The organism is Streptomyces sp. NPDC096079 (genome assembly GCF_040303145.1).
In the GTDB taxonomy this organism is placed as follows: domain Bacteria; phylum Actinomycetota; class Actinomycetes; order Streptomycetales; family Streptomycetaceae; genus Streptomyces.
Map to the genome: position 1 here is coordinate 1 of NZ_JBEOST010000007.1, position 111,469 is coordinate 111,469.

The 111,469-nt window shown below is 73.0% G+C and carries 103 protein-coding genes, 1 tRNA gene and 1 riboswitch (1 of these 105 cut by a window edge); of the genes, 42 read left to right on the forward strand and 62 right to left on the reverse strand.

Translation table 11 applies throughout. The features are described 5' to 3' along the window. Positions 1–239: 239 nt before the first annotated feature. Entirely contained in the window at positions 240–1,571 is a 1,332-nt protein-coding gene (locus ABTY59_RS16275; protein WP_352019608.1) for a UDP-glucose dehydrogenase family protein, read from the forward strand. 66 nt (positions 1,572–1,637) lie between these two features. Here ABTY59_RS16275 and ABTY59_RS16280 read toward each other — a convergent pair whose 3' ends face one another. The 4 genes from ABTY59_RS16280 to ABTY59_RS16295 all read right to left on the reverse strand — a co-directional run bounded on the left by ABTY59_RS16280 (position 1,638) and on the right by ABTY59_RS16295 (position 5,532). Further along, positions 1,638–2,561 (reverse strand): membrane dipeptidase, encoded by a 924-nt coding sequence (locus ABTY59_RS16280; protein ID WP_352019609.1) that lies wholly within the window; start codon positions 2,559–2,561, stop codon positions 1,638–1,640. A 121-nt stretch (positions 2,562–2,682) separates the two neighbouring features. Then, positions 2,683–3,879 carry a dipeptidase gene (locus ABTY59_RS16285; RefSeq protein ID WP_352019610.1) on the reverse strand — a complete coding sequence of 399 codons (1,197 nt, stop codon included), beginning with the start codon at positions 3,877–3,879 and terminating at the stop codon, positions 2,683–2,685. Further along, a complete protein-coding gene (purE, locus tag ABTY59_RS16290) occupies positions 3,876–4,373 on the reverse strand; it encodes a 5-(carboxyamino)imidazole ribonucleotide mutase (protein WP_352019901.1) in 498 nt (165 codons plus the stop codon). The genes ABTY59_RS16285 and purE overlap by 4 nt, the downstream gene beginning before the upstream one ends. A gap of 19 nt (positions 4,374–4,392) precedes the next feature. Continuing rightward, entirely contained in the window at positions 4,393–5,532 is a 1,140-nt protein-coding gene (locus ABTY59_RS16295) for a 5-(carboxyamino)imidazole ribonucleotide synthase (RefSeq protein WP_352019611.1), read from the reverse strand. A gap of 187 nt (positions 5,533–5,719) precedes the next feature. Between ABTY59_RS16295 and ABTY59_RS16300 the strand changes: the two genes are divergently transcribed. Beyond that, positions 5,720–6,235: a GtrA family protein gene (locus ABTY59_RS16300; RefSeq protein WP_352019612.1), complete on the forward strand. Its 516-nt coding sequence runs from the start codon at positions 5,720–5,722 to the stop codon at positions 6,233–6,235. A gap of 10 nt (positions 6,236–6,245) precedes the next feature. On the opposite strand, the gene ABTY59_RS16305 is transcribed toward ABTY59_RS16300, so the two are convergent. Together ABTY59_RS16305 and ABTY59_RS16310 are read right to left on the reverse strand one after the other, a co-directional pair. Continuing rightward, a complete protein-coding gene (locus tag ABTY59_RS16305) occupies positions 6,246–7,517 on the reverse strand; it encodes a sensor histidine kinase (protein ID WP_352019613.1) in 1,272 nt (423 codons plus the stop codon). Between the two features lie 11 nt (positions 7,518–7,528). Then, the gene (locus ABTY59_RS16310) at positions 7,529–8,206 is read right to left on the reverse strand and encodes a response regulator transcription factor (RefSeq protein ID WP_030690380.1); all 678 of its coding nucleotides are present in this window, start codon (positions 8,204–8,206) and stop codon (positions 7,529–7,531) included. A 426-nt stretch (positions 8,207–8,632) separates the two neighbouring features. Between ABTY59_RS16310 and ABTY59_RS16315 the strand changes: the two genes are divergently transcribed. Then, entirely contained in the window at positions 8,633–10,153 is a 1,521-nt protein-coding gene (locus ABTY59_RS16315; RefSeq protein ID WP_352019614.1) for a peptide MFS transporter, read from the forward strand. Between the two features lie 61 nt (positions 10,154–10,214). Here the strand turns inward: ABTY59_RS16315 and ABTY59_RS16320 are convergent, their stop codons facing one another. The 6 genes from ABTY59_RS16320 to ABTY59_RS16345 all read right to left on the reverse strand — a co-directional run bounded on the left by ABTY59_RS16320 (position 10,215) and on the right by ABTY59_RS16345 (position 15,258). Further along, on the reverse strand, positions 10,215–11,696 hold the full coding sequence (locus ABTY59_RS16320; protein ID WP_352019615.1) for a hypothetical protein: 1,482 nt from the start codon (positions 11,694–11,696) through the stop codon (positions 10,215–10,217). Positions 11,697–11,710: 14 nt separating this feature from the next. Further along, the gene (locus tag ABTY59_RS16325; protein WP_352019616.1) at positions 11,711–12,769 is read right to left on the reverse strand and encodes a hypothetical protein; all 1,059 of its coding nucleotides are present in this window, start codon (positions 12,767–12,769) and stop codon (positions 11,711–11,713) included. Next, the gene (locus ABTY59_RS16330) at positions 12,766–13,584 is read right to left on the reverse strand and encodes a COG1470 family protein (RefSeq protein WP_352019617.1); all 819 of its coding nucleotides are present in this window, start codon (positions 13,582–13,584) and stop codon (positions 12,766–12,768) included. Before ABTY59_RS16330 ends, ABTY59_RS16325 begins: the two co-directional genes overlap by 4 nt. Beyond that, positions 13,584–14,267 (reverse strand): peptidase, encoded by a 684-nt coding sequence (locus tag ABTY59_RS16335; RefSeq protein ID WP_352019902.1) that lies wholly within the window; start codon positions 14,265–14,267, stop codon positions 13,584–13,586. Before ABTY59_RS16335 ends, ABTY59_RS16330 begins: the two co-directional genes overlap by 1 nt. A gap of 119 nt (positions 14,268–14,386) precedes the next feature. Then, complete coding sequence (locus tag ABTY59_RS16340) at positions 14,387–14,806, reverse strand: ATP-binding protein (protein ID WP_352019618.1); 420 nt, start codon at positions 14,804–14,806, stop codon at positions 14,387–14,389. Positions 14,807–14,889: 83 nt separating this feature from the next. Then, positions 14,890–15,258 (reverse strand): STAS domain-containing protein, encoded by a 369-nt coding sequence (locus ABTY59_RS16345; protein WP_352019619.1) that lies wholly within the window; start codon positions 15,256–15,258, stop codon positions 14,890–14,892. Between the two features lie 222 nt (positions 15,259–15,480). On the opposite strand from ABTY59_RS16345, the gene ABTY59_RS16350 reads away from it, so the two are divergent. The 3 genes from ABTY59_RS16350 to ABTY59_RS16360 all read left to right on the forward strand — a co-directional run bounded on the left by ABTY59_RS16350 (position 15,481) and on the right by ABTY59_RS16360 (position 17,603). Then, positions 15,481–16,368: an RNA polymerase sigma factor SigF gene (locus ABTY59_RS16350; RefSeq protein WP_352019620.1), complete on the forward strand. Its 888-nt coding sequence runs from the start codon at positions 15,481–15,483 to the stop codon at positions 16,366–16,368. Between the two features lie 123 nt (positions 16,369–16,491). Further along, entirely contained in the window at positions 16,492–17,133 is a 642-nt protein-coding gene (locus ABTY59_RS16355; RefSeq protein WP_352019621.1) for a phosphotransferase, read from the forward strand. A gap of 119 nt (positions 17,134–17,252) precedes the next feature. After that, the gene (locus ABTY59_RS16360; RefSeq protein ID WP_352019622.1) at positions 17,253–17,603 is read left to right on the forward strand and encodes a VOC family protein; all 351 of its coding nucleotides are present in this window, start codon (positions 17,253–17,255) and stop codon (positions 17,601–17,603) included. Positions 17,604–17,615: 12 nt separating this feature from the next. Here the strand turns inward: ABTY59_RS16360 and hutI are convergent, their stop codons facing one another. The 4 genes from hutI to hutU are packed head-to-tail and all read right to left on the reverse strand — an operon-like array spanning position 17,616 to position 23,059. Continuing rightward, on the reverse strand, positions 17,616–18,785 hold the full coding sequence (hutI, locus tag ABTY59_RS16365) for an imidazolonepropionase (protein WP_352019623.1): 1,170 nt from the start codon (positions 18,783–18,785) through the stop codon (positions 17,616–17,618). Positions 18,786–18,831: 46 nt separating this feature from the next. Beyond that, positions 18,832–20,172, reverse strand: coding sequence for a formimidoylglutamate deiminase (locus tag ABTY59_RS16370; protein ID WP_352019624.1), 1,341 nt, complete (start codon positions 20,170–20,172; stop codon positions 18,832–18,834). Beyond that, complete coding sequence (locus ABTY59_RS16375; RefSeq protein ID WP_352019903.1) at positions 20,163–21,359, reverse strand: allantoate amidohydrolase; 1,197 nt, start codon at positions 21,357–21,359, stop codon at positions 20,163–20,165. Before ABTY59_RS16375 ends, ABTY59_RS16370 begins: the two co-directional genes overlap by 10 nt. A gap of 17 nt (positions 21,360–21,376) precedes the next feature. Then, positions 21,377–23,059, reverse strand: a complete 1,683-nt coding sequence (gene hutU / locus ABTY59_RS16380; RefSeq protein WP_352019625.1) for a urocanate hydratase — start codon at positions 23,057–23,059, stop codon at positions 21,377–21,379. 94 nt (positions 23,060–23,153) lie between these two features. On the opposite strand from hutU, the gene ABTY59_RS16385 reads away from it, so the two are divergent. The 6 genes from ABTY59_RS16385 (at position 23,154) to ABTY59_RS16410 (ending at position 27,169) form a co-directional block, all read left to right on the forward strand. Continuing rightward, entirely contained in the window at positions 23,154–24,497 is a 1,344-nt protein-coding gene (locus tag ABTY59_RS16385; RefSeq protein ID WP_352019904.1) for a type III PLP-dependent enzyme domain-containing protein, read from the forward strand. Between the two features lie 32 nt (positions 24,498–24,529). Continuing rightward, entirely contained in the window at positions 24,530–25,009 is a 480-nt protein-coding gene (locus tag ABTY59_RS16390; RefSeq protein ID WP_352019626.1) for an SRPBCC family protein, read from the forward strand. 154 nt (positions 25,010–25,163) lie between these two features. Continuing rightward, a complete protein-coding gene (locus ABTY59_RS16395) occupies positions 25,164–25,556 on the forward strand; it encodes a roadblock/LC7 domain-containing protein (RefSeq protein WP_352019627.1) in 393 nt (130 codons plus the stop codon). Then, positions 25,553–26,323, forward strand: coding sequence for a transcriptional regulator (locus tag ABTY59_RS16400; protein WP_352019628.1), 771 nt, complete (start codon positions 25,553–25,555; stop codon positions 26,321–26,323). The genes ABTY59_RS16395 and ABTY59_RS16400 overlap by 4 nt, the downstream gene beginning before the upstream one ends. Continuing rightward, complete coding sequence (locus tag ABTY59_RS16405; protein ID WP_352019629.1) at positions 26,323–26,757, forward strand: roadblock/LC7 domain-containing protein; 435 nt, start codon at positions 26,323–26,325, stop codon at positions 26,755–26,757. Before ABTY59_RS16400 ends, ABTY59_RS16405 begins: the two co-directional genes overlap by 1 nt. 40 nt (positions 26,758–26,797) lie before the next feature. Beyond that, positions 26,798–27,169: a hypothetical protein gene (locus tag ABTY59_RS16410; RefSeq protein WP_352019630.1), complete on the forward strand. Its 372-nt coding sequence runs from the start codon at positions 26,798–26,800 to the stop codon at positions 27,167–27,169. Between the two features lie 20 nt (positions 27,170–27,189). Here ABTY59_RS16410 and ABTY59_RS16415 read toward each other — a convergent pair whose 3' ends face one another. Next, positions 27,190–28,023 (reverse strand): MurR/RpiR family transcriptional regulator, encoded by an 834-nt coding sequence (locus ABTY59_RS16415; RefSeq protein WP_352019631.1) that lies wholly within the window; start codon positions 28,021–28,023, stop codon positions 27,190–27,192. 407 nt (positions 28,024–28,430) lie between these two features. On the opposite strand from ABTY59_RS16415, the gene ABTY59_RS16420 reads away from it, so the two are divergent. The 5 genes from ABTY59_RS16420 to ABTY59_RS16440 all read left to right on the forward strand — a co-directional run bounded on the left by ABTY59_RS16420 (position 28,431) and on the right by ABTY59_RS16440 (position 33,555). After that, entirely contained in the window at positions 28,431–28,946 is a 516-nt protein-coding gene (locus ABTY59_RS16420) for a hypothetical protein (RefSeq protein WP_352019632.1), read from the forward strand. After that, complete coding sequence (locus tag ABTY59_RS16425) at positions 28,924–29,919, forward strand: hypothetical protein (protein WP_352019633.1); 996 nt, start codon at positions 28,924–28,926, stop codon at positions 29,917–29,919. The genes ABTY59_RS16420 and ABTY59_RS16425 overlap by 23 nt, the downstream gene beginning before the upstream one ends. 41 nt (positions 29,920–29,960) lie before the next feature. After that, positions 29,961–31,472, forward strand: coding sequence for a peptidoglycan-binding protein (locus ABTY59_RS16430; protein ID WP_352019634.1), 1,512 nt, complete (start codon positions 29,961–29,963; stop codon positions 31,470–31,472). A 182-nt stretch (positions 31,473–31,654) separates the two neighbouring features. Further along, positions 31,655–32,317: an ABC transporter ATP-binding protein gene (locus ABTY59_RS16435; protein WP_352019905.1), complete on the forward strand. Its 663-nt coding sequence runs from the start codon at positions 31,655–31,657 to the stop codon at positions 32,315–32,317. After that, complete coding sequence (locus ABTY59_RS16440; protein ID WP_352019635.1) at positions 32,314–33,555, forward strand: ABC transporter permease; 1,242 nt, start codon at positions 32,314–32,316, stop codon at positions 33,553–33,555. Before ABTY59_RS16435 ends, ABTY59_RS16440 begins: the two co-directional genes overlap by 4 nt. Before the next feature lie 41 nt (positions 33,556–33,596). Here the strand turns inward: ABTY59_RS16440 and ABTY59_RS16445 are convergent, their stop codons facing one another. The 3 genes from ABTY59_RS16445 to ABTY59_RS16455 all read right to left on the reverse strand — a co-directional run bounded on the left by ABTY59_RS16445 (position 33,597) and on the right by ABTY59_RS16455 (position 40,002). After that, positions 33,597–34,076, reverse strand: a complete 480-nt coding sequence (locus tag ABTY59_RS16445; RefSeq protein ID WP_352019636.1) for a hypothetical protein — start codon at positions 34,074–34,076, stop codon at positions 33,597–33,599. Between the two features lie 12 nt (positions 34,077–34,088). After that, positions 34,089–38,099 carry a hypothetical protein gene (locus ABTY59_RS16450; protein ID WP_352019637.1) on the reverse strand — a complete coding sequence of 1,337 codons (4,011 nt, stop codon included), beginning with the start codon at positions 38,097–38,099 and terminating at the stop codon, positions 34,089–34,091. 514 nt (positions 38,100–38,613) lie between these two features. Further along, positions 38,614–40,002 carry a cystathionine beta-synthase gene (locus tag ABTY59_RS16455; protein WP_352019638.1) on the reverse strand — a complete coding sequence of 463 codons (1,389 nt, stop codon included), beginning with the start codon at positions 40,000–40,002 and terminating at the stop codon, positions 38,614–38,616. 103 nt (positions 40,003–40,105) lie between these two features. Here ABTY59_RS16455 and ABTY59_RS16460 point away from each other — a divergent pair, with 103 nt between their 5' ends. From ABTY59_RS16460 to ABTY59_RS16470, 3 genes are all read left to right on the forward strand, one after another. After that, positions 40,106–41,101, forward strand: coding sequence for an SGNH/GDSL hydrolase family protein (locus ABTY59_RS16460; RefSeq protein WP_352019639.1), 996 nt, complete (start codon positions 40,106–40,108; stop codon positions 41,099–41,101). Between the two features lie 132 nt (positions 41,102–41,233). Continuing rightward, positions 41,234–42,454, forward strand: coding sequence for an acetyl-CoA C-acetyltransferase (locus ABTY59_RS16465; RefSeq protein WP_352019640.1), 1,221 nt, complete (start codon positions 41,234–41,236; stop codon positions 42,452–42,454). Between the two features lie 378 nt (positions 42,455–42,832). After that, on the forward strand, positions 42,833–43,666 hold the full coding sequence (locus ABTY59_RS16470; RefSeq protein ID WP_352019641.1) for a hypothetical protein: 834 nt from the start codon (positions 42,833–42,835) through the stop codon (positions 43,664–43,666). A 57-nt stretch (positions 43,667–43,723) separates the two neighbouring features. On the opposite strand, the gene ABTY59_RS16475 is transcribed toward ABTY59_RS16470, so the two are convergent. Beyond that, positions 43,724–44,053 (reverse strand): hypothetical protein, encoded by a 330-nt coding sequence (locus ABTY59_RS16475; protein ID WP_352019642.1) that lies wholly within the window; start codon positions 44,051–44,053, stop codon positions 43,724–43,726. A 109-nt stretch (positions 44,054–44,162) separates the two neighbouring features. On the opposite strand from ABTY59_RS16475, the gene ABTY59_RS16480 reads away from it, so the two are divergent. Then, complete coding sequence (locus ABTY59_RS16480) at positions 44,163–44,393, forward strand: DUF4287 domain-containing protein (RefSeq protein WP_352019643.1); 231 nt, start codon at positions 44,163–44,165, stop codon at positions 44,391–44,393. Between the two features lie 89 nt (positions 44,394–44,482). Here the strand turns inward: ABTY59_RS16480 and ABTY59_RS16485 are convergent, their stop codons facing one another. Further along, positions 44,483–45,385 (reverse strand): Bax inhibitor-1/YccA family protein, encoded by a 903-nt coding sequence (locus ABTY59_RS16485; protein ID WP_352019644.1) that lies wholly within the window; start codon positions 45,383–45,385, stop codon positions 44,483–44,485. Positions 45,386–45,567: 182 nt separating this feature from the next. Here ABTY59_RS16485 and ABTY59_RS16490 point away from each other — a divergent pair, with 182 nt between their 5' ends. Continuing rightward, on the forward strand, positions 45,568–46,182 hold the full coding sequence (locus ABTY59_RS16490; protein ID WP_352019645.1) for a hypothetical protein: 615 nt from the start codon (positions 45,568–45,570) through the stop codon (positions 46,180–46,182). Positions 46,183–46,193: 11 nt separating this feature from the next. Here the strand turns inward: ABTY59_RS16490 and ABTY59_RS16495 are convergent. Continuing rightward, positions 46,194–46,278 (reverse strand) — tRNA-Leu (locus tag ABTY59_RS16495). A gap of 390 nt (positions 46,279–46,668) precedes the next feature. Here ABTY59_RS16495 and ABTY59_RS16500 point away from each other — a divergent pair. Beyond that, complete coding sequence (locus tag ABTY59_RS16500; RefSeq protein WP_352019646.1) at positions 46,669–47,439, forward strand: ABC transporter ATP-binding protein; 771 nt, start codon at positions 46,669–46,671, stop codon at positions 47,437–47,439. Between the two features lie 56 nt (positions 47,440–47,495). Continuing rightward, positions 47,496–50,027 (forward strand): ABC transporter permease, encoded by a 2,532-nt coding sequence (locus ABTY59_RS16505; RefSeq protein WP_352019647.1) that lies wholly within the window; start codon positions 47,496–47,498, stop codon positions 50,025–50,027. A gap of 54 nt (positions 50,028–50,081) precedes the next feature. Here ABTY59_RS16505 and ABTY59_RS16510 read toward each other — a convergent pair whose 3' ends face one another. The 9 genes from ABTY59_RS16510 to ABTY59_RS16550 all read right to left on the reverse strand — a co-directional run bounded on the left by ABTY59_RS16510 (position 50,082) and on the right by ABTY59_RS16550 (position 60,571). Further along, entirely contained in the window at positions 50,082–51,374 is a 1,293-nt protein-coding gene (locus tag ABTY59_RS16510; protein ID WP_352019648.1) for a class I SAM-dependent methyltransferase, read from the reverse strand. Positions 51,375–51,579: 205 nt separating this feature from the next. Then, a complete protein-coding gene (locus ABTY59_RS16515; RefSeq protein ID WP_352019649.1) occupies positions 51,580–52,962 on the reverse strand; it encodes an NAD(P)/FAD-dependent oxidoreductase in 1,383 nt (460 codons plus the stop codon). Between the two features lie 370 nt (positions 52,963–53,332). Continuing rightward, the gene (locus ABTY59_RS16520) at positions 53,333–54,247 is read right to left on the reverse strand and encodes a Ppx/GppA phosphatase family protein (RefSeq protein ID WP_352019650.1); all 915 of its coding nucleotides are present in this window, start codon (positions 54,245–54,247) and stop codon (positions 53,333–53,335) included. Then, the gene (locus ABTY59_RS16525; RefSeq protein WP_352019651.1) at positions 54,244–54,783 is read right to left on the reverse strand and encodes a DUF501 domain-containing protein; all 540 of its coding nucleotides are present in this window, start codon (positions 54,781–54,783) and stop codon (positions 54,244–54,246) included. Before ABTY59_RS16525 ends, ABTY59_RS16520 begins: the two co-directional genes overlap by 4 nt. A 27-nt stretch (positions 54,784–54,810) precedes the next feature. Beyond that, the gene (locus ABTY59_RS16530; RefSeq protein ID WP_189805618.1) at positions 54,811–55,281 is read right to left on the reverse strand and encodes an FtsB family cell division protein; all 471 of its coding nucleotides are present in this window, start codon (positions 55,279–55,281) and stop codon (positions 54,811–54,813) included. Positions 55,282–55,383: 102 nt separating this feature from the next. Further along, positions 55,384–56,667, reverse strand: a complete 1,284-nt coding sequence (gene eno, locus ABTY59_RS16535; protein WP_352019652.1) for a phosphopyruvate hydratase — start codon at positions 56,665–56,667, stop codon at positions 55,384–55,386. Positions 56,668–57,006: 339 nt separating this feature from the next. Next, positions 57,007–57,720, reverse strand: a complete 714-nt coding sequence (locus tag ABTY59_RS16540; protein ID WP_352019653.1) for a transglycosylase family protein — start codon at positions 57,718–57,720, stop codon at positions 57,007–57,009. 3 nt (positions 57,721–57,723) lie between these two features. After that, a riboswitch (cyclic di-AMP (ydaO/yuaA leader) is annotated at positions 57,724–57,897 on the reverse strand. Positions 57,898–58,155: 258 nt separating this feature from the next. Further along, positions 58,156–59,112: a LysM peptidoglycan-binding domain-containing protein gene (locus ABTY59_RS16545; RefSeq protein ID WP_352019654.1), complete on the reverse strand. Its 957-nt coding sequence runs from the start codon at positions 59,110–59,112 to the stop codon at positions 58,156–58,158. 190 nt (positions 59,113–59,302) lie between these two features. Continuing rightward, positions 59,303–60,571, reverse strand: a complete 1,269-nt coding sequence (locus tag ABTY59_RS16550) for a cytochrome P450 family protein (RefSeq protein WP_352019655.1) — start codon at positions 60,569–60,571, stop codon at positions 59,303–59,305. Positions 60,572–60,658: 87 nt separating this feature from the next. On the opposite strand from ABTY59_RS16550, the gene ABTY59_RS16555 reads away from it, so the two are divergent. Next, complete coding sequence (locus ABTY59_RS16555; RefSeq protein ID WP_352019656.1) at positions 60,659–61,870, forward strand: globin domain-containing protein; 1,212 nt, start codon at positions 60,659–60,661, stop codon at positions 61,868–61,870. A 420-nt stretch (positions 61,871–62,290) separates the two neighbouring features. Here ABTY59_RS16555 and ABTY59_RS16560 read toward each other — a convergent pair whose 3' ends face one another. The 3 genes from ABTY59_RS16560 to ABTY59_RS16570 form a co-directional block, all read right to left on the reverse strand. Further along, positions 62,291–63,253, reverse strand: coding sequence for a nucleoside triphosphate pyrophosphohydrolase (locus tag ABTY59_RS16560; RefSeq protein ID WP_352019657.1), 963 nt, complete (start codon positions 63,251–63,253; stop codon positions 62,291–62,293). Positions 63,254–63,272: 19 nt separating this feature from the next. After that, a complete protein-coding gene (locus ABTY59_RS16565; protein WP_352019658.1) occupies positions 63,273–63,923 on the reverse strand; it encodes a SurA N-terminal domain-containing protein in 651 nt (216 codons plus the stop codon). An 80-nt stretch (positions 63,924–64,003) separates the two neighbouring features. Then, positions 64,004–64,987, reverse strand: a complete 984-nt coding sequence (locus ABTY59_RS16570) for a glycosyltransferase family 2 protein (RefSeq protein WP_352019659.1) — start codon at positions 64,985–64,987, stop codon at positions 64,004–64,006. Between the two features lie 126 nt (positions 64,988–65,113). Between ABTY59_RS16570 and ABTY59_RS16575 the strand changes: the two genes are divergently transcribed. After that, positions 65,114–67,507, forward strand: a complete 2,394-nt coding sequence (locus ABTY59_RS16575; RefSeq protein ID WP_352019660.1) for a YfhO family protein — start codon at positions 65,114–65,116, stop codon at positions 67,505–67,507. On the opposite strand, the gene ABTY59_RS16580 is transcribed toward ABTY59_RS16575, so the two are convergent. Continuing rightward, a complete protein-coding gene (locus ABTY59_RS16580) occupies positions 67,401–67,964 on the reverse strand; it encodes a GNAT family N-acetyltransferase (protein WP_352019661.1) in 564 nt (187 codons plus the stop codon). The genes ABTY59_RS16575 and ABTY59_RS16580 overlap by 107 nt on opposite strands. A gap of 87 nt (positions 67,965–68,051) precedes the next feature. After that, the gene (locus tag ABTY59_RS16585) at positions 68,052–69,065 is read right to left on the reverse strand and encodes an AraC family transcriptional regulator (RefSeq protein WP_352019662.1); all 1,014 of its coding nucleotides are present in this window, start codon (positions 69,063–69,065) and stop codon (positions 68,052–68,054) included. Positions 69,066–69,290: 225 nt separating this feature from the next. On the opposite strand from ABTY59_RS16585, the gene ABTY59_RS16590 reads away from it, so the two are divergent. Continuing rightward, positions 69,291–69,662, forward strand: coding sequence for a peptidase inhibitor family I36 protein (locus ABTY59_RS16590; RefSeq protein ID WP_352019663.1), 372 nt, complete (start codon positions 69,291–69,293; stop codon positions 69,660–69,662). 31 nt (positions 69,663–69,693) lie between these two features. Then, positions 69,694–70,569, forward strand: a complete 876-nt coding sequence (locus ABTY59_RS16595) for a hypothetical protein (protein ID WP_352019664.1) — start codon at positions 69,694–69,696, stop codon at positions 70,567–70,569. Positions 70,570–70,579: 10 nt separating this feature from the next. On the opposite strand, the gene ABTY59_RS16600 is transcribed toward ABTY59_RS16595, so the two are convergent. Next, entirely contained in the window at positions 70,580–71,326 is a 747-nt protein-coding gene (locus ABTY59_RS16600; RefSeq protein WP_352019665.1) for a DUF2625 domain-containing protein, read from the reverse strand. Positions 71,327–71,388: 62 nt separating this feature from the next. Between ABTY59_RS16600 and ABTY59_RS16605 the strand changes: the two genes are divergently transcribed. Genes ABTY59_RS16605 through ABTY59_RS16615 form a run of 3 tightly spaced genes read left to right on the forward strand, consistent with a single transcriptional unit; the run spans position 71,389 to position 73,003 of the window. Next, positions 71,389–71,760 carry a PadR family transcriptional regulator gene (locus ABTY59_RS16605; protein WP_352019666.1) on the forward strand — a complete coding sequence of 124 codons (372 nt, stop codon included), beginning with the start codon at positions 71,389–71,391 and terminating at the stop codon, positions 71,758–71,760. Next, the gene (locus ABTY59_RS16610) at positions 71,757–72,338 is read left to right on the forward strand and encodes an HAAS signaling domain-containing protein (RefSeq protein WP_352019667.1); all 582 of its coding nucleotides are present in this window, start codon (positions 71,757–71,759) and stop codon (positions 72,336–72,338) included. Before ABTY59_RS16605 ends, ABTY59_RS16610 begins: the two co-directional genes overlap by 4 nt. Before the next feature lie 59 nt (positions 72,339–72,397). Then, a complete protein-coding gene (locus tag ABTY59_RS16615; protein ID WP_352019668.1) occupies positions 72,398–73,003 on the forward strand; it encodes a GNAT family N-acetyltransferase in 606 nt (201 codons plus the stop codon). 181 nt (positions 73,004–73,184) lie between these two features. Here ABTY59_RS16615 and ABTY59_RS16620 read toward each other — a convergent pair whose 3' ends face one another. The 5 genes from ABTY59_RS16620 to helR form a co-directional block, all read right to left on the reverse strand. Then, positions 73,185–73,601 carry a type II toxin-antitoxin system VapC family toxin gene (locus tag ABTY59_RS16620; RefSeq protein ID WP_352019669.1) on the reverse strand — a complete coding sequence of 139 codons (417 nt, stop codon included), beginning with the start codon at positions 73,599–73,601 and terminating at the stop codon, positions 73,185–73,187. After that, the gene (locus ABTY59_RS16625) at positions 73,598–73,888 is read right to left on the reverse strand and encodes a ribbon-helix-helix domain-containing protein (RefSeq protein ID WP_352019670.1); all 291 of its coding nucleotides are present in this window, start codon (positions 73,886–73,888) and stop codon (positions 73,598–73,600) included. The genes ABTY59_RS16620 and ABTY59_RS16625 overlap by 4 nt, the downstream gene beginning before the upstream one ends. 37 nt (positions 73,889–73,925) lie before the next feature. Then, positions 73,926–74,801 (reverse strand): helix-turn-helix domain-containing protein, encoded by an 876-nt coding sequence (locus tag ABTY59_RS16630; protein ID WP_352019671.1) that lies wholly within the window; start codon positions 74,799–74,801, stop codon positions 73,926–73,928. A 282-nt stretch (positions 74,802–75,083) separates the two neighbouring features. Beyond that, entirely contained in the window at positions 75,084–75,518 is a 435-nt protein-coding gene (locus ABTY59_RS16635) for a VOC family protein (RefSeq protein ID WP_352019672.1), read from the reverse strand. A gap of 55 nt (positions 75,519–75,573) precedes the next feature. Beyond that, on the reverse strand, positions 75,574–77,748 hold the full coding sequence (gene helR / locus ABTY59_RS16640; RefSeq protein ID WP_352019673.1) for an RNA polymerase recycling motor ATPase HelR: 2,175 nt from the start codon (positions 77,746–77,748) through the stop codon (positions 75,574–75,576). A 244-nt stretch (positions 77,749–77,992) separates the two neighbouring features. Between helR and ABTY59_RS16645 the strand changes: the two genes are divergently transcribed. From ABTY59_RS16645 to ABTY59_RS16655, 3 genes are all read left to right on the forward strand, one after another. After that, positions 77,993–78,460 carry a hypothetical protein gene (locus tag ABTY59_RS16645; protein ID WP_352019674.1) on the forward strand — a complete coding sequence of 156 codons (468 nt, stop codon included), beginning with the start codon at positions 77,993–77,995 and terminating at the stop codon, positions 78,458–78,460. 68 nt (positions 78,461–78,528) lie between these two features. After that, positions 78,529–79,173: an RNA polymerase sigma factor gene (locus ABTY59_RS16650; RefSeq protein ID WP_352019675.1), complete on the forward strand. Its 645-nt coding sequence runs from the start codon at positions 78,529–78,531 to the stop codon at positions 79,171–79,173. Continuing rightward, on the forward strand, positions 79,170–79,502 hold the full coding sequence (locus tag ABTY59_RS16655) for a hypothetical protein (protein WP_352019676.1): 333 nt from the start codon (positions 79,170–79,172) through the stop codon (positions 79,500–79,502). The genes ABTY59_RS16650 and ABTY59_RS16655 overlap by 4 nt, the downstream gene beginning before the upstream one ends. Before the next feature lie 59 nt (positions 79,503–79,561). On the opposite strand, the gene ABTY59_RS16660 is transcribed toward ABTY59_RS16655, so the two are convergent. The 4 genes from ABTY59_RS16660 to ABTY59_RS16675 all read right to left on the reverse strand — a co-directional run bounded on the left by ABTY59_RS16660 (position 79,562) and on the right by ABTY59_RS16675 (position 84,352). Further along, positions 79,562–79,879 (reverse strand): LppU/SCO3897 family protein, encoded by a 318-nt coding sequence (locus ABTY59_RS16660; RefSeq protein WP_352019677.1) that lies wholly within the window; start codon positions 79,877–79,879, stop codon positions 79,562–79,564. 157 nt (positions 79,880–80,036) lie between these two features. After that, entirely contained in the window at positions 80,037–81,608 is a 1,572-nt protein-coding gene (locus ABTY59_RS16665) for a serine/threonine-protein kinase (RefSeq protein ID WP_352019678.1), read from the reverse strand. Beyond that, on the reverse strand, positions 81,605–82,195 hold the full coding sequence (locus ABTY59_RS16670; protein ID WP_352019679.1) for a hypothetical protein: 591 nt from the start codon (positions 82,193–82,195) through the stop codon (positions 81,605–81,607). Before ABTY59_RS16670 ends, ABTY59_RS16665 begins: the two co-directional genes overlap by 4 nt. Positions 82,196–82,297: 102 nt before the next feature. Further along, complete coding sequence (locus ABTY59_RS16675) at positions 82,298–84,352, reverse strand: N-6 DNA methylase (protein WP_352019906.1); 2,055 nt, start codon at positions 84,350–84,352, stop codon at positions 82,298–82,300. Positions 84,353–84,610: 258 nt separating this feature from the next. Between ABTY59_RS16675 and ABTY59_RS16680 the strand changes: the two genes are divergently transcribed. Continuing rightward, positions 84,611–85,411, forward strand: a complete 801-nt coding sequence (locus tag ABTY59_RS16680; RefSeq protein WP_352019680.1) for a DUF4190 domain-containing protein — start codon at positions 84,611–84,613, stop codon at positions 85,409–85,411. A 77-nt stretch (positions 85,412–85,488) separates the two neighbouring features. After that, entirely contained in the window at positions 85,489–86,232 is a 744-nt protein-coding gene (locus ABTY59_RS16685) for a hypothetical protein (RefSeq protein ID WP_352019681.1), read from the forward strand. 146 nt (positions 86,233–86,378) lie between these two features. On the opposite strand, the gene ABTY59_RS16690 is transcribed toward ABTY59_RS16685, so the two are convergent. The 3 genes from ABTY59_RS16690 to ABTY59_RS16700 all read right to left on the reverse strand — a co-directional run bounded on the left by ABTY59_RS16690 (position 86,379) and on the right by ABTY59_RS16700 (position 88,839). Next, a complete protein-coding gene (locus ABTY59_RS16690) occupies positions 86,379–87,125 on the reverse strand; it encodes an N-acetyltransferase (RefSeq protein ID WP_352019682.1) in 747 nt (248 codons plus the stop codon). Between the two features lie 59 nt (positions 87,126–87,184). Next, positions 87,185–87,868 (reverse strand): HNH endonuclease family protein, encoded by a 684-nt coding sequence (locus ABTY59_RS16695; protein ID WP_352019683.1) that lies wholly within the window; start codon positions 87,866–87,868, stop codon positions 87,185–87,187. Between the two features lie 92 nt (positions 87,869–87,960). Continuing rightward, positions 87,961–88,839, reverse strand: a complete 879-nt coding sequence (locus tag ABTY59_RS16700) for an SCO6745 family protein (RefSeq protein ID WP_352019684.1) — start codon at positions 88,837–88,839, stop codon at positions 87,961–87,963. An 80-nt stretch (positions 88,840–88,919) separates the two neighbouring features. On the opposite strand from ABTY59_RS16700, the gene ABTY59_RS16705 reads away from it, so the two are divergent. Both ABTY59_RS16705 and ABTY59_RS16710 read left to right on the forward strand, forming a co-directional pair. After that, a complete protein-coding gene (locus ABTY59_RS16705; RefSeq protein ID WP_352019685.1) occupies positions 88,920–89,501 on the forward strand; it encodes a TetR/AcrR family transcriptional regulator in 582 nt (193 codons plus the stop codon). A 28-nt stretch (positions 89,502–89,529) separates the two neighbouring features. Further along, complete coding sequence (locus ABTY59_RS16710; RefSeq protein WP_352019686.1) at positions 89,530–90,813, forward strand: SGNH/GDSL hydrolase family protein; 1,284 nt, start codon at positions 89,530–89,532, stop codon at positions 90,811–90,813. Between the two features lie 45 nt (positions 90,814–90,858). On the opposite strand, the gene mfd is transcribed toward ABTY59_RS16710, so the two are convergent. From mfd to ABTY59_RS16725, 3 genes are all read right to left on the reverse strand, one after another. Beyond that, a complete protein-coding gene (mfd, locus tag ABTY59_RS16715; protein ID WP_352019687.1) occupies positions 90,859–94,392 on the reverse strand; it encodes a transcription-repair coupling factor in 3,534 nt (1,177 codons plus the stop codon). A 264-nt stretch (positions 94,393–94,656) separates the two neighbouring features. After that, on the reverse strand, positions 94,657–97,230 hold the full coding sequence (locus ABTY59_RS16720; protein ID WP_352019688.1) for an ABC transporter permease: 2,574 nt from the start codon (positions 97,228–97,230) through the stop codon (positions 94,657–94,659). Continuing rightward, positions 97,227–98,015, reverse strand: a complete 789-nt coding sequence (locus tag ABTY59_RS16725) for an ABC transporter ATP-binding protein (protein WP_352019689.1) — start codon at positions 98,013–98,015, stop codon at positions 97,227–97,229. Before ABTY59_RS16725 ends, ABTY59_RS16720 begins: the two co-directional genes overlap by 4 nt. Before the next feature lie 193 nt (positions 98,016–98,208). Between ABTY59_RS16725 and ABTY59_RS16730 the strand changes: the two genes are divergently transcribed. Then, positions 98,209–99,723: an MFS transporter gene (locus tag ABTY59_RS16730; RefSeq protein WP_352019690.1), complete on the forward strand. Its 1,515-nt coding sequence runs from the start codon at positions 98,209–98,211 to the stop codon at positions 99,721–99,723. A gap of 29 nt (positions 99,724–99,752) precedes the next feature. On the opposite strand, the gene ABTY59_RS16735 is transcribed toward ABTY59_RS16730, so the two are convergent. Beyond that, positions 99,753–99,941 carry a DUF397 domain-containing protein gene (locus tag ABTY59_RS16735; RefSeq protein ID WP_352019691.1) on the reverse strand — a complete coding sequence of 63 codons (189 nt, stop codon included), beginning with the start codon at positions 99,939–99,941 and terminating at the stop codon, positions 99,753–99,755. Further along, positions 99,938–100,771: a helix-turn-helix domain-containing protein gene (locus ABTY59_RS16740; protein WP_352019692.1), complete on the reverse strand. Its 834-nt coding sequence runs from the start codon at positions 100,769–100,771 to the stop codon at positions 99,938–99,940. The genes ABTY59_RS16735 and ABTY59_RS16740 overlap by 4 nt, the downstream gene beginning before the upstream one ends. Positions 100,772–100,874: 103 nt before the next feature. On the opposite strand from ABTY59_RS16740, the gene ABTY59_RS16745 reads away from it, so the two are divergent. Further along, positions 100,875–101,357 carry an ATP-binding protein gene (locus tag ABTY59_RS16745; RefSeq protein WP_352019693.1) on the forward strand — a complete coding sequence of 161 codons (483 nt, stop codon included), beginning with the start codon at positions 100,875–100,877 and terminating at the stop codon, positions 101,355–101,357. A 9-nt stretch (positions 101,358–101,366) separates the two neighbouring features. Here ABTY59_RS16745 and ABTY59_RS16750 read toward each other — a convergent pair whose 3' ends face one another. From ABTY59_RS16750 to ABTY59_RS16775, 6 genes are all read right to left on the reverse strand, one after another. Beyond that, a complete protein-coding gene (locus tag ABTY59_RS16750) occupies positions 101,367–103,643 on the reverse strand; it encodes an FG-GAP-like repeat-containing protein (RefSeq protein ID WP_352019694.1) in 2,277 nt (758 codons plus the stop codon). A 134-nt stretch (positions 103,644–103,777) separates the two neighbouring features. Continuing rightward, positions 103,778–104,383 (reverse strand): hypothetical protein, encoded by a 606-nt coding sequence (locus ABTY59_RS16755; protein WP_352019695.1) that lies wholly within the window; start codon positions 104,381–104,383, stop codon positions 103,778–103,780. Positions 104,384–104,490: 107 nt separating this feature from the next. Then, complete coding sequence (locus ABTY59_RS16760) at positions 104,491–104,871, reverse strand: VOC family protein (RefSeq protein ID WP_352019696.1); 381 nt, start codon at positions 104,869–104,871, stop codon at positions 104,491–104,493. Between the two features lie 11 nt (positions 104,872–104,882). Continuing rightward, positions 104,883–105,803 carry a coiled-coil domain-containing protein gene (locus tag ABTY59_RS16765; RefSeq protein ID WP_352019697.1) on the reverse strand — a complete coding sequence of 307 codons (921 nt, stop codon included), beginning with the start codon at positions 105,801–105,803 and terminating at the stop codon, positions 104,883–104,885. Positions 105,804–105,919: 116 nt separating this feature from the next. After that, entirely contained in the window at positions 105,920–108,445 is a 2,526-nt protein-coding gene (locus ABTY59_RS16770) for an SUKH-4 family immunity protein (RefSeq protein WP_352019698.1), read from the reverse strand. 7 nt (positions 108,446–108,452) lie between these two features. Then, entirely contained in the window at positions 108,453–109,451 is a 999-nt protein-coding gene (locus tag ABTY59_RS16775) for an SMI1/KNR4 family protein (RefSeq protein WP_352019699.1), read from the reverse strand. Between the two features lie 271 nt (positions 109,452–109,722). Between ABTY59_RS16775 and ABTY59_RS16780 the strand changes: the two genes are divergently transcribed. Both ABTY59_RS16780 and ABTY59_RS16785 read left to right on the forward strand, forming a co-directional pair. Then, positions 109,723–110,235, forward strand: coding sequence for a YwqJ-related putative deaminase (locus ABTY59_RS16780; RefSeq protein WP_352019700.1), 513 nt, complete (start codon positions 109,723–109,725; stop codon positions 110,233–110,235). Between the two features lie 10 nt (positions 110,236–110,245). Next, positions 110,246–110,737 (forward strand): SUKH-3 domain-containing protein, encoded by a 492-nt coding sequence (locus ABTY59_RS16785; protein WP_352019701.1) that lies wholly within the window; start codon positions 110,246–110,248, stop codon positions 110,735–110,737. Here the strand turns inward: ABTY59_RS16785 and ABTY59_RS16790 are convergent. After that, positions 110,734–111,469, reverse strand: the 3' portion of a protein-coding gene (locus ABTY59_RS16790) for a sensor histidine kinase (RefSeq protein WP_352019702.1). It continues 581 nt past the right edge of the window; 736 of the gene's 1,317 nt are visible here — the last part of the coding sequence; the start codon falls outside the window, past its right edge; the stop codon is at positions 110,734–110,736. The genes ABTY59_RS16785 and ABTY59_RS16790 overlap by 4 nt on opposite strands.

The window sequence follows — 111,469 nt, forward strand, 5'->3', positions numbered from 1 at the left end:
ACCGCCGCCGCGAACGGCACGATCTTCGCCTCCGCGAGGGCACGCACCGACTCCCGGAGCATGTCGTGCTCCTCGGAGGGCCGATACAGGTCGAAATCAGTCGAACCCGCCACGTTCACTCACTCCCACGCTTGCTAACTACCGTTAAGTAACTCAAAGGGTAGGGCGTGCCCCGGCCCCGGACCAGGGCACGACTATGCTCGGGCAGGCATTCCGCCCGACGTTCCCTGGAGTCCCGCATGGCCCTCAAGATCACCGTGATCGGCACCGGCTACCTCGGCGCCACCCACGCCGCGGCCATGGCGGAGCTGGGCTTCGAGGTGCTCGGCCTGGACGTCGTCCCCGAGAAGATCGCGATGCTGTCCGCCGGACGCGTCCCCATGTACGAGCCCGGCCTGGAGGAACTCCTCGCCAAGCACGTCGCCGGGATCGAGGGGTCGAGCGGCCGGCTGCGCTTCACCACCTCCTGGGAGGAGGTCGGCGCCTTCGGCGACGTGCACTTCGTCTGCGTGAACACCCCGCAGAAGCACGGCGAGTACGCCTGCGACATGAGCTACGTCGACGCCGCCTTCGCCTCCCTCGCCGGAGTCGTACGCGAAGGGGCCCTGGTCGTCGGCAAGTCCACCGTCCCCGTCGGCTCGGCCGAGCGGCTCGCCGCACTGCTCCCCGAGGGCGTCGACCTCGCCTGGAACCCGGAGTTCCTGCGGGAGGGCTTCGCCGTCCAGGACACGCTGCACCCGGACCGCATCGTCGTCGGCGTGCGCGCCTACGGCGAGCGGGCCGAGAAGACGCTCCGCGAGGTGTACGCGGTCCCCGTCGGCGAGGGCTCGCCGTTCGTCGTCACCGACTTCCCGACGGCCGAACTGGTGAAGACGGCCGCCAACTCCTTCCTCGCCACCAAGATCTCCTTCATCAACGCCATGGCGGAGGTCTGCGAGGCCGCCGGCGGCGACGTCGCCAAGCTCGCCGAGGCGATCGGCCACGACGACCGGATCGGCGCCAAGTTCCTGCGCGCCGGCATCGGCTTCGGCGGCGGCTGCCTGCCCAAGGACATCCGGGCCTTCATGGCCCGCGCGGGCGAGCTGGGCGCCGACCAGGCCCTGACCTTCCTGCGCGAGATCGACTCCATCAACATGCGGCGGCGCGGGCAGATGGTGGAGATGGCCCGCGAGGCCCTCGGCGGCTCCACCTTCCTCGGCCGCCGGGTCGCGGTCCTCGGCGCCACCTTCAAGCCGGACTCCGACGACGTCCGCGACTCCCCCGCGCTCAACGTGGCCGGCCAGATACACCTCCAGGGCGGCCAGGTGACCGTCTACGACCCGAAGGGCATGGAGAACGCCCGCAAGGTCTTCCCGACCCTCGGCTACGCCGACTCGGCCCTGGAGGCCGTCCGCGGGGCGGACGTCGTCCTCCACCTGACCGAGTGGCGCGAGTTCCGCGAGCTCGACCCGGCCGAGCTGGCCTCGGTCGCCGCGAGCCGCGTGATCCTCGACGGCCGCAACGCCCTCGACGGCGCCCACTGGCGCGCGGCCGGCTGGACCTACCGGGCGATGGGCCGCCCGACGGCCTAGGGATTGTCCGACGGACGACGGGAGGGGCGCACCGCCGCGCGGTGCGCCCCTCCCGTCGTACGGCCGTCAGGCCACGGCCGGCCGGATCCGGTTCGTCCGGGACAGGAACTCCGTCTCGCGCAGCGCCCGGGTGGCGTTGGCGTGGGCCAGGCCGACCAGCTCCTGGGCGGTCCAGCCCCGGCGGAGCAGCTCCGCGAAGAGCGGCACGTACCCGGCGGCCGGGGCGGTGGTGTGGGAGACGCCCGCGCAGTGCGCGCCCGCCTCCCGCCGCACCCGGTCGAGGACGTCGGCGTCGGCCGCCGGGTCGTCGGTCACCGTGACCATGAGGACGGCGCCGTTCTCGCCGAGGAGGCCGAGGACCTCGTCCGGCAGGGTCTCCGGGGCCGCCCGGGTCAGCAGGGCCGGAGCGCGGGTGGCCGCCAGGGCCCGGCGGACGGTGTCCTGGTCGGCGCCGGAGAGGTCCACGGCCAGGCCGATGCGGTTCATCTCCCGTACCGCGTCGCGGGCGAAGCGGTCGAAGCGGTCGAGGTTCACGGCCCGTACGCCCAGGGCGTGGTAGGCCCGCAGGGTGGCGGCCGAGCTGCCGAGCGCCGTCCAGCCGACCGGCCCGAGCAGGGCGGCGACGCGGCCGCAGTTGCGGGCGTGCGCCAGCTCGGTGGTGCCGTACGCGAGGCGCAGCTCCTCGGGGCAGGCGGCGACGAGCGCGCGGACGGAGTCGATGCGCCGCAGGGTCCCGATGACGCCCTCGTCCGGGTCGACGTACAGGGACCAGAACTGCGCCCCGGCCTCCGGGGCGCGGGCGGGCGGCAGGTCCTCGGGATCGAGCGAGCCGGGGAGTTCGGTGTGGCCCTCGGTGACGGGCTGCGCGGCCAGCAGGGCGCGGGCCCGCGCGGTCTCGTCGGGCGGTGGCGGTGACTCCGGAGGATCGGGCTCGCCGGCGGCGGCAGGGACGGAGGAGAGGGTGGGAGGGTCGTCTAGCAGTTCCGCCATGGTGTTACTCCGGACTCGGCGATGCAGTACCGCCCCGCCGAGAGCGGCGGGGCAGTACCGTCCACCGTGCCACCGGCCCAGGCCCCCGGCCCGGTGGGCTGAGCCGTCCGGGTGAGGGGCGTCAGGGCGTGTCGAGCGCCTCGATGGTGGCGTTCGACGGGGCCGTACGGCTCCTCAGATCGCGGGAGACGGCCTCCGCGTCCCGCAGGGCGCGGACCGCGTTGGACCAGGTCAGCTTGGCGAGGTCCGGGCGGGACCAGCCGCGGTGCAGGAGCTCCGCGATCAGGTTCGGGTAGCCCGCGACGTCGTCGAGGCCGGCCGGGGTGAAGGCCGTGCCGTCGTAGTCGCCGCCGATGCCGACGTGGTCGATGCCGGCGGCCTCGCGCATGTGGTCGAGGTGGTCGGCGACCGTGGCGGCGGTGGCGATCGGGCGCGGGTTCGCCTCCTCGAAGGCGCGGTGCAGCTTCATCGCCCCGGCGGTGGTGTCGAGGTGGTCGAAGCCGTGCGCCCGGAGGTTGTCGTCGGCCCGCGCGGTCCACTCGACGGCCGCGGGGAGGATGAACTTGGGCACGAAGGTGGCCATCGCGACGCCGCCGTTCGCGGGCAGCCGCTCCAGGACGTCGTCCGGGACGTTGCGCGGGTGGTCGCAGACCGCGAGGGACGAGGAGTGCGAGAAGATCACCGGCGCCGTCGTGGCGTCGAGCGCGTCCCGCATGGTCGTCGCGGCGACGTGCGAGAGGTCGACGAGCATGCCGGAGCGGTTCATCTCGCGGACGACCTGCCGGCCGAAGGCGGAGAGGCCGCCGACCCCGGGCTCGTCGGTCGCCGAGTCCGCCCAGTCGTTGTTGTCGTTGTGCGTGAGCGTCATGTAGCGGACGCCCAGGGCGTGCAGCGCGCGCAGGGTGGCGAGGGAGTTGTTGATCGAGTGGCCGCCCTCGGCGCCCTTGAGGGAGGCGATGCGGCCCTGCTTCCGGGCCGCCTCCATGTCGTCCGCCGTCAGCGCCGGGGCGAGGTCGGCGGCGTACCGCTCCAGGAGCTGGTCGACGACGTCGATCTGCTCCAGGGTCGCGCTGACCGCGTCGTCGCCGGCCATCCGGCACGGCACGTACACCGACCAGAACTGGGCGCCGACGCCGCCGGCCCGCAGCCGGGCGAGGTCGGTGTGGAGCGCGCCGGTCTGGTCCGCGCCGATGTCCAGCCGGTCCAGGTCGTAGCGCACGTGCTCGCGCAGCGCCCACGGGAGGTCGTTGTGGCCGTCGACCACGGGCGACGAGGCCAGGAACTCCCTGGCCTCGTCGAGACGGTCGGCCGCGGTCACCTGGCGAAGCCGAAGGACGCCGAGCCCTCGACCTTGGCCCGGAGGCGCTTGCCCTTCTCCGTCGCCTGGTCGTTGAGCTCCTGCTGGAACTCCCGCATCCGGGTGAGGAGGTCGGGGTCGTGCGCGGCGAGGATCCGGGCCGCGAGCAGGCCCGCGTTGCGGGCGCCGCCGACGGAGACCGTGGCGACCGGGACGCCGGCCGGCATCTGCACGATGGAGAGCAGCGAGTCCATGCCGTCGAGGTACTTCAGCGGCACCGGGACGCCGATCACCGGCAGCGGGGTGACGGAGGCGAGCATGCCCGGCAGGTGGGCGGCGCCGCCGGCGCCCGCGATGATCGCCTTGAGCCCGCGGCCGGCGGCCTCCTCGCCGTACGCGATCATCTCGCGCGGCATCCGGTGGGCGGAGACGACGTCGACCTCGTACGGGATCTCGAACTCGTCCAGGGCCTGCGCCGCGGCCTCCATCACGGGCCAGTCGGAGTCGGATCCCATGACGATGCCAATGAGCGGATTACTCAACGATGGTTCCTCGCAGATAGCCGGCGGCGTGACGGGCGCGCTCCAGCACGTCGTCGAGGTCGTCGCCGTAGGTGTTGACGTGGCCCACCTTGCGTCCGGGCTTCACGTCCTTGCCGTACATGTGGATCTTGAGCTGCGGGTCCCTGGCCATGCAGTGCAGGTACGCGGAGTACATGTCCGGGTAGTCGCCGCCCAGGACATTGCACATCACGGTCCACGGCGCGCGCGGGCGCGGATCGCCGAGGGGCAGGTCGAGAACCGCCCGGACGTGGTTGGCGAACTGCGAGGTGATCGCCCCGTCCTGGGTCCAGTGGCCGGAGTTGTGCGGGCGCATCGCCAGCTCGTTGACGAGGATCCGGCCGTCCGTGGTCTGGAACAGCTCGACGGCGAGGTGGCCGACGACGCCCAGCTCCTTGGCGATCCGGAGCGCCAGCTCCTGCGCCTGTCCGGCCAGCTCGTCGTCGAGGTCGGGCGCGGGCGCGATGACCGTGTCGCAGACGCCGTCGACCTGGCGGGACTCGACGACCGGGTAGGCGACGGCCTGGCCGTGCGGGGAGCGGACGATGTTCGCCGCGAGCTCACGGACGAAGTCGACCTTCTCCTCGGCGAGGACCGGGACCCCGGCGAGGAAGGGGTCGCGGGCGTCCTCGGGCGTGCGGACGAACCAGACGCCCTTGCCGTCGTAGCCGCCGCGCACGGTCTTGAGGATGATCGGGAAGCCGCCGGCCTCGGCCGCGAAGGCCTCCGCGTCGGCCGGATCGGCGACGATGCGGTGCCGGGGACTGGGCGCGCCGATCTCGTCGAGCTTCGCGCGCATCACCCCCTTGTCCTGCGCGTGCACGAGCGCGTCCGGGCCGGGACGGACGGGGATGCCGTCGGCCTCCAGGGCGCGCAGGTGCTCGGTGGGGACGTGCTCGTGATCGAAGGTGATCACGTCGCAGCCGCGCGCGAAGTCACGCAGCGTGTCCAGGTCGCGGTAGTCGCCGATGACGACCTCGCCCGCCACCTGGGCCGCGGAGTCCTGCGGGGTGTCGCTGAGGAGCTTGAACTTGATGCCGAGGGGGATACCCGCCTCGTGGGTCATACGGGCGAGCTGCCCGCCGCCGACCATGCCTACTACGGGGAACGTCACCCTCTTAGGGTATCCGCACCATCAGGGAACACTCGTCCGGCTGTGGTTTGGCACAAGCACGACCCGGGTGGGATACGGGTTGTCCACAGGTTTCCCAGGTACCCGGGCGGGTGACAGGGGCGCTGGTTAGCATGGTTGGGTTGACGTCGCCCGGACGTCATCCGGACGGACGGACAGAGCGATCACCATGAGTGAACCCGGCGCGCTGCGCATGCGACTCGAGGGGCTCTTGCGCGAGGTCGCCAAGTTCGGGGTGGTCGGCGGTCTCGGCGTCCTGGTCAACCTCGGCGTGTTCAACCTGGTGCGCCACACCACGGAGATCCCGGTGGTGCGGGCCAGCCTGATCGCCACCGTGGTGGCCATCGCCTTCAACTACGTGGGCTTCCGCTACTTCACGTACCGGGACCGCGACAAGTCCGGGCGGACCAAGGAACTGACGCTGTTCCTGCTGTTCAGCCTGGTCGGCCTGGTCATCGAGAACGGCATCCTGTACGCGGCGACGTACGGCTTCGGCTGGGACGGCCCGCTCGCGAGCAACTTCTTCAAGTTCTCCGGCATCGGCATCGCGACCCTGTTCCGCTTCTGGTCCTACCGCACCTGGGTGTTCCGCGCGCTGCCGGCGAAGGAGGCCGTGCAGACCGCCGAATCGTTCCTGGAGCAGGCCCCGCGGCAGGCGACCCGCCGCCAGCCCGACCGCGTCTGACCTGCGGTCCTCATCGTACGGGGCGCTCCTGAGGCTGCTCCGTGACGCTCCTGACCTCCCGGCTCAGGAAGAGCGCGAAGACCGGCGGCTGCTGCTGGAGCAGCTCCAGACGGCCCCCGTCCGCCTCGGCCAGGTCACGGGCCACCGCCAGGCCGATCCCGGTCGAGCTGCGACCGCTCACCGCCCGCTCGAAGATCCGCGCGCCGAGGTCGGCGGGGACGCCGGGGCCCTCGTCGGTGACCTCGATCACCGACTGGTTGCCGGTGACGCGGGTGCGCAGGGCGACCGTGCCGCCGCCGTGCATGAGCGAGTTCTCGATCAGGGCGGCGAGCACCTGGGCGACCGCGCCGGGGGTGCCGACCGCCCGCATCCCCTGCTTGCCGGAGTGCACGATGGCCCGCCCCGCGCTGCGGTAGGCGGGACGCCACTCCTCGATCTGCTGCTTGATGACCTCGTCGAGGTCGAAGGCGACGGCGGAGCCCGTCCGGGGGTCGCGCGCGTTGGTGAGGAGCCGCTCGACGACGTCGGTGAGCCGCTCGACCTGGGTGAGCGCGATCGTCGCCTCCTCCCGCACCGTGTCCAGCTCGTCGGCCATGGCGACCTCCTCCAGGCGCATGGAGAGCGCGGTGAGGGGCGTACGGAGCTGGTGGGAGGCGTCGGCGGCGAGCCGGCGCTCGGCGGTCAGCATCCGGGCGATGCGCTCGGCGGAGGAGTCGAGGACGTCCGCGACCCGGTCCAGCTCGGGCACGCCGTACCGCTTGTGCCGGGGCCGCGGGTCGCCGGAGCCGAGGCGCTCGGCGGTCTCGGCGAGGTCCGTGAGCGGTGAGGCCAGCTTGTTCGCCTGCCGTACGGCGAGGAGGACGGCGGCGACGACCGCGAGGAGGGCCACCGCGCCGATGATCAGCAGGGTCCGGCCGACCTCGGCGGTCACCGCGGAGCGGGACTCCTCGACGGTCACGGTCTCCCCGCGCTCGCCCTCGGCGAGGCCGCGGATGACCTCGCCCTCGGGGCGGGTGCCGATCTCGATGGCGTCGCGGCCGGGGATGCGGATCTGGGCGTACCGCTTGGCGCCGCTCTGCTCGGCCAGGATGTCCGGGTTCACCGGCTCGCCGCCGATGAGCCGGCTGTCGACGATGGAGACGATCCGCAGCGCCTCCGAGTCGACGCTCTCCTGGGCGCTGCTGGAGATGGTGCGGGTCTCGACGAGGACGAGGGAGACCCCGAAGACGGCGATGACGACGAGGACGACGGCGAGGGTGGAGTTGATCAGACGGCGTCGCACGGAGAGGGGGCCTAGCTCTTCTCGAAGCGGAAGCCGACGCCTCGGACCGTCGCGATGTAGCGGGGGTTCGCCGCGTCGTCGCCGAGCTTCTTGCGCAGCCAGGAGATGTGCATGTCGAGGGTCTTGGTGGAGGACCACCAGGTGGTGTCCCAGACCTCGCGCATCAGCTGGTCGCGGGTGACGACCCGGCCGGCGTCCCGGACCAGGACCCGCAGGAGGTCGAACTCCTTCGCCGTGAGCTGGAGCTCCTCGTCGCCCATCCAGGCCCGGTGCGACTCGACGTCGATGCGCACGCCGTGGGTGGCGGGGGCGACGGCGGGCTCGGTGGAGCCGCGCCGGAGCAGGGCCCGGACCCGGGCGAGCAGCTCGGCGAGCCGGAAGGGCTTGGTGACGTAGTCGTCGGCGCCCGCGTCGAGCCCGACGACGGTGTCGACCTCGTCCGCGCGGGCGGTGAGGACCAGGATCGGGACCGTGTGGCCCTCGGCGCGCAGCCGGCGGGCGACCTCGAGGCCGTCCATGCCGGGCAGGCCCAGGTCGAGCACGACCAGGTCGACCCCGCCCTGGAGGCCGGCGTCGAGCGCGGTGGGGCCGTCCTCGCGGACCTCGACCTCGTACCCCTCTCTCCGCAGGGCACGGGCCAGCGGTTCCGAGATGGATGCGTCGTCCTCGGCGAGCAGTACACGGGTCATGGGGTGATGGTAGTCGGCACGGCACCCGGGCCGGGGCGGGATCCGCGCGGCCCGGACGACCCCTGGGGATCTTGTGGGCATCCTGCACATGACCTTCGAATGACCTTCCGTGGTTGCGGTGTCACCTGTGATCCATCTCTCAAGTCCTTCCATATCCGGCACTGTCGTGTCGTATGGTGGCGAGACGTCAGTAGCGGTAATCGGGGACCTTTGGCCAGCTTCGCGCGCCAAGGTCCTCTTTCTGCGTGAGGTCGGCCTCGCCGAACCTTGTGACGATGAATGACCTGTGGGCCGGGTTCCGGGACGCGAAGACGCATCTCCCGGGGCGTGGATCCCGGTGGAGTTCCACGACTCCGCCGGTGCCGGCCTCCCCCACCGGGCGCATCACGCTCACAAGGCGTGCGTCCCGACAGAGCAAGGATCGACATGGCGTCCAGCCTGACGACGGCTTCCACCGGAACCCCTGGTTCCGAGAAGACGTTCTTCGGCCACCCCCGTGGCCTGGCCACCCTCTTCATGACCGAGATGTGGGAGCGTTTCTCCTACTACGGCATGCGGGCCCTTCTCGTTCTGTACCTGGTCTCCGGCGGCGCGGACGCGGCGACCGGCAGCCAGGGTGGCGGCCTCGCGATGACGGCGGCCACGGCGACGGCCATCTACTCGGTGTACGTCTCGATGGTCTACCTGATGGCCATGCCCGGCGGCTGGTTCGGCGACCGCGTCTGGGGCGCCCGCAAGACCGTCGCCATCGCCGGTTTCGTGATCATGGCCGGTCACGCCTCGCTGGCGATCCCCGGCCAGGCGATGTTCTTCGTCGGCCTGGCGCTCGTCGCCGCCGGTTCCGGTCTGCTGAAGGCCAACATCTCCACGATGGTCGGCCACCTCTACGACGGCCCGGACGACCCGCGCCGTGACGGTGGCTTCACGCTCTTCTACGTCGGCATCAACCTCGGCGCCTTCGTGGCCCCGTTCGTGGTCGGCACCGTCGGCGAGAAGGTCAACTGGCACCTCGGCTTCGCGCTCGCCGCGCTGGGCATGGGCCTCGGCCTGATCCAGTTCCTCTTCGGCACGAAGAACCTGAGCCCGAAGAGCAACGTCGTCCCGAACCCGCTCTCCCCGGCCGAGCGCAAGAGCGTCCTGGTCAAGGTCGCGCTCGTGTTCGTCCTCGCCGCCGCCTTCTACGGCGTCGTCGTCGGCCTCGGCATGTACACCCTGAACTGGGCGCTCGTCCCGATCACCCTCGCCGGTCTGATCATCCCGGTCGCCGTCCTCGTCCGCATCAAGCGCGACAAGGACCTCGACAAGACCGAGCAGTCGAAGATGACCGGCTACATCTGGTTCTTCGTCGCCGCCGCCGTCTTCTGGATGATCTACGACCAGGGTGGCTCGACCCTGTCGCTGTTCGCGGACGACAAGACCGCCGACACCGTCTTCGGCTTCGGCTTCCCGGCCACCTGGTACCAGTCGCTGAACCCGCTCTTCGTCATGGCGCTGGCCCCGGTCTTCGCGTGGCTGTGGCTGTGGCTGGCCCGCAAGAACCAGGAGCCGAACACCATCGTGAAGTTCGCGATGGGCCTCGTCCTGGTCGGCGCGTCCTTCTTCGTCTTCATCGTCCCGATGAACATGGCGGGCGACGGCACCAAGGTCTCCCCGATGTGGCTGGTCACGATCTACATGATCCAGACCATCGGTGAGCTGTGCCTCTCCCCGGTCGGCCTCTCCGTCACCACGAAGATGGCGCCGCAGAAGTACGCCTCGCAGATGATGGGCGTCTGGTTCCTCGCCGTCACCGCCGGTGACTGCACCACGGGTCTGCTCTCGCTGGCGGGCGTCGACCTGAACGGGACGGGGATCATCGCGATGGAAGCGGCCTTGGCCGTCCTCGCGGGCTTCGCGATCTACATGTACCGCAAGAAGGTCCAGGGCCTCATGGGCAGCGTCCACTGACCCTGGCTCCGCACGGCGAAGGCCGCCGCACCGATCCGGTGCGGCGGCCTTCGCCGTTCCCTCAGCGCCTGAGCCGCGCCCAGGGGGTGAAGGTGAAGACCGCGCCGCCGACCAGGATGACCGTGCCCGCGACGAGCGCGAGGGCGCGCAGGGCGCCGTCGTCGTCCGCGCCGGTGTGGGCGAGGTTCCCGCCGTCGGAGCCGCCGGAGCCGTCGGAGCCCGAGCCGGCGGTGGTGTCCGTCCCGCCGTCGTCACCGCCGGCCGCGCCACCGTCCTGCTTGCTGGTGTCCAGCTGGAGGGAGGCCTGCACGCCGCCCTTGACCTGGCAGGGGATGTCCATCTTCACGCTGCCGAGGCTGACCTTGATGGTGAGCGTGCCGGGGCTGAGCGTGGACTTGCCCGTCGCGCCGGGCCGGTAGGTGCCCTTCATGTCCTCCAGGCTGACCGGGGCGTCCAGGGCGAGGGCGGTGGGGTTGGCCGCGCCGGTGACCGTCACCGTGCCGCTGTCGGCCCCGCCGAGCTTCACCGCCATGGCGGGCTTCAGGGCCCCCGCGGGCAGGGCGGCGGGGCTCTTCATGACGCCCTTGGCCGTCTTGACGGTCAGGTCGTAGACCTCGCCGTTCTTCTTGGCGTTGATCGTCACCTTGGAGTTGATCGCGGCCGGGCCGGGGCTCTTGCAGGCGAAGGCGACGGTGACCTCCTTGCCCGGGAAGTCGGTCTGCCCGCCGGAGCCGCCCGAGCCGCCCGAGCTCCCGGAGCCGCCTCCGGAGGAGCCGGTCGCGGCGCCGCCGGTGGAACCCGTACCCCCGGAGTCGGAGGAACCTCCGGAATCCGTGGAGCCGCCCGCGGTGGTGGTTCCGCCGGACGTCGTGGTCGACCCGCCGGACGTCGTCGTCGACCCGCCGGACGTCGTGGTCCCGCCCGAGGCCGTGGAGCCGCCGGACGTCGTCGAACCGCCCGAGGCCGTCGAACCGCCGGACGTGGTCGAACCGCCCGAGGTCGTCGTCCCCCCGCCGCCGTCCGTGACCTTGATCGTCGCGCCGACCGGCACCGTCTGCTTCGGGGAGCACTTGGTGTCCGTCGACAGGGGCTTGGAGACGTTGATCGTGTACTTGCCGGGCGTCAGCGTGATCTCGCCCGCCTTGTCCAGCTTCAGCTTCCCCTTCATCTCGGGGAGCACCATCGGGCTGTTCTTGGGGATCGGCGGGTTCTGCCGCGGTCCCTCCATCGCGACGGTCCCGCTCCCGGCGCCGCCGACGGTGAGGACGCCGGTCGGCTTCACCGTGTCCTTGTCGAGGTCGAGCACGTCGGGGTTCTTCGAGGCGGCCTGGACGGTCTTCCAGACGATCTCGACCTCGTCGCCGACCTTGGCCTCCGCGGGCGCGGTGATCAGCACCTTCGTCGTGCCCTGCACGGGCGGAAGCCCCGAGATCGACGGCGGGATGCACTCCGTCGCGTAACCGATCTCGGCGGCCTGGGCGGGGCCGGCGGCATACAGGATCCCCGCGCCGCCGAGCATCAGCGCGACCCCGGCCGCGCTCATCCTCCGTTGCGTACTCACGCATGTCCCTTCGTCGTCGGGCTGCTGCTCTCTGGCGCTGACGGTGCGGAGTCAGGGCTGAACCACGGCAGGGCCGCGGTCGTCTCCCCGTCCCCCGGAGCGGGGGCGGAAGCGGGTGTACGGGCCGGGGCGCGCCGACGCGGGCGCGGCCTCGGCCGGGTCCTGGTGGTGGCCGCCCGGCCCCGCCCGGAAGCCGGGCGCGCGCGGTCGACGACGGCCATGCCGATCCGGAACAGGGCGGCGGGCACCACGACGGCGAGGAGCACCCAGAAGAGGGTGACGCCCCAGGGCCTGTCGACGCCCCACGGCTGCTCGACGAGGACCTTGCCGCCGTACTTCACGGAGATCTGGTAGTCGCCGTGCGCGCCGGCCGTGAGTTCGGCGGGGAGCCGGATCAGGGCCTTCGCGCCGGGTTCGATCGTGCCGCGCCACTGGCGTTCCTCGTACTGGGGCGCGAAGACGCCGTGGCTGGTGCCGACCTGGAAGACGGGGTCCTTGACGGCGGCCGGGCCGAGGTTGCCGACGGTGAAGACGACCTCCCGCCGCGGGGGCGCGCCGAACCACACGAGCAGGCCGCTTGAGCCGTCGAGGCGGACGGCGGCGAGGACGGCGAGGCGGCCGTCGCCGGAGGCCTCGGGCAGCGGGGCCGTGGGGTGTCCGGCGACCGTGAACTCCTTGTCGACGGCGTCCTGCCGGCCGGTGACCCCGGCGACGTGCACCACGCAGGGGCAGGGCTTGGGCGGTTCGGCGACGGGGAGCTTCGTGCTGAAGGCCCCCCTGCTGTCGACGGTGGCCGCCCGGCCGTCGGTGTTGGCGCAGGAGTTGGTGCCGCCGATGACGCCCTTGCCGGGGGCGCCCTGACCGCAGATCAGGAGCATGAGCAGCGCGCCGGGCTCCCAGCCGCTGCCGCTGACGGTGATCTCGCCGCCCTTGCCGCCCTGCGTCGTCGACAGCTCTACCACCGGCCCCGGCGCGGCCGTCGCCGCGGGCGCGGCGGGCAGCAGCAGGAGGGCGAGGGCGGCGAGGAGGGCGGCGGCCGTACGGATCGTCCTCATGCTGCCTCCGGCGCCGACGGGGTACGGGACGTTGCGCGCAGCCGCGCCGCGTACCCGGCACCGCCGGCGGCCGCCAGGAGCAGCCCGGCGGCGCCGGTGAGCGCGGGGCCCGAGGCGAAGGCGGCCTCGGCGCGGGCGGTGGCGGGGGCGGCGCCCGGTGCGGTGGCCGTCAGCCGGACGGTGACGGAGTCGAGGGCCGGCGGGTCGGGCCAGGGTTCGGTCCTGGTGGCCCGCTCGCCGGGGCGGAGGGTGAGCGGCAGGGCGCGGTCCGGGCGGTCGAGGACGGTGCCGAGGAGTCCCTCGGCGCGGACCGCGAGGCGCGGGGCGAGGAGCGTGGTGCCGCGGTTGACCAGGGTGTAGCGGAGGGTGCCGGTGGACGCGTCGACCCGGACGTCCTCGACGGTGAGCGCGGCGAGGCGTGGTCCGCTGACCCGGAGCCGCAGGTCGACGCGGACCTCCCGGCCGGCGGCCGCGGCCCGGACGGTGCCCCGGTGTTCGCCGGTCGGGGTGTCGGCGGTGACGGTCACGGCGAAGGGCACGTCGGCCCGGGTCCTGGCGGGCACGGTCACCGTGCGGGCGGCGAAGGACACGGGGGCGCCCTGTGCGGTGAGGTGCACGGTGAGCGGCGCGGCGCCGGGGTTGCTGACCGACAGGGTGTCCTGGAGGACGCTGCCGGGCGGGCCCTCCAGATAGGCGTAGGGCCGTCCGGCGGCGGGTGCCGCCGTCCAGTCCCGGGCGGCGGGCGGCGCCGCCGCGACCGCGCCGAGCAGGGCGGTCGCGGCGGCCACGAGCCCGGAGCGTGCGGCCGCGCGCATCAGCGTGCCGTGCGCCGCGTGAGCCAGAGGACTCCGGCGGCGCCGGTCAGCAGGACGGTGCCGCCGAGGGTGCCGAGCGCGACGGCGGAGTCGAGCGGGCCGGTCTTGGGCAGCTGCTCGTCGGAGCTGCCGTCGTCGGCGGGCGGCGGGGTGTCGGAACCGCCGGAGGCGCCCGTGACCTGGAGTTCGAGCGAGGGCTTGGGGTTGTTCTTGGGGGTGCAGACGGCGGCGTCCATCCCGAGGGCGTGCACGGTGAGGGTGCCTGCCGTGAAGGTGACCTTGCCGTTCTTCTTCGGGGTGAACGTGCCGGTCAGCGTGCCGATCTTGATCGGGGTGTCGGGCGGGATGGCCGCCGTGTTCGGCGTCCCGGTGACCTTCACCGTGCCGCTCGCGTCGCCGCCGAGGACGAGCTCGGCGCGCGGGGTCATGACGCCCTTGGGGAGTTCGACCGGGCTGTCGGAGACCCCCTTCTCGAACGACATGGTGATCGTGTAGCCGCTGCCGCTCTTGACGGCCTTGATGTCGACGGGCGAGACGGCGCTCTTGGGCCCGATCTTCGTCTCGCAGGCGTAGTTCACGTCGACGACGGCCGCCTGGGCGGCCGGTGCGCCGGCCAGTACGGCCGCGCCCGCCGCCGCGGCCACGGCCGTGAGCGCGGCGGTCGTTCTCCTCCGGTTCGGCACCTTGGACACCCCGAGCACCCCTCACCGCAACGTAACTGACGGTCTTTCAGATTGGGCGTCAAGGTACGCCCGAGACCTTGCGGAGGGAAGGCAGGGGAACGAGTGGACTTGTGAAAGTCCTATGCCGGTGCGGCCAGTTCGGCCCAGACCGTCTTGCCGGGGGCGCCCGGCGTGCGCTCGATGCCCCAGTCGAGGCAGAGCCGCTGGACGATGAACATCCCGTGACCGCCCGGCCGCCCGGACCGGTGCGGGGTGCGCGGCGCGGGCTGCCCCGCGCCCCGGTCGGTGACTTCCAGGCGCAGCGTCCGGGGCGTCCGCAGCACGCGCAGCCGCTCGGGGCCCTCGGCGTGCAGACAGGCGTTGGTGACGAGCTCGGAGACGACGAGCAGGACGTCCTCGGCGGCGGCCCTGCGGTCGGCGGTGGCGGCGGGAAGCCAGCCCCACTCGTGGAGCGCCGACCGCGTGAAGTCACGCGCGAGCGGCACCGTGCCGCTGGTCTCGCCGAGGGCGAGCGTACGGACGTCTGAAGCCTGGTCCATCAACGCTTCACCTCACCGGACGACGGGACAGAGGGGACAGGACGTACGGGCTGGGCCGCGACAGGGGCGGCGGGAGATCCGGCTCAGCCGGGGAACGCCGTGTCGAGCGTCTCGTGGACGGTGAAGACGGCGTCCGCGCCCGTGATGTGGAACACCCGGGCCACCGCGGGCCGCATCGCCACCAGATGGACGCCGCCGCCGGCGGCGTCCGCCCTCAGCCGGGCGCCGAGCAGCACGTTGAGCCCGGTCGAGTCGCAGAACTCCAGGCCCGCGCAGTCCACGACGAGCCGTGCGGCGCCGGCGTCGAGGGCGCCGTCCAGGGGGGCGCGGAGAAGTTCGGCGGTGTGGTGATCCAGCTCACCCACCGGTGTGAGGAGTGTGCCCCCCGACACGTCCCGGACCTCGACCCGCAGCCGCGCGGGCGGTGCGCTGCCGATGTTTTCGCGGTCCATGGCCGTGCCTCTTCTCGCTCACGCGGATGCCGACTGACGTGCCCCGAACCCTACAAGCGGCGCGCCCTCCGATGCACATGAGGGGTGCCACAAATCGGTACGAAACGGATTATTGCCACTTGCAACCATCGGGGTCGAGCGGGTAGGGCTAGAAGGGAACGTCCGACCCAACCGGCTTTGGAGGCGCCGCAAACCGCAGCGAGAAGCACCCGAAGGAGACCCATGTCACCCCGGCTCGACGCCCCGCGTACCCCCGACGCGCCGTCGGCAGCAGTCACCCTCCCCCCTGTCGTCGACCTGCCCGACCACCTGCTCGACAAACCTCTCGACCGGATCGGACCGGTCGACGCCCGCGCCCTGTCGAAGCAGCTCTTCGCCCGGCTCTCCGAACTGGAGGAGGGCACCCACGCGTACGCGTACGTGCGCAACACCCTCGTCGAACTCAACCTCGCCCTCGTCAGGTTCGCCGCCGCCCGCTTCGGCACCCGCAGCGAACCCATGGAGGACATCGTCCAGGTCGGCACCATCGGCCTCATCAAGGCGATCGACCGCTTCGAACTCGCCCGCGGCGTCGAGTTCCCGACCTTCGCGATGCCGACGATCATCGGCGAGATCAAGCGCTTCTTCCGCGACACCTCGTGGTCCGTCCACGTGCCCCGCAGGCTCCAGGAGCTCCGGCTCGACCTCGCCAAGGCCGGTGACGCGCTCGCCCAGCGCCTCGACCGCGCCCCGACCGTCGCCGAACTCGCCGAGGAGCTCGGCATCGCGCCGGAGGAGGTCGTCGAGGGCATGGCCGCGAGCAACGCCTACACCGCGGCCTCCCTCGACGCGCAGCCCGACGAGGAGGACGGCGCCGGCGGCGAGGCCGCGCTCGCCGACCGCCTCGGCTACGAGGACGACGGGATCACCGGGATCGAGTACATCGCCTCCCTCAAGCCGATGATCGCCTCGCTCCCCGCGCGCGACCGCCGGATCCTGTCCCTGCGCTTCGTCTCCGGCCTGACCCAGTCGGAGATCGGCGCGGAACTCGGCATCTCCCAGATGCACGTCTCCCGGCTCCTCACCCGCACCCTGTCGCGCCTGCGCCACGGCCTGACCCTGGAGGAGTGACCTCCACCCCTCCCCACGAACTCCCCGCGGACCGGGCCCGTTCACGCTCCTCCGACCGTGAACGGGCCTTCCGTGCATACTCGGCCCGTCCGCGGCGACGCGGAGGACCGAGGTGCGGGAGGGGTGGACCGGGTGAAGGTCATCGGCCGGGGCAGGACGGCGGACGTGCACGCGCTCGACGAGCGGCGGGTGCTGCGGCGGTACCGGGACGGCGGGGACGCGACGCGGGAGGCGGCGCTGATGGTCCGGCTCGCGGACCGGGGCTACCCCGTGCCGGCCGTCCTCCACGCGGAGGGCCCGGACCTGGTCATGGAGCGCCTGACGGGACCGTCGCTCCTGGACGCGCTGCTCGCCGGCGCGTACGAGCCGGAAGCGGCGGGCGAGTTGATCGCGGACCTCCTGAACCGCCTGCACGCGCTGCCGGGCGCGAGCGTGGTCCATCTGGACCTGCACCCGGGGAACGTGATCCTCACGGAGACCCGCGGCCCGGTCGTCATCGACTGGCGGACGGCCCAGGAGGGCGGCGCGCCGGGCCTGGACCGTGCCATGGCGGCGTTGATCCTCGCGGAGGTCGCCGTGTCCGCCGCCCCGTACGCCCCGGGCGCCCGCGCGGGCCTCGCCGCCCTGCTGGCCCGTCTCGGCACCCCGCCCCTCCCCCACCTCCCGGCGGCCCGCACGCGCCGCGCGGCGGACCCGAACCTCACGCCGGAGGAGACATCGGCGCTGGGGGCGGCGGCGGAGCTGGTACGCACGCTGTGCCCCTGAGCCCGGGCCTCGGGCTCCGACCCATCGAGGTCGTTCACGCGTTCCGCTGACGGGGCCCGGGGCCCGGGGCAGAGTGGGGGCATGCGATCGCGCACCCCGCCGTCCCCCAGGAGGCCCCGATGAGCGTCCGTCGTGTGGTGCCCAATCTCCGGACGGCCGCGCCGGCCGAGAACCGCGCGTTCTACGGGCTGCTCGGTTTCGAGGAGGTCATGGACCACGGCTGGATCGCGACGCTCGCCTCGCCGGCCGTCCCGGCCGCCCAGGTCAGCCTGATGGCCGCCGACCTGACGGCGCCCGTCGTGCCCGATCTGAGCGTCGAGGTCGAGGACGTCGACGCGGCGTACGCGACGGTGCGCGCGGCCGGCGCCGAGATCGTCCACCCCCTGACCGACGAGCCCTGGGGCGTCCGCCGCTTCTTCGTCCGCGACCCGGACGGCCGCGTGGTCAACGTCCTGGGCCACCGGGACTGACCGGGGCGACGCTCAGACCGTCCGTGCGCCCTTGCGCCAGACCTCCGCGATCAGGGGGACGCCCGGGCGGTAGGCCAGGTGGACGTGGGACGGGGCGTCCAGGACGGTGAGGTCGGCGCGGGCCCCGGTGCTCAGGCGGCCGACGTCGGTGCGGCGGAGGGCCGCGGCGCCGCCGGCGGTGGCGGACCAGATCGCCTCGTCGGGCGTCATGAGCATGTCGCGGACGGCGAGGGCGATGCAGAAGGGCATCGAGGACGTGAAGGAGGAGCCCGGGTTGCAGTCCGTGGAGAGCGCGACCGTCACGCCGACGTCGATGAGGCGCCGCGCGTCCGGCCACTCGGCGCGGGTGGAGAACTCGGCGCCGGGCAGCAGCGTGGCGACCGTGTTGCCCTGGGCGAGGGCGTCGATGTCGGCGCTGGTGAGGTGGGTGCAGTGGTCCGCGCTCGCCGCGTCCAGCTCGACCGCGAGCTGCACGCCGGGGCCGTACGTCAGCTGGTTGGCGTGGACGCGGGCCTGCAGGCCCTTCGCCTGGCCGGCCTTGAGGATCGCGCGGGCCTGGTCGCCGTCGAAGGCGCCCTTCTCGCAGAAGACGTCGACCCAGCGGGCGTACGGGGCGCAGGCGTCCAGCATCTCGCCGGTGACGAGCTTGACGTAGCCGGCGGGGTCGTCGGCGTAGTCGGGCGACACGATGTGCGCGCCGAGGTAGGTGACCTCGTCGGTGTGCTCGGCGGCGATGCGCAGCGCGCGGGCCTCGTCCTCGACGGTGAGGCCGTAGCCGGACTTGGTCTCGAAGGTGGTCGTGCCCTGGCGCAGCGCCTCCCCCATGTAGCGGGCGACGTTGGCGGACAGTTCGGCGTCGCTCGCCGCGCGCGTCGCGGCGACGGTCGTGCGGATGCCGCCCGCCTTGTACGGCTGGCCCGACATGCGGGCGTTGAACTCGGCCGTGCGGTCGCCCGCGAAGACGAGGTGCGAGTGGGAGTCGACGAAGCCGGGGATGACGGCGCGGCCGGCGGCGTCGACGGAGGTGTCGGCGGCGGGGGCCCGCACCGCGGGGCCCGCCCAGGCGACCGTCTCGCCGTCCAGGACCAGGGCCGCGTTCTCGATGAGGCCCAGGGGGCCCGTGCCGAGGGTCGGGTCGTTCGTGACCAGGCTGCCGATGTTCGTGATGAGCGTCGTCGTCAAGGTGCTCTCCGGTGGGGGGCGGGCGGGGTGGGTGGGCCGGGTCCGCTCAGCCTCTGAGTGCGGCGATCGCGGTGGCGAGGGCCTCGCCCGTGTCGGGTACGGAGACGTGGGCCCCGTCCCGTACGACGACCCGGCCGCCCACCACCACGTGGTGCACGTCCGCCGCCGTCGCCGCGAAGACCGCCGTCTCGGCGGCCAGGCGCGGTACGGGGCCCGCCGTGCGGACCGAGTCCAGGGTGATCGTGGTGAAGTCGGCCAGGGCGCCCCGCTCCAGGACGCCCGCGTCGGCCCAGCCGAGGGCCACGTGGCCGTCGGCGGTGGCGGCGCGGAGGAGCGCGGCGGCCGTCCAGTGGCCGCGGGTGCGGGTGCGGAGGCGTTCGTTCAGTTCCATGGCGCGCGCCTCCTCCAGGAGGTCGATCACCGCGTGGCTGTCGCTGCCGAGGGAGAGCGGCGAGCCGGCGCGCTGGAGGGCGACGGCGGGGCCGATGCCGTCGGCGAGGTCCCGTTCGGTCGTCGGGCACATGCAGGTGCCGGTGGCCGAGGAGCCGAGGAGGGAGATGTCGGTGTCCGTCAGGTGCGTGTTGTGGACGCCGGTGGTGCGCGCGCCGAGGACGCCGTGCTCCGCGAGGAGCTGGGTGGGCGTCATGCCGTGGGCCGCGAGGCAGGCCTCGTTCTCTGCGGTCTGCTCGGAGAGGTGGACGTGGAGGGGGGCCTGGCGGTCCTGGGCCCAGCGGGCCACCGTCGAGAGCTGGTCCGCGGGGACCGCTCGTACGGAGTGGATCGCGGCTCCGATCCGGACGCCGTCGCGTTCCTTGAGGGCCGAGACCCGCTCGGCCCACGTCTCGGCCGTGCCGTCGGTGAAGCGGAGCTGGTGCCGCTCGGGGGCGGCGCCGAAGCCGGAGGAGAGGTAGGCGGTGTCGAGGAGGGTGATGCGGATGCCCGCCTCGCCGGCCGCCGCGATCAGTGCCTCGCCCATGGCGTTGGGGTCGGCGTACGGGGTGCCGCCGGGGGCGTGGTGCAGGTAGTGGAACTCGCCGACGGAGGTGATGCCGGCGAGCGCCATCTCCGCGTACACCGCGCGGGCGAGCGCGAAGTAGCTGTCGGGGGTGAGGCGCTGGGCGACGGTGTACATGGTCTCGCGCCAGGTCCAGAACGTGCCGGAGCCGACCTGGACGGTGCCGCGCAGGGCGCGGTGGAAGGCGTGCGAGTGGGCGTTGGCGAGGCCGGGGACGGTGAGGCCGCGCAGGACGACGGCGCCGGGCGGGGGCGTGTCCGCCCCCGTGCGGACGGCGTCGATCCGGCCGTCCGGGCCGACCTCCAGGGCCACGCCCGGCTCGACGTTCGTGTCGAGCCAGGCGTGTTCCAGCCAGTACGTCGTCATCGGCACGCCAGCTCCTCCAGTACGTCGGCGAGTGCGAGGACCCCGGCCACGCAGTCGTCCTCGGCCGCGTTCTCGGCCGGGGAGTGCGAGACGCCCGTGGGGTTCCGTACGAACAGCATGGCGGTCGGGATCGATTCGGACAGGATGCCCGCGTCGTGTCCCGCTCCGGTGCCGAGGACCGGCACCTTGCCCGAGGTGCCCAGAATGCGGGAGAGCTCGTCGCGCAGGGCGTGCGAGAACTCCACGATCGGGGTGGAGGACTCCTGGACGACGGCGAGGTCGATGCCGTGGCGGTCGGCGTACTCCCGGGCCGCCGCCTCGACTCCCGCGACGACCTTGTCCAGGGAGCCCTGGTCGGCGGCGCGGGCGTCGAGCCAGCCGCGGACCAGCGACGGGATGGCGTTGACGCCGTTCGGCTCGACCGCGATCTTGCCGAAGGTGGCGACGGCGCCCGCGAGTTCGGCCTCGCGGCGGGCCGCGAGGACGGTCTCGGCGTAGCTGAGCATGGGGTCGCGGCGGTCGACGAGCCGGGTGGTGCCGGCGTGGTTGGCCTCGCCCGCGAAGTCGTAGCGCCAGCGGCCGTGCGGCCAGATGGAGGAGGCGATGCCGACGGCGTCCCCGGAGAGGTCGAGGGCCCGGCCCTGCTCGACGTGGAGCTCGACGAAGGCGCCGACGCGGGCGAGCCGCTCGGGGTCCGCGCCGATCCGCTCGGGGTCGTACCCGGCGGCCTCCATGGCCTGCGGGAGGGTGATCCCGTCGGCGTCGCGGAGCTCGTGGGCCTGCTCCTTCGTCAGCCGTCCGGCGGTGAGGCGGGAGCCGACGCAGGCGAGGCCGAAGCGGGCTCCTTCCTCGTCGCCGAAGTTGACGATGGCGAGGGGCCGCCTGAACGAGGCGCCGCGGGCGCGGAGCTCGTCGAGGGCGGCGAAGGCGGACACGACGCCGAGGGGGCCGTCGAAGGCGCCGCCGTCGGGGACGGAGTCCAGGTGGGAGCCGGTGACGACGGCGTCGCCGGCCGTCGGGTCGCCGAGCCAGGCCCACTGGTTGCCGTTGCGGTCGGTCTCGACGTCCAGACGGCGGGCCTCGGCCTGCATCCGGAACCAGAGCCGGCAGTCGGCGTCGGCCTCGGTCCAGGCGTAGCGGCGGTAGCCACCGGAGGCGGCGCTGCGGCCGAGGGGCCGCAGCGACCGCCACATGGCGTGGAAGCTGTCGCTCACGCGGAGTCACCCTCGTCGTCCCGGTCGCCCTCGCGCATCGGGACGCGGACGCCCTTCTCGTCGGCGACGCGCTCGGCGATGTCGTAGCCCGCGTCGACGTGGCGGATGACGCCCATGCCGGGGTCGTTGGTGAGCACGCGGCGGATCTTCTCGCCGGCGAGCTTGGTGCCGTCGGCGACCGAGACCTGGCCGGCGTGGATGGAGCGGCCCATGCCGACGCCGCCGCCGTGGTGGATGGAGACCCAGGAGGCGCCGGAGGCGACGTTGACCATGGCGTTGAGCAGCGGCCAGTCGGCGATGGCGTCGGAGCCGTCGAGCATGGCCTCGGTCTCGCGGTACGGGGAGGCGACGGAGCCGCAGTCGAGGTGGTCGCGGCCGATGGCGAGGGGCGCGGCGAGGGTGCCGTCGGCGACCATGTCGTTGAACATGTCGCCCGCCTTGTCGCGCTCGCCCTGGCCGAGCCAGCAGATGCGGGCGGGCAGGCCCTGGAAGTGGACGCGCTCGCCGGCCATCTTGATCCAGCGGTGCAGGGACTCGTTCTCCGGGAAGAGGTCGAGGATCGCCTTGTCGGTCTTGTGGATGTCCGAGGCCTCGCCGGAGAGCGCGGCCCAGCGGAACGGGCCCTTGCCCTCGCAGAACAGCGGGCGGATGTAGGCGGGGACGAAGCCGGGGAAGGCGAAGGCGCGGTCGTAGCCGGCGAGCTGGGCCTCGCCGCGGATCGAGTTGCCGTAGTCGAAGACCTCGGCGCCGGCGTCCATGAAGCCGACCATGGCCTCGACGTGCTTGGCCATGGACTCGCGGGAGCGCTGGGTGAAGCCGGCGGGGTCCTTGGCGGCGGCGTCGGCCATGTCGTCGAAGGCGACGCCGATCGGGAGGTACGAGAGCGGGTCGTGGGCCGAGGTCTGGTCGGTCACGATGTCGATCGGGGCGCCCTCGGCGAGCATCTGCGGGAGCAGCTCGGCGGCGTTGCCGAGGAGGCCGATGGACAGCGGACGGCGGGCGTCGCGGGCCTCGGTGGCGAGCTGGAGGGCGTGGGCCAGGTTGTCGGCCTTCACGTCCAGGTAGCGGTGCTCGATGCGGCGCTCGATGGCGCGCGGGTCGACGTCGACGCAGATCGCGACGCCGTCGTTCATCGTCACGGCGAGGGGCTGGGCGCCGCCCATGCCGCCGAGGCCGGCGGTGAGGGTGATGGTCCCGGCGAGGGTTCCGCCGAACTTCTTCGCGGCGACGGCGGCGAAGGTCTCGTAGGTGCCCTGGAGGATGCCCTGGGTGCCGATGTAGATCCAGGAGCCGGCGGTCATCTGGCCGTACATGGTGAGGCCGAGGTGCTCCAGGCGGCGGAACTCCTCCCAGTTGGCCCAGTCGCCGACCAGGTTGGAGTTGGCGAGGAGGACGCGGGGCGCCCACTCGTGGGTCTGCATGACGCCGACGGGGCGGCCGGACTGGACGAGCATCGTCTCGTCCTGCTTGAGGGTGCGCAGGGTGCGGACCATGGCGTCGAAGGAGCGCCAGTCGCGGGCGGCCTTGCCGGTGCCGCCGTAGACCACGAGCTTGTCGGGGTGCTCGGCGACCTCGGGGTCGAGGTTGTTCTGGAGCATCCGGAGGGCGGCTTCCTGCTGCCATCCCAGGGCGCTCAGTTCCGTACCGCGGGCTGCTCGCACGGGGCGGGGTCCTGACATGGGGGTGCCTCCTCGAATGTCGTTCAGATATTCACATCTTGTCTCGCTGAATAGTTGTAGTCAACAGGGCGTACCGGCCATGCGATGGACGAGGATGGGCCGCATGGCCTCCTCCCGTCGCGATCTCGCCGTCCGAGCCACCGTCGATCAAGGACTCCTCCCGCCCGCCGAACCGGTCGTCGCCCTCCTCGACACCGCCGGCATCCGCGCCTCCGCCGCCGCCCTGACCAGCGCCTTCGCCGCCGTCACCGACGCGCACGTACTGCACGCCTTCGCCGTGAAGGCCACCCCGCTCGTCCCCGTCCTGCGCCTCCTGTACGAGGCGGGGCTCGGCGTCGAGGTCGCGAGCCCCGGCGAGCTGGCCCTCGCCCGCGCCGCCGGGATCCCGCCCACGCACACCGTCCTCGACTCCCCCGCCAAGACCCCGGCCGAGCTCCGCCAGGCCCTCGCGCTCGGCATCGCCGTCAACGCCGACAACCTCCAGGAGCTGGCCCGCCTCGACGCGCTCGTCGCCTCCGCGCCCACCGCCTCACCGCTCGGCCTCCGGGTGAACCCGCAGGTCGGAGCCGGTTCCATCGGCGCGCTCTCGACCGCGACCGCCACCTCCAAGTTCGGCGTGGCGCTCCGCGACGAGGGCGCCCGCAAGACCGTCGTCCAGGCCTTCCTGGAGCGGCCCTGGCTGACCAGGCTGCACACCCACACCGGCTCCCAGGGCGTTCCCCTCGCGCTCATGGCCGAGGGGGTCGGGGAGGCGTACGCGCTCGCCGAGGAGATCAACCGGGAGGCCGGCCGGCAGCAGATCGACACCCTCGACATCGGCGGCGGCCTGCCGGTGAACTTCACCTCCGACGAGGAGACGCCCACGTACGCGGAGTACGCCCGGCTGCTCGCCGACACCGTCCCCGGGCTGTTCGACGGCCGCTACCGTCTCGTCACCGAGTTCGGCCGCTCCCTGCTCGCCAAGCACGGCACGGTCCTCGCCCGGGTGGAGTACACGAAGACCTCCGGCGGCCGTCCCATCGCCGTCACCCACGCGGGCGTACAACTCGCCACCCGTACGGTCTACGCCCCCGGCTCCTGGCCGCTGCGCGTCCTCGCGTACGACTCCGAGGGCCGGCCCCGCGCCGGGGAGACCACCGTCCAGGACGTGGCGGGCCCCGCCTGCTTCGCCGGGGACCTGCTCGCCACGGGCCGCGAGCTGCCGCTGCTGCGCCCCGGGGACGTCGTGGCGGTGCCGGACACCGGCGCCTACTACTTCGCCCACCACTACGCGTACAACAGCCTGCCCCGGCCCGCGATCCACGGCTTCACCGTCGACGGAGACGGGGCGGTGACGTTCGCGACCGTGCGCGAGGCCCAGTCGCTCGACGAGATCGTCGCCGAGGCGGGCGGGGCACGGGCCGACGCGCTGCTCGGCCGGGACACCGTCCTCCGGTAGCGCGGGCGCGGCGGCCCGGCTTCGATGGAGCCATGACTGGAACGGGTACGGACACCACCTCCGTCGTGGTCGAGCGCCGGGTCGCCGCCTCCCCCGGGCGCGTCTGGGAGGCGATCACCGACCTGCGGGACATGCCCCGGGTCCTCTCCGGCGTCGACCGGGTGGAGGTGCTCACCGAGGGCGGTTTCGGCGTCGGCACGCGCTGGCGCGAGACCCGGCGGATGCTGGGCAAGGAGGCCACGGAGGAGATGACGGTGACCGAGTGCGAGCCGCCCGACCGGTACGTCACGGTGGCCGAATCGCACGGCATGCACTACGTCTCCGAGCTCACCCTGACACCCGGCGGCGGGGATTCCACCACCCTGCGGATGGCCTTCTCCGCCCGGCCCGCCGGCGGCCGCGCCCCGGGGCTCGTCGCCCGGCTGCTCGCCCGCTTCGGGGCGAAGGCGGTCGCGAAGGCGCTCGCGAAGGACCTGGCCGACATCGCGAGGAACGTCGAGTCGCGCGGCTGACCGCGTGATCCGGACGGATCCCTTCAGATCAATTCGCGTCAGACAGCGGCATGTTCCGATGGAAAATGCCAGAACCCCTCCCCCGGGCCGGAACGTTCAGTAGCGTCACCGTCACTGCCGCACGTTCGCACGCCGCATCGGGAGGGGAATCCGCGTGCCCGGAATCGACGAGTGCCTTCTGGAGGCCATGGCCCTGCCGGGGGCCCGGGGCGCCTCCCTGGTCGACTGGACCAGCGGCCTCGCTCTCGGGACGGCGGGCGACTCGCCGGTCGGCGACCACGAGACGACGGCCGCCGAGACCGCAGAACTCGCCCGCTCGGCGGCCGAGTTCGACTCCTTCACCGCGATGGGCGAGGACCCCGGTGAAGGCCCGCCCGTCGAGGACCTGATCGTCACCACCCGCGCCGGCTACCACGTCCTCCGCTTCGTCGAGACCGCCTTCGACAGCAGCGTCTTCCTCCACCTCTGGCTCGACCGCGACGCCGGAAACCTCGCGCTGGCCCGGCTCCGGCTCCGCGACCTCGCCGAGCGGCTGGTCCTCGGATGAGCCGGGCGACGGTCTCCCCGATGCTGGTCCGGCTCGCCGCCGAGAAGGCCACCGGCGCCCTCCTCCGCGACCACGGCACGCTCTACCTCGTCGACGGCCGCGTCGTGCACGCCGAGTCCCCCGCCGCCCCCGGCGTCGACGTCCTCCTGACCACCGGCGGGCGGCTGCCCCGCGAGGGCTGGGACGAGGCCGTCGACCGGGCCGGCGCCCACCGCGCGGTCGGCCGGTTCCTCGTCGACAGCGGCCGGCTGCACGACGGCGAGCTGGAGATCTGCCACCTCGGCGCCGTCTTCGACGCGGCCTTCTTCGCCCTCTCCCCCACCAGCGGGCCGACCCGCTTCCGGTACGGGGTGGGGCACTGGTTCGGGACGGTGCGGCCGGTCTCCGCCGAGGCCGTGGAGCGCGAGACCGTGCGCCGCCGCGAACTCCTCGACGCGGTCTGGCCGTACGCCGCCGTGGACACCGCCCCGGTGGTGCCACGCCCCGCCGCGCCCGGCCAGACCGTGGGGGCACGGCAGCGCGCGCTGCTCGCCGCCGCCGACGGGGAGCGGACCCCGGCGGAGCTGGCCCGGCTGCTCGGCCGGCCCGCCTTCCACACGCTGCTCGACGTGCGGCGCCTCGCCGCCGCCGGGCTCGTCGAGACGCCCCTCGCCCCCGAACCGGACCCCGGTCCCGCGCCACCGCCCTTATCGGCCGCCCTGCCGGTGGCCGATCCCGACATCGCCCTGCTGCGCCGGCTCCGTGACGCCCTGGAGGCACACCTGTGATGAGGCGTGCCCTGCGCATGCGCGCCGAGAGGAGACAGCTCATGCCGGTAGAAGCCGAGGTCCTCGGCGAGCTCAGACGGCTGCGGGCCCGGCTGCCCCAGCTCACCGGGGCCCTGGCGGCCAGTGCCGACGGCCTCGTGCTCGCCCACGACACGGTGGACGGCGAGGCGGAGAGCGTGGCCGCACTGACGGCGGCGGCGCTCGGCGTCGGCCAGCGGCTGACCGACTCCACCGGGCAGGGCCGCTTCCGCGAGCTGCTCGTGCGCGGCGAGAACGGCTACGTGGCGACGTACGCGGCGGGCGGCTCGGCCGTCCTGACGCTGCTCGCCGAACCCCGGATCAACGTGGGGCGGCTCCATCTGGAGGCCCGCAGGTCCAGCGCCCGGATAGGCGAACTCGTCGACGGCGCGCTGGAACGCAGAGACCTGAACTGAATCCGTCCGATCAGCACCGAGAAGGAAGAAGTACGACACCATGGCGAACACCGAGACCTCCCTCAAGGAAGCGGCCGCGATCGAAGGCGCGATCGGCGCGGCCCTCGTCGACTACACCAGCGGTATGGCGCTCGGCACGATCGGCGGCGGCAAGGAACTCGACCTGACCATGGCCGCGGCGGGCAACACCGACGTCGTCCGGGCCAAGCTCCGGACGATGGAGATGCTGGGGCTCCAGGAGGACATCGAGGACATCCTGATCACCCTCGGCAGCCAGTACCACCTGATCCGGCTGCTCAAGGGACGCGGCACCAACGGCCTGTTCCTGTACCTGGCGCTCGACAAGAACCGCGCGAACCTGGCCATGGCCCGCCACCACCTGAAGAAGATCGAGTCCGAGCTGGACGTCTGATCCGCAGCGGCGCGCGGGGCCTACTCGACGAACAGGCCCCGGGCCGCCGCCTTGGTGTCGAACTCCTCCAGGCGCGCCTGCGCGTCGGGGAGTTCGTCCGCCATGGCCTCCAGCAGGACCCGGCCGAGGAGCATCGGCGCGCAGGCCGTGTCGAAGGCGAGGCCGGTGCCGACGGCGGCCGGGATCAGCAGGTCGCTGTGGGCGGCGACGGGCGCGAACGCCGACTCGGCGACGGTGACGACCGCGAGCCCGGCCGCCCGCGCGTACTCCAGGGCCTCGACGACCTCGCGGGGGTGCCGGGGCAGCGCGAAGCAGAGCAGGGCCGTGGCCCCGGCCCGTACGGCCGCGTCGACGCGGTCCCTGAGCATCGAGCCGCCCTCGTCGAGCAGCCGGACGTCCGGGTGCACCTTGGCGGCGAAGTAGGCGAAGCCCCGCGCCTGCGAGGACGCGGCCCGCAGTCCGAGGACGAGCAGGGGGCGGGACGCGGCGAGGAGGCGGCCGGCCCGCTCGACGGGTGCGGGGTCGGCGAGGAGTCCGGCGAGGTGCCGGAGGTTCTCGATCTCGGCGAGCACGGCCTGCTGGTACTCGTTGTGGCCGGAGGCCTCCTCGGCGGCGGCGGGCATGGTCTCCCGCAGGTGCTTGCGCAGCGCCGGGTAGCCGTCGAAGCCGAGGGCGACGGCGAAGCGGGTGACGGAGGGCTGGCTGACCCCGGCGAGCTCGGCGAGCTCGACGCTGGACAGGAACGGCACGTCGGCGGCGCGGCGCACCATGCAGTGCGCGATCCGCCGCTGCGTGGGCGTCAGCCGGTGCCCTTCGAAGAGCGCCTGCAGCCGGCCGGCCGGGCTGTCGCTCATGCCGCCCCCTTCCGTCTATTCATCCATGGAGCTTCTGCATAAGGATATGCATATCGGGCCGCTCGGCGAGGGGAGGTCCGCACCCCAAGACACCCCTGGTGACCTGCGTCACACGGCGGCCGGTCCACCCCTGCCGCGCCACCGCTTCCCGCGGGCGGGCCACCCCACCCCCACCCTCCCCAACTACCCCTCCTGAGCAGCCTAGTTGACGATCAGGAAGGCGCGACGGGCGACCCTGTGCACCGACCTCACGCATCCGCCATGATCACAACAAGGTCCGAAAAACCAGACACCCCGGCCCTCCACGGATTGGCCTAGACCCCCGCCCCGGCGGCCGGTTACCTTCTGCGCGTCCGGAAGCCGACGCCTCCGGACACCGGGAAGTCCGAAGGAACTCTGGGGGATCCATGAAGGTCCGTTCCGTTCGTACGCGCGTGGGCGCCACGGCCGCCGCCGCTGCCGCCGCCCTCACCACGATGTACACCGCCACGCCCGCCGCCGCCGTCTCCACGGAGTACGTCAGCGACAACTGCGCCTACCGGAACTGCACCGAGGGCGACCTCTACCTCAACTACCACTCGGTCGCCAGCTCCGGGAACGGCAACCCGAGCGGCAGCTTCGCGCGGTTCTACGGCAACCAGTACAACCACGCCGGCGAGACCATCTCGTACAACGGGACCGACGCGGGCACCGTCAACTACGTCTTCGTGTTCGCCTCCGGCCAGGGCGACGGCTCCGGGCAGCTCGTGAAGAACAACGCCGCCTCGGCCAACAACTGCTCGACCGTGGACGGCTACCGCGTCTACTACAACTCCGGCTACGCGGGCCACTCCCAGTCCATCCCGCACTACTGGGCCTGCGCCTCCAGCACCAACCTGGACGCCACCCTGAAGAACAACAATGCCTCCTCGCACTTCGCGTGAGCGTGCCGGGCTCCGGCCGGCCGCCCCGGGACCGCTCACGCGGACCCTGGCGGCCCTCGCCGGAGCCGGCCTCGCCCTCACCGCGCTGACCGGCTGCGGGGACACCGGAACCACCGGCACCACGACACCGACGGCCGCCGCCGGCGTCCGGGTCGACGAGTCGAAGTGGCCCCGCGCGACGCCCGAGACCGGGCTCGCCCGCGGGCTCGTCCTGCCGCTCCAGCAGTACATGCAGACGTACCAGGACTCCGTCGTCATCGAGCGGGCCGCGCGCAGCCTCCAGACCCGGTGCATGGCCGACTTCGGCTTCACCGTCGTCTTCCCGCCCGTGGGCACCAACCCGCCGCCGAACGCGGACGACGCCAACATGTCCCGGCGGTACGGGATCACCGACCGCGCCATGGCGGAGAAGTACGGATTCGGCATCCCGCCCGACACCACCGAGCACCCGGCACCGCCGAAGCTGACGGCCGCCGCCGTCGCCGTCCTCACCGGCCGCAAGGGCCTCGACCCCCGGGCCGAACCCGCACCGGCCACGTACCAGGGGAAGAAGATCCCCGAGGACGGGTGCCAGGGCGCCTCCTTCGACCGGATCGGCGCCCGCATCGACTTCGGCCTCTCCAGCCGGCTCGACCACGACAGCCTCGTGAAGTCCCAGGAGAGCCCCGGGGTCCGGGCGGCCGTCAAGGCCTGGTCGGGCTGCATGCGGAAGAAGGGGTACGCCGTGGCGGACCCCTACGCCGCGATCGATCTCGTGCCCCGGGTCGAGGGGGCCGAGACGTCGCCGAAGGAGATCTCCGCCGCCCTGGCGGACATCGACTGCAAGAAGGAGACGGACCTCGTCCGCGTCTGGCACCGGACGGAGACCGCGCTCCAGACCCAGCAGGTCGAGCGGAACCAGCTCGCCCTGCAGCAGCTCAAGGAGAAGAACCTCCAGGCGGTCAAGGCCGCCGAGGCGGCGCTCCGCGGATGAAGCGGACGGGGCGGCCCACCGCGCAGATGGAGGGGACAGCCGTGGACAACGGACCCGAGGCTCCGCCGTTCCTCGACGAGGTGGAGGAGGCACGGCCCAGGGCCGGCGGACCGGGCAACGCCCTGGCCCGCCGGCGACGCCTGCTCGGCGCCGTGACCGCGGCCGCCGTGCTCGTCTCGGGCCTCGGCGTCGTCGCCGCCCGCGTCATCAAGTCGCCCGCCCAGGCCGCCGCGGACACCGCCGCGCCGCCGCCCAGCGTCATCACCGCCCCGGTGGAGCACCGCGTCCTCCAGGAGGCGGTGATCCTCCGGGGGTCCGTACGCGCCTCCCAGACCGTCCAGGTCTCCGCCGCCGTCTCCGGCGGGGCGGGGGCCGCGCCCGTCATCACCAAGATGAACGTGAACGCCGGGGACACCTTCCGCTCCGGCCGCGTCCTGATGGAGGTGTCCGGACGGCCCGTGATCGCCCTCAAGGGCAGCGTGCCGGTGTACCGGGACCTCAAGCCCGGCGCCGAGGGCGAGGACGTCGCCCAGCTCCAGAGCGCCCTGCGGGAACGGGGCCAGGACACCGGCGGAGACCGCTCCGGGCTCTTCGGGCCCGGGACGAAGGCCGCCCTGACGGCCTTCTACCGCAGCGTCGGATACGACCCGCTGCCGGCCGAGGACGGCGGCGAGGAGGAGCTGACCGGCGCCCAGGAGGCGGTGACCGAGGCGGAGCGCCGGATCGAGGACATCCAGGCCGCCGCCCGGCGCGCCCCGGCCTCGGCGGGGACCGACGGCAAGGCGGGCCCCGGAGCCGCCGGCCCCGGGGGCGGGAGCGACACGGCCGTCGAACTCCGCCGCGCCCGCGAGGACCTGGCGAAGACCAGGGCCCGGCTCGACCGGATCAAGGAGCGGACCGGGCCCATGCTGCCGGCCTCCGAGGTCGTGTACCTGAACGGCTTCCCGGCCCGGGTCGACTCGGTCGCGGCCGGGGTCGGCAGCAGGGCCGAGGGGACCGCGCTGACCGTGTCGGCGGGCGTCCTGGTGGTCGAGGGCTATCTGCAGAAGCACCAGCGCGGCCTGGTCAGGCCGGGGCAGCGGGTGGAGATCTTCTCCGAGTGGGAGGGCACGTCGGCCGCCGCTTCGGTGCGTTCCGTCGCGACCGGTCTCGCCCGCCCGCAGCCCGCGGCCGCAGCGGGCGAGGGCGGCCCGGACAAGACGGCCGCCGCCCAGGGGTACGCCATGGTCGTCGCCCCGGACAAGCCGCTGGACGCGTCGATGGCCGGGCAGGACGTGCGGCTGACGGTGCAGACCGCCGCCACCGACGGCAAGGTGCTCGTCGTCCCCGTCACCGCCGTCTCGGCGGGTGCCGACGGCAGCACCGCGGTGACGGTGGTCAGGGCCGACGGGCAGCGGATCCGCGTCCCCGTGAGCACCGGCGGCACCGGTGACGGCTACGTGGAGGTCAGGCCGGCGGGCGGCGCCGGACTGTCCCCGGGCGACCAGGTCATCACCGGGGTCGCGGCGGGCGCGGACACCGGCGCGGACACGTCCGGGTTCGGCACGCCGTGACCGGGCCGACGACACCCGCCGCACCGGCCACGGGCCGCCCGGCCGAAGCCACGGACACGGGCCAACCGGCCGACGCCACGCACGCGGGCCAACCGGCCGACTCCACGCACACGGACCAACCGGCCGACGCCACGCACGCGGGCCCGGACGCGGGTTCCTCCGCCGGAGCGCCCGTCATCGAGATGCGCGGGGCCGGGCTGACCTACCCCGGGCCGCCGGCGGTCTCGGCCCTCAAGCCGTGCGACCTGACCGTCCGCAAGGGCGAGTTCGTGACGATCGTGGGGCCCTCGGGCTCCGGCAAGTCGACGTTCCTCAACATCGCGGGGCTGCTCGACTCCCCCACCGAGGGGCACTACCTCCTCGACGGCATCGACACCGGCTCGCTGGGCGACGCCGACCGCTCGGCGCTGCGCGGACGGCGCATCGGCTTCGTCTTCCAGGCCTTCCACCTGCTGCCGCACCGCACGGCCGTGGAGAACGTGACGCTGTCCATGGTGTACGGCGGGGTCCCCCGCAAGGACCGGGTCACCGCCGCCCGCGACGCCCTGGTCCGGGTCGGGCTCGGGCACCGTCTGGACGCCGTCCCGACGACCCTGTCCGGCGGCGAGCGGCAGCGCGTGGCGATCGCGCGGGCGTTGGCGGCCCGCCCCTCGCTGCTGCTCTGCGACGAGCCGACGGGCAACCTGGACACCGCGACGGCCGCCACCGTGATGGAGCTCCTGGAGGACCTGCACCGCGACGGGATGACCGTGCTGGTCATCACGCACGACCCCGCCGTGGCCCGGCGGGGCGCCCGGACCCTCGCGATCCGGGACGGGGTGCTGACCGAGGGACGGGCGGAGTGAGGCTGCGGACCGGCCGGCGCGCCGAGGGGATCGAGCCGTCCCGCTTCCACTGGCGGGACCTGGTGTCCGAGTCGACCGCCGGTCTGCTCCAGCGCCCGGCGCGCGCGGCGCTGACGGCCCTCGGCACCGTCCTCGGCGTCGGCTCCTTCGTCGCCGTGCTCGGCCTCACCGCCACGGCGGCCTCGCAGATCGACGCCCGCTTCAGCGACCTGAGCGCCACCGAGGTGACCGTCCAGGACGTCAGCGGCGAGCACACCGAGTTCGAGCCGCTGGCCTTCCCCGGCGACGCCGACCGGCGGGTGGAGCGCCTCAACGGCGTCACCCACGGCGGGGTCCTGTGGACGGTGCAGCTGCGCGAGGGGCAGGAGGTGCGCTCCGCGCCCGTCGCCGGGGCCGGGGCGGCGAGCCAGATCCAGGTCGTCGCCGCGTCCTCGGGCGCGCTGCTCGCGGCCGAACCGTCCGTACGGGAAGGGCGGGTGTACGACCGCTGGCACGACGCGACCCGGCAGCGGGTCGCGGTGATCGGCGTGGGCATGGCGGCCCGGCTCGGCATCACCACGCTGGAGACCCGGCCGGCGCTCTTCATCGGCGACGAGGCGTTCTCCGTCATCGGCATCGTCGACGACACCCGGCGCAAGGCCGATCTGCTGCTGTCGGTGATCGTCCCGCGCAGCACCGCCCAGGAGCTGTGGGGCCCGCCCAAGGACGGCGCCGAGATGCTCGTGAGCACGAGGGTGGGGGCCGCGCAGCAGGTCGCGAGCGAGGTGCCGGTCGCGGTGCGCCCGGACCACCCCGAGTATCTGAGGGCCGTGCCGCCGCCCGATCCGCGCACCCTGCGCAGCGGGGTCAGCGGGGACCTCGGGCAGCTGTTCCTGGTGCTGGCCGCCGTCTGTCTGTTCATCGGCTCGGTCGGCATCGCCAACACGACGCTCGTCGCCGTCATGGAGCGGACCGGCGAGATCGGGCTGCGGCGCGCGCTCGGCGCGCGGGGACGGCACGTGCTGGCCCAGTTCCTCGCCGAGTCGGGGGTGCTCGGCGCGCTCGGCGGCCTGATCGGCACCTCGCTCGGGGTGAGCGTGGTCGTCGGTGTGGCCATGGCCCGCGAGTGGACCCCCGTGATCCAGCCGGCCACGGTCGTCGCCGCCCCGGTGATCGGCCTCGTGACGGGCCTGCTCGCCGGGCTGTACCCGGCCTGGCGGGCCAGCCGCATCCAGCCCGTCGAGGCGCTGCGCCGCTGACCCGCGGACGAAGGCCCGGGCTCCGGCCCGGGCCTTCGCCGTCAGTGCGTGGCGGCGGCCTCGGTCGTGCAGGACACGTCCGGTCCATGGGCCGTGACCCGGGGCCGGGCCGGTCCGGTCCTCGGGAGCTCGATGGTGAAGCAGCGGGTGGCCATGGCGTCGGCGGGGCCGAAGACGGCCGTGCTCCGCTCGTACGGGCGGGAGAAGAGGACGAAGACCCGGGTGTCGTGCTCGCCGGGGCGGACCCCCGCGAGCCTCCCGAGGCGGGGGCCGTGGCCGGCGAACCGGTCGAGGGCGTCCCGCACGTCCTGGTCGGAGGGCGTGACGCCCTCGCCGGCGACGAGGGCGTCGGCGAACCGTGCCGCGTCCGCCCGGGTGGCCTCGAAGGCCGCGTCCCGCCGGTCCGACTCGCGGGCCTGGGCGAGGAGGTAGAGGGCGACGAGCGCCAGGGCGGGGACGAGCAGAACCGCACCCAGGACCTTGGCCCAGGGTGCGGTTCCGCCTCTGCGTTCTGCTGTCACTGTGTCCCGGGGTTACTTGGGCAGGTTGCCCACCGCGCGACGGAAGGCCTGGGAGTAGGCCGACGTGCCGGTGGTGTTGGGGTGGTAGCTCTCCCGGCTGATGCACCAGGTGCCGCCGAGTTCGCACTTGAAGTCACCGGGGCCCTTGCCCGCGGTCACGATCTTGTTGATGCCCTCGGGGGAGTCGCAGGCCCTCTTGCCGGCGAAGTCCGCGTCGGGGGACTCGAAGAAGACCGGCAGGCCGGCCGTCTTGAGCTTGTCGACGACGGCCCGCTGCTTGCCCTCCATGTAGACGGCGTTGTCGTTGATGCGGATCATGCCCGCGCCGCCGACGCCGCTGATGCAGGTGAGCGAGTCCTCGTTGAAGATCTGCGGGTAGCCGAGCAGCACGATCTTCGCGTTCCAGGCCTCGGTGTGGATCTTCCGCAGCAGGTCCTCGACTCCGACCATGGCGTCGTCGATGTCCTTGTGGACGTCCTCCTCGGCCGGGCAGCCGAGCGTGGCGCAGTCCCTCATGACGTCCGGGAAGCCCGCGTCGTTGCCTCCGACGGTGAGCGTCACCAGGTCGGTGTCACCGCTGAGGACGCCGGAGTCGATCTGGAACCGCTCGTGGAAGTTGCCGTCGGTTCCCCAGACCTCGTTGTTGTTCTCGTCGACGGCGTGGCCCGTGGTCATCTGCCAGGAGCGCGCTCCGGAGCAGGAGACGTTCTGGAGCTCCAGCTCGGACGAGAAGTTGTCCGCGAGGGTGCCGATCGAGGCCGAGCGGCCCGGCAGGGTGGTCTTGCGGACCCAGGAGTTGGCGCTGCGGCGGCAGGCGTTCCAGCGGGAGCTGACGTCGATGTCGTTGTCGGACTCCTTGGCGTACGAGCCGGCGCCCTCGCCCGAGGTGTAGGAGTCGCCCATCTGCACGACCTGCTGGGGCTTGCCCGGCAGCGGCTGGAAGGCGACGGCGTCGAAGGCGATGTCGTCGTCCCCGGTGCCGTCCTCGGTCTCCGTGGTGAGCTGGACGCGGGGCACGCCGTTCATCTGGAAGGCCCCGAGGGACATCCAGCCGTTGGTCCCGCGCTTCTGGTTGACGTACCGGTGACGGTTGAAGGAGCCGCTGCCGGTGTCGATGTCGTACCGGGCCTGCTGGGTGTGGGCGCCGTGGTCGGGGAGGTGGACCAGGACGCGCATCCAGTCGGTGCGGCCCTGGTTCAGGGCCCAGGTGCCGGTGAAGTTGAGGCGGTCGCCCTTGGCGGTGACGTCCCGGGTGTGGCCGAAGTAGAAGTGGCCGCCGAAGCCCGCGCCGAGCTGGTGCATGTCGATCTTGCCGGGGTACACCGTCGCGGCGTTGCCGTTGTGGTCGATGCCGGACTCACCCTGGAAGTTCGCGGTGAACGTACCGGAGTTGGACCAGTCGCTGTTGGCGCAGCCCGGCCTGACCGACGGGGTGCCGCCGGGGAGGTCGTCGACGATCAGCGCGCCGGCGGGCGCACCCGTGCGGCTGCAGTTCGGCGGGTAGGCGGTGCCGTCGGCCTGCTCGGCGTCGTAGTCCGGCGAGGTGAAGCGGAAGAGCTCGTTGCCGCAGGAGTAGGAGCAGTCGGTCTTCCACTGCACGGACAGGTGGAACCAGCAGTGGAAGTCGTCGCGGGTGCAGGGACCGGCTCCGGGCTCGTTCTTCGCGCCGTCGGAGATCTTCGAGGGCTCGCACCAGTTGTAGACGCCGCAGAAGAGGTCCTCCGGCGGCTTCACGCGCGCGCGGTTGTACTTCGCGGAGCCGACGACGGTGGCGTCCTCGGTGGTGCCGTTCCACCAGGCGGCGCGGAAGGCCGCGACGAGGACGCCCGGGGACTCCAGGAAGGACGGCGGGTGGGCGGCGAAGCCGAGCACCTTCTCGGGGTACGGCCAGTGCTGCGGGCGGGCGGCCGCGGAGGCGTCCTCGTTGCCGAGACGGTCCTCCATGAACGGCAGGCGTCCGGCGTCCCACTCGGGGTTGGCGGGGTTGTTGGCCCAGCCGACGCCCCAGGCGTCGTTGCCGTTGACGTTCTCGTAGAAGCCGGAGTTGTACGCCCACAGGGCGAAGAACCAGTTCTCCAGCTTGGCCGGGTTGCCGTCGTGGACCTGGAGTCCGGCGCGCCGGGTCGTGTTCCACTTGTCGACGAGGATGCCGATGCCGGCGGCGATGTTGGCCGCGTAGTCCAGGGCGGCCGCGCGCTGCTGCTGGTAGTCCCAGGCGGTGCCGCCCTTGCCGTGCTCACGGCCGGCGTAGCGCATGTGGTCGGTGACCTGGGTGACGCCGTAGCCGCAGTCGGCCTTGGACCAGTTGACGTCCCAGTCGTTGGCCGGGTTCCCGTCGTAGTAGTCGACGCCGTAGTAGTTGCCGATCAGCGGGCTGCCGGTGACACCGGGGACCGCGGAGCGGGAGGCCTGCCACATGTTCGACTCCTGGGCGGTGATGCCGAGGAGGACCTGCGCGGGGACGCGGCCGCCGCCTTCGAGGACCGGGTTCGGGAAGAGGGTCTGCGGCGCGTATGCCGGCATCCCGAGGTTCTTCCAGTTCGCCGGGCGCGAGGCACCGATGTTCAGCTTGCCGGTGACGACCTTGTCGACGGCCCACTCGACCTGGCGCGGCTTGGGCTGCATGGCCTGGTTGCGGGGGTCGTTGCGGGGCACGGAGCAGGTGCGCTCCGACTCGACGATCTCGTCCGAGGAGCCCGAGGCGGTCGCGGCGGCCGTCGTCGCGGTGAGGGCGCGGGCGCCGGCGGTCTGGGCCGTCGGGCCGCCCGCGTCGGTGCCGGTGCCCTTGCGGGTGCCGAGGAGCGGCGACGGGGTGCGGGAGGTCTCCCACTCCGGGGCGGTGACGTCCATGGGCATGACGGTGAAGTCGACGCTCTTGCCGGTGTCGCGCAGCGTGGTGTCGATGTTCACCGGGCGGGCGTCCGAGGCCTTCTCCCGCTGGAGGTACTTCGGCGAGCCTATGTTGTCGGCCCAGACGGTGCGCTGGACGACCGCCCGCGCCTTGGTGGACAGCGTGGCGTCCTTCTGGACGCCGGACAGCCGGGTGACGGACTTCGGGAGGCTCGCGCCGCTCTCCGGGGTGACGTCGCCGGTCAGGTAGACCTGCCCGCCGACCCGGGTGAGGCCGGCGTTCCCGAGGGGGCCGTGACCGAGCTTGGAGAGCTTCTTGCCGGCCCAGCGGCGGACGAACGTCGTCTCCTTCTCCTGGAGGCTGTCGCGCTGGTCGCGCTCCAGGAAGACGTAGCCGCCGTCGTTGTCCTTGCTGATGCGGTACGGGACGGTGCCGGTCGTCGCGAGCTTCTTCTTGGCGCCCTTGGTGTCGATCTCGACCAGGGTGCGCCCGGAGGCCGCGGCGATCTTCCCGCTTCCGGCGGGGACCGAGGAGGTGATCTGGCCGTCGACGACGACGGGCTCGCCGACCTGGCCCGTGGCGGTGTTCACGCGGAAGAGGCGGGTCTGCTTCCGGTCCTCGCCCGGGGACTGCGTGAGGACGGCTTCCTCGTCCGCGCCGCAGCCGGGGTTGTAGTAGGACAGCGAGGCGTTGACCTTCAGCTTGGTGACGGCGCCGCTGGTGAGGTCGACGACGGCGGTGAAGCCGCCGCGGGCCATCAGCTGGGGGTCGTTGGTGAAGGTGCGGGGGGCGTAGACGACGACGGCGCGCTTGCCGGAGCCGGTGACGCAGGCGTTGCCGATCCACTGGTCGACGTCGAAGCCGGGCTCGGCCAGGGACGCGAGCGTCTTCCAGGCGTAGCCGCTCTGCTCGGTGGCGGTCAGCAGGTGGAAGCCCTGGGCGTCACCGGTGGTGGTCCAGGCGATGTCGGCGGACTTCTGCCAGTCGTCGCCGAGGAGTTCGGCGCGGTCGGCGGGCGGGACGCTGTCCGGCCCGGGGGTGGTGGAGGTGACGGGCGCCGGCGGGGCGGTGGGCCCGGGCTGCGCCAGGGCCGCGCCCTGGGACAGTCCCGCGAGCAGCGCACCGGCAGCCACCGCTGCCAGGGGTGCTCGCGTCGTACGGAGGAATCTCAACTGCCGCTCCTTCTCAGGACGTGCGGCGTGGAAGCCTCCCCCGGAAACGGTGGCCGTACGTCCACGCCACGCGCGATCATGATCATGACAGCGGTGGCCGTCAAGAGCGCCGGGCGGAGTTCGGGACGTCCCGGGATCCCCCGCCTCCGAAACGGTCCGGAGCGTTGCGACAGTAGTCCCCGCCCGCCCGCTTGACCAGAGCGTGACCAGCCACGGTGACCAGGACCCGAACGCCGTCGGGCCCCCGTGTGAACGGGGGCCCGAGCGGGTCGTGCGAGAAGGTGGCGCGGGGACCGCCGCACCCCCGTCACCGGGGGGCGGGACGACGGCGGTCCCCGCGGGGGACACGGGCCCGGGTCAGGGCCGGTCACCGCGTCCGCGGCGTCCATGGAGTCCCGGGAGCCGCTCCGGAGGTCCCTGACGCCGACGAACACCACTGTGCCGGTCGCGTGTTAAGCGGGTGCTGCGGGTACGTGTCGCCCTCGTACCGGTTGCGCGAACTGCCGCGTACCGCCTACTTCGAACCGCCGTTGGCCAGGAAGGCCAGCAGGTCCTGACGGCTCACGACACCCGTCGGCTTGCCCTCGACCAGGACGATCGCCGCGTCGGCGGACTCGCCGAGGACGGACATCAGGTCGGCGACCGGCTCACCGGAACCGACCTGCGGCAGCGGCGCGCTCATGTGCTGCTCCAGCGGGTCCTCCAGGGAGGCCTTCTTCGTGAAGAGGTGGTCGAGCAGTTCGCGCTCGACGACCGAGCCGACGACCTCGGCGGCCATGACGTCGGGGTGGCCGGCGCCCGGCTTCACGATGGGCATCTGGGAGACGCCGTACTCGCGCAGCACCTCGATGGCCTGGCCGACCGTCTCGTCCGGGTGCATGTGGACGAGCGAGGGCAGGCCGCCCTCCTTGTGGCGCAGGACGTCCGCGACGGTGGCGGTGGAGGTGTCCTCCAGGAAGCCGTGGCCCGCCATCCACTCGTCGCTGAAGATCTTCGACATGTAGCCGCGGCCCGAGTCCGGCAGCAGGACGACGACGACGTCGTCCGGTCCGAGCTCCTTGGCGACCTCCAGGGCCGCGACGACGGCCATGCCGCAGGAACCGCCGACGAGGAGGCCCTCCTCCTTGGCGAGGCGGCGGGTCATCTGGAAGGAGTCCTTGTCGGACACGGCGACGATCCGGTCCGTGACGTTCCGGTCGTACGCGGTCGGCCAGAAGTCCTCACCGACGCCCTCGACCAGGTACGGGCGGCCCGAACCGCCCGAGTAGACCGAACCCTCCGGGTCCGCGCCGATCACCTTCACCTGCCCGCCGCTGACCTCCTTGAGGTAGTTGCCGGTGCCGGAGATCGTGCCGCCGGTGCCGACGCCCGCGACGAAGTGGGTGATCTTCCCGTCCGTCTGCTCCCAGAGCTCGGGACCGGTCGTCTCGTAGTGCGAGCGCGGGTTGTTCGGGTTCGAGTACTGGTCGGGCTTCCAGGCGCCCGGCGTCTCGCGGACGAGCCGGTCCGAGACGTTGTAGTACGAGTCGGGGTGCTCGGGGTCGACGGCCGTGGGGCAGACCACGACCTCGGCGCCGTAGGCCCGCAGCACGTTGATCTTGTCGAGCGACACCTTGTCGGGGCAGACGAAGATGCACTTGTAGCCCTTCTGCTGGGCCACGATCGCCAGGCCGACGCCGGTGTTGCCGGACGTGGGCTCGACGATGGTGCCGCCGGGCTTGAGCGCGCCGCTCTCCTCGGCCGCCTCGATCATGCGCACGGCGATCCGGTCCTTGACCGAGCCTCCGGGGTTGAAGTACTCGACCTTGGCCAGAACGGTCGCCTGAATGCCCGCTGTGACGTTGTTGAGCTTCACCAGCGGGGTGTTGCCGACGAGGCTGATCATCGAGTCGTGGAATTGCACCGTAATCTCCGGGGTCTCCGTAATGGTGTGGCCAGCGTATGCGTAGTCGGAGCGGGTTACGGGGCAGTTAGACCCTGAACGGCTTGAAGGAGGTGACGGCCCCATGTCGAGGGCGAGGGTGGCGCGACGGATCGCGGCAGGTGCGGCGTACGGCGGCGGGAGCATCGGGCTGATCGGGGTGGCGGCGGTGGGTGTCCTCCTGGCCGAGGCACAGCTGGCCAAGCGCACGGTCTACGGCGCCCCCGCACCGCTGCCGCCGGTGGCGGACGGCCTCTACGGCCGGGCCTTCGGCACCCAGGACCCGCTGCGGCTGGCCCTTCTGGGTGATTCCACGGCGGCCGGCCAGGGGGTGCGCCGCACGGGTCAGACCCCGGGCGCGCTGCTCGCCTCCGGGCTCGCGGCGGTGGCGGAGCGGCCGGTGGTCCTGCGGAACGTGGCGCTCTCCGGGGCGCGCTCCGACGACCTGGAGCGCCAGGTCTCGCTGCTGCTCGCGCAGCCGCTCGGGCCGCCGGACGTCTGCGTGATCATGATCGGCGCGAACGACGTGACGCACCGGCTGCCGGCGACGGAATCCGTACGACTGCTGGCCTCGGCCGTACGGCGGCTGCGGACGGCGGGCGCGGAGGTCGTGGTCGGCACCTGCCCGGACCTCGGCACGATCGAGCCGGTCTACCAGCCGCTGCGCTGGCTCGCCCGGCGGGCCTCGCGCCAGCTGGCGGCCGCGCAGACGATCGTGGTGGTCGAGCAGGGCGGGCGGACGGTGTCGCTCGGGGACCTCCTCGGTCCCGAGTTCGCGGCGAACCCGCGCGAGATGTTCGGGATCGACAACTTCCACCCTTCGGCGGAGGGGTACGCGACGGCGGCGATGGCGGTCCTGCCCACGCTCTGCGCCGCGCTGGGCGTCTGGCCGGAGACGGACCGCCTGGAGCCGGCACGACGGGAGGACATCCTGCCGGTGGCGAAGGCGGCGGCGGAGGCGGTGCGGGAGGCGGGCACGGAGGTCACGGGCGCGCGTGCGCCGTGGGCGCTCCTGAAGCACCGCCGCCGGCGCCGGCTGCCCACGGCGGAGTCCCCGACCCCGGAGGACGCCCAGGCGTAGCCTGGTGGACAGGAAGACTGAGCGCTCGCTTAGAAAAGAGGTCCGCATCACATACCGGCAACGGTGACCCTGGCGGTACGTACGGGTAACTTCCCTTTCAGTCCGCCCACTCCGCACCCTCATGGAGCCGTGATGCCCGAAGCCGTGATCGTCTCGACCGCCCGCTCGCCCATCGGCCGGGCCTTCAAGGGCTCCCTCAAGGACCTGCGGCCGGACGACCTCACCGCGACCATCGTCCAGGCCGCCCTGGCCAAGGTGCCCGAGCTGGACCCGCGCGACATCGACGACCTGATGCTCGGCTGCGGCCTCCCCGGCGGCGAGCAGGGCAACAACCTGGGCCGGATCGTCGCCGTGCAGATGGGCATGGACCACCTGCCGGGCTGTACGGTCACCCGCTACTGCTCCTCCTCGCTGCAGACCTCCCGCATGGCGCTGCACGCGATCAAGGCGGGCGAGGGCGACGTCTTCATCTCGGCCGGTGTCGAGATGGTGTCCCGCTTCGTGAAGGGCAACTCGGACTCGCTGCCCGACACGCACAACCCGCTCTTCGCCGAGGCCGAGGCCCGCACCGCCGAGGTCGCCGCCTCCGAGGGCTCGAACTGGCACGACCCGCGCGAGGACGGCGTCGTCCCCGACGCGTACATCGCCATGGGCCAGACCGCGGAGAACCTGGCCCGTTGGAAGGGCATCAGCCGCCAGGAGATGGACGAGTTCGGCGTGCGCTCGCAGAACCTCGCCGAGCAGGCCATCAAGAACGGCTTCTGGGAGCGCGAGATCACCCCGGTGACGCTGCCGGACGGCACGGTCGTGTCGGCGGACGACGGCCCGCGCGCCGGCGTCACGCTGGAGGGCGTGCAGGGCCTGAAGCCGGTCTTCCGCCCCGACGGCCTGGTGACCGCCGCCAACTGCTGCCCGCTGAACGACGGCGCCGCCGCGCTCGTCATCATGTCGGACACGAAGGCCCGCGAGCTCGGCCTGACCCCGCTGGCCCGCATCGTCTCCACCGGCGTCTCCGGCCTCTCCCCCGAGATCATGGGCCTCGGCCCGGTCGAGGCCTCGAAGCAGGCCCTCAAGCGCGCCGGTCTGACGATCAACGACATCGACCTCGCCGAGATCAACGAGGCCTTCGCCGCCCAGGTCATCCCGTCCTACCAGGACCTGGGCCTGGACCTGGACAAGGTGAACGTCAACGGTGGCGCCATCGCCGTCGGCCACCCCTTCGGCATGACCGGCGCCCGCATCACCGGCACGCTGATCAACAGCCTCCAGTTCCACGACAAGCAGTTCGGCCTGGAGACCATGTGCGTCGGCGGCGGCCAGGGCATGGCGATGGTCATCGAGCGACTGAGCTGAGCCGTAGCGGAGGGTAGGGGTCGCCTGAGGAACGAAGGCGGCACCTGCCCGCAGCGGTGGCGAAGCTCGGTGCGACCAGAGGAGCGAGCGACTGAGCTGACACAGGCGGGCTGACGGGGCCGGCTGATCCCCCGCTGTCCAGGGACCGAGCGCGTCAACCGCTCCGCGTCCGAGCCGTGACCGAATCTCCCCCAGGATGTGACCTACATCCCGGGGGAGTTCGTTTTCCCAGGTCAGAGCCGTTTCGGGACTAAACGCCGGGCAGAAATACCTGTCCAATTCGTGACGTAATGCACTGACAGCGGGCACCACCCCGGGACAAGCTGATGTAGGAAGTCGGGGGATCGACTCGGAATCGGGAGTACGTCAGTGAGCGCCATGTCTCTTGCCCTGCTGCTGACCACGGCCGCTGCCACGGCCGTGGGCGCTGCTGCCCTGCACGCCGTCCACGGTCTCCGCAAGGAGGTCACCGCCCTGCGGGGCGAGCTGGCCGCCGGCCACGGCGGGACGGTGCCCGCGGCCCGGGCCACGCCCGCCGCCGAGATACGGGCCGCGGTGGCCGAGGCGCTGGCGGAGGAGCGCGAGCGCGAGCTGGCCGAGGCGCGCGCCTTCTGGGCCGCGCAGGAGGCCCGTGACGCGGCCGACGCTCCGTCCCTGCTCGGCGGTCTGGGCGGCCAGGCCGACGACGGCACCTTCTTCGTCCCCCGCCAGGCCGACTTCGCCGGCCTGGAGGCGATGGCCCTGGAGGCCATGGAGGCGGAGGCCGCCGCGCTCGACGGCCCCGACCCCCTGGACGCCCTGGATGCCTTCGACGAGTACCCGGAGGACTCGGCGGAGCTGGCCGCGGCCCGTCGCCGGCACCCCTCGCACCCGGACTTCGTGCCGGTGCAGACCCCCGTCGTCACCGACCACGAGCGGACGGTGGCCCGCCTGGAGGAGCTCGCGGACACCCGCACCGCGCTCACCGACGTGCGCCCGGGCCCGCTCGGCACCCTCGACGTGTACGTCTTCGCGGACGGCACCACGCTCTGTATGACCCCGGGCCACCGGGAGACCGCGGAGCGCCTGGCCGAGGCCCTGCGCGCGGGCCGGACCCCGGTACTGCTCGGCGGCTCGGGCGTCTCGGGCGCCTTCGCCCTGACCTTCTCGTACGGCGACACGGACGAGGAGAACGTCTACATCCTCGCGGACCGCGTGATCGCCTCCCTGTAGGCCCCGGAAGGCCCTGGAAGGGCCGTGGAAGGGCCATGGAAGGCCCCAGGGGCGGTGTCAGAGCCCTGAGCGCTCCGCCGCCTCCCGTACCAGCCTCACGGCCTCGTCCAGCTCCCCCTGATGGGAAGCGGCCGGGGCCGTTCGCAGGATCTCGGCCAGATCGTTCCCGGCGACGGCGAGCTGGTCGCCGACCGCGAACAGACCCGCGTCCGGCAGAGTGCGCGGCTCCCGGTCCGGGGCCTCGGCGCGCTGGGCGCGCACGGACAACTCCCTGGCCAGGGCCAGTCCCTCGGCCGCCGCGGACTGCTGGAGACGGCTCTGCGGGGCCGCCCGCAGCCGGTCGGCGAACCGCTCGACGGCGGTGCTCAGTTCACTCGTATCGCGCACTCCGCGACCCTACGCGCCCTCCCTGGCCCCTTGCCAACGGCCCGAGGCTTCGGCACGGTGACGGGAAGGAGTACGAGAAGCACACGGTACGAAGCGTCCGGAGGCGCCGATGTCCCAGACTTTCTCCGAAGAGACCCACCGCAACCTGCTGGCCCGGATCCCGCGCCGCACCGGTCGTGAGATCGCCGACTGGATGCGCACCGTCGAGGAGGGCCCCTCCCTCCGCCGCTTCGAGGAGCGCGTCAGCTGGCTCCGGGGGGCGCACGACCTGACGTACGGCCACGCGAAGGCGATCCTGCACGAGTACGACCTGCGGCGGGCGGCCCGCAGACTTCTCTGAGCCCTCCCCCGCGCCACGGCCTCCCGGACGTACGAAAGGGCCCGCCCGGCGCGAAGCCGGACGGGCCCTCCCCCGAGTCAGGGGGTGCGTCAGTCGTCGCCCTGGAGGATCGACAGCAGACGCAGCATCTCCAGGTAGATCCACACCAGGGTCATGGTGAGACCGAAGGCGGCCAGCCAGGCCTCCTCGCGCGGCGCGCCGTAGGTCACGCCGTCCTCGACCTGCTTGAAGTCGAGGGCGAGGAAGCAGGCGCCCAGGATGATGCCGACGATGCCGAAGACGATGCCGAGGCCGCCGCTGCGGAAGCCGAGGCCGTCACCGCCGCCGAAGACGGCGAACAGCAGGTTGGCCACCATGAGCAGCATGAAGCCCATCGCGGCGGCCATCACGAAGCCGACGAAGCGGCGGTTGACCCGGATCCAGCCCAGCTTGTAGGCGATGAGCACACCGGCGAAGACCGCCATCGTGCCGAGGACCGCCTGGATGACCACGCCGTCGGCGATGTACGTCGAGACGGCGGCGGAGATCACGCCGAGGAAGACGCCCTCGAAGGCGGCGTAGCCCAGGATCAGCGCGGGCGACGGCTTGCGCTTGAAGGACTGCACGAGCGACAGCACGAGCGCGACCAGGGCGGCGCCGATGGCGATGCCGTAGGACTTGCCGAGGTTCGCCGGGTCGACAGGCAGCAGCAGCCAGGACAGGACGGCGGTGACCACGACCGTGCCGAGCGTCATGGCCGTACGGCTCACGACGTCGTCGATCGTCATCACGTTGCCGCGGGCCTGCTGCGGGGCGCCGAGCTGGGTGTCCTGCGGGGCGTACGGGTTGGTCGCGTACGGGTTCGTCGCGTCCTGGGCGTACGGGTTGCCCGTGGCGTACGGGTTGGTTCCGACGGCGGGGCCCCCGGCCTGCGGCTGCTGCGCGTTGAAGCCCGCGTAGCCGGCGTCGCGGCTGAACCCCCGTCGCGAGAAGACCGGGTTGCTGCTCCTCATCTCACTCCTCCATGGCGGACCGCACGGCGCGGCCTTGCGTCAAGGGTAATGGGTAGGCAAAAGAAACTCCCTAGTGCTCGGGGAGGATCTTTTCCCGTAAGTTTCCGATCTTCACCGGCGGCGGGGCTCCCCGCACGGCCAGGCTCGTCCCGTACGGAACCACCCCTTCCCCAGGAGAGCCCATGTACGCCGAGCCGCACGAGATCTGGCCCCTGCGCCACGCGACCGCGTGGGTCTTCACCGCGGACGGGCGCCTCACCCGCCCGGTGCTCCTGGTCGGCGACGCCGGCACCGGGCTCGCCGAACTGGCCGCGGCCGCGGACCACGGCGCGTACCCGCTCCGCGCGGAGCTCGCGGCGCGCGGTCACGACCTGGTCCTGCTCGCCCTGCCCGAGGACGGCTCCATGACGGGCGACGGCGGGATCGTGCAGAACACCGTCGTGCGCGCGCTCGCGGAGCGGCACGGCGACGCCCCGCTGACGGTCGGCGGCACCGGACAGGGCGCCCTCGCCGCCCGCTACGCCCTCGCGGGCATGGAGTACCAGCGGATCGACCACCGGACGGGGGTCTTCTTCTCCCACGACGGGGCCGCCCCCGAGCTGGAGGACGAGGCCGAGCTCAGCCGGATGGGCGGCGGCAGGCCCCGGCTCCCGGTGTTCCTGCGCATGGTCGGCGGGGGCGTGGACGACGGTCTGGACGAGGAGGCCGCCGACGAGACGATCACCGGCGGAGCGACCCCGTCCGGCGCGCTGCTCTCGAAGGAGTACGGCACCTGGCTCCTGGACCGGCTGCCGTAGAGCCGCAACCGTGGTGCCCGGAACCGGACTCGAACCGGTACGGCCCGAAGGCCAGCGAGGTTTAAGCTCGCCGTGTCTGCATTCCACCATCCGGGCGTCGCCGCGAAGCTCCGCGTTGGCACATGAGCCTATCGGGACGGTTTCCCCCGATCAGCGGAACGTCTCCCCGATGTTGTCCTATTTTATTGACTCCTGAGGGTACGTCAGTGCAGGTGGGGGCCCATTCCCCAAACTGTGACCGGGGTCGCAGGCGCAAAGCCGCACCCCCTGGAATGACGAAAAGTCGTCGCAGGTCTGTCACCTCCGCCGGGCCGGCAGCCGCCGGGCGGAGTCAGGGGTCCCGTCATCCCAAAGGAGGAGGGACCGGACCCCCGGTCAGACTCCAGAGGGCCCCCGGAACGGGCACCTGGGCGGACGCTCCGGACCGGAACGCTCGAAAGGATGGAGGGGTTCCCGAATCGCAGTCGCAGTGACAGGAGTCCTCCCGTGACCACCACCCCCACCGTGTCCCGCGCCACCGCGGTGGCCGCCCGCGCCGTGGATCTCACCAAGGTCTACGGACACGGCGAGACCCAGGTGGTCGCGCTCGACCGCGTCAGCGTGGACTTCCGCCAGGGCGAGTTCACCGCGATCATGGGCCCCTCCGGCTCCGGCAAGTCGACGCTCATGCACTGCGTCGCCGGCCTGGACTCCTTCTCCTCCGGCTCGGTCCGCATCGGCGAGACGGAGCTCTCCACCCTGAAGGACAAGCAGCTCACCCAGCTGCGCCGGGACAAGATCGGCTTCATCTTCCAGGCCTTCAACCTGCTGCCGACGCTGACCGCCCAGGAGAACATCACGCTCCCCATGGACATCGCCGGCCGCAAGGCCGACAAGCAGTGGGTCCAGCAGGTCATCGACATGCTCGGCCTCTCCGCCCGCCTCAGCCACCGCCCGTCCGAGCTCTCCGGCGGCCAGCAGCAGCGCGTGGCCGTGGCCCGGGCCCTGGCCTCCCGCCCCGAGATCATCTTCGGTGACGAGCCGACCGGAAACCTGGACTCCCGCTCCGGCGCCGAGGTCCTCGGCTTCCTGCGCAACTCCGTGCGCGAGCTGGGCCAGACCGTCGTCATGGTCACCCACGACGCGATGGCCGCCTCCTACGCGGACCGCGTGATCTTCCTCGCGGACGGCCGCATCGTCGACGAGATGCTGCGCCCGACGGCGGACGGCGTCCTCGACCGCATGAAGGCCTTCGACGCCAAGGGCCGTACGAGCTGACGCACCCGCGTCGCCCCGTACCCACCGCCCCACTCCCAGGACTCCAGGACCCGCCCATGTTCCGTACCGCCCTGCGCAACGTCCTCGCGCACAAGGCGAGACTGCTGATGACCGTCCTCGCCGTGATGCTCGGCGTGGCCTTCGTCTCCGGCACCCTCGTCTTCACCGACACCCTCGGCCAGGCCTTCCGCAACCAGTCGGCCAAGAGCTACGACGACGTCGCCGTCGCCGTGGAGATGTACCCGGACCCGGAGGAGGCCCGGAAGACCCCCGGCCTCTCCCAGAAGGTCGTCGACGAGGTCGCGAAGCTCGACGGGGTCGCCTCCGTCAGCCCCCGCGTCGACGGCTTCGCCGGCGTCCCCGACAAGAACGGCAAGCTGATCGGGGTCGGCTGGTCGAACAAGGGCACCAACTTCGCCCCCGGCAAGGACGGCAAGGACCGCGCGTACACCTTCGTCTCGGGTGGCGGCCCGGCCCAGGCCGGCCAGATCGCCCTCGACAGGGACACCGCCGACAAGGGCGGCTACAAGATCGGCGACACCGTCCGCGTCGCCACCAACGGCCCGGTGAAGGAGTACACCCTCTCCGGCGTCTTCACCACCGAGGACGGCGCCGTCAACGCCGGCGGCAGCCTGGTCGTCTTCGACACCTCCGTCGCCCAGAAGCTCTACCTGAAGCCCGGCTGGTTCCAGAACCTGACGGTCACCGCCACCCCCGGCGCGAACGCCGACAAGGTCCTCGACGAGGTCCTGAAGGTCGTCCCCAAGACGGCCACCGCGCAGACCGGCAAGGCCCTCGCCGACCAGCAGGCCAAGGACATCGAGGCCGGCCTCGGCGCCCTCAACCAGGTCCTCCTCGGCTTCGCCGGCATCGCGCTCTTCGTCGGCGTCTTCCTGATCTCCAACACCTTCACGATGCTGGTCGCGCAGCGCACCAAGGAACTCGCGCTGATGCGCGCCGTCGGCGCCTCCCGCAAGCAGATCACCCGCTCCGTCCTCGCCGAGGCCGGTCTCGTCGGCCTGGTCGCCTCCGCCGTCGGCTACCTCCTCGGCATCGGCCTCGCCGCCGGACTCCGCTCGGCCATGACCGCCTTCGACATGAAGGTCCCGGCCGGCGACCTGGTCCTCGGCGCCACCCCCGCCCTCTCCGCCTTCGGCGTCGGCGTCCTGATCACCATGCTCGCCGCCTGGCTGCCCGGCCGCCGCGCCGCGAAGATCCCGCCGGTCGCCGCGATGAGCAGCGTCCACGCCACCGCGAGCACCAAGTCGCTCGTCCTGCGCAACTCCTTCGGTGCCGCGCTCACCGCGCTCGGCGCCGTCCTGATCGTGCTCGGCGCCGGCCAGGGCGGCGACGAGGGCCGCATGTTCATCGCGGGCGGCGCGTTCCTCACCCTGATCGGTGTCATCGTCCTCATCCCGATGCTGTCGCGGCCCGTGATCGCCCTGATCCGCCCGCTCTTCATCGGCGTCTTCGGGATCTCCGGCAAGCTCGCCGGCCTGAACGCGGTCCGCAACCCGCGCCGCACCGGCGCCACCGCCTCCGCGCTCGCCATCGGCCTGACCCTCGTCACCGGCCTCTCGGTGCTCGGCGCCACGGTCGGCTCGGCCCTCGACAAGGCGACGACCGACCAGATCAAGGCCGACTACATGGTCACCATGGCCAGCGGCACCGGCCTCAGCCAGGAGGCGCTCGCCGCGCTGGAGAAGGCTCCCGGGGTCACGGCGGTCTCGCCGCAGCAGGCCGGCGCGCTCGACATCAAGGGCACCTACACCTCGGCCTCCGGCGTCACCCCGGGCGCGGTCGAGAAGGTCCTCAAGCTGACCGTCGTGAACGGCTCGATGGCCTCGCTCGGCGAGGGGAAGATCGCCGTCGCCGAGAAGACCGCCGAGAAGCGCGGCCTGAAGGTGGGCGCCACCGTCCCGGTCGAGTACATGGACAAGCAGAAGGCTCGGCTGACCGTCGGCGCGATCTACGAGGACAGCGAGTTCGTCTCGCCCGTGCTCATCGACAAGAAGATCCTCCTCGCCCACGAGGAGCAGGCGTACGTCCCGCAGATCTTCGTGAAGACGGACGGCGGCGCCACGGCGGCCAACGAGAAGGCCCTGTCGAAGGCCATGGGCGACAACCCGGCCATCACCGTCATGGACCACAAGGACATCCGTGACGCCTTCGGCGGCCCGATCAACATGCTGCTGAACATCATGTACGGCCTGCTCGGCATGGCCCTGATCATCGCCGTCCTCGGTGTGGTGAACACTCTCGCGATGTCCGTCTTCGAGCGTCAGCAGGAGATCGGCATGCTGCGGGCGATCGGTCTCGACCGGCGCCGGGTGAAGCGGATGGTCCGTCTGGAGGCCGTCGTCATCTCGGTGTTCGGCGCGGTCGTCGGCATCGGCCTCGGCTCGTTCCTCGGCTGGGCCGTCGGCGAGACCATCAAGAGCAGCCTGCCGGGCTACAGCCTGGTCCTGCCCTGGGACCGGATCGGGCTGTTCCTGGTGCTGGCCGCCCTGGTCGGCGTCCTCGCCTCCCTGTGGCCGGCCCGGAGCGCGGCGCGGCTGAACATGCTCTCCGCCATCAAGTCCGAGTAGCGACGGACACGGAAGGGCCGGTCTCCCGTCGGGGGGACCGGCCCTTCCGCGTTCTCACTCCTGCCAGACGCGGGGCCGCAGCGCCGTGCCGCTCTTCCCCGACCCCGGGGTCTTCACCGCGAGGAACTGGTTGACGCCGATCCGGTTGCGCTCGAAGGAGACCGCCGAGGCCGCCATGTAGAGCCGCCAGATCCGGGCCCGGCCGGGCGAGGTGAGCCGGACCGCCCGGCTCCAGTCGCCCTCCAGGTTCGCCACCCAGCGGCGCAGCGTGAGCGCGTAGTGCTCGCGGATCGCCTCGACGTCGCGGACCTCGAAGCCGGCGTCCTCCAGGGTCGTCAGGGTGCGGCCCATGGGGGCGAGTTCACCGTCGGGGAAGACGTACGCGTCGATGAAGGCGTCGATCTCGTAGGCGTCCTCGTCGGGCTCGGGGCGCCGGGAGATCTGGTGGTTCAGGAGCCGCCCGCCGGGCTTCAGGAGGCCGTACAGGGTGTCGGCGTACTCGCGGTACTGCACGGAGCCGACGTGCTCCGCCATGCCGATCGAGGAGATCGCGTCGTACGGGCCGTCCGTGACGTCCCGGTAGTCCTGGACGCGGATCTCGACGAGGTCGGTGAGGCCCTCGTCGGCGATCCTCTTGCGGGCGTAGGCGGCCTGCTCGCGGGAGAGGGTGACGCCGACGACCCTGGCGCCGTACTCGCGGGCGGCGTGCATGGCCATGGAGCCCCAGCCGCAGCCCACGTCGAGGAGCCGGTCGCCCTCCTTCAGGTGCAGCTTGCGGGCGATGAGGTCCAGCTTGTCGCGCTGGGCGTCCTCCAGGGTGCCGTCCGGCGTCCAGTAGGCGCACGAGTAGACCATCGAGGGGCCGAGGACCAGCTCGTAGAAGTCGTTGCCCACGTCGTAGTGGTGACTGATCGCCTGCTTGTCACGGCGCCTGCTGTGCTGCCTGCCGTGGCGCCCCCGCATCTCCTCGGCCGGGGGCTTCGGCGGCGGCAGCGGCCCCGCGAGCCGCAGCAGGGAACGGGCGGCGGCGCGCAGCCGGGGGTCGCGTACGGAGTCCAGCAGGCTCCTCGTCTCCTCGCCGCGCTCCCACAGGAGGCCCGAGAGCCGGTCCAGGAGCGCGTAGAGGTCCCCCTCGACGTCGATCTCGCCGGCCACCCAGGCGCGGGCCAGGCCCAGTTCGCCGGGCTTCCAGATCATCCTCCGCAGGGCCCGGCGGTCGCGGACGATCAGGACGGGACCGCCCGCGGGGCCGGCCTCGCTGCCGTCCCAGGCTCGCAGACGGACCGGGAGCGGTCCTCCGAGGAGTTCCTCGGCGAGTGTCGTCAGCCGCGACGCGGCGTCGGCCATGGTGCACACCTCCGTGATCTCGTGCCCCAGAAATGCTCGTCACCAAGGGAACACCGTCCGTAGGCGTTTACAGTCCCGTCGCCGCGCAACAAGTCGGCAAAACACGCCGAAGGGCCGTCCGCACCACGGATGGCGGACGGCCCTTTTACGGCCTTGCGTGTATGACGGGTACTGCGGGTACTGCGGGTACTGCGGGACCAGGAGGTCAGGCCTTGGCCTTCTCCTGCGCCTTGGCGGCCGGAGCCGGGGCGGGCTTGGCAGCCTCGTAGAACTCCTCGCGCGGCGTCTCCATGGCACCGAGCGACACGACCTCGCGCTTGAGGAACATGCCGAGGGTCCAGTCGGCGAAGACGCGGATCTTGCGGTTGAAGGTCGGCATCGCCATGCCGTGGTAGCCACGGTGCATGTACCAGGCGAGACGGCCCTTGAGCTTGATCTTCATCTTGCCCATGACGATCATGGCGACGCCCTTGTGCAGACCGAGACCGGCCACCGCGCCCTTGTTGGCGTGGCTGTAGTCCTTCTGCGGGAAGCCGCGCATGCCGGCCACGACGTTGTCGCCGAGGACCTTGGCCTGGCGCAGGGCGTGCTGGGCGTTCGGCGGGCACCAGGCGCGCTCGGCCGGGACGCCGGCCTTGATCGCGGCCAGGTCCGGGACCTGGGCGTTGTCGCCCGCGGCCCAGGCGTAGTCGAGGCCGTTGATCTGGAGCTTCTCGTTGCAGTCCACGTGGCCGCGGGGGCCGAGCGGCAGACCGAAGCGGGAGAGCGCCGGGTTCGGCTTCACGCCGGCGGTCCAGACGATCGTGTTGGAGTCGACCTCAAGGCCGTTCTTCAGCACGACGTGGCCGTCGACGCAGGAGTCCATGGAGGTCTCGAGGTAGATCTCGATCCCGCGGCTCTCCAGGTGCTCCTTGCCGTACTGGCCGAGCTTGGGGCCCACCTCGGGAAGGATCTTGTCGGCCGCGTCGACCAGGACGAAGCGCATGTCCTCGCGCGACACGTTCTGGTAGTACTTCGCGGCGTCGCGGGCCATGTCCTCGACCTCGCCGATGGTCTCGGCGCCGGCGAAGCCACCGCCGACGAAGACGAAGGTCAGCGCCTTGCGGCGGACCTCCTCGTCGGTGGTCGAGTCGGCCTTGTCGAGCTGCTCGAGGACGTGGTTGCGCAGGCCGATGGCCTCCTCGATGCCCTTCATGCCGATGCCCTGCTCGGCGAGACCGGGGATCGGGAAGGTGCGGGAGACCGCGCCCATGGCGATGACCAGGTAGTCGAACGGCAGCTCGTACGCCTCGCCGACGAGCGGCGCGATCGTGGCGACCTTGCGGTCCTGGTCGATGGTGGTGACCCGGCCGGTGAGCACCTCGGCTCCGCGGACGACGCGTCGCAGCGGGACGACGACGTGACGCGGCGAGATGCTGCCGGCGGCGGCTTCGGGGAGGAAGGGCTGGTAGGTCATGTACGACCGCGGGTCGACGACCGTGACGGTCGCCTCCGCGTAGCGCATCTTCTTGAGGATGCGCCGAGCTGCGTACAGGCCTACGTACCCGCCGCCTACTACGAGGATCCTGGGACGCTCCGTGGTGCTCATGGGATCGAGTATCCACCCCTCCTGAGGGGGGTGCTCGTGCGCCCCTTCACAAGCTCTGCGGACACCTCTGCTACACTCCGCCGCCCACGTGATCCACATCATGGTGCTGCAAAGGAACCGGGGTGCACTGGCGAACGTTGTTCACCCCCCGTGAACTGGCCTGGAGAGCGGCCGTTAACGCTGAACCGGAGCCCTGGTTCACACGATGGAAACATCGAGCGAATCAGGCCCCGAACCTGCGAAAGGGCCCTGGGACGCCCCTCGGAGGGCCTAAAGACCCTCCTCGGGCGCCATCAGGGCCCTTTTCCTTGTGAAGAACTTCACGAACCTTTTCCGACAGGGTGTCGCCGGAGGGGTCGATAGCCGCCCGCTATGCCACGGATAGGGCGATCCCATCGAGAATGTCGTGCTCGCTGACGACGACCTCGCGGGCCCCGACGCGCTCCACGATCTCCCGCAGGACGAGCGCCCCGGCGATGATCACGTCGACCCGGCCGGGGTGGATGACGGGGATCGCGGCCCGCTCGTCGTGGGTGGAGGCGAGGAGCCGCTCGGTCACCTCGGCGACCTGGGCGGCGGTGATCCGGGAGTGGTGGACCTTCTCGGAGTCGTACTCCGGGAGCCCGAGGGCGATCGCGGCGACCGTGGTGACGGAGCCGGCGAGCCCGACGAGGGTCTCGGCCGTGTCGATCGGCACGGTCTCGGCGGCCAGGTCGAGCGCGGCGCGGACGTCGGCGCGGATCGCGTCGGCCTCCTCGGCGGTCGGCGGGTCGTGGCGGACGTGCCGCTCGGTGAGCCGGACGCAGCCGATGTCGACGGAGCGGGCCGCCTCGACGTCCTTGTTGCCGACGACGAACTCGGTGGAGCCGCCGCCGATGTCCACGACCAGGCGGCGGTCGTCCCCGTGCAGCTCGCCGGTGGCGCCGGTGAAGGAGAACGCGGCCTCCTGGTCGCCGGTGATGACCTCGGGCTCGACGCCCAGGATCTCGACGACCCCGTCCACGAAGTCCTGGCGGTTCTCGGCGTCCCGGGAGGCGGAGGTGGCGACGAAGCGGACCCGTGCCGCGCCCAGCTCCCTGATCACCTCGGCGTACGCGCGGCAGGCCGCGAAGGTGCGCTCCAGGGCCTCGGGGGCGAGCCGTCCGGTCCTGTCGACGCCCTGCCCGAGCCGGACGATCGTCATCCGGCGGTCCAGCTCGATCAGCTCACCCGTCTCGGGGTGGACGTCGGCCACGAGGAGGCGGATGGAGTTCGTACCGCAGTCGATGCCGGCGACCCGGGTCACTTCTCTCCTTCTTCCCTGTCGGCGCAGGGGTTCACGCAGGGGCCCTTCGCCCACCACTCCGGCAGCATCGCGAGCGCCTCGTCGCCGAACGGGTTCACGCCCGGTCCCGCGGCCAGCGAGTGGCCGACGAGGACGTGCAGGCACTTGACCCGGTCCGGCATGCCGCCGGCGCTGGGGAAGCCCTCCAGGACCTCGATGGCGTCACGGCGGGCGATGTAGTCCTCGTGCGCGGCCCGGTAGGCGGCGGCGAGTTCCGGGTCGGTCGCGAGCCGGGCCTGCATCTCCTTCATGACCCCGTTGGCCTCCAGCGTGCCGATGGCGGAGGCGGCGCGCGGGCAGGTCAGGTAGTACGTGGTCGGGAACGGCGTGCCGTCGGGCAGCCGGGGCGCGGTCTCGACGACGTCCGGGTTGCCGCACGGGCAGCGGTGCGCGATGGCGCGCAGGCCGCGGGGCGGGCGGCCGAGCTGGAGCTCGAAGGCGGCGATGTCCGTCTCGGTGGGCTCGGTGCGTTCGGTCTGCGGAGGGGGCGTTTCCATGTCTGCCTTGCTCGTGTCGCGGAGGGGTCAGGGGCGGTCGGCGTGGTCGACGCCGTCCCAGAGGTTGTCGTACCAGGGGCGGTCGGCCGCGCCCTGGTCGGCGCGGGGCCGTTGCTCCGCGTCGGGGTCGTTCACGGTGAAGCCGGTCTCGCCGGGGAGCACGTAGTGCAGGTGTTCGCGGGCGAGGCGGCGGACGTAGGCCGGGTCCTGGAGGCGGGCCTTCTCGTCCTTCAGCTCCTCGACCCGCCGGGCGGCCTCGGCGGCCCGGCGCTCCTGCTCGGCGATCTCGCCCTGCTGGGAGACGTAGCTCCGCATCGGGTAGGCGAGCGCGACGACGAGGGAGCAGACCACGAGGGCGAGGAAGGCCGCACGGCCGGTGAGCCGGGAGCGGCGGGCCTGGCGGCGGGTCTGGGAGCGGTAGACACGGGCGGCGGTCTGCTCGCCGAGCAGCCTGATCCGGGTCGCGGTCGAGAACCGGTCCCGGTCCTTCGCGGCCATGTCGTGTCGCCTCCCCTGTTCACGCGGACGTCCCCGCACACGGTACGGGACCGAGTGCGGGGACGTCCGGATCAGAGCTGTGTCAGCCGTCGACCCTCGTGATCACGCGGTGCGGAACCGCGGGAAGGCGCTGCGGCCGGCGTAGACCGCGGCGTCGTCGAGGATCTCCTCGATGCGCAGGAGCTGGTTGTACTTGGCGACGCGCTCGGAGCGGGCCGGGGCGCCGGTCTTGATCTGGCCGCAGTTGGTGGCGACGGCGAGGTCGGCGATGGTGACGTCCTCGGTCTCGCCGGAGCGGTGCGACATCATGCACTTGAAGCCGCTGCGCTGGGCGAGCTCGACGGCGTCGAGGGTCTCGGTGAGCGAGCCGATCTGGTTGACCTTGACGAGCAGGGCGTTGGCGGTGCCCTCGTCGATGCCGCGGGCGAGGCGCTCCGGGTTGGTGACGAACAGGTCGTCGCCGACGAGCTGCACCTTGGCGCCGAGCTTGTCGGTGATGACCTTCCAGCCGGCCCAGTCGTCCTCGAACAGCGGGTCCTCGATGGAGACGAGCGGGTACGCGGAGACGAGCTCCTCGTAGTACTCGGTCATCTCGGCGGCCGAGCGGGACTTGCCCTCGAACTCGTACTTGCCGTCCTTGTAGAACTCGGACGCGGCGACGTCGAGCGCCAGCGCGATGTCCTTGCCCGGGACGTAGCCGGCCTGCTTGATGGCCTCCAGGATGAGGTCGAGCGCCTCGCGGTTGGAGTCCAGGTTCGGGGCGAAGCCGCCCTCGTCGCCGAGGCCGGTGGAGAGGCCCTTGGTCTTCAGGACGGACTTGAGGGTGTGGTAGACCTCGGTGCCCCAGCGGAGGGCCTCGGAGAAGGACTCCGCGCCGATCGGGGCGATCATGAACTCCTGGATGTCCACGTTGGAGTCGGCGTGCGACCCACCGTTGAGGATGTTCATCATCGGAACGGGCAGCAGGTGCGCGTTCGGGCCGCCCAGGTAGCGGAAGAGGGGGAGGTCGCTGGCCTCGGAGGCGGCGTGCGCGACGGCGAGGGAGACGCCGAGGATGGCGTTGGCGCCGAGCGAGCCCTTGTTCTCCGTGGCGTCCAGGTCGAACATGGCCTGGTCGATCAGGCGCTGCTCGGTGGCGTCGTAGCCGACGAGCTCCGGGCCGATCTGCTCGATGACGGCGAGGACGGCCTTCTCGACACCCTTGCCCTGGTAGCGGTTCGGGTCACCGTCGCGAAGCTCGATGGCCTCGAACGCACCGGTGGAGGCGCCGGACGGAACGGCAGCACGGCCGGTGCTGCCGTCGTCGAGGCCGACCTCGACCTCGACCGTGGGGTTGCCTCGGGAGTCCAGGATTTCCCGGGCTACGACGACGTCGATGGACGGCACGAGCATCTCCTTCTGGGATGTGACGCGGGATGTGACGCAAGGTCGGTGCAGGGTCGCTCGGCCTTGCGACAAGAGCCTAACCGGCTCGGGGGCTCCCGCCCGCCGTGCGCCCGCCCGCTGGGACGAAAAAGGACCCAAGGGCACGCATTGCGGGACGAAGGACCCCAGATCTACTGGACGGTAACCATGAGGTCCCCCAGGAACAAGGAGGCGGGTCCTCCTTAAAAGGGGGAACCCCGGTCCGGCGCGCACGGGGGAAGGGCGCGCCGGACCGGGGTGGTCACCGCGGGAGGGTCGTCGGGGCCGCGTGAGCCGCCGGACTCACGCGAGCCGCCGGGCTCACTTCAGGTGGAGCTGCTGACCCGGGTAGATGAGGTCGGCGTTCTCGACGACGTCCTTGTTCAGCTCGAAGAGCTTGGCCCAGCCGCCCTTGACGCCGTGCGCCTGGGCGATCTTGCTGAGGGTGTCGCCGGTGACGACCTTGTACTCGCCGTCACCCTTCTTGACCGTCTTGCCGGTGGGCGTGGTGACGGTCTTCTTGGCGGTGGCCTTCGGGGCCTGGCGCTGCTCGCTGCGGGTGGTCGGCTGCTCGGCGCGACGCTCCTGCGGCTTGGGGGCGGCCTCCTGCTTCGGGGCGGCCTCCTGCTTCGGGGCGCTCTCGGCGGCGCCGCCGTCGTAGGCGGCGCTGGAGAGGCCGACGCCGCAGCTCGGCCAGGCACCCTTGCCCTGGCCCGCGAGGACCTTCTCGGCGACGGAGATCTGCTGGGCCTTGGACGCCATGTCGGCGCGCGGGGCGTAGGCGGTGCCACCGAAGGCGGCCCAGGTGGAGTTGGTGAACTGCAGGCCGCCGTAGAAGCCGTTGCCGGTGTTGATGGACCAGTTGCCGCCGGACTCGCACTGGGCGACGGTGTCCCACTCGGCGGTGGTGGCGGCCGAGGCGGTGCCCGCGGTCAGCAGCGGGGCGGCGACGGCGACACCGGTGACGCCGACGAGCGTGGCGACCTGGGTGGCCTTGGAGGGACGACGGTGTTTGCCCTTGGCGGAAAACAGCATGGGGATTCTCCTCACCGACGCCTGTGAGGTGAGCTGTCGGGTTCGGGCCGGAAAGTTGCCCGGCCGCGTGTCCTAGCACGCGGCTTCACCCCAAGCCGGTCGTCGGCCGTCTGTCTCGACGGCCGGGGCCGGCACTTACCTTGGGTCCCCCACTCCTGCCTTCGGCGCTTGCGCGACGACTGTTCCCATCGGCCGACGGCAGGATTCGGCGTTTCGGTCGACGGGGCCCGCGGTGGCGAGCGGTGACGACCGTAGACACAGACCCACCGGAAGTTCAAAGAGGCCCATTGCGGAAATATCGCCCCTGCTTGCCCTCCGGTGGGCGGTGTTTGTGCAGGTGAGAGGTGACGGGAGCAAAGTTTGCGGACGTGACACGCCAGTTGGGGCGAAGAGACCCATGTCTCACTTGCCCAGAACCGGACATAACCCCGCGAACTATTCGGCCGCCGCCACCGAACCCGGCGTCAGATCGAGGCTCTGACCAGGCAGGATGAGGTCCGGATCGAGGCCCACCGTCTGCCGGTTGGCGTCATAGAGGGCGGTCCAGCCTCCGGGGAGTTCGTTCTCCTGCGCAATGCCGGACAGACTGTCACCCGGCTGCACGGTGTACTCGCCCGAAGTGCCCTGACTGTCCGTTGCGCCCGATTCCTTCGTCCCGTCAGTCACCGGCGTGGCGTCGACTTCCCCCGTGGACTTGTCCGTATTCGAGGCGTGTCGACCCGATTCAGCCGATCCGCCCGACTCGCCGGACTCCTCCGGTGCGGCCTCACCCCGGTGCTTGCCGGTGCCGGGTGTGGCCGACGGCGTGTCACCCTTCGACACGTCAGAAGAATCCGGCGTACCGGGCGTAACGGACGCGTCCGGGGCCACCGGGGTGGTGGGCGCGGTCGGTGCCGACGGGGTGGCGGAGGTCACCGGAGCGCTCGGAACGACCGGCGTGGCCGGCGCCACCGGCGTCGCGGACGCGGCGGACCGCTGCGCCTGCCCGACGGAGCCCTGGGGGGCGGCCGGGGCGTCCGCCGTGCGGTTGGACTCGGGGAGGGGCCCACCGGGGGTCGTGGGGACGGCGGCCGGGCCGGGGTTCACGCCGGTGGCCTTGCCGTCGTTCTTCAGGCCGGCGATCGGGGCACAGGTGGCCCACTCGTCGCTGCCCTTGGCGAGCGCCTTCTCGGCCACCGCGATCTGCTGGGCGCGGCTGGCGAGGTCGGGGCTGGGCGCGTACGCGAGGCCGCCGTTCCGCTCCCAGCTGTCCTGGGTGATCTGGAGGCCGCCGTACATGCCGTTGCCGAAGTTGGCACTCCACTGGCCACCGGACTCGCACTCGGCGACCCGGTCCCAGGTGGCGGCGTCGGCGGCGGAGGCGGATCCGGAGGCCAGCAGCGGCAGTGCCATGGCGGATCCGGTCACGCCCGCGGCGACGACGATGGCGGGGGCCTGACGGGGGCGACGGTGTCGTCCGTTCCCGGAACGCATAGGAGCGCCTTTCGCGTGACGGCTGAGACTGCCGGGAAACGTAGCGGCATTCGAACGCCCGTCACAAGTCGATCGCCCCGCGATCACGTAAAGATCACATTTCTGATGCTCAGTCAGCAGCCAAGACCGGTACGGACGGGGAGAACTCGACCGGAAGCGTGCGCAATCCGCGCATGATGAGCCCTCCGCGCCACCGCAGTTCGGCCGGATCGGCGGCAAGTCGCAGATCCGGCAGGCGAGTCAGGAGCGTCGCGAGCGCCGTCTGCCCTTCGAGACGGGCGAGCGGCGCGCCCAGGCAGTAGTGGATGCCGTGCCCGTACCCGAGGTGCTGGTTGTCGCGCCGGGCGAGGTCGAGCACGTCCGGACCGTCGAAGCGCTCCGGGTCCCGGTCGGCGGCGGCGAGCACCACGAGCACCGGGTCGCCGGCCGGGATCTCCTGTCCGCCGATGGTCAGCGCCCGTGTCGCGTAACGCCAGGTCGCCATCTCCACGGGCCCGTCGAACCGCAGCAGCTCCTCGACGCCGGTCTCCAGGAGTCCGGTCTCCCCGGCGGCGAGGGACTCCTGGAGCAGCGCCCGCTGCTCCGGATGCCGGAGAAGGGCGTAAAGTCCGTTACCGACCAGATTCACGGTCGTCTCGAAGCCGGCGAACAGCAGGATGAAGGCCATCGCGGCGGCCTCGTTCTCGGTGAGGTGCTCGCCGTGGTCGGAGGCCTTGATGAGCCCCGAGATCAGGTCGTCCCCCGGCTCCCCCCGCTTGCGGTGGATCAGCTCGGCGAGATAGCCGCGCATCTTCTTCACCGACCGGGCGACCCCACCGCGCGGCCCGCCGCCGTGCCGGATCATCATCCCGGCCCAGTCCCGGAAGTCGTCCTGGTCCTCCGGCGGCACCCCGAGCAGGTCGCAGATCGCGTAGATCGGCAGGGGGAAGGCGAACTCGTGGATGAGGTCGGCGCTGCCCCGCTCCACGAACCCGTCGATGAGCCGGTCCGTCAGCTCCTGCACGCGCGGCGTGAACTCGGCGACCCGGCGCGGGGTGAACGCCTTCGACACGAGGCGGCGCAGCCGGGTGTGGTCCGGCGGGTCGATGTTGAGCAGATGCGTCATCAGCTCGGCCTTGCGCTCGCCCGGGATGCCCGTCTTCCCCTTCGCGTGCGGGGACTCGTCGTGGTGCGCGGGGTTCTTGGAGAGCCGCTGGTCGGCGAGGGCCTGCCGGGCGTCCGCGTACCGGGTCACGAGCCAGGCCTCGACCCCGCTCGGCAGCGTCGTCCGGTGCACGGGAGCGTGTTCGCGCAGCCAGGCGTACGCCGGGTAGGGATCGGTGGCGAACTCCCAGGTGAAGAGCGTGGGGGCGGGCCGGGGGGTGGGGGTGGTGCTCACGTCACGACCGTACAGGGCGGCTCCGGACGTCACGTTCATGGAGAAGACGTGATCAAGCGGTACAGGTTGTGCCCTAGATTCTTGTCGGTGGATCCCCAGCTGCTCAGAAGCACGTTCGCGGTCGTCGAGAGACGCGCCGAGCACGCCGTCACGTTCTTCTACTCGCACCTCTTCTGGAACAACCCCGGGGTGCGCGCGCTCTTCCCCGAGGACATGCTCCCCCAGCGGGACCGGCTCTTCGCCGCGCTCACCCACGTGGTGACCCACCTGGAGGACCCCCGGCTCTCCGGGTACCTGGGGCAGCTGGGCCGCGACCACCGCAAGTTCCTCGCCTCCCCCGCCCTGTACGCGGCCGTCGGGCAGAGCCTGCTCGCCGCGTTCGCGCACGCCGCCGGTGCCGCGTGGACGGTCGAGGCGGAGAAGGCCTGGACCGAGGCGTACGGACAGGTCGCCGACCTGATGCTGGCGGGCGCCGACGAGGCGGCCGGTGCCGGGGAGCCCGCCTGGTGGGACGCGGACGTCGTCCGCCACGAGCGGTACGGCCCCGACCTCGCCGTCCTCACCCTCCGCCCCCGGCAGCCCCTCCCGTACCTCCCCGGCCAGTACGTCAGCGTCAGCTCGCTGCGGGTCCCGCGCGTCTGGCGCACCTACTCCCTCGCGGACGCGCCCCGCCCGGACGGCACGGTGGAACTGCACGTGAGCCGGATCGCGGGCGGCGCGATGAGCACGGCGCTCGTCGAGGAGACCGGCCCCGGCGAGGTGCTGCGCCTCAGCGCCCCCGGCGGCGGGCTCACGGCGCGGACGGCGCCGGGCGGACTGCGCACCTATATATGCGGCGGTACGGGCTGGGCCCCGGTGCGGGCGCTGCTCGCGGAGGCCGCGGAGGCGGAGCCGGAGCTTGAGGGCCGGCTGTTCGTGGTGGCCCGCGCGAAGGAGTACCTGTACGGGCGCGGCGACGCCGAACTCCTGAAGGAGCGGCTCCCCGGCCTGAACGTCACCTACATCACGGCCGCGCCCCGGCAGCGCAAGGACCATGCGACCGAGCGGCTGCTCCAGGCCCTGCGGGCCTGCGTCCACTGGCCCGCGCACGACGTGTACCTCGCCGGGCCGCCGGGCTTCGTGGCCGAGGTCGCGGAGGTCCTGGAGGAGCTGGGCACCGACCCCGCGCGGATCCACCACGACACGCTGCCGTCCGTGGGCCGCTTCACCACCCGCCCGAACACGGCCGCCGAACGCCTCCTGGGCCCGCCGGCCCCGCCCTGGCACAACCCGGAGGCCCGGGCACCACGGGAGACCTGACCCCGGCCCACGGCACGAGGCGAGCCCCCGGCCGCCGGCGCGAGGCGGGCTCACGGCCGCCGGCGCGAGGCAAGCCCCCGGCCGCCGGCGCGAGGCGGGCTCACGGCCGCCGGCGCGAGGCGCGCTCACGGCCGCCGGCGCGAGGCAAGCCCCCGGCCGCCGGCGCGAGGCGCGCTCACGGCCGCCGGCGCGAGGCAAGCCCCCGGCCGCCGGCGCGAGGCGCGCTCACGGCCGCCGGCGCGAGGCGCGCTCACGGCCGCCGGCGCGAGGCAAGCCCCCGGCCGGCGGCGCGAGGCAAGCCCCCGGCCGGCGGCGCGAGGCGCGCTCACGGCCGCCGGCGCGAGGCAAGCCCCCGGCCGGCGGCGCGAGGCGCGCTCACGGCCGCCGGCGCGAGGCGAGCCCCGGACCGCGGCACACGGCTCAGGCGAGGCCCTCCGCCGCCCGGATCGCGTCCCGGTACGTCTTGGCCGCCGCCCGCAGCGCCGCTTCCGGGTCCACCCCGGCGGCCTCGGCGCGGGCCGCGAGGGCCAGCAGCTCGTACCCGACGCCCTCGCCCGCCAGGGGCTTCACGTCGAGGCCCGCCGCCCGGACCCGTCCCGCGAGCTTCGCGGCGAGCGCGAGCCCCGGCTGGCCGAGCGGCACCCCGTCGGTCACGGACTCGCGGCGCTTCTCGACCGCCTTGGTGCGCTGCCAGTGCTCCTGGACGTCCTCGGGGGTCTCGGCGACCGCGTCGCCGAAGACGTGCGGGTGCCGGTGGATCAGCTTCTCGACGAGCGTCCCGGCGACGTCGTCCACGGAGAACGGCTCCTCCGGGTCCTCCTCGGCGATCCGCGCGTGGAAGACGACCTGGAGCAGGACGTCCCCGAGCTCCTCGCGCAGCTCGCGCCGGTCGCCGTCCTCGATGGCCTCGACGAGTTCGTACGCCTCCTCGATGGCGTACTTGGCGAGCCCACGGTGGGTCTGGAGGGAGGTCCAGGGGCACTCGCGGCGCACCCGGTCCATGATCTGCACGAGGTCGAGGAGGCGGGCGCCGGGCAGGTCGTACGAGCCGGGCAGCAGCTCCAGGTCGGGCATGGACACCCGGCCGGAGCCGGCGAGCCGGGCGAGGCCGTCGGTCAGCGCGCGGTCGCCCTCGCCGGAGGGCAGCAGCAGGACCGTGCGACCCCCGGCGCAGGCCTCGACGAGTTCCTCGGCGGTCGGCCGGGCGTGCTCGACGGCGACGCCGGCCTCCCGCAGGTAGGGCAGTTGGGGGTGGTCCTCGTCGGGGCAGAGCACCCGGTCGGCCCCGTGCAGCGCCTGCCAGGCGGGCCAGGACAGCAGTCCGGGGGCCACGCGGTGGCTGGCGGTGAGCAGGACGATGCGGCCGGGGCTCTCAGATGTCACCCCTCGAACCTACCTGGCCTCAGGCCCCCGACGGGACGGCGGCCGGGTCCTGGCTGATCTGGGTGAGCCAGGGCGCGCCGTCGTAGCCGGTGTCGAGCTGGACCTGGGCGTCGTCCCAGCGGCCGTAGCGCGGGTTCACGTCGACGCCGAGGTCCTGGGAGGCGGTGGAGAAGACCTCCGTCAGCTTCTTCTGCCCCTCGGCGCTGTCGGTGACGCCCAGCTTCTCGGCGATCTTGTTCATGAGGACGTTGCGGCGGACGAAGTCGTCGATCTGGTCGGGCGCCACGCCCTGGTCCTGCAGGAGGACGGCCTTGAGCTGGTCCTCGCCGCCGGCCTGCCGGACGAACGCGGCCCTGGTCTGCTGGAGCTCGGCGCGGGTGGCGCTGACGCCGTTGTCCCGGGCGACCTTGTCGACGACCCGGTCGAAGATCATCACGTTGAGTTTGCGGCGGCTGAGGTCACCGGTGGCGGCGACGAGCTGCGCGGACTGGGGCGAGGCCGCCTGCGCGGACCGCACGTCCGCGACCTGTGCCTGGAGGCTGGACACCTCGATCCGTTCGCCGCCGACGACGGCCGCCGCTCCTGGGTGGGCGTCACTGCCGCAGGCGGTGAGCAGGGGGGCCGCGGCGAGCAGGGCGGCGGAGACGGTGAGCGCAGTGCGGCGGTGCAAAGGAGCCTCCCGGGCTGGTCGTGCGTCAGTTGAACGACCTTGCGGTGATCGATGGTAGGGAGTCGCCGGGGCCGGAGCCACTACTTCGGAGCGACTGTTTCCCACAACGACTCACCCGTCACCCGGGTGTCGGCCGCGTGCGCACCTCCGCTCGTCTCCTTGAACAGGTAGTGCGGGCGGCGCTTCACCTCGTAGTAGATGCGTCCGACGTACTCGCCGATCAGTCCCGCCATCACCATCTGCACGCCCGCGAGGGCGGTGACGGCGACGAGGAGGGTGACGTAGCCGGGGGTGTCGACGCCGTTGACCAGCGCGTCGCCGACGATCCAGGCCGCGTAGCCGAGGGCGACGACCGTGAGGAGGAGTCCGAGGTGGACGGCGGCCCGCAGGGGCTTGTTGTTGAAGGAGAGAAGTCCGTCGAGGCCGTAGTTGAGGAGCTTGCCGAAGCTCCACTTGGAGCGGCCCTGCTCACGGACGGCGTTCTCGTAGGAGAAGGTCGTGGTGCGGAAGCCGACCCAGGAGAACAGGCCCTTGGAGAAGCGGTTGTACTCGCCGAGGCCGAGGACGGCGTCGACGGTGCGCCGCGACAGGAGCCGGAAGTCGCCGACGCCGTCGACGAGCTCGACGTCGACGAGCCGGTTGATCGCCCAGTAGTAGAGGCGGGCGGTGAGGGTACGGGTGACCCGGTCGCCCTCGCGGGTGCGGCGGGCGACGACCTGGTCGTACCCCTCGGCGTGCAGGGCGACCATGCGGTGCACGAGCTCCGGCGGGTGCTGGAGGTCGGCGTCCATGATCACGACGGCGTCGCCGGCCGCGTGCCGGAGGCCGGCGAGCATCGCGGCCTCCTTGCCGAAGTTGCGGCTGAAGGAGAGGTAGCGGACCCGGTCGGGGTCGCGTCCGGCGCGTTCCCTGAGGAGCGCGAGGGTCCCGTCCCGGCTTCCGTCGTCCACGTAGACCAGCTCGAACTCGCCGTCGAGACGTTCGAGTTCGGCGGTCACGTGGTCGTGGAAGCGGGCGAGGACGTCCTCCTCGTTGAAGCACGGGACGACGATCGAGAGCAGCACGCGGACCACGACAACGGAGCCCGGTGTCCCGGCCGGTCCGGGTGGATGGCGCGCAAGCGACGATCGCGTGAACTGGCCCGCCGGACCGGTCGTTCCCCGTGCGGGCGCTGTCATATTCGATCCGTCATGCCGAAGAACACGCTCTCGCACGCCACACGCTCGTACGTGCTCGCCGCCGTCCTGTCCGCCGTCGCCGTCTGCGGCGGGGACGCCGTCGCCCGCGTGTTTCCGTTCGGGCCGCGCCACCGCGCCGTGAACGACCTCGCCAACCAGTTCGTGCCCTTCCACGCGCACCTGTGGGACCTGCTGCGGGGCCGGGCGGACGGCGGGCTCCTCCTCGACTGGCGGGCCGGCTTCGGCACGAGCTTCCTGCCCGACTACGGCACCTACCTGTCGAGCCCCTTCGCCCCCCTCGTCGCGCTCTTCCCGCGCGGGGACATCGAGTACGCGGTGTACGCGGTCACCGTCCTGAAGACGGCGGTCGCCGCGGCCGCGATGACGTTCCTGCTGCGGCGGCTCGGACCGCGCGGGGTGTGGTGGTGGGCGTCGGTGCTCGGCGCCGCGTACGCGCTGTGCGGCTGGTCGCTCGCGGAGGGCACGTACAACCCGATGTGGCTGGACGGCCTCGTCGCCTTCCCGCTGCTCTGCCTGGTCGGCGAGTGGGTACGGGAGGGCAGGCGGCCGGTCCTGGGGCCGCTGGTGGTGGCGGTCTGCTGGTTCGCGAACTTCTACACCGCCTACATGGCGACCCTGGGCGCCGCCCTGGTGCTCCTGCTCCGCCTGGCGGTCACGGACACCTTCCGCCTCCGCGTCCTGGCACGGGCGGCGCTGACGACCGCCACCGGCGTCGGCCTCGCGGCCCCCGTCCTCGTCCCGGTCTTCCTCGGCTCCCGGCACGCCTACCCGGGCGTGGTCCGGGACTTCGCCCCGGCCGCCGGCCCGGACTTCCTGGCCCGGCTGCTCCCGGTGACGTACAGCTTCGCGACCCCGGCTGCCTTCGTCTGCACGGCGGTGCCGCTGCTCGCGGGGGCGCTGCTGCCGCGCCGGGACGTGCCCGGCCGGGAACGGTGGCTGTGGGGCGGACTGTGCGCGGCGGTGGCGCTGTCGATGCAGTGGGGCCCGACGCACCTGGTGTGGCACGTCTTCGCGACCCCGAACGGCAGCCCGTACCGCCAGACCTTCGTCCTGTCCGGCGTCCTCGTCCTCGCCGCCTGGACGGGCCTCGCGCACGGCCTCCCGGACCGGAGGTCGCTCCTCGGCGGGGTGGCGGTCGTCCTCGCCCTCACGGCCGGGGCGCTCCCCAGCGGCCTCCTCACCTCCTGGTCGCTGCTCCTCGCGGGCGCGGGCCTCGCGGCGGTGGCGGGCGCGCTGCTGCTGCCCCGCCGGGGCCGGTACGGGCTCCTGGCCGCGGTCCTCGTCGCCGGCACGCTGCTCGGGCAGGCGGCGGCGACGACGGCCTACGCGGACCGGGAGCGGCTCGCCCGGCTCGACGACTACCCGCCGTGGGGCGCCGGGCACCAGCGGCGCGCGGCGGCCCTGGCGGCGGCCGACGGCTGGCCCGCGTACCGCACCGACCCGGGGCTGCCCCGGGTCGCGGGGAACGATCCGCTGCTGCTCGGCGGCCAGGGCGCCGCGTACTACAGCAGCCACACCCCGGCGGTCCTGACGGAGACCCTCGCCGCGCTCGGCGGCGGCTGGACCTCGCGCGGCCGGAACCTGCTGAGCCTGGACAACCCGGTGACGGACGCGCTGTTCGGGGTGGGCGCGCGCTGGCGGGACGGCGAGGTCGCCCGGACGGACGCGTACCTGCCGCTGGTGACGGTACGGCCCCCGGGCCCGCCGCCGGTCTACGGCCGCTCGCCCTTCCGCAACCAGGAACTGCTGCTCGGCGCCCGGGTGTACGAGCCCCCGCACGCGGGCGCGTGCCGCGTCGGGACGGAGGTCTTCCTCTGGGCCCCGGACGCCACGGGCACGGCCCGCCTGGGCGACCGCGCCGTCCGGCTCCTCGGCGGCACACCGAAGCGCCGCGCGGCCCTGACCTCCCTGGGCGTCCAGCGGGTGCCCGGACTGAAGCCGGACCTCCCGGGACCGGGGGAACTCGGCTGCCTGGACCACGACCGCCTCCGCGCGGCCGTGACCGCCCTCCGCGCCCGTGCGGCGACCTCGGTCGACGTGACCTCGGACGGCCTCCGCGCCACACTCCCGCCGGGCTCGACGGGCACGGCGGTCGTGGCGGCCCCGCACATCGCGGGCTGGCACTGCGAGGGCGCCGCCCCCGTCCCGTACGGCGGCCTCCTCGCCGTCCCGGCCGCCACCACCGTCTCCTGCACCTTCCGCCCCCCGGGCCTCCGCGCGGGCCTGGCAGCGGGCGCGGCGGCGGCCCTGACCCTGCTGGGCGTCGCCCTGGCGCACGTCAGAACCGGACGACGGCCCCGTCCCGAAGCTCCGGCGGAAGGTCGTCCCGGTCGGCGCGGAGCTCCCAGCGGAGTTCGCCGTCCTGCTGTTCGTCGGTCGGCCTGAGGCCCGCCGCGCGGGCCACGGCCGCCGAGGCCCCGTGGTCGGGGTGGACGTGGGCGACGACCGTGCGGACGCCCTCGGCCAGGAGCAGGGCGACGAGCGCCGCGGCCGCCTCGCGGGCGATCCCCCGCCCCTGCCACCGCTTCCCGGTCACCCACGCGACCTCGGCGGTCCGCCCGCCGTCCGTGACCGTCGCCTGCACGGTCCCGGCGAGCCGGTCCTCGGCCCGGAGCCGGACCACCCAGTTGCGCCAGACGACCGCCGGGTCCGGCGACCCGGCGACCAGCCGCTCGTACCGCGCCCGCAGCTCGGGCGCGGTCAGCGGGGCGCCGCCGGTGAAGGCGTGGAGGGCGGGGTCGGCGAGGACCCCGGCCATCTCGTCGGCGTGCAGGGCGGCGAGGGGCACGAGGTCGAGCCTGCCCGTCCGTGCGCCCGCCAGGCCGTCCCGTTCCGTGTTCACGCGTCTCAGTCCCATATCCCCTGGCCGTTGCCGCTGCTCATCGTGGTTCCTCCCCCGTCTCCCGAAGCCTGCCGTACGGCTCCGAGCCTAGGAAGTCTCCGCCCCTCGGCCTGTGCGTCCGGCGCGGGCCTCCTTGACGCTCAGCGCGCGGAACTCGCTGGGGCTGAGCCCGTACGCCGTGCGGAAGGCGCGGCTGAAGACCGCCGGGCCGCTGAACCCCCACCGCGCGGCGACGGCCTGCACGGGAAGCCCGGCGCGCTCCGGGCGGGCGAGGTCGTCGCGGCACCGTTCGAGACGGCGGCGCCGGATGCGCGCCTGGACGGTCTCCCCGTCCCCGTACGCCTGGAACAGCTGGTGGAGGGTCCGTACGGAGATGTGGTGGCCCGCCGCGACCGCCGCCGGCGTGAGGTCGGGGTCCCCGAGGTGGGCGTCGACGAAGGTGTGGATCCGCTGGATCAGCGCCCGCGACCGCGCCTCGGCGGGGAGCTGCTCCTCGGCGTCGAGGTTCTGCGCGAGGCAGGCGGCGACGAGGTCGACGACCACGGACCCGAGTCGCGGCAGGTCCTCGGGCGCGCACTGGCCGGCGTGCCCCTCCAGGGAGCCGAGGAAGGCGGCGAGGACCGCGGCGAGGCCGTGCCCGCCGGGGATGCGGCTGCCGAGCAGCCGGTCGATCCGCCGGGGGCGCAGCGGCAGCACGTCCCGCGGGAGCTGGAGCATGGTCAGCTGCACCGGACCCGACGTGCTGGGCATCGCCGCGTCGGAGGGCCGCGAGGTGTCCCAGAAGACCAGGTCCCCGGCCCCGACGCTGCAGTCGTTGCGGTGCTGGGACAGCACGGTCTCGCCCCTCCGCATCAGGCCCAGCTGGTACTGCTCCGGGTCGCCGCGCCGGATCAGCGCGGGTGTCCGGCGGGACCGCAGGGGCGAGAAGGAGAACCGTGCGACGCGGACCGTCGTGAGGTCCAGGACGGCCGCCTCGGCCTGGAAGTCGGCGGGCCGCTCGACGCTCAGCGCGGTGGGCATCACCTCCCGCGTGATGAGGTCCGCGAACCAGTCGAACCGCTCCCTCGCGGGCACCTCTCCCGCCGACACAGCTGACCACATCCCGCGCCCCCCGTCGATCTTGCCGTCGGTGGCCAGAATGCAGCGGCGCGAACGCCTTTGTCGCCGGGTTTCCCCGTCGGCGTGGCGTGCCCGCATCCACCGTGACCTGGACTTCAACGCCTGTTCGTTGAAAGGGTGTTGAGGTCTTCTTGACCTGCCGTTGGCCACCGCTGACAGCCTCATGCCGAACCGGGAACCCGGCCCATGAGAAACGGAAGGCACCTCGTGAACCTCAAGCGATCCCTCGTCGCCCTCGGCATGGCGGCGGGCGTTGCCCTCGGCGCGGCCGCCGTCGCACCGGCCGCGAACGCCGCCCCGTCCGGCTGCGCCGGCGGTGGGCTCTGCGTGTACTGGAACACCAACTACCAGGGCCCCGTCCAGACGGTCTACCAGAACAACGCCGACCTCACGGGCTACACCAACTTCTACGACGCCCTGCACGGCTCCGCCTTCAACAACGGCAACAGCTGCAACGTGGTGCTGTGGAAGGCCACCGGCTACCAGGGCACGGGCTGGAAGCTGGACCGCGGCACCGGCTGGACGGACATCGGCGACAACCTCAGCACCATCGGCTCCAACAAGTGGTGCACCTACTAGAACCATGGGTTCCAGGAGACGCACCGCAGCCGTGGCGCTGCTTCTGGGTCTCGGTGCCGCCGGATGCTCGACGTCCGGCGGCACCGCCGCACCCGGCCCGGCGCCCCTCCCCGCCCCGCGCCCCTTCCAGGGCGTCACCCACTACCCCGAGCCGGAGCGCGTCGCGCTGCACACGGCCGAGGAGGAATTCGTCGCCGCCTGCATGAAGCGGCGCGGCTTCACCTACCACCCGCAGCCGCTGGCCACCGGCGACCACCTCTCCGACATCAATCCGTACGGACTGCTCGCCGTCCCGCAGGCGGTGAACGACGGCTACGGCATCACGAGCACCGCCCTCTCGACGCGGCCGGCCGCGGACGCCAACGCCGCCGAGGCCGCGAACACCCGCTGGCGGGACGCCCTGCTCGGCACCCCCGCCCACCGCGTCGACCTGGAGATGCCGCTGGGACGGACGTTCTTCTACCAGGCGGACTCCTGCGCCGCCGACGCCAAGTCCCGCCTGTTCGGGCCCGATTACCACCGGCTCTACAACACCTTCCAGGTGCTGGCCGACGCGGTCGTCGAGAAGGTCAGGACCGATCACCGGTACCTCGCCGCACAGGCCTCCTGGAGCGGCTGCATGCGGGACGCGGGAGCGGCGGCGAAGTCCATCGGCGATCCGCAGGCCACCGTCGACAAGGAACTCCGGCGCGCCGGCCGGGACCGGGCCAGGCTGCACGCCGTCGCCGGGGTCGAGTTGAAGCTGTCCCGGGCGGACGCGGACTGCCAGGCCGGGATCGGCCTCGCCGCCGTCGTCACCGCGGCGCAGCGGGACGCCGAGAAGACGCTGGGCGCGGGCTACTCCGACGAACTCGCCACCCTGCGGACCCTGCGGGAGCGGGCACTCGGGAAGGCGACGCGGAGCTGAGCCCGTGCCGTCACGGCGCGCCCAGGAAGCCGGGGTCGGCCCCGTCGAAGCGCACGGCCGTCTCGCGGCCGATCCCGAGCAGCTCCTCCAGGGGGACGACCGCGCGGCTGGTCGCGGCCAGGTCCTGGTGCGCCTCGGCGGACCACAGGGGCGGGTAGAGGCTGAGGCCCTCCCCGCCGGTCAGGCCGGGGACCTCGTCGCGCCAGCCGGGCCAGCGCAGGCCCTCGTAGAACTCCTCGGTGCCGCCGGCGAGCAGCCAGGACAGCCAGGCGCCGTACCCGGCGCCGATCGCGTCCCAGCGCAGCGAGTCGGGCGCGAAGTAGACCATCTCGCCGGGCCGGCCCGGCAGCCCGGTCTCCTCCTCCGTGCCGCCCTGGACGGCGAAGGTCCCGCCGAGCACGTCGTGCGCGACGACCAGCCCGGCGGCGGGCCGCCAGGCGGGGTCGAACACCTCGGGCATGCCGTTGATCCCGGCGAGGCCGGGCAGCCGCCGGTCGTTGTGGGCGGCGGGGCTGCCGTACACCCGCAGCCAGCCGTCGTCGACGAGCGCTCCGCCGGTGTGCAGCACGAACGCCCCGAGGTACGAGCGGGCGCCGACCTGCGTCCCCAGCAGCGTGGCCGCCGCGCGCGCGGGATCGGCGCCCAGCACCTCGACGGGCACCGTCGCGGCCCGCAGCTCCTCTTCGAGCCGTGGCCACGCCGGATCCTCGACCTCGGTCAGTTCGCTCAGCCCACGCGGTTCTCGCCGTTCTCCCACCCTGGCATCGTCCCACGCGCCCTCCGTTGATCGACGGCGCCGTCGGGGGTATCTTGCATTACATGGTTCCTGGCGAAGCAAGAACGGAGGCGGCCGGAAAGGTCGCCAGCCAGCTGCGCAAGGGCGTACTGGAGTACTGCGTCCTCGCCCTGCTGCGCGACGGCCCGCGCTACGGCGTCGAGATCCTCGACGAACTGGCCGCGGTCAGCGTCATGACCACCAGCCAGGGAACGATCTATCCCCTGCTGTCCCGGCTTCGCCGCGACGGACTCGTCGACACCGAGCTCCGCGAATCGGCCACCGGCCCCGCCCGCCGCTACTACACGCTCACCGCACCGGGCAGGACCGCGCTCGCCGAGTTCACCGAGAGCTGGCCGCGCTTCCGCGACGGCGTCGACCACTTCCTGACCGCACCCCACGGAGGCTCCGCATGACCGGCACCGCACACCCCCTCGTGTCCGACTACCTGGCCACGATCGAGCGCGAGGCGTCCTTCCTGCCCGCGGGGCGCCGCGAGGAACTCCTCGCCGACCTGCGCGAGCACCTCGCGGTCGCCGTCGGCGACGAGCAGGACCCGGAGACCGTCCGCGCGGCGCTCGAACGGCTCGGCAGCCCCTCCGCGATCGTCGCGGCCGCCCGCGCCGAGGAGCCGGAGACCCCGGCGGCGGCGACCACGGCGGTCGCCCTCAAGGCCCCGAACCGCACCCGCAACACCGTCACCGCCGTTCTGCTCGGCGTCGCCGGGATCGCCGGGATCACCATCTCCCTCCCCGCGGCGGCCGTCCTGGTCGTGAGCCTCGCCCTGCTGTGGACGTCCGACGCGTGGGACCGCGGCACCAAGGTCCTGGCCACCGCCCTCACCGTCGCGGCCCCGGTCGTGGTGCTCCTCGGCGCTCTCCTCCTCTCCGCCCGCTTCGGCGTGATCGAGCTGCTCACGGTCCTCGTCGTGGGCATCACCCTGCCGGCGATCGCGGCGGTGCGCCTGCTCCGCGCCCTGCCCAAGGCCGCCTGACCAGGGACGGGACAGGGAGGGCCACCCCTCCCCCCGACCAAGATCATCACGGGTGCAGAATGACCCGTATGACCCTGTCAAACACACCGAAGACGGCCACGATCGACGACGCTCGCACGGTCAGCCGCACCCTGGCCTCCGCCTTCGGCGACGACCCGATGATGCGGTGGTTCTTCCCCGACGACGCCTCCCGCGAGGCGGCCCTCGGCCGGTACTTCACGACCCTGTTCACCCGGCAGTACGGCCTGCACGGCGTCTGCGAGCGGACCGAGTCGGCCGCCGCCTTCTGGGTCGCGCCCGAGGGCGCCGACAAGGCCGTCCCCGACGACGCGACCGTCCAGGAGCTCGTGGAGATCCTCGGCGACCGCGCCCCCGTCTTCCGGGAGGCCGTCATGGCGGCCGCCGAGCACGGGCCGGCCGAACCCCACTGGTACCTCGCCGTCATCGGCGCCGACCCGGACGCCCGTGGCCGGGGCCACGGCTCGGCCCTCCTCCGCTCCGGCCTCGCGAAGGCCGACGCGGCGGGCCTCCCGGTCTACCTGGAGTCCTCCAAGCCGGACAACCTGCCGGTGTACGAGCACTTCGGCTTCACGGTCCGGTCCGAGTTCTCCCTGCCGGGCGGCGGCCCGGTCCTGTGGGCCATGAAGAGGGAGCCGCGCGGCTAGGGGGTGTCCGGGCGGCGCCGGAGCAGCACGGGCGCGCCCGTCACGGCACCGTGGCCGCCCCCCCTGAGCCTCCCGCCGTTCCCGTACGAGCAGCGCGCGCGACGCATTGCGGTACGGGTTCGGGCGGGCGGCTCACCCCGGGCACGGTCTGCGGGGTTCCGGCCCTCTCCCTGGACCACCCTCAGGGCAGCAGGGTGAAGGCGTCGACGTGGGCGGGGTGGACGGCGCCGAAGTGGCGTCGGTCCACGGTGGCGACCTCCCGCACGCCGAGGCGCTCGGCGCAGGCGATGACGGACGCGTCCACGAGGCCGAGGGGAAAGCCCGCGTACCGAGCCGTCAGCTCGGCGATCCGCAGCCAGTCCCCGGGGTGCACGGGTTCGACCGTGAAGAGTCCTTCGGCGAAGTCCTGGGCCAGCAGCAGCTCGGAACGGGCTCCGAGGCGACGTCCCAACAGGTGGGCGACTTCCGCGACGACGAGGGTGGGGACGACGAGAGGCCCGGGATGGGTCTCCAGGAGCCGCACGCACCGGTGGTGCCAGGCGTCGCTCCTGTCGTGCAGGGCGTAGAGCGGCCCGGAGTCGACGATCAGCGGGCTCATGCGCTGCGCCGCACCTCGCGCGCTTCTTCCTCGGCGATGAGGTCCCGCCCGTCGGCCAGGCCCGCCAGCAGCTCCTCCATGCGCTCCGCGATGTCGCCGCGTCCGCTGTCACCCGACCCGGTGGAGTGGAACCTGCGGCGAACAGGGGCGTCACCCTGCTCGGCACCGGGCAGGTGGGCGGCGATGGCCTCGCGCGTCCACTCCGAGACGGTCATGCCTCGCCGAGCGGCCTCGTGACGCATGCGGGCGTCCAGCGATTCGTCGATCTTGATCGTCGTTCGCTTCATGTATGCCAGCATACCCAGGCGGTGCGGGCGCGGCCCCTCACGCTGCCACCGCCGCATGCGCGTCCGCCTCGCAGTCCCGGCAGGGGCCCGGCTCCCAGGCGCGGAAGGCGACCTCCTCGCAGGTGACGCAGATCTGGATCGGCGGCGGGCCCTGGACGAGGGGCGCTGCGGGGAGCGGGGGCGGGAGGAGGTTCTTCAGGCGGTGGGAGAGGAGGCCCGCCGGGTGCTTGAGGGTGTCCGGGAGGCCGGCCAGCAGGGTGCGGCGGACGGCGTCCGGGGCCGCGCCCCTCGCGAACCAGGCGTCGACGGCCGGGGCCAGGTGCCGGACGTCCCGCTCGGAGAGCAGGAAGCGGGCGTCGTGGCGGCGGAGGCCGAGCAACAGCTCGACGGCCGGAGTCGGCGGGGCGGCCGGGGTCTCGTCCCGTACCGGCTCCCGCGAAGGCTCCGGGTCCGGCTCCGGGTCACGATGAGGGTCGGGGTCCGGCTCCGGGTCACGATCAGGGTCGGGGTCCGGCTCCGGGTCACGATCAGGGTCCGGGTCCGGCTCGGGGTCCCCGTCCGGCTCCGGGGGCTCGACCGCGCCCGGGTTGTTGTACGAGACCGTACGGGTCACGATCCGGCCGCTGGGGAGGCGCTCGCGGTTCCGGGACAGGTAGCCGTGGGCCTCCAGTTCGCGGAGGGCGGCGGCGACGCGGATCTCGCCCTCGGGGAAGCGCTCGGCGAGGCACTTGACGCCGATGCGGGAGCCCGCGGGAAGCGACTGGATGTGGACGGCGAGGCCGATCGCGGTGAGCGAGAGGTGCTCGTGCTGCGTGAGGTGGTTGCCGACGACGGTGTAGCACGTCGTGTGGGTGACATTGGCGTGGATGACGCCCGCGCCGGAAACGGGCGCGCTAAGGTGCTGGGTACCCATGGGGGAAGGGTTTGCTTCCTCGATGGCCAGGCCCCCGCCGTGGATTCCGAGTCCCGTCGGGGGCCGAGCATTTTCCGTTCAGGTCGCCGCGAGCATATGCCAGGCAACCGCCCCGAGATCCAGCCCAGTTGGCGAGGTTCGCTCGTGTGGGTGACGCCCCCTCAGGGTGACCACTGAGAGCAGGTGGGGTGGGGTGGGTACTTTCCCCGGTACTTGAAGGACGTCGGCGTGTCCCGGGTCGTGGAACCGCTCGACCCGGCACCACAGGGCGCCCGGTCGAGGTCAGTCGAGGCAGAACTCGTTGCCCTCGATGTCCTGCATGTTGATGCAGGACTCGTTCTCCCCGTCGGCGTACAGCGTCTTCAGGTGCGTCGCGCCGAGCTTCACCAGGCGCTCGCACTCGGCCTCCAGGACGGCCAGACGCTCGTCGCCCACGAGGCCCTTCCCGGCGCGCACGTCGAGGTGGACCCGGTTCTTCACGGCCTTGCCCTCGGGGACGCGCTGGAAGAGCACGCGCGGGCCCGCGCCCGTGGGGTCGGTGCAGGCGAAGTAGACCGGCTGCTCCTCGCGCGGCAGCGACCGGTGGTACGCGGACCAGGTGGCGAAGCCCTCGGGGACCGGCGGGACGACGTACCCCAGCACCTCGCACCAGAACTCGGCGAGGCGCGCGGGCTCCGCACAGTCGATGGTGACCTGGATTTCCTTGATCGATGCCATCCGGGCACCGTAACAGGGGGCCCCGCGCCGCTCCTCTCCTTTTCCGCGACGCCCCTCAGGACGTGAGGACCACCAGCCGCTGCGTCGCGCGGGTCATCGCCACGTACCGGTCGACCGCACCCTCGACGCCCTCGCCGAACGAGTCCGGGTCGACCAGGATCACCAGGTCGAACTCCAGGCCCTTCGACAGGGACGGGGTCAGCGAGCGGACCCGGGGGCGCTCGCGGAAGGCGGGCGCGCCGATGACGCACGCGACGCCCTCGGCGTTCTCGTCGAGCCAGCCGCCGAGGATCTCCTCCAGGTCCCCCACCGGGGCGTGGGCGACCGCGATGCCGTTGCCCCGGATGGACGTCGGCACGTTCGCGTCGGGCAGCGCGGCACGGATCACCGGCTCCGCCTCCGCCATCACCTCTTCCGGCGTGCGGTAGTTGATGCTCAGCGACGTCTGCTCGATCCGGTCGAAGCCGACCCGCTCCAGGCGCTCGCGCCACGACTCGGTGAAGCCCTGCCGGGCCTGGGCGCGGTCGCCGACGATCGTGAAGCTCTTCGACGGGCAGCGCAGCAGCAGCATCTGCCACTCCGCGTCGGTCAGCTCCTGCGCCTCGTCGACCACGATGTGCGCGAACGGGCCGTCCAGCGGCTCCCGTTCGGCGGTCGGCAGGGCGCTCTCGTCGACCAGGCTCTCCTGGAGGTCCTTGCCGTGCAGCATCGTCACCGCGCCCTCGCCGTCGGGGTCCGCCGCGATGATGCTGTCGATGACCCCGGCCATGCGCTCGCGCTCGGCGGCGACGGTGGCCTTGCGCCGCAGCTTGAGCCGGGCCGTCGCCGGGTCGCCGAGCCGCTGCCGGGCCGCGTCCAGGAGCGGCAGGTCCGAGACCGTCCACGCCTGGCCGTCCGTCCGCCGCAGCGCCCGCACCTCGTCGGGGGTCAGCCAGGGCGCGCACATCCGCAGGTACGCGGGGACCGTCCACAGGTCCGCGACGAGGTCGGCGGCCTCCAGCATCGGCCACGCGGAGTGCAGCGCCCCGGTCAGCTCCCGGTCCTGGCGCAGCGACTTCCGGAACTGCGCCTCGGGGATCTCCTCGCCCTCGTACTTGTCGAACAGGATCGAGACCAGGTGCTCCCAGACCTGGTCGCGCCCCTCGTTGTGCGGGGTGCCCGGCTCCACCGCGGCGAAGGCCTCCGCCCAGTCGCCGGCGGTCAGCTCGATGTCCGACCAGTGGGTCGAGACGGTCATGCCCTCCGTGGGCGGCTCCTCGTAGAACGCCACGGCCTTCTCGATCGCCCGCACCAGGTCCGCCGAGGACTTCAGGCGCGCCACCTCGGGGTCGGTCTCCGCCGGGGCCTGCGCGCCCTCGGCGACCAGGTCCCGCACGGTGCAGGTCCGCACGCCCTCCTCGCCCAGGCTGGGCAGGACGTCGGCGACATAGTTCAGGTACGGCTGGTGGGGGCCGACGAACAGCACGCCGCCCCGGCGGTGCCCGAGCCTCGGGTCCGCGTAGAGCAGGTGCGCGGTGCGGTGCAGCGCGACGACCGTCTTGCCCGTGCCCGGGCCGCCGTCGACGACGAGCGCGCCCTTCGAACCCGCGCGGATGACGGCGTCCTGGTCGGACTGGATCGTCGCGAGCACGTCCCGCATCCGGGGCGAGCGGTTGCCGCCGAGGCTCGCGATGAACGCGGACTGGTCGTCGAGCGCGGCGTGCCCTTCGAGGCCCTCGGCGGTGAAGACCTCGTCCCAGTAGTCGGTGATCCGGCCGCCGGACCAGCGGTAGCGGCGGCGGCTCGCCAGCCCCATGGGGGTGGCGTGCGTCGCCGCGAAGAACGGCTCGGCCGCCGGGGAACGCCAGTCGACGAGCAGGCGGCGGCCGGTGCTCTCGTCGGTGAGGCCGAGGCGCCCGACGTACACGGGCTCGGGGTCGTCCGTACCGACCACGCGCCCCAGGCACAGGTCGAGGCCGAAGCGGCGCAGCGTCCGCAGGCGGCCGCTCAGCCGGTGGATCTCCGCGTCCCGGTCCATCGCCTCGCGGCCGACGCCGCCGGGCGCCTTCCGCTCGGCGTCCAGCCGGCCGGACAGTTCGGCGATCGTCTCGTCGAGGCACCGGGCGATGTCCGCGAAGTGCTGTTCGTCGGCGGCGATGAGCGCCGGGTCGGCCTTGGGGGAGAGGTTGCCGGAGAGGTCGAACACGCCGGCAATAAGGGACGTCACGTCGTAAAGCTCCAGTTTTCGCATCGTCTGGGGTTCGAGGAGCGATTCTGCGTCACGGAGGGGGCCTTGCCGCAAGCCCCCCTGTGCGCTATACGTTGAGAGTGCGAGAGGTGCGTGTGTCCCTCTCGCTTCTTCGTTTCTCCGCGTCGGGGGAAATTTTCTCGGGTCCGGGTCGCAACCTCGGGCGGTGCCGCACGTCTGGTGGGTTGAAGGCGCCCTTCAGCTGATGTTCCAGACCGTGTTTCCGACACCTCCTCGGGAGAATCCCATGTCCAGCCACGTCAGGCGGAGCCCCCGCCCCCGCCCCCGGCTCCTGGGCGTCGTCGCCGGTGCCGCGCTGCTCCTCGGCGGCGGCTTCGCCGCGCAGGCCGCCGCCACCCCGGCCCCGAAGCCGGCCCCGGCCGCCCCGGACGCCGTTCCCGCGGCGCCGAAGCCCGTCGCGGCACCGAAGCCCGTCGCCGCGCCCGTGGCCGACGCGCCCCGTCCGGCCCCGGCGCCCGCCGCGCCGCGGGTCGTGAGCGTGCCGCAGCCCGCGCCGAGGCCGGTCGCCGCGCCGCAGGAGGGCGCGGCACCCCGGCCCGCCCCCGCGCCCGCCGCACCGCGGGTCGTGAGCGTGCCGCAGCCCGTCCCGGCGCCCGCGCCCGCCTCGCCGCAGGTCGCCGCGCCCGTCCCGGCGCCCGCGCCCGCCGCGCCGCGGGTCGCCGCGCCCGCGCCGGCCCCCGTGCCCGGCAAGTAGCAGTACGCGGGCGGGGGGCCGGCCCCCCCCGCCCGCGCCCCCTCCCCGACCCCGACGGATCGAGGCCCATGCCGTACGCCCTCCCCCTGCCCCTGGCGCCACCCTGGTGGTCGCGGCTCCTCGCGCGTGTGTCCCGGGCCGCCCGGGACCGGCACGCGCCGGTACGGGAGCGCCGTCTGCGCGTCGCCGGGGGCCCGTACGGCGGCGACGGCCCCACGCCCACCCTCACCGAGCTGTACCTGGCCCGGCGGCTCGACATGGTGCGGCTCGCGGTCTTCCTGGTCGACGACCTGCCGACCGCCGAGGACGTCGTGCAGGACGCGTTCGCCGCCGTGTGCCGCGCCTACGGGACCTCCCTGGACGGGCTCCAGGACCCGGGGGCGTACCTGCACACGGCCGTGGTCAACGCGGCCCGCTCCGTGCTGCGCAGGCGCCGCACCGCGCGCGCGTACATCCCTCCGCACCCGGGAGCCGGGGCGCCCGTCGACGAGGGGCTGCTGCTCGCCGAGGAGCACCGGGACGTGCTGGACGCGCTGGCGGAGCTGACCCGCCGGCAGCGCGAGGTCCTGGTGCTGCGCTACTGGTCGGAGCTGTCGGAGGAGCAGATCGCGGGGACGCTCGGGCTCTCGCGCGGCACGGTGAAGTCCACCGCGAGCCGCGCGCTGGACGCCCTGGAGAGAAAGCTGGAGAAGAGAGCGGAGGCCGACCGATGACCTCTCCCGTGGAGGAACGGCTGCGCGCCGCCCTGGCCGCACGCGCCGCCCTCGTCACCCACCGCGACCTGCGCCGCGGCGCGCCTCCGCGGGGCCGCCGCCGGGGGACGCGCCAGGTCCGGGCGATCGCGCTGGCCGTGCTCGGGACGGCCGCCGCCGTGGCCGCCGTGTGCGTCCTGGCGCTGCTCCCCGACGGGTCGAAGGGGCCGGACCCGGTGCTGCCCGCCCGTACCCCCTCCCACGTCGGCACTCCCCCGCCGCCCACTCCGGCTCCGGCACCGCCGGGCGCCCCGTCGGTCTCGTGGCCGCGGCCGGTGGAGTCCCCGTGACGACGGGAAGGGCCGGAACCCGTCGGGTTCCGGCCCTTCTCGCACTGCCACGCGCGCGCTTACTTCGCGGCGACCTCTTCCAGGCAGAGGACGAACTTGTCCGAGTCAAGCTGCTGGGCCAGCGCCGACAGCTGCTCGCCGCACTTGTTCACGTCGAAGGTGTCGTCGATGACCTTGACGACCTTGAACAGGTCGGCCTTGCCGGAGGAGCAGTCGACGGTGTCGACCTTCGGGTCGTTGTCCGGGCCGCTGACGGTGACGCACTCGCCGGCCTTGGCGTGCACCGGCGCGTCGCCCGTGAGGTACGGGAGACCGAGCTTCACGGCGACGGCGACGACGATCGCGACGACGACGCCGCCGACCTTCTTGAGGGTCATGTGAGATTCCTTGGGGACGCGAACATGATCAGACGCGAACGTTACATGCGCCAAAACGGTCAAACAGGATCATGAAGATCCACTAGGTGATCAGTTGCCGAGTCGTGATCCTGGCACCCCGTCAGGGTCACGATCGGGTACGCCCCCAGAGCCCGCATCAGGGCCGCGGCCCCAACTGCCGCTGGTGGTCGAGCGCACGCCGCAGCTCCACCGGAAGCGCGTGGTACGGCCCGTACGCGCGCTCCGCGTCGAACAGCAGCCGCTGCAGCTCGTCCCGCCCGGCCGCGTGCTCCCCCGCCGCCAGGAGCAGCAGCCCGATCCGCTGCCGGATGTCGAAGGCCCGCGCCAGGTCCCGCTCGTAGTACGGCAGGACCGCCCGGAGCTCCCCGAGCGCGGCGGCCGTCTCCCCCAGCTGCTCCAGGCACAGCGCCGCGTCGTAGCGGAACTGCAGGAACTGCGGGTCCGCCGGGCCCGCCTCCGCCCCCCGGTCCTCCGCCAGCCGGCGCAGCTCCGGCAGCGCCCGCCGGTACTGGCCGTCGTCCATCAGCGTCGACGCGTACTGCTTGCGCAGGATGCGGACGACCGGCGACCGCTCGCCGTGCTCGGCCGCGGCGGCGGGCAGGATCGAGCCCAGCAGGTCCACGGCCTGGGTGAGCGAACCCTCCCCGAGCAGCCGCTTCACCTCGTCGACGGCAGCGGCCACGTCGGGACGCGCGGCCGGTGCCCCCGGCGCGTACACCCGGGGGTCGGTGCGGGGATCGGCCCCGCGGGCGGGGGGAACCGGCGGGACCGGCGGCACGTGCGCGACCTTCGCCGTCGCCCGGTCGGGCCAGGGCGCGTGCGGGCGCAGGAACGGGCGCGTCGGATCCATCGGACCCGCCGGGACCCCGCGCGCGGGGAGCAGCGGCAGGAGCTGCTCGTACGCCTCGTGCGCGCCGGACGGCCGCGCCTGCGGGTCCTTGGCGAGCAGCCGCAGCACCAGCGCCTCAAGGGCCTCGGGGATCTCGGGCCGCAGCTGCCGGAGCGGCGCGGGCGGCTCGTACAGGTGCCGGTGCAGCACGCCGAGCGCGGTGGAGCCGGCGAACGGCACGTTCCCGCTGAGGAGTTCGTGGAGCAGGACGCCCAGCGCGTACAGGTCGGTGGACGGGCCGACGGCGCCGCCCATGGCCTGCTCCGGCGCCATGTACGCCGGGCTGCCGATGGGCGAACCGGTCTGGGTGAGCCGGGTGGTGTCCGTGTCCAGGACGGAGGCGACGCCCAGGTCGAGGACGGTCAGCGCCCCGTCCGGGCGGATCATCACGTTCCGCGGTTTGAGGTCGCGGTGCACGATCGGCACCGCGTGCACGGCGGCGAGCACCGCGCAGAGCTGCGCGGCGACGCAGACCGCCCACTCCCAGGGGTACGGGTCGTGCTCGGCGAGGTGGTCGGCGAGGTCCGCGCCCTCCACGTACTGCATGACGAGGTAGAGGTCGTCGCCGTCGCTGCCCGCGTCGTGCACGGTCACCAGGCCGGGGTGGTCGACCTGCGCGGTCACCCGGCACTCGCGCACGAAGCGGCGGCGCAGCTCCTCGGCCGCGGTGGCCGGGCCGGTCATGGTCGCGGGCCGGAGCAGCTTCACCGCGACCCGGCGGTCGAGGCGTCCGTCGTACGCCGTCCAGACCTGGCCCATGCCGCCCTGGCCGATGACGGTGGCGAGCTCGTAACGCCCGCCGATGACCCGCCCGTTCACCTGCCGCCCGTGCCTTCCCCGCCGTCCCCGGTGTCCTTCCTGAGCAGGTCACTCAGCTCGTCCAGCTCCGCGCGGACCTGGTCGATCCGGGGTCCGGGCGTGTGGGGGTGCGGCTGCGGGACGGCGGGCGGCGGCACGACCGGGCGGGCGTACGGGTTCGGCTGCGGGTTCGCGACGGCGCTCGGGACGGTGACGGCGGCGGGGTCGTACCCCTGCGGCCGGTACGCGGCCGGCGCGCCCCCGTCGAGCCGGCGGATCTCCGCCACCAGGTAGTACGTGATCGAGCCCGCCACCAGGAGCACCATGACACCGACGCCGATGAACGACTCGGCGGTGGTGGGCTCCTCGTCGCCGGTGACGCCCGCGTACGTGAAGAGGCCCGCCGCCAGCAGGAACGTCGCGGCGAACAGCACCCAGTCCAGCGCCCTGCGGGTCACGATCGCGAGCCTCAGGAGCGGCGCCCAGGCCAGGAAGCCGCAGCTCAGCAGCGCGAGCGCGGAGAAGAGGACGAGCAGCGCGATCCGGCCACCGGATGCGGGGCTCTTCGGCGGCTGGGGAACCTGCGGGGCCTGCGGAGGGCCGTACATCCTGCTGCTCCTGCTCGGACGGATGGGTGCGGGGACGAGCGTATACACCCCCGGGGACAACGGTTCCGGGATACCCGGAACCGTTGTCGAACCGAGCACCGGCTAGGGAGCCACCGTGCCGTCCGCCAGACCGTCGTACAGGCCCTGGACCAGCTGGTCGCCGAGCCGGGAGGCCAGGCGCAGCGACTCCTCGAACTCGGCGAGGGCCCGGAACCGCTCGCCGAACCGGCGCTGTTCGGCCAGGGGCAGGCGCGGCAGCTGGAGCCGCCGCACGTCGAGCCGGGTGGCCGTGGAGGCATAGCTGCTGGCCTGCCGGGTGTTGGCGGTCGCCCGCAGGAAACCGGCCAGGAACCAGGGGTCGAGGGCCGCCGGATCGGGGCGCAGCAGCTGGAGGTTGCGGCCGAGCGCGGCGCCCTCGGCGGAGGCGTCGACGACCCGGACGGCCGCGCCGCCGCCGAGGACCGGGACGACGACGTCCCCGGCGGCGAGGAGGACCGGCTCCTCCGGCGGGCCGTCGGGCAGCGAGCCGGAGGGCGGCTGGGCGGCGAGGACGTCGTGGTCGGTGAGGACGGCGACCGGGGCGGCGGCGGGGGCGGTGCCCGCGCCGCCCGCGCGCAGGGTCAGGGCGCCGGCGCGGGCGAGTTCGCCGACGGTGGTCGTGGGGCGGCCGGGACCGGTGCCGGAGGCCGGGTCCGTCACGGGCGGCGGGGTCAGTTCGCGGGTCCTGGCCAGCGTCTCGGTCAGCCGCTCGCGCACACCGGCCAGCTGGACGGCGCCCTCGGCGGCGGCGGGCGGCGGGAGGTGCCGGGCGGGGGCGAGGTCGACGTCGTCGTCGAGGAGCTCGATGACCGGCACGGAACGGTTCGCGCCGGGCGTCCCGGGGAGGGTGCCGTCGCGGTCGAAGGGCGTCCAGGCGTCCAGGACCGCGGAGTGGACGGCCGGCCAGTCGAGCCGGTCGCGGCCCTCCCGGCCGGGGCCCGTGTGCTCGGAGGCGGCGTCGACGAGGAGGAGTTCGGCGGCGGGGCGCTCGCCCTGGACGGGCCGGCGCAGCACCCAGAGGTGCAGCGGGATGCCGTACGGAGGCGCGGCGCCAGCCGGGAGGGCGACGACCGCGCGCAGGGCGCCGCGCCGCAGCAGGTCGGCGCGGATCCGGCGGCCGGAGCGGCGGGAGGCCGCGGCGGGCGGCATGAGGAGGACGGCGGTGCCGCCGGGGCGGAGGCGGGCCAGGGCGTGCTGGACCCAGGCGAGTTCGGACTCGGTGCGGGCCGGGAAGCCGTACTCCCAGCGGGGGTCGTACGCCAGCTCGTCGTGGCCCCAGTTCCGCTCGTTGAACGGCGGGTGGCAGAGGACCGCGTCGGCGGCGAGCGTGGGGAACGCGTCGGCGCGCAGGCTGTCGCCGGAGCGGACGCGGATGTCGGCGTCGGTGGCGAGCGCCAGGCGCAGCGCGGTGAGCGCGGCGAGGTCGGGGTCGGCGTCCTGGCCGCAGACGGCGCCGGGCCGCTGGACCGCGCTCAGCAGGCCGCCGGTGCCCGAGGCGGGGTCGAGGACGGTGAGGGGGGCGCCGCCGCGTCCCGTGCGCGGGCTCGCGGCGAGCGCCGCCATGAGGGCGGCGGGGCCGGGCGGGGTGAGCGTGTACTGCCGCGGGTTGGCGTCGAGGTGGCGGCCGAGGAGGAACTCGAAGGCCGGGCGGACCCCGGTCTCGGCCGCGAACTCGGCGGCCGCGCGCAGCAGCGGGACGGAGGCGGCGAGCGCGGTGGTGGCGGGCGTGCGGACGGCCCGCTCGGGGCCGAGGCGCTCGGTGAGCGTCTCCTCCAGGGCGACGGGGAGCACCTCCGCGAGCCGCTCGTCGGGGAGTTCGGCCAGCGCGGGCCAGGCCGCGGACCGGTCCCGTACGAGGAGGAGGGCGCAGCCCGCGTGGACGAGGGCGGTGACGGCGCCGGCGGGGTGGCCCGCGATCTGCTGCCAGACGCGCTCCTTGAGCGGGACCTCGGCGAGCTTGCCCTGGGCGCGGAGCCATCGCTCGACGTCCGCGAGGGCGAAGGACGGGCTGGTCTCGGTGCCGCCGACGGGCTTGGGGAAGTCGGCGTGGCGGCGGCGCCAGTTGCTGACGGCGGCCCGGCCGACCCCGGCGAGCCGCGCGATCCCGGCGGCGGTCACCTCGGCCGCGGCGCCGCCCGGGCCGTCGGCCGTGCCACCCGGCCGCTCCGCGCCCGACTCTGCTGCGTTCTCCGGCACGTGACCCACTCCCCTGGCTCGCCCTCTGGCTGTGACACCCATCCTAGCGACGAACGTCCGCCGCACCACTTCACAGTGTGAGTCGATCCATTTTCTGTGAACCGTGTTGACTCGGTTCACAGGCTCTGCTGTGATTGACCCATCGCACCAGACATCGTCTCTGTCCGGGAGGACACACCCATGTCGTACGACACCCAGGTCCCGCCTGCCGCCGCCCCGCAGGTCATGCGCAACGGCCTCGGCACCGCGGCCCTGATCCTCGGCATCATCGGCACGCTGTCCGGGCTCATCCCGCTGTTCTTCTGGCTGGCCGGCATCCTCGGCCTGATCGCCCTGATCCTGGGCCTGGTCGGCAAGGGCCGCGTGAAGCGCCACGAGGCGAACAACAAGGGCGTGGCGGTCACCGGCGCGATCCTGGGCCTCGCGGCCCTGATCCTCTCGGTCGTCGGCGCGGTCATCACCTTCACCGCCGTCAAGGACGCGGTCGACGAGATCGACAAGACGATCAAGGAGACGGCCCCGAAGGACCCGACGGGCGCGAGTGCGGGCGCGAGCGGCGGCGCGGGCGACGCGGGGGCGGGTGCCGCCAAGGACCTCGCGGACGGCGACACCTCGGTCTACGACGACGACCTCAAGGTCACGGTCTCGGACCCGAAGCCGTACTCCCCGAGCGAGTTCGCGGCCGGCCACACCAAGGGCAACAAGGCCTACCAGGTGACCGTCGTCATCGAGAACGGCGGCAAGGAGAAGTTCGACGCCACGCTCGTCACCCTCACCGGGCGCGCCGGAAAGAACGGGGTCACGGCCGAGCAGATCTTCGACGAGAAGGTCGGCACGGGCTTCGAGGGCAGCATCCTCGCCGGCAAGAAGGCCACCGTCACCGTCGCCTTCGACGCCCCCAAGGACGCCAAGAACCTGACCGTCGAGGTCAACCCCGGCTTCGACTACAACCCCTCCCAGTGGGAGCTGAAGGTCGGCTGACCCCGACCGCCGCCCCACCCACCGGACCGAGGCCCTTCGGGGCCTCGAACCCGTACCCCCCTCCCGGAGACACCACCATGCCCGCCGCCCCCCGCCGCACCGCCCTCGCCGCCGCCCTGAGCGCCGCCTTCGCCCTCGCCGCCACCGCCTGCGGCCCGTCCACGGACGCCGCGAAGCCGGCCGGGCCCTTCGGGGACCTGACCGGGTCGCAGATCGTCGACAAGGCCTTCGCGGCGACGAGGGACGCGAAGTCCCTGACCGTCGACGTCGACCTGAGGTCCCCCGGGGAGCCGACCAAGGGCTATCTCTCCCTCGACGCCCGGGGCAGGTGCGCCGGCACCTTGACCGTGGAGACGACCCACACGGCCGAACTGGTCAAGCCGGACGACAAGAACGTCTACCTCCGCTTCGACGAGGCCTTCCTGCGCAAGCAGGTCGAGGACGAGAGCCCCGAGGTCCAGGAGGCGACCCTCAAGGAGCTCAACGGCCGCTGGATGAAGTCGTCCGTCTCCGACCCCGACGCGAAGGACATGCTGGCGCTCTGCGACCTGAAGACGCTGCTCGGCGGGTTCGAGCCCGGTGCGAGCGGCATCGTGAAGGGCGCGGAGACCACCGTCGACGGCCGCGGGGCGCTGGCTCTGTCGGAGCCCGGCGACGGCGGCGAGAGCAGCACCGTCTACGTGGCGACGGAAGGCACTCCGTACGTCCTGAGGATCGTCACGAAGGGCGGCGAGGAGCCGGGGACGATCACCTTCTCGAAGTACGGCCTGCCGGTCGCGGCGAAGGCCCCGGCGGCGAAGGACGTCGTCGAGACCGGCTGACCGCCGGGCGCGCACCGAGCGCGCGTGAGGGGGCCGTCACCGGGGAACGGCCCCCTCACGCGCGCGTGCGTCCGTCGGATCCGGTGGCGGACCCCACGTCGGATCCGCGGCGGACCCCCATGCCGAACCCGCGGCGGACCCCCACGTCAGATCCGGTGCCGGACCCACACGTTCGGCTCGACGTACACCGCGTAGCCGCGCGTGGCCTCGCAGTGCACCGGGACCAGCGCGCCCGGGACCTCGACCGGGCCGTCCGTGTCGAAGGGCAGGCCGGTCCACTTCCGCCACTGCTCGACGGAGCCGGAGACCGTCATCGAGGCCGGGGCCACCGCCTCGATCACCCCTCCCGCGCGCACGTGGACGCGGAGCCACGGGTCGTGCGGCAGGCCGTCGGCCTCACGCGTACGGAAGGCGTACGCGTGCATGGAGCTCTCGGCCTCCAGGTGCTTGCCGTTGGGGCGGACCGGCGCGACCAGCTCCGCGAAACCGCGCTTGCCGACGTTCTCCCGCATGGCGGCGAGCATCGTGTGCGAGATGCCCTTGCCGAGGTGGGCGACGTCGACGGTGATCTCGATCGCGCTGACGGTGTCGGCCTCCCTGCCGTGCCGCAGGTCGGAGAAGGCCCAGTTCAGGACCTCGTCCCAGCCGCGCGCGGGCAGCTCGCGGCGGCCCTCCGCGTCCAGTCGGAAGGGCACGCTGAAGCCCCGGGCCACGACCGCGCCGCCGGGCTCGGTGGCGACCAGCACGAACTCCGGGAACTCCCGCACGATCCGGCCCATGTTGGCCCAGCCGACCGGGTCGTACATCATGAACTCGGGCCAGAGGTCCTTCATGGACCACATCGCCCCTTCGAGCTCGGGTCGTTCGGCGAGGGTCGATATGTTCAGGTCCATACGGCCAGGCTAAAGATCGTCCACCGGGCGACCAAACGTTTTTCGGGCCGGGCGCCCCCCTACGGCAGCTTCTGCTGCGGACAGCCTCCGAGGACGCGCTTCATCGCGTCCCGCTCGCCCGCCGTCACCCACACCCCGTACTTCTTCTTCACCGCGATCTGCCGTGCCACGTACGTGCAGCGGTAGGACCGGTTGGGCGGCAGCCAGGTCGCGGCGTCGCCGTCGGACTTGCGGCGGTTGGTCGCGGAGTCCACGGCGAGCAGGTTGAGCGGATCGTTGGCGAAGCGGCGCCGGGTCCCGGCGTCCCACTTCTGCGCCCCCTTCTGCCAGGCGTCGGAGAGGGCGACGACATGGTCGATGTCGACCTTCGAGCGGCCCCGCTCGTAGCGCACGGTGGTGCCGGTGTACGGGTCGTCGGCGAGGGTGCCGGAGGCGACCTTGCAGTGGCCGTCGGTGAAGCGGACGCCGGTCAGGTCGCGCTTGAGTATGTCGTCGCGGGTGCCGCAGCCGTTGCCGTCGACATCCACCCAGGCGCGGCCGAACTTCTCCCGCTCGTAACCGGTCTTCGGGGCGCGGCCCTTGACGGTGAGGGTGTCCACGGCGGCCAGCGCCGTCCCGCGCGCGGCGGGCCTGCCGCCCGCCCCGCCCGCGCTTGCGGCGTCGGTCCCGGGGGTGCAGGCGGTGGCGATGAGCGCGGTGACGGCGAGCGTCGAGGCGGCGAGGGTCCTTCGATACGTCAGCACCCTGGAATCCTAGGCCGGGCGGTTCCTCCGCCTTCGTGCCGATGGTCCCGAAACGGACGGGTCGAAGGGCCGATGGGCTTCCTGGCGGGGCGTCACACCTTGCCGATGCCCAGGGTGTTCTCGGCGGGCAGCAGGCCGGAGCCGATCGCGGCGAGCCAGGGACCGCCGAGGAGGTCGGCGAGCCGGGCGGTGGCCTCGGGGCCGAGGGCGGCCCAGGGGGCGGCGGCGAGTTCGTCGGTGCGGCGCTCGACCTCGTCCCGCAGGGCCCGGCCCGCACCGGTGACCGCGCCCTGCGCGTCCAGGAGGCCCCGGGCTGCCAGGCGGGCGCGGGCGGCGGCCCATTCCGCCGGGGTCCAGCCGCGGCTCTCGAAGACGGGCTCGGGCGCGGCGCCGATCGCCGCGAAGGAGACGAGCGACTCGGCGGGGTCGAGCCCGGCCGCGAGGAGGGCGGCGAGGTGGCCGTCGCCGCGGTGCTCGCGCAGGATCGTCGCGGCCTGCCAGAGGACCAGGTGCGGGGCCTCGGGCCAGGGCAGTTCGGCGTTGGCGGCGGCGAGCGGCCGGCCCTCGGTCCCGGCCGCCCCGGCGGCGCGGCGGGCGAGGGCCGCGGCCTCGGCGAGCTCGGGGCCGCCGACCGTGTCCTCGCCGAGGACGGAGCGGTAGGCGCGGTCGACGGCGCGGAGCCGGGCGGCGAGGACGTCGGCGGGGCCGGCGGTGGCCCAGGCTGCGGGGACGTACCGGGCGACCATCGCGGGGCTGAAGCTGTAGAAGGCGGCGGCGACCCGGACCGGGCCGGCGGCGCCGAGGGGGGCGGCGCGCCAGGCGAAGTAGGAGGGCCAGCGCTCGGTGGTGTCGTGGCCGAGGGCGGCGGCCTCGTCGAAGGCCTCGGGGGCGTAGTAGAGCAGGGCGTGCAGGGGTTCGAGCAGGTGCCACATCTGACGTACGCGCGCGGTGTCCACGGCGCCCTCCCTCATCCATCCACATCTTGACACTGACAAGATTGCACGCCGGGACGCTAACTTGTCAATGCCTAGATGAGGGCTAGGCTGCTGTCATGACGACGAGCCGGAGCACCTACCACCACGGCGAGCTGCGGCAGGCCGTCCTCGCCGCCGCCCTCGACGTGATCGCCGCCGACGGCCCCGGGGCACTCAGCCTGCGCGACCTCGCCCGCCGCGCCGGCGTCTCGCACGCCGCCCCCGCCCACCACTTCAAGGACCGCACCGGCCTGCTCACCGCCATCGCCGCCCAGGGGTACGACCTCCTCGCCGCCGGCCTCGCGGGCGCACCCGGACTCCGCGAACGCGGCGTGCGCTACGTCCGCTTCGCGATGGAGCACCCCGCCCACTTCCAGGTCATGTTCCAGCCCGACCTGCTGCGCGCCGACGACCCGGACCTCCTCGCCGCGAAGGAGCGCGCCTCCGCCGAGCTGCGCACGGGCGTCGCCGGCCTGACGGACGTCCCCGACGCCCGTACCGCCGGCATCGCCGCCTGGTCGCTCGCCCACGGCTTCGCGACCCTGCTCCTCACCCGGAACGTGGGGGGCGCGATCGGCGACGACGACCCCGAGGAGTACTTCCGTTCGCTCACCGGCCTGCTGTTCTCACCCCAACTCGACCCGCACGGCGGGGAATAGCCCGCGTCAGCCCGTAATTGACCAAGACATGCGAACCACGAACACGCTCCGCCGCTCCGCGCTGGCCCTGCTGACCACCGCCACGCTGACCCTGGCCCCCGCCGCCCTCGCCGACAGCGGCCGGCACGGCGCCGACGGCACCGCCTGGCGTGGCGCCTGGGCCGCCTCCCCGCAGTCGGCGTCCGCGCCGTTCGGCCCCAACTGGTCGACGAAGGGCTTCGCCGACCAGACGGTCCGCCAGGTCGTCCGCGTCACCGCCACCGGCACCCGGACCCGCATCGAACTCACCAACCGCTACGGAACCGGCCCCCTGCGGATCACCGGCGCGACGGTCGCCCGCACCGCCGCCGGCGAGGGGACGGCCCGGAACGCGGTCGAACCCGGCTCCGTCCGCACCCTCCGCTTCGGCGGCAGGACGTCCGTGACCATCCCGGCCGGCGAGACCCTCCGCAGCGACGCCGTGACCCTCCCCGTCAAGGCCTTCGAGCAGCTGACCGTCACCCTCTACCTCGCGGACGCCACCGGCCCGGCGACCTTCCACTCCTTCTCCTCGGCCACCAGCTACCGCGCCGAGGGCGACCACCGCGCCGACCTCTCCGGGACCGCGTTCCGCGAGACCGGCAGCTCCTGGTACTTCCTCTCCGGCGTCGAGGTCAGCGGCGGCCGTGACACCGCCCGCCGCGACGGCGTCGTCACCTTCGGCGACTCCATCACCGACGGCGTCGGCTCCACGGCCAACGCCGACAACCGCTACCCCGACGAGCTCGCCGAGCGCCTCGCCGCCGCCGGCCGCCCCCGCGCCGTCCTCAACCACGGCATCGGCGGCAACCAGGTCGTCAACGACACCACCTGGGCGGGCGAGAAGGCCCTCCACCGCTTCCGCAAGGACGTGCTCACCGAGCCCGGCGTGCGGACCGTCGTCATCCTCGAAGGCATCAACGACATCGGCGGCAGCGGACCGACCTTCCCCGGCGGCCCCACCCCCGAGGTCTCCGTCGAGAAGCTCATCGAAGGCCACCGCACCCTGATCCGCGAGGCCCACGCCAAGGGCCTCAAGGTCATCGGCGCCACCCTCACCCCCGTCAAGGGCTCCGGCTACTTCACGGCGGTCAACGAGGCCAAGCGCGAGGCCGTCAACCACTGGATCCGCACCTCCGGCGCCTACGACGCCGTCGTCGACTTCGACCGCGCCGTCGCCGACCCGTCCGACCCGGACCGCATCCTCCCCGCGTACGACTCCGGCGACGCCCTCCACCCCAACGACGCCGGCTACACGGCGATGGCGGGGGCCCTGGACCTCGACGAGCTGTAGTCCGCCACCGTGCGGCGCCCCGCGGGAGGGCGCCGCACCGCGGCCTCAGCCCCCGAGGATCGTCGTCAGGAACTCGCCCGTCCACGCGAGGAGTTCGCGGCCCACCACCGGCTTGCCGCCGATCTTCCCGGACGTCGGGCGCGGCACCAGGATCTGGTGGACCGCCGGCTTGATCACCGAGCGCGGGTGGAGGCGCTTCAGCCGCAGCTCCTGCGACTCGCGCAACTCCACCGGCGCGAAGCGGATGTTGGAGCCCTGGAGGACGATCTCACCGACCCCGCACGCGCGCGCCAGCATCCGCAGGCCCGCCACCAGGAGCAGGTTCTCCACCGGCTCCGGCAGCTTGCCGTACCGGTCGGTGAGCTCCTCCCGTACGGCCCTGATGTCCTCCTCCGAGTTCGCCGAGGCGATCGAGCGGTACGCCTGGAGGCGGAGCCGCTCACCCGGCGCGTAGTCGTGCGGCATGTGGGCGTCGACCGGCAGCTCGATCTTGACCTCCAGCGGCGGCTCCTCCTCGACACCGCCCTCCAGCGAGGCCCGGTAGTCCGCGACGGCCTCGCCGACCATCCGCACGTACAGGTCGAAGCCGACGCCCGCGATGTGACCCGACTGCTCGCCGCCCAGCAGATTGCCCGCGCCGCGGATCTCCAGGTCCTTCATGGCGACGTACATGCCGGCGCCCATCTCGGTGTGCTGGGCGATCGTCGCGAGCCGCTCGTGCGCGGTCTCCGTGAGCGGCTTCTCCGGCGGGTACAGGAAGTACGCGTAGCCGCGCTCGCGGCCACGCCCGACGCGGCCGCGCAGCTGGTGCAGCTGCGACAGGCCGAAGTTGTCGCCGCGCTCCACGATCAGCGTGTTGGCGTTGGAGATGTCGATGCCGGACTCGACGATCGTCGTCGACACCAGCACGTCGAACTTCTTCTCCCAGAAGTCCACCACGACCTGCTCCAGGGCCTGCTCCGACATCTGGCCGTGCGCCGTCGCGATCCGCGCCTCCGGGACGATCTCGCGGAGCCGGGCGGCGGCGCGGTCGATCGAGTCGACCCGGTTGTGGATGTAGAAGACCTGCCCCTCGCGCAGGAGTTCGCGACGGATCGCCGCGCCGATCTGCTTCTCCTCGTACGGGCCGACGAAGGTGAGGACCGGGTGCCGCTCCTCGGGCGGGGTGGTGATCGTCGACATCTCCCTGATGCCCGTCACCGCCATCTCCAGGGTCCGCGGGATCGGCGTGGCCGACATCGTCAGCACGTCGACGTTCGCCCGGAGCTTCTTCAGCTGCTCCTTGTGCTCGACGCCGAAGCGCTGCTCCTCGTCGACGATGACCAGGCCGAGGTCCTTGAACTTCGTCTCGGAGGAGAACAGGCGGTGGGTGCCGATGACGACGTCGACCGCGCCCTCCCGCAGCCCCTCCATCGTCGCCTTCGACTCGCTCTCCGACTGGAACCGGGACAGCGCCCGCACCTTCACCGGGAACTGCGAGTACCGCTCGCTGAACGTGCCGAAGTGCTGCTGCACGAGCAGCGTCGTCGGCACCAGGACCGCGACCTGCTTGCCGTCCTGGACGGCCTTGAACGCCGCCCGCACCGCGATCTCCGTCTTGCCGTAACCGACGTCGCCGCAGATCAGGCGGTCCATCGGGACCGTCTTCTCCATGTCCTCCTTGACCTCGGCGATCGTCGACAGCTGGTCGGGCGTCTCCGCGTACGGGAAGGCGTCCTCCAGCTCGCGCTGCCACGGCGTGTCCGGGCCGAAGGCGTGGCCGGGGGCCGCCATGCGGGCGCTGTACAGCTTGATCAGGTCGGCCGCGATCTCCTTGACGGCCTTCTTCGCCCGCTGCTTCGTCTTCGTCCAGTCCGCGCCGCCGAGCCGGTGCAGGGTCGGCGCCTCGCCGCCCACGTACTTGGTGACCTGCTCCAGCTGGTCCGTCGGGATGTACAGCCGGTCGCCGGGCTGGCCCCGCTTCGCCGGCGCGTACTCCACGAGGAGGTACTCGCGGGTCGCGCCCTGCACGGTCCGCTGCACCATCTCCACGTACCGGCCGACGCCGTGCTGCTCGTGCACGATGTAGTCGCCGACCTCCAGGGTCAGCGGGTCGATCGTCTTGCGCCGCTTGGCGGGCATCCGCTGCCCGTCCTTGCCGGCCGCCTTCTGCCCCGACAGGTCGGTCTCCGTCAGCACCGCCAGCTTGAGCGCCGCGTCGACGAAGCCGAAGTCGATGGAGCCCGTCGACACGTGCACGACCGACGGCGAGATCTCCGCCAGGTCCGCGTCGAGACGCGCCGCGATGCCCTCGCCGCCGAGGACCTCGACCGTGCGGGACGCCGGGCCGTGCGCCTCCGTCACGTACACCGTCCGCCAGCCCTCGGCCAGCCAGCCCTTGGTGTCGGCGAGCGCCCGCGCGGTGTCGCCGCGGTACGACTCGGGGGCGTGCATCCCCAGCGTCAGCGTGTCCCCGCCGGCGTCGACCGCGTCCGCCGCGAACGGCGACACCGACCACCAGGCCATGTCCAGCTCGCGGGCCCGGTCCCGGACGTCCGCGATCCCCCACAGGGAGGCCGCGCCGACGTCGATCGGGGCCTCGCCGCCTCCGGCGGTGGCGGCCCAGGAGGCCTGGAGGAACTCCTGGCTGGTGGCGACGAGGTCGGCGGCCCGGGTCCGCACCCGCTCGGGGTCGCAGACCACCGCCATGGAGCCCTTCGGCAACACGTCGAGCAGCAGCTCCATGTCGTCGACGAGGACGGGCGCGAGGGACTCCATGCCCTCCACCGCGATCCCCTCGGCGATCTTGTTCAGCAGCTCGCCGAGCTCCGGGTGCTCCTCGGCGAGGGCGGCGGCCCGCTGCCGCACCTCGTCCGTCAGCAGCAGCTCACGGCAGGGCGGCGCCCACAGACCGTGCTCGGCGACTTCGAGGGACCGCTGGTCGGCGACCTTGAAGTAGCGGATCTCCTCGACGTCGTCGCCCCAGAACTCGATCCGGAGCGGGTGCTCCTCGGTCGGCGGGAACACGTCCAGGATGCCGCCGCGCACGGCGAACTCGCCGCGCTTCTCGACGAGTTCGACCCGGGAGTACGCGGCGGCCGCGAGCCCCTCGACGATCTCGTTCAGGTCGGCCGTCTGGCCCGACCGCAGCGCCACCGGCTCCAGGTCCCCCAGCCCCTTGACCTGCGGCTGGAGTACGGAGCGGATGGGTGCGACGACGACCGAGACGGGCCCGGCGGCCGGATCGTCGTCGCGGGGGTGCGCGAGGCGCCGCAGGACGGCCAGCCGGCGGCCGACGGTGTCGGAGCGGGGCGAGAGCCGCTCGTGCGGGAGGGTCTCCCAGGACGGGTACTCGACGACCCGGTCCGGGTCGAGGAGCGAGCGCAGCGCGGCGGCGAGGTCCTCGGCCTCCCGGCCGGTCGCGGTCACCGCCAGCACCGGACGACCCGAGTCCCGGGCGAGCGCGGCCACCGCGAAGGGCCGCGCGGCCGCCGGGCCGACCAGGTCCACGTGCGGGCGGTTGCCGTCGGCGGCGGCCTTCACCGCCTCGGCGAGGGCGGCGTCCTTGACGACGACATCGAGCAGACCGTGCAGGCTCATGGAACTTCCATCCCGGGTTCGGACGACGGGTCGGGCAACGCGAACAGCCCGACACGTCTCACGGGCCGGGTGGTCCCGGGCACGTATGGCCCGGTCGCCCCCAGCCTACGGCGTACCACCGTCACTCGCGCGAAGGAACGGGGCCACTCGGGAGGGTGAGGGCGCCGTTCCCGTCCCGGGGGCGGGCCGGAACGCCCTACGGCCCCGGAAGACCTGGCAGGGTCCTCCGGGGCCGCGTTCCCCCGTTCCGTCACGCGCCGCGGGCTACTCGCTCGCGATCGCGTTCAGGACGTTCATCCGGCCCGCCCGGAACGCCGGGACGAGGGCCGCGAAGAGGCCCACGAAGGCCGAGCCGACGAAGACCGTCACGATCGTCGGCCAGGGGATCTCCAGGACCCCGAGGCCCTCCAGGGCGAGGAGCTTCTGCGCGGCCGTGCCCCAGCCCATCCCGAGGCCCAGGCCGAGCAGCGCGCCGAAGAGGGCGATGACCACGGACTCCAGGCGGATCATGCGGCGCAGCTGCCGGCGGGAGAGGCCGATGGCCCGCATGAGGCCGATCTCGCGGGTCCGCTCGACCACCGAGAGCGCGAGGGTGTTCACGACGCCGAGGACGGCGACGACGATCGCCAGGGCGAGGAGCCCGTACACGATGTTGAGCAGCTGCCCGACCTGGTCCTGCAGCTCTTCCTTGTAGTCGGCCTGGTTGCTGACCTTGTACTGCGGGTACGGCGCCAGCGCGTCCTTGAGGGCCTGGTAGGCCTGGGTCTCCTGGCCGTCCTTCGCGCTGGCGAGGACGATCAGGCTGTTCGGCACCCGCTCGGCGGGCAGGTGGCGGGCGAGCGTGGCGACGCTCGTGTACATGGCGCCCTTGTCGACCTGGCCGGTGTCCGCGGTGATCGCCGCGACCTTCAGCTTCACGGTGTCGCCGCCCTTGAAGGCGACGGTCAGGCTGTCGCCGACCTTGACCCCGTGCTCGGCGGCGTAGTCGCTGCCGACGGACATCGCGCCCTCGCCGTACGCCTCGGTGAGCGTGCCGGCGGTGGTCTCGCGGCGCAGGTCCTTCACGTAGGTCGGGTCGGTGGCGGCCAGGTCGGCCGTGGTGACCTTGCCGCGCGGGTCGGTGACCTTCGCGTCGACCCACTTGTACTCGGTGACGTGGTCGAGGCCGGGCGTCTTCTCCAGGGCGGCGAGGGCCTGCGGCACGACCGGCTGTCCGGTGGCGGACTGCACGATGTAGTCGGCGCCGACGGAGCGGTCGAGTTCCTCGGTGGCCGAGGCGACCATGGAGGAGCCGACCACGGAGAGGCCGGCGACGAGCGCGAGGCCGATCATCAGGGCGGCGGCGGTGGCGCCGGTGCGGCGCGGGTTGCGCAGCGCGTTCCGCTCGGCCATCCGGCCGACGGGGCCGAAGATCCGCAGGACGACGACGCCGAGGGCGCGGACCACCGCGCCGGCGAGGAGCGGGCCGACGACGACGAAGCCGAGGAGGGTGAGGACGACACCGAGGCCGAGCCAGAGCGAGCCGGGTCCGGCCTCGGCGGCGCGGGAGGCGGCGACCAGGGCGGCCGCTCCGGCGGCGGTGAGGACGATCCCGAGCACGCCCCGTACCCGTCCGGCCCTGCCGTCGGCGGGGGTGCCCGCGTCGCGGAGGGCGGCCATCGGGGAGACCTTGCCGGCCCGGCGGGCGGGGACGTACGCGGCGAGGACGGTGACGACGATGCCGAGGGCGAGGCCGACGACCGGGGTCGTCCAGGCGACGGTGAGGTCGCGGGTGGACAGCTCCATGCCCAGGGCGGACATGAGCTTCATGAGCCCGACGGCGAGGCCGACGCCCGCGGCGACACCGGCGACCGAGCCGACGAGGCCGAGCAGGAGCGCCTCGACGAGGACGGAACGGTTCACCTGCCTGCGGCTCGACCCGATGGCCCGCATGAGGCCGATCTCGCGGGTGCGCTGGGCGACGAGCATGGAGAAGGTGTTGACGATGAGGAAGATGCCGACGAGGAAGGCGATCCCGGCGAAGCCGAGCATCGCGTACTTCATGACGTCGAGGAAACCGGCCATGCTCTCGCGGCCGGCGTCGGCGACCTCGGCGGCGGTCTGCAGCTTGTAGCCCCCGCCGACGGCGGCGGCGACGTCCGCCTTCAGGGCGTCGTCGGAGACGCCGGGCTTCGCGTCGACGGAGACCTGGGTGAACAGACCCGTCTTCCCGAGGAGTTCGCGCTGCGCGGTGGCGGTGTCGAAGTAGACGACGGTGGCGCCGGGGTTGGTGACCTTGAACTCGACGGTGCCGACGATCTTCGCGGTGAAGTCCCCGGTGGCGGCGATGGTCCGCAGCTCGTCCCCGAGCTTCAGGCCGTGCTTCTGGGCGGTGGCGCCGTCGACGACGACCTCGGTGGGGCCGCGCGGCTCGTGGCCGGAGGCGATCTCCACCGAACGCAGCTCGTTGGGCGTCCAGTTGACGGCGATCGTCGGGGCGCCGCTGGTCGGGCCGACGTTCTTGTTCCTCGCGTCGACGACGGTGACGCTCGTCGACGCGACCGAGCCCTGCGCGTCCTTGACGCCCTCGACCTTCCTGACCTGCTCGACGAGCGAGGCGGGGAGGGTCTCGGGGCGGCCGTTCTGCGGGATCTCGTCGTCGGCGGCCGCGGCCTTCGGGCTGACGGTGACGTCGGAGGCGGTGGACGCGAAGAGCTTGTCGAACGTCGTGTTCATCGTGTCGGTGAAGACGAGCGTCCCGCTGACGAAGGCGACGGAGAGCAGGACGGCGACGGCGGAGAGCGCCATCCGGCCCTTGTGCGCGAAGAAGTTGCGCAGCGAGGTCTTGAGGACGGTCATGACGTCCGCCCGCGCGCGTCGAAGTCCTTCATGCGGTCGAGGACGGCGTCGGCGGTGGGCCGCTCCATCTCGTCCACGATCCGCCCGTCGGCGAGGTAGAGGACCCGGTCCGCGTAGGAGGCGGCGACGGGGTCGTGGGTGACCATGACGATGGTCTGGCCCAGCTCGTCGACGGACGCGCGGAGGAAGCCGAGGACCTCGGCGCCGGCCCGCGAGTCGAGGTTTCCGGTGGGCTCGTCGCCGAAGATGATCTCGGGCCGCGCGGCGAGCGCCCGGGCCACGGCGACGCGCTGCTGCTGCCCGCCGGAGAGCTGGTTCGGCCGGTGCTTGAGCCGCTCGGAGAGGCCGACGGTGTCGACGACCCGGCGCAGCCAGTCGGCGTCGGGCCTGCGCCCGGCGATGTCCATCGGCAGCGTGATGTTCTCCAGGGCGTTCAGGGTGGGCAGCAGGTTGAACGCCTGGAAGATGAAGCCGATCCGGTCCCGGCGCAGCTGGGTGAGCTTCTTGTCCTTGAGACCGGTGATCTCGGTCTCGTCGAGGAAGATCTGTCCGCTGGTGACGGTGTCGAGCCCGGCGAGGCAGTGCATCAGGGTCGACTTGCCGGAGCCGGAGGGCCCCATGATCGCGGTGAACCGCCCGCGGGCGATGTCCACGTCGACGGAGTCCAGCGCGACGACCCGGGTCTCCCCCGCGCCGTACGCCTTCACGACCTGACGCGCCCGCGCCGCGACGGCCGTCCCCTCGCCAGTACCCCCGTGCCTGGGGATGGTCACAGCCGAAGTCACGGTTCTCTCCTTGGAGCGATCGGTGGGTTTGTAAGTTCAAGTTAAGAAGCCGGAAGGGCACTTCACCTCCTCCGCCGGTACGAACGACCCCTGGCCCGCATGGGGGAGGTGCCCCTAGGGGTTCCTCCGCCCGGGGGTGGAGTGAGACCCTGTCCGCGCACATTTAGGTGTACGAAGAAAGGAAGGGTGCGCGGTGACGGAACCGTCCACGACCCGGGCCGGCGCCGACCCCGCGCCCACCGCCGCCGCCCCCTCGCGCCGCGGGGCCGTCGTCGCGGCGCTCATGCTCGCCATGGGGCTCGCCGCCCTCGACGGGACCGTCGTGTCCACCGCCGTGCCCCAGATCGTCGGCGACCTCGGCGGGCTGTCCGTCTTCTCCTGGCTGTTCTCCGGCTATCTGCTCGCCGTCACCGTCACCCTGCCCGTGTACGGGAAGCTCAGCGACACCTTCGGCCGCAAGCCCGTCCTCATCGCCGGCACCGTGCTCTTCCTCATCGGCTCGCTGCTCTGCGCCGCCGCATGGAACATGGGCTCCCTGATCGCCTTCCGCGTCGTCCAGGGCCTCGGCGGCGGCGCCCTCCAGGGCACCGTCCAGACCATCGCCGCCGACCTCTACCCCCTGAAGGAACGCCCGAAGATCCAGGCGAAGCTGTCCTCCGTGTGGGCCGCCTCCTCCGTCGCGGGACCGGCCGTCGGCGGCCTCCTCGCCGGCTACGCCGACTGGCGCTGGATCTTCCTCGTCAACGTGCCCGTCGGCCTGGTCGCGCTCTGGCTCATCGGCCGCCACCTCGCCGAACCGGCCCGCACCGCACCCCGCGCCCGCGTCCGCGTCGACTGGGCCGGCGCCCTCGCGATCTTCGCCACGGGAGCCCTGCTCATCACCGCGCTCGTCCAGGGTGGCGTCGCCTGGCCCTGGTTCTCCGCCCCGTCCCTCGGGCTGCTCGGCTCGGCCGCCGCCCTCGGCGCCCTGACCGTCCTCATCGAGCGGCGCGCGGCCGAACCGATCATCCCCGGCTGGGTCTGGCGGCGCCGCACGATCGCCGCCGTCAACCTCGCCCTCGGCGCCCTCGGCCTGCTCATGGTCGCCCCGACGGTCTTCCTGCCCACGTACGCGCAGTCCGTCCTCGGCCTGGGGCCGATAGCCGCCGGCTTCGTCCTCTCCTCCTGGACCCTGAGCTGGCCCATCTCGGCCGCGTTCTCCAACCGCGTCTACACCCGCGTCGGCTTCCGCCTCACCGCGGTCCTCGGGATCTCGCTCGCCCTGCTCCTGCTGCTCGCGTTCCCGTTCCTGCCGTTCCCCGGCGAACCCTGGCAGCCCGCACTCCTGATGCTGCTGCTCGGCGGGGCCCTCGGCCTCTTCCAGCTGCCGCTGATCGTCGGAGTGCAGTCGACCGTCCCGTACGGGGAACGCGGCACGACCACCGCGTCCGTCCTCTTCTGCCGCCAGGTCGGCCAGAGCGTCGGCGCCGCGCTCTTCGGCGCGATCGCCAACGGGGTCCTCGCGGCCCGCCTCGGCGCCGACACGGACCTCGACGCGCTGGCCCGCTCCCTCGACACCACCGAGGACATCCGCCGCGCGGTCGACGCCGCCGTCGACTGGGTCTACCTGGGCGCGGCGGCAGCGGCGGCGCTCGCCCTCCTGGCCCTCCTGACCGTGGCCCCCCGCCGCTTCCCTGTGTTGAAGGAGGCGACGGGGGGCGACGACTGAGCGCGCGCCGCGTACAAGCGGCGGTTGTACTACTCCGCCGAGGCGAGCCCGACGAACCCGGCCCACGCCTCGCGCGAGACCCGGAGGGCCGGGCGGGCCACGTCCTTGGAGTCGCGGATGTGGACGGGTCCCGAGCCTGTGGCGACCTCGATGCAGTCACCGCCCTCGGCGCCGCTGTAGCTGCTCTTGAACCAGGCGAGGGGCTCGGCGTTGTTCATAGCTCTCCCAGCAACTTCTCGATGAACGCAAGCGACTCTCCCGGGATGAGAGCCTGTGAACGGATGATCCCATAGCGCGCTGCGGCAAGAGCCGCACGCTTGGGGTCGGTCTCCAGGGCGCTGCTTCCCTGCGCCTCTGCGTAGACGAACCTCTTGCCGTCATCTCGCGTGACAACGGTGAACGGCCCGTCCACGCCCGCGTTGTCCTCGCTGTCGAGCGGCAGGACCTGGAGTTCGACGTTCCTCCGCTGCCCGACGAGAAGCAGCTGCTCCAGCTGGCCGCGCAGCACCTCCCTGCCGCCGAACCTCCGCCGCAACACGGACTCGCACATGACGAAGCTCAGCAGCGGCGCCGGACGGCGGTCGAAGATGCCCTGCCTGGCCAGTCGGGCAGTGACACGCTGCTCGATGGTCTCCGGATCCAGCACAGGCCGCCGCATGGCTAGTACCGCCCGCATGTACTCCTCGGTCTGCAACAACCCCTTGACCACCAGGGTGTCGTACGCCAACAGCTCTATCGACTGCTTCTCCAGCTCTGCCATCCCCTGGAAGAACACCGGGTACTGCGCCCGCTCCAACTGGTCCTTCCAGACCGTCAGCAGCCCGCCCGCGTCAAGGACCTCGTCCGCCCGGTCGATCGCGCGCGGCGGTGGGATCCTGCGGCCCTGCTCGAAGGAGGCGATCGTCGACGCCGAGTAGCCCAGCCGCTTGCCCAGTTCCTCGCGCTCCACCTTCGCCCGCAGCCGCAGCGTCTTCAGGCTCTGCCCGAACGCCGCCACCACGCCCTGGCCGGACTTGTCCGCCGCCGCGCCCGCCTGCTCTTCCGTCATCGCGCCCCGCCCCTCGTACCGGCACCGACACCCCACGTACAAGACCGTCGCGTCAGTGCGTCACCACTGGTCACGCTACGCCACCAAGAGGAGCGTGGGAGTCATGACGAGCAACATCGACAGCACCGCGGACACCACCCAACCCCCTGGTGTCTCGCCTTACTTGGGCAGCAGGGTCTTCACCCTGCGGTTCACGTCGACCACCCGGGGCGCCCGCCTCGCCCGTCGGCTGGTCGCCGTGCGCCTGGACGAGTGGGGCGTGCCGTACGGGACCGGGGCGCACGACACCGTCGTGCTGGTCGCCGCCGAGCTGACGGCGAACGCGGTGCGGCACGGGCACGTGCCGGGACGGGACTTCCGGCTGTTCCTGCACCTGCGGGACGGGGCTCCGGCCGTCGCGCGGATCGAGGTCGGCGACACGCGGGGCGAGCGGCTGCCGGTGCGCCCCGGCCCCCTTCCGGAGGGAGAACTCGCGGAAGGGGGCCGGGGGCTGCTGCTCGTGGAGCGGCTCGCGGACCGCTGGGGCTGGTGCCCCAGGCCCGGCGCTCCGGGGAAGACGGTGTGGGCGGAGTGCGCCCTCACCTGAGGGGCCGGGCTAGAAGACGGCGTTGTAGGACGAGTCCTGCGTCAGGGAGACGGGCAGGCCCTTCTTGAACGGGGCGGACCAGCTGCCCGTGCCCGCGTAGAAGGTCTCGTCGCCGTTCGAGGCGACCAGGTCGGCGCGGCCGTCGCCGTTGGCGTCGCCGACGCCCACGATGTGCTGGAACGCGTTCCAGCCGCCGCCGACCTTCGTGCGGGCGGCGAAGGTGCCGTCACCCTTGCCGAGGTACAGCCAGAGGACACCGGCCTTGTCCCGGGCGACGAGGTCCCCGGCCGGGCCGCCGGCGAGGTTGCCGGTGGCCGTCAGCTGGTTGTAGGCGCCCCAGCCGGTGCCGATCTGCTTCCGCGCGGCGAAGGGAGCGGTGGCCGAACCCGTGCCCTTGTACAGCCACAGGGCGCCGGCCTTGTCGGTGGCGACCAGGTCCGCCCGGCCGTCGCCGGTCAGGTCGCTGCCGCCCGCGAGCTCGGTGTAGGCCTGCCAGCCGGGGCCGATCTTCGTGCGGCCCGAGAGCGTCCTGTCCCGGTCCGCCGTGCCCTGGTAGAGCCAGAGGACCCCGGTCTTGTCCCGGGCGATCACGTCCGGCTCGGCCGAGCCCGCGACGTTCCCGACGGCCTCGATCCGGTCGTAGGCCTGCCAGCCTCCGCCCACCCGGGACGCGCCGGTGTCCGTCAGGGAGCCGCCCGGGGTGGCGGGCCGGGTGCCGAAGCGCCACAGCACGCCGTCGAGGTCCCGGACGAGGAGGTCGGCCGTGCCGTCGTCGTCGTAGTCGTGCGGCGCCGCGGGCCGGGTCACGGTGAAGCGTCCGGTGGAGACGAGCTCCGGTCCGATGCCGTCGTCGGGGCGGGCGGTGAGCTTCCACTCGTACGCGCCGTTGCGGGCCGGGCGGCCCCAGTCGGCGCCCTCCAGGTCCTTGCCGTCCCAGTGCCAGGTGATCCGGCGCGGGGTCCCGGCGTCGAGGCCCTCCGGGACCTGCCACCCGGTGGACACGGACTTCCCGCTGGCGACGTGCGTCAGCGTCAGCCAGACGCGGCTGTCGGCCCGGGACAGGTCCCAGCCGAAGTCGACCCCCTGCGCGACCTGGTCGCCGGTGAGCGCGGTCGGCGTGGTCGAACCGGTGAGGGTCACGACCGTCGACTGCTTCGTGGACGCGACCAGTTCGACGTCCGGGCGGCCACCATCGGCGCGCGGCGAGACCCGGTAGAGGCCCTCGCCGTGCTCGGCGGTGCCACCGCGCACCAGGAGGCTGCCGCCGGGACCGGCGACGGCCGAGGAGAACGCGGTGAGGAGGACGGTCTTCTCGCCGGTCGCGATCGACTGGACGGTGAACGGCCGCTTCGTCGGGTTGGGTCCGCCGTCGACGTAGCCGGAGGAGTCGATGTGGGCCTTCTGGCCGGACGCCACCCAGCCGCCGACCAGGTACAGCGGGTCGGTCAGGTCGTCGTCCGACGGGATCCACCGCTCGGTGGTGCCGCCGCGCTCGAAGGCGACGATCCCGTGGACGGACCGGCCGCCCGACATCCGCGCCTCCCGCCAGGCCACGTGCGTGGCGGAGACGGCGCCTTCGCGGGCCCACTGGTCCTCGAACTGGGGGTACCACTTGGAGGTGCCCGAGGCGAGGTCGACGAGGACCTTGACGTCCGTCCCGGTCGCGTCGACACGGCACTCGTAGAGCGCGGAGGCGGTGTCGGTCCAGCCCTCACGGCCGTCGTCGCACTGGAGTCCGGCCCTGCCGGTCATCAGCCGGGCCGTCGGCGTGCCGCCGTCGAGGGTGACGGCGTACTGCCCGCCGGAGGCGCCCTCCTGGTACCGGCCCAGGAGCATGGTGGTGCCGGCCACTCCCTCGAAGAAGAAGCCCTCGCCGAGGGCGTCGAGGCTCACCTCCCGCGGGACCGGGGCCGCGGTGGGCTGCGCCAGGTCGTAGACCTTCACCGTCCGCCCGGCGACCGGGGCGGACCGGTCGACGGTGACGACGAGGTCCGCGCCGCCGGCGGAGGCGGCGGTGGCACCCGGCAGCACGACCGACGAGCCGTCCGCGTACCAGGTCCAGCGGAACTCCGGTGCGGAGCCCCGGGTCTTGGACAGGAAGCCGCTCGGCCCGGCGCCGACGACGTCCGCGTTCCGCGGGAACGGGACAGTGGTCTGCTGTGCCCCCCGCGTCGCGGCCGGCGCGGCCGAGGCCGGAAGTGCGGTGAGCGTGCCGCCCGTGGCGGCGAGAACGAGGGTGACGGCGGCGGCCGCGAGTCTGCGGCCACGCACGCGCGCGTGGTTCATCTAAAGGGTTCCCTCCCGTGAGGGAACGACGTTAACCGTCCCCGCGCGCGCCCCTCCCACCGCCCCCGTGCCACCACCGGCGGCGCCCCTCCCGCGGCCGGAGCCCGGGCTCCGGCCGCGGGAGGCGGACGTCGTCAGACGCTCCAGATCTCCTTCATCGTGGCCACTTCGCCCTTGGCGTCCAGGGTGACCTCGTAGACGTTGCCGTAGCAGCCGTAGGGGGCCTCCACCTTGGGGTAGTCCTCGGTGGGCGCCCCGATCTCCTGGGCGTGGCAGCGGTCGATGTGCAGCGCCAGCTGCTCGTGGTCGACCCGCTTGGTCTGGCCGGGGCCGAGGGCCAGGTAGGCCTCGACGCTCCGGGGCAGGACGTAGTGCTTGGTCGGGTCCCCCTCCTCGGCGCCGTAGATCCAGTCGTTCGGCGTGCAGTGCGGCTTGGCCTCGGCGGCCTCGAAGCCGCCGGAGTCGCGCATGAGCCGGATCTTCAGCTTCAGGTGCCCGGCGGGCAGGGTCGGCGGCGTGCCGCAGTCGCCTCCCTTTCCGTCACCGTCGACGTCGTCGGCCGGGGCTCCGTCCCCGGCCTCGCCGGGGTCCGACGTCCCGGACGCCGTGGCCGACGGCGTGGCGGCGCCGGAACCTCCGGGCGTGCCCGCGGCGCCGGGGTCCTCCGGACCGCAGGCGGCGACGCCGCCCAGGGTGGCGAGGAGCGCGATCGCGCTGAGAACACGGCGAGTTGAGGTCATTCTTCCATTCCCCCGAATGCGAGTGCCTTGTGACGTGATCATGATTGATCGACGGAGCTTTCTACCTCACCGCGTCACGGAAAGACCAATGGGCGCGAGGACAGGCTCTAGGCGTCCTGGGGCGGGCGGGGTAGCGACAGGCAGAACGGATGGCCCGCCGGGTCCAGGACCACCCGCCACCGGTCCGGGCGCGGCTGGCCGGCCGGGACGGTCGCGCCCCACTCGACCAGGCGGGCCGTGGCCTCCTCCAGGTCGTCGACGTCGAAGTCGAGGTGCAGCTGCTGCGGAACCTCCTGGCCCGGCCAGGTCGGCGGACGGTAGCCCTCGACGCGCTGGAACCCGAGGAAGAGACCGTCGGCGCCCCGCAGTCCGGCGAACTCGTCGTCGGACCTGTCCGCGAGCGGAAGCCCCGTGGCCTTCTCGTAGAACGCGGCCAGGGCCATGGGGTCGGCGCAGTCGAGCGTGACGGCCGCCAGTCTCATCAGCATGATCACGGAGCCTACTCGGCGCCCTCGGGGTCCTCCCCGTCGCCCGAGTCCCGCTGCCCGTCCCGCGGTTCGGACGCCGCCGGGCGACCCGTGAGCGCCGCGAGGGAGTTGCGGATGTGCTCCATGTGGGAGTGGATCTCCTCCCGGGCCTCCTCGTGCTCCCGCAGGACCCGCTCCGTCTCGCGCTCGATCCGCTCCGCCTTCATCCTCGCCTCGGCGAGCAGCTCCTCCGCGCGGGCCTCGGCGTCCTCCTGGCCGTGCCGGGCCTGCTCCTCCGTCTCGGCCAGGGCCCGCCGCGTCTCCTCAAGACGCTCCTGCGCCGCCGTGACCAGCTCCTCGTGGCGGGCGTCCAGGGCCGCCGCCTCCGCCTCGGCCGCGCGCTCCGCCTCGTCCCGTACCGCAGTGTGCTCCGCGTGCTGCTCCGCCCGCAGGGTCTGTGCCCTCCGCTCGGTCTCCTCGAAGGCCTCCCGCGCGGCCTCCCTGGCCCCCTCGGCGTCCCGGCGGGCGATCGCGCCCTTCTCCTCGGAGCGCGCGCGGGCCTCCTCCAGGGTCGCCCGGGCCGCCGCGTCCGCCGCCGTCCTGACGCCCTCCGCGTACGCCCGGGCCGACTCCTCCGCCTCCCGCGCCGCCCGCTCGGCGGCCTCCGCGAGGGCCTGCGCCTCCGCCTCGGCGGCGCGGACGAGCCGCTCGTCCTCCTGCTCGGCCAGCTCCAGGATCCTCTGCGCGGCCTCGCCGAGGGACTCGTACCGCTGCGGCGCAAGCTGCGTGACGGCCAGACGGAGCCCGGCGGCCTCCGTCTCCATCTCCTTCGCGAGGACCGTGAGCCGCGCCGCCCGCTCCCAGGCCGCGTCCCGCTCCTCGGAGAGCGCGGCGAGATGACGGTCGACCTGCTCGGGGCGGTATCCCCGCCCCCGCCCGACGGCGAAACCCATCCCTGACGCCCCTTCCCGTTGACCTCGAACAACAAGGATGCGTCATCAGAACGGACAAAAGGCGCCCAACGTGCACACACGTCGAGCGCCCTTCATCACATCCGGTCCAGCTGCGGCTACAGCAGGCCGTCCCACATCTGCTCCAGCAGCACCGACCACCAGTTCTCCGGCGACGACAGCGCCGCCGGATCCAGCATCGCCAACTGCGCCTGGAAATCGACCGTCCAGCGGCCCGCCTGCTCCGGGTTCAGCCCGAACCGCAGCCGCCACATCCGGCCCAGCAGCGCCATCGACCGCGTGAACTCCGGCAGCCCCGAGTTCACGAACTGCGGCGGCACCACCTGCCCGCCGGGACCCGCCTCCACCGGCACCGCCACGATGTGCGCGGTCCCGTACTGGACGCAGATCGCCCGCCCGAAGTCCGAACCGAGCACCAGGTACGAGCTCGCGTCCGGCGCCGACGGGACCTGCCGCTGCGCCGCCAGCTCCGCCAGCGTCGGCACCACCGGCATCGCCGGCTGCGCCCAGAAGAACGGACCGAAGTCCGCCGGAAGCCCCGCCCACACCAGCGTGCGCGCCACGACCTCCGGCACGCCCTGCCGCGACACCGCCCGCTGGTCGAACCGGAGCACACCCGGACCGAACGCGCCCGCCAGCTCCTGCGCGATCCCCTCCGGGGGAATCGGCGGCGCCGGCTGCACCTGCGGCAGCGGCGCCCGCACCGGAGCCGGCCGCGCCGGACCGTCCGCGACCTGGTGCAACTCGCCCTGATGCGTCAGGAGTTGCCGCATGCCCTGCTGCCGGCCCGCGTGATCACGGCCGTACGGGGCGATGCTGGTGATCCGCGCCTGCGGCCACGTCTCCCGGATCATCCGCGCGCAGTAACCACCCGGCAGCTCACAGGACTCCAGCTCCGTGTGCAGCTCCAGCACCTGCTGCGGCGGCACGTTCATCGCGCGCAGCTCGTGCAGGATCTGCCACTCCGGATGCGGAGTACCCGGCGCGGAACGCCGGATGATCTGCGCCTCGGAGCCGTCGGGCGCGCGGTAGCGCAGCACCGCCTGGTACCCGGGACCGACCGTCGGCTGCCCCGTCGGCTGCGGATAGCCGTACGCGGGAGGCACCGGCCCACCCGGAGGCACCGGCCCCGGAGGCACCGGACCGGGCGCGGGCGGCGGCGTGTGCCCGCCGACCGGCGGCGCCGGAGCGGGCGGCGGCGGAGCAGCGCCCAGACCACCGGGACCGGGGTGCGCCAGCATCGTCGCCGCGTGCGCGACCCCGCCCGCGGGCGTACCGCCCCCCGGCACGCCCGGCGGCGGCGGAGGCGGCGGAGGCGCGCCGGGACCGCCCTGGTTCGGATGCGCCAGCATCGTCGCCGCGTGGTGAACCGGCTGCGGAGGCGTCACCGGACCCGGCGCGGCCGGCGGAGGCGGCGGACCGGGCGGACCCGGCTGCGCGGGCGGCCTCGGCGGCTGCGGACCCTCGGGCCCGAGCTGCGACACCAGTTGCGTGGGAATGTACGCGTTCGAGCCCTGCGAACCGCCCGGAACACCCGGGGCCCCCGGCGGCGGAGGCGGCGTCGGACCCCGCCCGGCCCTCGGCGACACCTCGGCCTTGCCGGTCGCCGCGTCCGCGATGGCCCCGGCACCCGGAGCCGAGGGCCCGGGCGGAGCCGGCGGGGCCTGCGGCGGCGTCGGGGCGGACGCCGGCGGGACGGGCGGAACCGGACCCGCGGCCGGAGCCGCCGGGTCGAGCCGCGGGGCGATCGCGGTCGGGGGCAGCGCACTGCCCCCCTTCATCAGCGCGGTCGGCGCGTCCGCGCCCACCACCGGCGGCGGCGTGTCCTCGTCGTCCGTACCCGACAGCGCCGGCGCGAAGACGGTCGCGGGCAGCGGGACCGCCCCGTCCGCGCCCCCGGAACTCGCGTTCGCGTCCACCCACGGACTGTCCGCCACGGGCACGGGCGCCGGGGCAGGAGCAGGCGCAGGCGTGGACGCCGGAACGCCGTCCATCGCCGTCGGCTCGTACCCGTCTCCCCCCGCCGGCGGAGCCGGCTCGGCCGACACCGCCGGAACCGGAGCCGTACCGGCCTCGGACGAAGACGACGAGGAAGAGGAAGAGGAAGAGGAAGAGGAAGACGACGAGGACGAGGACGAGGACGAGGACGAGGACGAAGAGGACGAAGGCGACGAGGACACCGCCTCCGACACATCGTCCGACGGCGCCGACGCACTCGCGCTCTCCTGCGAAGCGTGCGACTCCTCCCGCGGCAACCCGATCTTGTCCGCCGCGTCCTGCAACCACTCCGGCGGACTCAGCAGGAACGACGTCTGGTTCAGATCGATCCGCGCCGCCGGCACCGCCGCCTGCGCCGGAACCTCCTCCGCCGCCCCGTACTCCTCCTCGTACCGCCGGATCACCTCACCCACCGGCAGCCCCGGCCACAGCGTCGCCTCACCACTGCGCGCGATCACCAGCCGCTGACGCCCGCCGTCCGACGTCGGACCGCCCTCGCGGTCCTCCGCCCACACCACGAACCCCAGCTCGAACTCCCGCACCCGCACCTCACGGTGCTGATACGCCGGCAGGTCGCCGTTGATCCATTCCTCGGCGCGCTCCTGCGCCTGCGCGAACGTCACCACAGCCAGCTCACTCCCCCACCGGGACCACGGGCACGGCACGCGCGAAGCCGCCGTCCACCATCAGGTTCGCCACCGTCTCCAGCTCCGGCGGATTCCCCGCCAGACGCCCGAGGAACGCGTCGAAATCCGCACCGCACGGCAGCAACAACCGCTCCACCCGCTCACTCACCGTCCAGCCGGCCGCCACCGCGCCCGAATCCCGCGCGTCGTCGTACGCGCAGAACCACACCGAACCGACCGCCGCGCCCCGCACCTTCAACGCGATCAGACCGCCCTGGACGAACGCCACGCCCAGATAGTCCTTCGTCAGATGGTCACGCAGACACTTGTTGACATAGACGAGGTCATTGACCCCCGCCTCCTCCCGCACCGTGAAGAACGGCTGGTCGACGAGCAGCCCCAGCTCCGCGTCGAGCGCCGCCCCCACCGGAGCACACCCGCCCGCCGCCTTCAGGAACGAGCGGTACGCCCCCGGCAGCCGATAGCCCAGATCCTCCTCGACACCCTGCAGCTGCGCCTCCGACACCGACACCAGCCCCTTCGGCAGACCGAAGTGCGCCGGCCGGGTCTCCTGCAGCGGACGCGTACCCCGCTTCGACTGGTCCACCGCCGCCGTCGCCACCCCGCCGTGATGACGCAGCAACGCCTTCACCTCGACCGGAACCAGCTCCATCCGCCGCGACCGCGCCACGTGGTGCCACGTCCAGCCGTGCGGGGTCGCCACCGACGGAATCCCGTCCCACAGCTCATGACCCGTCGCCGCCATCGCCGCGTTCGCCGACACGTAGTCCGTGAGACGCAGCTCGTCGACACCGAAACCCTCCGGCGGATCCGCGATCTCCGCCGCCGCACGCGCGTACGGCGAGAAATCCGGGTGACCGTGCTCATCCACCCGTACCCCTCTGGGGTGACGGGACGCACGCACCGGATCCGGGAAATGCACGACCTGCCCGGCGTAGGCCGCGTTCGGTGGCGCGGTGTCCTGCCCGAGCCGACCTGTCGTCATGGCGGTTGCCCCCTGCATGGCGTCACTGACTGCTGCTACCGGCTGATTCCCACAGCCTGATTCCGCACAGCCTATGCGCTGCCACAAGAGCCCGAACCGGCCCCGAACCGACGACCACCGACCGTGACCAACTGTCACGACGCCATGACAGGCACACCATGATTCCGACACACCGAGGACGTGTTTCGCCGCCCCAGCTTCCCCATATGGCTCCCTATTTGGCAGGCTGTCCACGCAACTCGGGGGATTGCAGGAGGGGAAGACCAGCACCATGCACGCAACCACGACGCCCACACAGGGTGACCCACGCCTCAACTGGAGCAGCAGTGCCGAGGCCACACGCGCCCCCTTACTGCTTCACCGCCGCGACGGAATCCTCCCCACCGTAGGAGCCGCACTCTCCGTCCGCGGCGAGACCCTCACGTGCACCGCGGGCCGCGGCGACACGCCCCCCGCCCTGCACGCCCTCGTCCAGGACTTCCTGGACACCCTCACCAGCAGCCAGCGGGAACGCTTCACCGGCCGCTGCCCCGAGGCGATCCTGCTCTCCCGGCACCTCACCGCCACCGAGAACAGCCGCTCCAAACGAGCCCAGCGCAAACCGCTCACCCACAGCGAAGCCCGCCGCTCCCTCAAACACGCCAAGCTCACCGCCCGGCGCATCCGCGAGGACGGCGACCCGCTCCACGGCAGCTACGCGGCACCCTGCCGCTCCTGCACCGCGATGCTCGCCCACTTCGGCGTCCGCACCGTCGACCCCACCACGCCTGTCGAGAACGGCTGACCGCACCCCCATGCCCGACCACCTCAGCACCACCCGCTTCCCGGTCAACGTCGACGCCGCCCTCCGCGAGGCCGGCTGGCAGCCCGGCCGCTGGGACATCAAACTCGCCGAAGAATGGGCCGACACCCTGCGCGCCCACATCTCCCCCGCCGGACACCGGCACAGCGTCTTCCCCGCCGCCGTCGAGGCCTGGGCCGAATTCGGCGGCCTGCGCGTCACCGCACCCGGCCACGGCCGGCAGATAGCGCCCGCCGCCGTCCGCTTCGACCCCCTCGCCGGACTCCACCTCTCCCGCACCCTCGCCGACCTCGGCCGCGCCCTCGACACCGAGCTCGCCCCCCTCGGCGAGGAGGGCGAACACCAGGCCGTCCTCGCCATGGACACCGAAGGCCGCGTCTACAGCCTCGACCACGCCGGCGACTGGTACCTCGGCAAGGACATCGACGCGGCCCTCTCCACCCTCATCACCGGAGCCCAGCCCACCCGCCTCACCGCCGGCTAGACCGCGGGCGGCGTCGGCAGCACCGCCGACACCTTGAACCCACCCGCGTCCGTCGGCCCCGACACGAACACACCGCCGAGCCGCAGCACCCGCTCCCGCATCCCGACCAGACCGTTCCCCCCGCTCGGCAGCCCCGCATCCGCCACCGCCGCGTCCGACGGCCCGTTCTCCACCTGCATCGCGACCTCCGCACCCCGATGCGCGAGCCGCACCACCACCTTCGCGCCGGCCGCGTGCTTGTGGACGTTCGTCAGCGCCTCCTGCACCACCCGGTACGCCGTCCGCTCCACCTCAGGGGCGTACGGACGCGCCGCACCCAGCACCACCAGCTCCACCGCCGCCCCCGCCAGCCGCGACTGCTCGCACAGGGCCTCCACGGCGTCCAGACACGGCCCGTCCTCGGCCGCCGCCTCCGCCGCGGCCGCCGCCGCACGCCCCACCGCCGCCAACGGCACCGCGGCGGGAGCCACGGGAACGGCCTCCTCCCGCAGCACCCCCAACATCTCCCGCAACTCCGTCAACGCCTGCCGGCCCATGTCCCCCACCAGAGCGGCGTTCCGCACGGCCTTCTGCGGATCCTTCAACGCCACCGCCTGCAGCGCCGCCGCGTGCACCACCATCAGCGACACCCGGTGCGCGACGACGTCGTGCATCTCACGGGCGATCCGCGTCCGCTCCTCCTGCCGCGCCCACTGCGCCCGCTGCTCGGCCCGGTCCGCGAGCAGCGACAGC

What these genes read in the sequence shown, in the direction of transcription:
- ABTY59_RS16275 (WP_352019608.1), top strand. Translation starts at nt 240, where the DNA reads ATGGCCCTCAAGATCACCGTGATCGGCACCGGCTACCTCGGCGCCACC.
- ABTY59_RS16280 (WP_352019609.1), bottom strand. Translation starts at nt 2,561, where the DNA reads ATGGCGGAACTGCTAGACGACCCTCCCACCCTCTCCTCCGTCCCTGCC.
- purE (WP_352019901.1), bottom strand. Translation starts at nt 4,373, where the DNA reads ATGGGATCCGACTCCGACTGGCCCGTGATGGAGGCCGCGGCGCAGGCC.
- ABTY59_RS16300 (WP_352019612.1), top strand. Translation starts at nt 5,720, where the DNA reads ATGAGTGAACCCGGCGCGCTGCGCATGCGACTCGAGGGGCTCTTGCGC.
- ABTY59_RS16310 (WP_030690380.1), bottom strand. Translation starts at nt 8,206, where the DNA reads ATGACCCGTGTACTGCTCGCCGAGGACGACGCATCCATCTCGGAACCG.
- ABTY59_RS16315 (WP_352019614.1), top strand. Translation starts at nt 8,633, where the DNA reads ATGGCGTCCAGCCTGACGACGGCTTCCACCGGAACCCCTGGTTCCGAG.
- ABTY59_RS16320 (WP_352019615.1), bottom strand. Translation starts at nt 11,696, where the DNA reads ATGAGCGCGGCCGGGGTCGCGCTGATGCTCGGCGGCGCGGGGATCCTG.
- ABTY59_RS16325 (WP_352019616.1), bottom strand. Translation starts at nt 12,769, where the DNA reads ATGAGGACGATCCGTACGGCCGCCGCCCTCCTCGCCGCCCTCGCCCTC.
- ABTY59_RS16330 (WP_352019617.1), bottom strand. Translation starts at nt 13,584, where the DNA reads ATGCGCGCGGCCGCACGCTCCGGGCTCGTGGCCGCCGCGACCGCCCTG.
- ABTY59_RS16340 (WP_352019618.1), bottom strand. Translation starts at nt 14,806, where the DNA reads ATGGACCAGGCTTCAGACGTCCGTACGCTCGCCCTCGGCGAGACCAGC.
- ABTY59_RS16345 (WP_352019619.1), bottom strand. Translation starts at nt 15,258, where the DNA reads ATGGACCGCGAAAACATCGGCAGCGCACCGCCCGCGCGGCTGCGGGTC.
- ABTY59_RS16350 (WP_352019620.1), top strand. Translation starts at nt 15,481, where the DNA reads ATGTCACCCCGGCTCGACGCCCCGCGTACCCCCGACGCGCCGTCGGCA.
- ABTY59_RS16360 (WP_352019622.1), top strand. Translation starts at nt 17,253, where the DNA reads ATGAGCGTCCGTCGTGTGGTGCCCAATCTCCGGACGGCCGCGCCGGCC.
- ABTY59_RS16375 (WP_352019903.1), bottom strand. Translation starts at nt 21,359, where the DNA reads ATGTGGCGGTCGCTGCGGCCCCTCGGCCGCAGCGCCGCCTCCGGTGGC.
- hutU (WP_352019625.1), bottom strand. Translation starts at nt 23,059, where the DNA reads ATGTCAGGACCCCGCCCCGTGCGAGCAGCCCGCGGTACGGAACTGAGC.
- ABTY59_RS16385 (WP_352019904.1), top strand. Translation starts at nt 23,154, where the DNA reads ATGGGCCGCATGGCCTCCTCCCGTCGCGATCTCGCCGTCCGAGCCACC.
- ABTY59_RS16390 (WP_352019626.1), top strand. Translation starts at nt 24,530, where the DNA reads ATGACTGGAACGGGTACGGACACCACCTCCGTCGTGGTCGAGCGCCGG.
- ABTY59_RS16400 (WP_352019628.1), top strand. Translation starts at nt 25,553, where the DNA reads ATGAGCCGGGCGACGGTCTCCCCGATGCTGGTCCGGCTCGCCGCCGAG.
- ABTY59_RS16405 (WP_352019629.1), top strand. Translation starts at nt 26,323, where the DNA reads ATGAGGCGTGCCCTGCGCATGCGCGCCGAGAGGAGACAGCTCATGCCG.
- ABTY59_RS16410 (WP_352019630.1), top strand. Translation starts at nt 26,798, where the DNA reads ATGGCGAACACCGAGACCTCCCTCAAGGAAGCGGCCGCGATCGAAGGC.
- ABTY59_RS16415 (WP_352019631.1), bottom strand. Translation starts at nt 28,023, where the DNA reads ATGAGCGACAGCCCGGCCGGCCGGCTGCAGGCGCTCTTCGAAGGGCAC.
- ABTY59_RS16420 (WP_352019632.1), top strand. Translation starts at nt 28,431, where the DNA reads ATGAAGGTCCGTTCCGTTCGTACGCGCGTGGGCGCCACGGCCGCCGCC.
- ABTY59_RS16425 (WP_352019633.1), top strand. Translation starts at nt 28,924, where the DNA reads ATGCCTCCTCGCACTTCGCGTGAGCGTGCCGGGCTCCGGCCGGCCGCC.
- ABTY59_RS16435 (WP_352019905.1), top strand. Translation starts at nt 31,655, where the DNA reads ATGCGCGGGGCCGGGCTGACCTACCCCGGGCCGCCGGCGGTCTCGGCC.
- ABTY59_RS16460 (WP_352019639.1), top strand. Translation starts at nt 40,106, where the DNA reads ATGTCGAGGGCGAGGGTGGCGCGACGGATCGCGGCAGGTGCGGCGTAC.
- ABTY59_RS16465 (WP_352019640.1), top strand. Translation starts at nt 41,234, where the DNA reads ATGCCCGAAGCCGTGATCGTCTCGACCGCCCGCTCGCCCATCGGCCGG.
- ABTY59_RS16470 (WP_352019641.1), top strand. Translation starts at nt 42,833, where the DNA reads ATGTCTCTTGCCCTGCTGCTGACCACGGCCGCTGCCACGGCCGTGGGC.
- ABTY59_RS16480 (WP_352019643.1), top strand. Translation starts at nt 44,163, where the DNA reads ATGTCCCAGACTTTCTCCGAAGAGACCCACCGCAACCTGCTGGCCCGG.
- ABTY59_RS16485 (WP_352019644.1), bottom strand. Translation starts at nt 45,385, where the DNA reads ATGAGGAGCAGCAACCCGGTCTTCTCGCGACGGGGGTTCAGCCGCGAC.
- ABTY59_RS16490 (WP_352019645.1), top strand. Translation starts at nt 45,568, where the DNA reads ATGTACGCCGAGCCGCACGAGATCTGGCCCCTGCGCCACGCGACCGCG.
- ABTY59_RS16505 (WP_352019647.1), top strand. Translation starts at nt 47,496, where the DNA reads ATGTTCCGTACCGCCCTGCGCAACGTCCTCGCGCACAAGGCGAGACTG.
- ABTY59_RS16510 (WP_352019648.1), bottom strand. Translation starts at nt 51,374, where the DNA reads ATGGCCGACGCCGCGTCGCGGCTGACGACACTCGCCGAGGAACTCCTC.
- ABTY59_RS16515 (WP_352019649.1), bottom strand. Translation starts at nt 52,962, where the DNA reads ATGAGCACCACGGAGCGTCCCAGGATCCTCGTAGTAGGCGGCGGGTAC.
- ABTY59_RS16525 (WP_352019651.1), bottom strand. Translation starts at nt 54,783, where the DNA reads ATGGAAACGCCCCCTCCGCAGACCGAACGCACCGAGCCCACCGAGACG.
- ABTY59_RS16530 (WP_189805618.1), bottom strand. Translation starts at nt 55,281, where the DNA reads ATGGCCGCGAAGGACCGGGACCGGTTCTCGACCGCGACCCGGATCAGG.
- ABTY59_RS16540 (WP_352019653.1), bottom strand. Translation starts at nt 57,720, where the DNA reads ATGCTGTTTTCCGCCAAGGGCAAACACCGTCGTCCCTCCAAGGCCACC.
- ABTY59_RS16545 (WP_352019654.1), bottom strand. Translation starts at nt 59,112, where the DNA reads ATGGCACTGCCGCTGCTGGCCTCCGGATCCGCCTCCGCCGCCGACGCC.
- ABTY59_RS16575 (WP_352019660.1), top strand. Translation starts at nt 65,114, where the DNA reads ATGCCGAAGAACACGCTCTCGCACGCCACACGCTCGTACGTGCTCGCC.
- ABTY59_RS16585 (WP_352019662.1), bottom strand. Translation starts at nt 69,065, where the DNA reads ATGTGGTCAGCTGTGTCGGCGGGAGAGGTGCCCGCGAGGGAGCGGTTC.
- ABTY59_RS16605 (WP_352019666.1), top strand. Translation starts at nt 71,389, where the DNA reads ATGGTTCCTGGCGAAGCAAGAACGGAGGCGGCCGGAAAGGTCGCCAGC.
- ABTY59_RS16610 (WP_352019667.1), top strand. Translation starts at nt 71,757, where the DNA reads ATGACCGGCACCGCACACCCCCTCGTGTCCGACTACCTGGCCACGATC.
- ABTY59_RS16615 (WP_352019668.1), top strand. Translation starts at nt 72,398, where the DNA reads ATGACCCGTATGACCCTGTCAAACACACCGAAGACGGCCACGATCGAC.
- ABTY59_RS16620 (WP_352019669.1), bottom strand. Translation starts at nt 73,601, where the DNA reads ATGAGCCCGCTGATCGTCGACTCCGGGCCGCTCTACGCCCTGCACGAC.
- ABTY59_RS16625 (WP_352019670.1), bottom strand. Translation starts at nt 73,888, where the DNA reads ATGAAGCGAACGACGATCAAGATCGACGAATCGCTGGACGCCCGCATG.
- ABTY59_RS16630 (WP_352019671.1), bottom strand. Translation starts at nt 74,801, where the DNA reads ATGGGTACCCAGCACCTTAGCGCGCCCGTTTCCGGCGCGGGCGTCATC.
- ABTY59_RS16635 (WP_352019672.1), bottom strand. Translation starts at nt 75,518, where the DNA reads ATGGCATCGATCAAGGAAATCCAGGTCACCATCGACTGTGCGGAGCCC.
- helR (WP_352019673.1), bottom strand. Translation starts at nt 77,748, where the DNA reads ATGCGAAAACTGGAGCTTTACGACGTGACGTCCCTTATTGCCGGCGTG.
- ABTY59_RS16645 (WP_352019674.1), top strand. Translation starts at nt 77,993, where the DNA reads ATGTCCAGCCACGTCAGGCGGAGCCCCCGCCCCCGCCCCCGGCTCCTG.
- ABTY59_RS16650 (WP_352019675.1), top strand. Translation starts at nt 78,529, where the DNA reads ATGCCGTACGCCCTCCCCCTGCCCCTGGCGCCACCCTGGTGGTCGCGG.
- ABTY59_RS16655 (WP_352019676.1), top strand. Translation starts at nt 79,170, where the DNA reads ATGACCTCTCCCGTGGAGGAACGGCTGCGCGCCGCCCTGGCCGCACGC.
- ABTY59_RS16660 (WP_352019677.1), bottom strand. Translation starts at nt 79,879, where the DNA reads ATGACCCTCAAGAAGGTCGGCGGCGTCGTCGTCGCGATCGTCGTCGCC.
- ABTY59_RS16670 (WP_352019679.1), bottom strand. Translation starts at nt 82,195, where the DNA reads ATGTACGGCCCTCCGCAGGCCCCGCAGGTTCCCCAGCCGCCGAAGAGC.
- ABTY59_RS16680 (WP_352019680.1), top strand. Translation starts at nt 84,611, where the DNA reads ATGTCGTACGACACCCAGGTCCCGCCTGCCGCCGCCCCGCAGGTCATG.
- ABTY59_RS16685 (WP_352019681.1), top strand. Translation starts at nt 85,489, where the DNA reads ATGCCCGCCGCCCCCCGCCGCACCGCCCTCGCCGCCGCCCTGAGCGCC.
- ABTY59_RS16690 (WP_352019682.1), bottom strand. Translation starts at nt 87,125, where the DNA reads ATGGACCTGAACATATCGACCCTCGCCGAACGACCCGAGCTCGAAGGG.
- ABTY59_RS16700 (WP_352019684.1), bottom strand. Translation starts at nt 88,839, where the DNA reads ATGAGGGAGGGCGCCGTGGACACCGCGCGCGTACGTCAGATGTGGCAC.
- ABTY59_RS16705 (WP_352019685.1), top strand. Translation starts at nt 88,920, where the DNA reads ATGACGACGAGCCGGAGCACCTACCACCACGGCGAGCTGCGGCAGGCC.
- ABTY59_RS16710 (WP_352019686.1), top strand. Translation starts at nt 89,530, where the DNA reads ATGCGAACCACGAACACGCTCCGCCGCTCCGCGCTGGCCCTGCTGACC.
- mfd (WP_352019687.1), bottom strand. Translation starts at nt 94,392, where the DNA reads ATGAGCCTGCACGGTCTGCTCGATGTCGTCGTCAAGGACGCCGCCCTC.
- ABTY59_RS16720 (WP_352019688.1), bottom strand. Translation starts at nt 97,230, where the DNA reads ATGACCGTCCTCAAGACCTCGCTGCGCAACTTCTTCGCGCACAAGGGC.
- ABTY59_RS16735 (WP_352019691.1), bottom strand. Translation starts at nt 99,941, where the DNA reads ATGAACAACGCCGAGCCCCTCGCCTGGTTCAAGAGCAGCTACAGCGGC.
- ABTY59_RS16740 (WP_352019692.1), bottom strand. Translation starts at nt 100,771, where the DNA reads ATGACGGAAGAGCAGGCGGGCGCGGCGGCGGACAAGTCCGGCCAGGGC.
- ABTY59_RS16745 (WP_352019693.1), top strand. Translation starts at nt 100,875, where the DNA reads ATGACGAGCAACATCGACAGCACCGCGGACACCACCCAACCCCCTGGT.
- ABTY59_RS16750 (WP_352019694.1), bottom strand. Translation starts at nt 103,643, where the DNA reads ATGAACCACGCGCGCGTGCGTGGCCGCAGACTCGCGGCCGCCGCCGTC.
- ABTY59_RS16755 (WP_352019695.1), bottom strand. Translation starts at nt 104,383, where the DNA reads ATGACCTCAACTCGCCGTGTTCTCAGCGCGATCGCGCTCCTCGCCACC.
- ABTY59_RS16760 (WP_352019696.1), bottom strand. Translation starts at nt 104,871, where the DNA reads ATGCTGATGAGACTGGCGGCCGTCACGCTCGACTGCGCCGACCCCATG.
- ABTY59_RS16765 (WP_352019697.1), bottom strand. Translation starts at nt 105,803, where the DNA reads ATGGGTTTCGCCGTCGGGCGGGGGCGGGGATACCGCCCCGAGCAGGTC.
- ABTY59_RS16775 (WP_352019699.1), bottom strand. Translation starts at nt 109,451, where the DNA reads ATGACGACAGGTCGGCTCGGGCAGGACACCGCGCCACCGAACGCGGCC.
- ABTY59_RS16780 (WP_352019700.1), top strand. Translation starts at nt 109,723, where the DNA reads ATGCACGCAACCACGACGCCCACACAGGGTGACCCACGCCTCAACTGG.
- ABTY59_RS16785 (WP_352019701.1), top strand. Translation starts at nt 110,246, where the DNA reads ATGCCCGACCACCTCAGCACCACCCGCTTCCCGGTCAACGTCGACGCC.